Raw genomic sequence first — 115,343 nt, forward strand, 5'->3', positions numbered from 1 at the left:
CCTCCTTCGTGTGTGTTAATGTTATTCACATAGGAGTGAAGGTTTTCGGTATAACCTGTATTGTAGACCATGGCCACTTCCACAGGAATACCGTTCTTTTCTCCTTCCATGGAGATTACATTCTGGATCAAAGGTTCCCGAGTTCCATCCAAGAACTTGATAAATTCCTTAAGACCTTCCTCCGAATGGAATGTCTCACCTATAAACTCTCCTTTTTCGTCCTTGTTTCTTTTATCGGTAATCGTTATGGTAACACCTTTGTTCAAATAGGAAAGCTCACGCATCCTATTGCATAGGGTTTCATAACTGTATTCTGTAGTTTGTGTAAAAATGGAATTGTCCGGAACAAAAGTGACAATGGTACCCGTTTCATCGCTCTCACCAACGCTTTTTACTGGATAGAGGGTCTTACCTCTTTCATATTCCTGTTCCCAAATTTTTCCATCTCTATAAACCGTAGCTTTTAAATGTACAGAAAGGGCATTAACAACCGATACACCAACACCGTGCAGTCCACCGGAAACCTTATAGGAATCCTTGTCGAACTTACCACCGGCACCGATTTTGGTCATAACAACTTCCAAGGCGGAAACCCCTTCTTTCTTGTGAAGGTCCACAGGAATCCCCCTACCATTATCCTGAGTGGTTATGGAGTTATCCTCGTTGATGATTACGTCTATCCTATCGCAATGACCGGCCATGGCCTCATCAATTGAGTTGTCCACTACTTCGTACACCAAATGGTGCAATCCACGGACCCCTACATCCCCAATATACATGGAAGGTCTCATACGTACGTGCTCCATGCCCTCAAGGGCCTGGATACTATCCGCCGAGTATTGTTTTTTGTTAGCTTCTTCGCTCATATATTTTTAAGTATTTGCCTCAAAATTTCAAATCTTACAAATATAATCAATACCCCTGGCAAATGGCCTCTAAGAGCCTGTTGAACAGCTTAAGTTATCAACAAATACTGTGGAAAACAGCCTATTTTCAAGAGCTTCCCTTTAGATCTTGTCCCACAACTAAAAAGCCCCTTGGATAAGGGGCTTTTCGGACTAATTAAAAAATGAAACAAATGTTCAGATTTACTGCTTCATAACGTTTGGTTGGTTTAAATTAAGGTTATTTCACATACGCATCGGTATGGACATTGGCCACTGCCCTGCCCGATGGGTCGTTCATGTTCTTAAAGGCTTCATCCCATTCCAAGGCAATCTTGGTGCTACAGGCTACTGAAGGCTCCTGAGGAACACTCAAGGCAGCTGCATCTGAAGGAAAATGACTTTCAAAAATGGAACGATAATAATATTCTTCTTTGGATGTTGGTGTTTGTATCGGAAATTTAAAATGGGCATTTTCCAATTGCTCATCCGTAATTTCTTCATCCACCATGGATTTTAGGGTATCTATCCAGCTATATCCTACTCCATCGGAAAACTGCTCCTTTTGTCTCCACGCCACACTTTCTGGCAAATAATCCTCAAATGCTTTACGCACCACCCATTTTTCCATACGCTCTCCATTGATCATCTTATCTTTTGGGTTGATGCTCATCGAGACATCCATAAATTCCTTGTCCAGGAAAGGAACACGTCCTTCGATCCCCCATGATGCCAAGGATTTGTTAGCCCTTAGACAATCGTACATATGGAGTTTATCCAATTTTCTCACGGTTTCCTCGTGGAAATCTTTTGGACTTGGTGCTTTGTGGAAATATAAATATCCCCCGAAAAGTTCGTCTGCACCTTCACCTGAAAGCACCATTTTTATCCCCATGGATTTGATGACCCTGGCCATAAGATACATGGGCGTGGAGGCCCTAATGGTGGTAACATCATAAGTTTCCAAGTTATAGACCACATCTTTGATGGCATCCAAACCTTCTTGAATTGTAAACTTTATCTCGTGGTGCACCGTACCGATATGGTCCGCTACCTTTTGGGCGGCCGCCAAGTCTGGCGAACCTTCCAAACCCACAGAAAAAGAGTGTAATTGTGGCCACCATGCATCGGCTGTATCCCCGGACTCGATTCTTTTTTGGGAGTATTTTTTGGCAATTGCGGAAGTCACCGAAGAATCCAATCCTCCTGAAAGCAATACTCCATAAGGAACATCCGACATTAGTTGACGGTGTACGGCAGCTTCCAGAGCATCTTTAATTTTCTGAATGCTGGTTTCGTTTTCTTTAACGGCGTCATACTCCATCCAATCCCGCTTGTACCATTTTACAAACTCACCATCGGAGCTGTGCATATAATGTCCGGGAGGAAACAGTTGGATTTTGGAACAGGTTCCCTCTAAAGCCTTTAATTCCGAAGCCACATAAAAGGTTCCGTTTTTGTCCCAGCCGATATATAATGGAATAATCCCCATATGGTCACGGGCGATGAAATATTCATCTTTTTCGGAATCATAAATGGCAAAACCGAATATCCCGTTCATTTCATCCACAAAATGAGCACCCTTTTCTTGATATAGGGCTAGAATCACCTCACAATCGGATTGTGTTTGGAAATCATATTTCCCTTCGAACTGCTTTCTTAACTCTTGATGATTATATATTTCGCCATTGGCAGCCAGTACCAATTTACCATCTGCACTGAACAGCGGCTGTTTTCCTGAAGCTGGGTCCACAATGGCCAATCTTTCATGAGCCAAAATAGCTTTATCATTGGCATAAATACCACTCCAATCGGGCCCTCGGTGCCTTACTTTCTTAGACATCTCCAACAATTGGGGCCTTAGTACTTCCGTACTTTCTTTTACATCAAATGCGCAAACAATACCACACATAACATTTAATTTAATAACAATTTCAAAACAAAAATGAACTTAAACATTTAAATATAAAAGTCTAAATTAACTATTAGTAACAATTAAATACTTTTTATTCTATATTAGTCATATATTGTAATATATAAAACGCTTTATTGTTTTATCCCAATCGCATTGTAAGATTTTTTAATTTTCACGTCTGTATATTTGAAAAACATTTAATTAACTAGTTTTACAAGGAACTTAAATCACAATCATGAAGAAATTAACATTATTACTTTTAGTGCTTTGCACCAGCTTGGTTTTTACCACAGATGCTACGGCGCAGAAGTTTAGCGGACTTGACAAGAGTCCTGCAGACATCGCCTACTACCCAGCTAGCTCAAGAGAAGCTGATAAAGCGGCTCGTGTCATTTATAGTCGTCCACAGCTAAAAGGGCGTAGTTTGGCAGAACTTGCCCCTGTTGGAAAGGTTTGGAGAACCGGCGCAAACGAAGCCACGGAAATCACATTTTATAAGGACGCCAAAGTAGGCGGTAAAACCATTAAGGCTGGTTCTTACTCCTTATTTACCATTCCGGGTGAAAACGAGTGGACCGTAATCTTGAACAGCAACCTACACCAGTGGGGCGCTTATTCTTACGATAGCGATGCCGATGTGGTACGAACTACTGCCTCTGCTTCTAGTGACAGTGAAGAATTGGAAGCTTTTGGAATTGCTTTTGATGATGACGGAAATATGGTTATGGGATGGGGAACTACAAGAGTTACCTTGCCTATCAGCTACTAGAAAATTTTAGCTATTACAGTATAAAAGCCCCATTTTGGGGCTTTTTTTTATTGTTTTTAGTGAGTTTTCACTTTGTTCAGCGTGACAAAAGAATATTATTTTTTCTGAACACCACCCAAGAAAACGTTTTCCGCAGATAGATTTGGAATTTCTTCTGATGGGATAGTCATTATATCATCGCTCAGAATAACGAAATCAGCAAATTTACCTGGCTCAATACTTCCCTTTTCATCTTCCTCAAAATTGGAATAGGCTGCCCAAATAGTCATACCCTTCAAGGTTTCTTCCCTGCTCAGGGCATTCTCCATTTGAAAACCGCCTTCGGGATATTGTTCCACATCTTGACGGGCCACCGCTGCATAAAAGGTCAAAAATGGGTTGACCTGCTCCACAGGAAAATCGGTGCCCAAAGCAACCATTCCCGCTTTGTCCAACAGGTCTTTATAGGCATAAGCACCCTTAACACGCTCTTCGCCCAATCTATCCTCGGCCCAGTACATATCGCTGGTAGCGTGGGTAGGCTGAACGGACGGAATGATGCCATTTTCAAAATAATCAAAATCGGATGACGAGATTACCTGCGCGTGTTCCACTTTCCACCTGCGGTCGGTTTTTCCTTCCAAAGCTTTTTCATATGCCCGGAGCACCACAATATTGGCAGAATCTCCGATGGCGTGGGTGTTCATTTGGTAGTCGGTTGCGGCAATTCGCTGTGCCAAAGACTCAATTTGGTCCACCGGGGTCACCATAGCTCCAAAATGTCCAGGTTTATCGGAATAGGGTGCTCTTAAGGCAGCTCCCCTTGAGCCCAGTGCGCCATCACCATACACTTTTACAGAACGAACATTAAGCCCTTCTGTTTTAATGATGCCTTTGTCCAAAAAGTAATCCAGATTTTCGGGATAGTTAGATACCATCGCGTACACACGTATGGACAATTCGCCCGCTTGCTGCAGGCTATCAATCAATTCAATGATATCTCTGGACAGACCGGCATCGTTAACCGTAGTCAACCCATAATCCAAAGAAATCCGCTCAGCATCTTTAAGTGCCTGTATTTTTTGTTCCAAACTGGCCGGTGGCATTACCATATTGATCAACCCCATTGGATTATCGACCAAAACTCCAGTTATTTCTCCATTTTCCTTGACGATTTCACCACCTTCTGTTTCTGTACCGGCGGTGATGCCCGCCATATCCAATGCTTTCTGGTTGACCAGATAAGCATGGCCATCAATGCGCTCTAATGCAACAGGGGTATCGAGAAATAGTTCATCCAATTTGTCCTTGGTCGGAAATTCTTTGACCTCCCAATCGTTTTGGTCCCAGCCTCGCCCTAAAATGAAATCTGATGGACGCTCTTTTTGAAAGGCCACTACCTTCTCCACTACTTCATCAAAACTCTTGGTACCTACCAAATCCACCACTTGTTGATTCTGGCCCAGGCCATAAAAGTGACAATGTGCATCAATAAGGCCGGGAACAATCGTTTTGCCTTCGGCATCCAATTGCTCTTGTGCGTTATATTTTTTAAAAATTTCTTGCGAATCGCCAACGGCTACAAATTTTCCGTCTTTTACAGCTAAGCTGGACGCTTTGGAAAAATCATCATCTACAGTGTAGATATTGGCATTGGTAACAATAAGGTCTACTTCTTCTTTAGTGTTGCAAGAAAAAACTAGAATGGCAGTAGCAATTAAAAGGAACTTTTTCATTTCTGTTGGTTTCCTCCAAAAATAGAAAAAGCACTGATAAGTTCACGGGTTTTCGTCCTCAAACTTGGTCATCACAAATTCCACTCTACGGTTCTTTCTTCGAGCATCTTCGGTTAGTGTGGTATCCAACGGCTTGCTATCTCCAAAACCCTTGGATGTAATCCTGTTTTTATCCAATCCCAAATTGATTAAATACTGCGCCACCGAACTCGCTCTTTCACGAGAGAGGATGTCGTTGTATTCATCGGAACCCAAATCATCCGTATGCCCGTTGATAGCAACCTTTAGGTTGGGGTTTTTCTTGAGGTGCTCATAAACATCCCGTAGACTCTCCTCTGCTTTGGGCTGCAAATCAAATCGGTCAAAATTGAAATTCACGTGATCCAGCACATAAACTTCATCCGTTTTATATTGTGGTCCCAGATAGATCAACGAAATATCATCCACATAATAGTAGGCATAACCTCCCTCTTTTTTTGATGGATTCTGGCTATCCAGATAAGAAGTACCCGCATTGCTTTTGAAATTTCCAAGTATGAGGTAATTTTCAAAACCTTTTGAAACGATATCAATATTCAGTTCCATCCAGTTTTGTTTATCCTGATAATATCCGGTAACCGGAAATTGTTTGATATGTGATGTTTGGACTGAACCAGATAAAAGCTCTCCCTGGCCGAGTTCCCTTTTGGTGTGGATTGAAACTGGTTGTTCCGCGAAAACGGCTCCCATATCCATCACGGCACCATCGGATTTTTCAGAAAGACTTAAGAATAAGGTCAACCGGTAGCGACTTCCCTTTTTAAGTGTTTGTGTTAATGGCACTTGAATATACTCACGGTAATCACGAGGGGCGAACAGGTAAAGACCCGCATAAGCAGTACCTTCGTAAGGTTCTTGTTTGCCCTTGAAGTTCATGGGAACACCCAATTTGGTACGGCTACATTCGTTAAAGTAATCGGTGGTTCCCAAGGTAGGGGCGCTCCAATAGGCTGCATCTTTATTAAGATTGCTCATTTTAACGGGACAAAAACTATACTCTTCAAAACCACCATTTTGCACTAAGTTTTGTCCAAACGTCAATGAGGCGAGCATCAAAAAAGCAAGCAAAAAAATGTTATGTAACGGTCTTGGTTGCATTATTTCCATTTAACTGGGAACGGTCAACTATTGGAACATCAACGAGTTGACCGAAAATAATGAACGGTATTTTTAACAATTTATTGCGTATTCTCCTACAGTCTAAAAATCAAACTTATAGGATACGCCCGCCAAAGCTTGGAAACCTTGCACCCTAAAATTGGCCCAACGCTGGTAATTGTTGTTCGCAATATTGGATGCTTTTACAAAAATGGAAAGTTGTTCATTAAACCGATACCCTACGTGTGCATTGGCATCAAAAAAGCCATCCAAAGTGACAGGCGTGTACACTATAGGTGGATCTGCTATATTTATTGGACTGATTGTTGACAATAAATCATCCCTTTCTCCCACATAGAACAAGTTTGCTCCCATATACCATTGATCGGTGATTTGATAATCCATAAACAAAGAGCCTTTAATGGAAGGCAAATTCCACGCTGGGTTATCCGTCTCGGTATCGTAATCATAGAATTCTCCATTTACGCCCAACGAAAAGTTACGATTGATATCCACATTGATTTCCCCGAACACGCCCAAGGTTTTTACATCATCATAAAAAACCTGAAAGGAATTGCCATAATAATAGCTTTTTTCATCCATTCTGGATGTGTTTATGGTATTATGAAAGAAAAGTGGTTTTCTATTCTCCGCCATGTATGAACCTTTGATGTTGTACCCTACATTGGAGGTCAATTGCCCTTTTAGTCCCAAATATCCTTCATATTGCTGGTCAGTGGGGACAATGTCCAAAGTTGGTGACACATAAGGGTTTTCATCTACAAAATCGTGATAGGAGTTTTGCTTCAACTCTCCTTCGATTCCCCCGTAGGCAATGACATTTTCGTCCATAACACGGTATGATGCCGTTACAGCGGGGTAAATATAAAAGTTGTTCTCGCTGTTCTCCATATCCAAACCGTAGACAAGGTTGGCTCCCAAATTGATGGTAAGGTCATCACGCAAAATCAAAAGACTTGGGGTTACCCCTGCCTGTAAATTGCTATATTTTTTTTCTCCATCGTTTGCCCCTTCTGTAATGGAACCATTTTGAAAACTGCCCCCTACATAATCCACCTTCGCGGAAATCGTAATCAATTCCTCGGTAATGGGAAGTTCAAAAGTGGGGTTAATGACAGCTCGGTTCTCGGCGGACTCCGTGGCATCCCAAAAACGCCTCAACAACACATTACCACTTTTAAAATAGGAGTCTTCCATATTAAAATGGGCCTTGGCCTCGGCATTGAAATAGTTTTGCGTCTCATCCATCGCATTGATTTCATCCTCACTGAACAATTCGCTCTCGATGCCGTACCAATTGTAAAGCTGGTGTTGCAGACCAATCGCAGCGCCCCAATCCATATAGCGATCCTTTTTCGCGTAGGAAGCATTCAATTTGGTATCGTAGAAATCCGTTTCCAAGGGTGTAAAATCCAAATCACCACGGGATGAGTTGTGGGTAAGGCCAAAATCCAACAAATCTTCACCTCTATTAAATTCGCGGCTCGTATAAAAATCCACCAAGGCATTATTGTAATTGCCCAAACCGACGGATGCATACGAATTGTACAAAGTGGGCGGTGGTGTTTTTTCCACTCCCGAAGCCTTGCCCTTTGCAGGTGTAAAAGTAGAGGCTACGGGGACGGAAAATATGCTGTAATTGATTTTCTTCTTTTGCAGCACAATAGAATCGTTCAAAGATGGTGAGGATTTAATCTTAAAGGCATCCGAAACGGTGGGGGAATACGGTTTCACGACCGTTACCGTTTCCGTACCAATGTTATCCTCTTCTTGGCCGATAACAGCTCCGCAAAGGCTCAAAAAAAGTAATGAAAATATATAGGTTCTCTTTTGCATCTTGTGTCTCGTTTAATTTTCGTTGGGGTCTACGGATGAATTGCTCTCTGCTTCTTTGGCCTTGATGGTGGCCAACTCGCTTTCTGCTTCCGCAAGGATTTCCTCAAATTCAGAAAAATTGGAGATGACGCTTTCCAAAATGTAGGTGGCCTGGAAGGCATCTCCCAAATTGTAAAAGTTCTTGGCCATGATTACCAAGCCTTTTCCTGCCCATTCCTTGTAGGCCGCATAATCCTTGGCCAATTTTTGAACGGACTCGTTGGATGCTTCAAAAGCCTGTTCCTGATTTTTAAAATACGCATCGTAGTACCACGCTTCGGCCGCAAGTTCTCCTGAAGCAATTTTCCGAACATCTTGATAGGCTGTTTTTGCCAAACTTTCATTATCAGTGGCAATGGCGGAACGCGCAATCATAATCTGTGCATCACTTTTGATGCGATCATCGATTTTTGGGGCGTTCAACACTTTTTCAGCATAATCAATAGTTTGTGAATAGTCCTTCTGTCCGTAAAAACCTTTCATCAAATTGGATTGTGCAAAGGTTTTATTCTCAGAAATATCAGCCGTGTTTTCCAATCTTTTTAAATACGGAATGGCACTGTTGTAATCTTGTTTTTCCACGTAGATTTCACAAACACGGGTCAAAGCTTGTTCCGTATATTCTCCATTGCCTCCATCGGCAACGGCTTTGTATTTAGGCAAAGCTTTGTCTTTTTCGCCATTGGCAAAGTAGAGCTGTGCTAGGGCAAAATTGGCGTTCTGGGCGTGCAATCCATTCGGAAACTCTTTTAAATAATCCTCATATCCGCGAATGGCGGCCGGAATTTTGCCTTCGATTTGTTTTCTTTCTGCGGATTCAAAACTGGCATTGTCCAGTTCGGAATCAGTCACCTCCACAAAATCCAAGTTTCTGGCCCAAGCTGCGTATTCGCTAACTCGATCTTCGTCCACATAAACCAATTTGGCCGTTGCCACCGCTTGTTTGGCTTCTTGGGTGTTAGGATATTTTTGAACCACCTCTTTTAGCTTGTCCAACGCTTGATCATTACGACTTGAATTGTAATACACCAAACCGGAACGCAACAATCCTCTTGGCGCAAACCTACTTCCCGAGTATTCATCCACGATTCTATCGTAGGTCTGGAGCCCTAAACTTTCTTGGTTATTGTTGATATATGAATTACCCAATTCAAACAAGGCATCATCCCGCAATGATGATTTAGGAAACAACCTCAAGAATTCGTTGAGACCCTCAATCTTTGCTGAATTGTTGCCCAAAAAGCCATCGCAAAGTGTTTTTTGGAAGGCAGCATAATCCCGTTCGGGGCCGTTCATCTTTGATGAAGCATCGTAAGCTTTTCTTGCCAGTTGATATTTACTGTTTACAAAGTAACTGTCTCCTAAGCGCAAGTAACCATCATTTTTTCGTTGATCATCAATGGCATTGGAACTCACCACATTCTGAAAATAAGATATCGCGTTGTTGTAGTCTTTTAGTTTAAAATAGGAGTAGCCCAAATTATAATCCAACTGGTCATATTCCGAAAGTGATTTGGCTGCTGGCGAATTCTGGAAACGCACAAAATCGACCAAGGCTTCCTCAAAACGGTTCAGTCGGTAAGCAGATTCTGCTTTCCAATACAGGGTGCGAGCTTCAAAACTGGTATTTTCCGCATTTTTCAAAGATTTATCAAATCGCTCCCAAGCACCTTCGTAATCACCATCAATAAAAAGCTCAATGCCTCGGTAATAGGCCACTTTTTGATAGGTTTCTTTGCTTGCGTAGTTTTGATTTTCCTCCAAAAGCTGCATCGCTCCTTCAAAATTTCGAGAGGTAATGTAAGAGTCCACCAAAAGTTCTTGGATCTCCATTTGATATTCATCCTTTGGATATTTTTCCAGATAGGTGGTTAAAACCTGTGGAACGGGTTCGTAGGCATTCCCAATTTCGTAGCTCAAACGGGCATAGTTCAACCAGGCATCTTTTTGGATTTCTGGACTGAACTCCATTTGCGAAGCATTACGGAAAGCATTTAGCGCTTCGGATTTTTTATCCAACTTTAAATAGCATTCCGCCAAGTGATAATACGCATTTTGGGAAACCGCATTGCTCCCACCTATAATTTTATTGAATTGCTGAATGGCTTTTTGATAATCACCCAGTTTATAATGGCTGTAGCCTAGCAAATAGTAGTCGGTGTTATTTAATTTGCCCCGTTTGCCCTTATATTCTTCCAAATAGGGAATCGCTTCGGCATATTGTTCCAAATTGAAATAGCTTTCGCCGATGATCTTGTTGAGTTCCGAAACTTCTTGACGGTTGCTTTTGGACAACTGCTTTTTCGCCAATGCAATGGCTTCTTCAAACTTGCCCAATTTAAAATTTAGGTCCGCCTGATAATACGTCAACTTTTCATCCAATAATTCAGGATCTTGAATCTGGTCAAATCGGGCACTTGCCGAATTGTAATCGTCTTGCTCATAAGCGATGTACCCTAAATAATATTTGGCCTGCGAACCATACTTTTGGGAGGTAGTGACCTTGTTCAAATAACGTTCGGCTTCTTGCGGACGTTTGGACGTGTACAAAGCGTACCCATTATTAAAATTAAAACGGTCGCGCTCGGAATACGGCATCGAATTTTCATCAATCTTTTTGTACCATTTTAAAGCGTAGGGGTATTTTCCAGTTTCAAAATAGTAATCGGCCACATCTAAAAAAGCAGAATTTCTTTTGGTGGATGTTGGATATCTTTCCACAAAATCTTCCATCATTTTATCCGCTCCGCGCTGGTTCAAGCGAATGGCGGCATTGGCGGCATAGTAAGCGCTATTGGCTTCGGTTTCGCCATCTTTGGTGGTTTCCTTTACCGACTCAAAAATGTGCTGGGCCGCTTGGTATTGCTCGTTGTTATAGAGCGCCAAGGCATCTTGATAGGCTTTATTTTCGTGGGTATATATTTTGGTTTCCTGTGCGGAAAGCACAAAAAAAGTTCCCAGTAATATGGGAATTGAAAGGAGTTTTTTTCGATTCATAGTGTTCTACGCTCTTCTCGATTGACTTTATTCATAACGTCAAAATTAAGGCCAAAGTATGTCAACACCTAAAGTTGTAACATTTGGTTGTGCAATATTGATGAATAATTTAAGAACTTAGTACCTTTATTCCATAAAGCAATACTATGCCCGAGACCATTGTAAAACTAAAAGACGTAGCCATATTTCAGAACGAGAATCTGGTTCTCAACGAAATTGACCTTGAAGTTAAAAAGGGGGAGTTCGTTTACGTTATTGGAAAAACGGGAAGCGGAAAGAGTAGTTTTATGAAAACGCTTTATGCCGACCTACCATTTAAACAGGGTTCGGGGGAAGTGGTGGAGTTTGATTTAAAAACCTTGAAAGAAAAGGACATTCCCTACTTACGAAGAAAACTGGGGATTGTATTCCAAGATTTTAAATTGCTGCCCGATAGAAACATCAATAACAACCTAAAATTTGTACTTAAGGCAACCGGCTGGACCGATCCTAAAAAAATGGACGACAAAATCGAGGAAGTCCTCGACAAGGTGGGAATGAAAACCAAAGGTTTTAAGTTCCCACACGAACTATCGGGCGGCGAACAACAACGTATTGCCATTGCCCGCGCCCTGTTGAACGACCCTGAGCTTATTCTAGCGGATGAGCCGACTGGAAACCTTGATCCACAGACCAGTGTAGAGGTCATGAAAGTGTTGCAGGATATCAATCAAAATGGGCGTACGATTATTATGGCCACACACGACTATGCCCTGATTTTGAAATACCCGCACAAAACCCTAAAGTGTGATGGGAGTAAGGTTTTTGAAGTGATTCAAAAGGCGATATGACCATCAAAATGCAAGTACAGCCCATTGATTTTCAATACAATTACTTGTTCAATAAAAGTTTTTGTTACTTTGTTTAAACTAATCGCGATTCCTATATATGGAAATTCTTGGTATTGACATTGGCGGTTCGGGCATCAAAGGTGCCTTGGTAAACGCCGAAACTGGGGAAATGTTGACAGAACGTTTCCGAATTCCTACTCCAAAATCAAAAAAACCGAAGGACATGGCCAAAGTGGTGGCAGAAATTGTGGACCACTTTAATTATAAAGGCCCTGTAGGCTGTGGATTTCCATCTATAGTTAAAAATGGAATTTGTAAGTCCCCTGGAAACCTAGACCCAAGTTGGGTCGGTGTCAATATTGATGAATTGTTTACCGAGTACACAGGTCAAGAATTTACTGTTCTGAACGATGCCGATGCTGCAGGATATGCATCTATGAACTATGGTGTTGGAAAAGGTAAAGATGGGTTGGTCATTATGATTACCATCGGAACCGGATTGGGAAGCGGTGCATTTTTCAACGGTGTGTTGATCCCAAATTTTGAGTTAGGACAAATTCCTTACAAAAAACACAAAAAAATTGAAAAATGGGCGGCTGCCTCTGCCAAGGAAAGAGAAGAACTCAGTTTTAAAAAATGGGGCAAACGCTTCAATAAATTTTTAAAATTGGTGGAACTTATTGTTTGTCCAGATCTTATAATCGTTGGGGGCGGAACCTCCAAAAAATGGGAAGAGTTCAGTCACCACATCAAAATTGAAACCAATGTGGTAAAGGCCGAACTTATGAACCACGCTGGAATCATTGGAGCGGCCGTATCTTGTTTACGTGAGCAACACCATGGACACTTGCATTGATTTTTAGGATTCAGGACAAACAGGAATCAAGGACCAAGACTTACATTGGTGTCATTCTGAACGAGCATAAGCGAGTGAAGAATCTCTTGTAAAGTCATTACGAAAACGAATAGCCATCAAAAAAGAAAAGCGAATGAAGATTAGTTTCCTCACTCGCTTTATAAGTTTTTCAAAGTGTGTTTTTGATTACACTACTTTGTTTCTTTTTCTGTCCACTTCTTTTAGATAGATTTTTCTGATCCTTAGGTGACGTGGCGTTACCTCAACGTATTCATCTTTTTGGATATATTCCAAAGCTTCTTCCAAGGAGAATTTGATGGCCGGTACAATCTTGGCCTTATCATCCGCTCCTGAAGAACGAACATTGGATAGTTTTTTGGTCTTGGTTACGTTCACAGTCATATCGTCTTGACGAGAGTTCTCACCAATTACCTGACCCTCATAAATATCCTCTCCTGGATCTACAAAGAATTTACCTCTATCCTGAAGTTTATCAATAGAATAAGGAATGGCTGTTCCATTTTCCATAGAGACCAAAGAACCGTTCAATCGTTGTGGGATATCGCCTTTTAAGGGTTGGTACTCCAAAAATCGGTGCGCCATAATGGCCTCTCCCGCTGTTGCCGTCAGCAATTGGTTTCTAAGACCGATGATTCCTCTGGATGGAATAATGAATTCACAGACCATTCGGGAACCTCTTGCTTCCATACTGGTCATTTCTCCTTTACGGATGGATACCATTTCCACAGCTTTTCCAGACACTTCTTCCGGTAAATCGATGGTCAGGTTTTCCACTGGCTCACATTTTACACCATCAATTTCTTTGATGATCACCTGTGGCTGGCCTATTTGTAGTTCGTAGCCTTCCCTACGCATTGTTTCTATCAAAACAGAAAGGTGCAATACACCACGTCCGTACACCAAAAACTTGTCGGCACTATCGGTTTCCTGAACGCGAAGCGCCAAGTTTTTCTCCAATTCTTTTTCCAAACGTTCTTTAATGTGTCTGGAAGTAACAAATTTTCCATCCTTACCAAAAAACGGACTATCGTTGATCGTGAAAAGCATACTCATTGTAGGCTCATCAATCGCGATGGTCTTTAGTTTTTCTGGGTTTTCAAGGTCGGCAACGGTGTCACCGATTTCAAATCCTTCCATTCCCACAATAGCACAGATATCGCCTGCAACTACTTCTTCCACTTTTAAACGTCCCAGACCTTCGAACGTGAAAAGTTCTTTGATTCTGGTCTTCACAATGGAACCATCTCTTTTTACCAAAGAAACCTGTTGTCCTTCGCGAAGGCTCCCTCTTTGCAATCTACCGATAGCTATTCGCCCCGTGAACGAAGAAAAGTCCAACGAGGTGATCAACATTTGGGTTGTACCTTCTTGTGGTTTAAATTCTGGAACATGCTCGATGACCATATCCAACAATGGCTCAATGCTTTCGGTAGGCTCTTTCCAATCCTCGCCCATCCAGTTGTTCTTTGCAGAACCATAAACGGTTGGAAAATCCAACTGCCATTCTTCTGCACCCAATTCAAACATCAAATCGAACACTTTTTCGTGCACTTCCTCCGGGGTACAGTTTTCTTTATCTACTTTGTTGATAACCACACAAGGCTTCAATCCAAGGTCAATCGCTTTTTGAAGCACAAAACGGGTCTGCGGCATTGGCCCTTCGAAGGCATCAACCAACAACAAAACCCCATCGGCCATATTTAGTACTCGCTCCACTTCACCACCGAAATCGGCGTGACCAGGGGTATCTATAATATTGATTTTAATGTCTTTGTAAACAACTGAAACGTTTTTGGAAACAATGGTGATTCCACGTTCCCTTTCCAGGTCGTTGTTGTCCAATATCAGGTCGCCTTTGTTCTCGTTATCGCGGAACAACTGGCAATGGTACATAATTTTATCAACCAAGGTAGTCTTACCGTGGTCTACGTGTGCAATAATTGCAATGTTTTTAATTTTGGACATAACCTAAATTTTAAGCCCGCAAAGATACTGCTATTTTTTCTTGTGCAACACACCTAAATGTTATTTTTATCTTATTGATTTTGTGGGAGTTCCAAATCTACAGACCCACACACCAGCGCTTTTCGCTGATAATCCAACCAATACTTAGGTTCACCACGGGGTGAATGCCTCCTTTAAAGGGGCCTACGTAATAACCTGCACCCGCATCTATGGAGAAACTAAAGCCAGAATTATAACTCCGTTGAATACCGTAAACCAGTCCACCGTAGCCGTGGATGCCATCCACCAATCGCCCCTCGACCACACGGTCTCCAGGAGAAAATAGGGCTACGGATGGTGCAAAATAGTTACCAGAATTCCCGTAGATGGATCTTCTACGCCTTTCTCGACTACGTAAATTGTGGTAATATCTGTTTTGAACGGTGATGGCGGGGAAAAAGTCAAAATCTTCCAGCGGTTGCGAGCTGGCAGGCTCCAATGCCACTTGATAAGCAATTCGAATATCCAAGGTGCTGTTTACGCCCAGGGCCATTTCGTACTCGACACCAGGATTGATGGCATTGAGTTTAAACTGACGAATCTCGCAATTAGTCCCATATTGGGCATGCAAAAAAAATCCAGTGGACAGAAATACCAATAGAAGTAAACGACGCATTGTAGGTTAATTTGGTAGTATTATAACCCAAACTTCATCAAAATAGTATGTTTTATTGGCTTTATTTAATCCAGGTATGGGTCCTTTTTCTTTCTTTTGGTCGCCACCCAACCAAAAGTGAAGTTAAACAATGGTCCATATCCGTCCAGCACACCATCTCCTTTATAATATCCCGCTCCTAGTTCAACGTTAAAATTAAAGCCTTTTTCGTAGGTACGCTGAATACCATAGACCATTCCATAAAAACCGAGATTAAAATCGTCTGGACCTTCAACATTCGTGGAGATTCGGAGCTGCGAAAAGAAAATCGCCTGAGCCGCAGCAATATAATTCCCTGAATTGCCAGAGGTGTTTTTGTCCAGTCTTTGCCTCCTATTAAAATTATGGTAATATCGGTATCGGTTGTTCATTGCCAATCCAAAGACATAACCTTCTTGATAGGTGGCGGTGGCCAAACCCAAGTTTGTGGAGACACTTTGGTTTTTGAAAAGCCCCAATTCATACGTAAACCCAGGGCTCAACAAATTCAATTTAAATTGATGGCGTTCCAGATGCGGTAAATCAAAAGTTCCGCCCCGTTCTTGCCATTGCGCTTGCATAATGGTAGAAGCAAAACAAAGAACAATAAAAACAATTTTATACTTCATAGTTGATGGTTTAGTTTGATAAATCTAAAAAGGATACCATCGTTAAATATTATATTTGTGCAAACTTTAAGAAATGGACATCACCAAAATTCCACAGATAAAACATACGGACAGCAATAATTTTTTCTTGTTGGCAGGGCCCTGCGCCATTGAAGGCGAAGAAATGGCCATGCGCATTGCAGAAAAAGTGGTTGCCATTGCCGACAAGCTCAACATTCCTTATGTTTTCAAAGGGAGTTTTAAAAAAGCGAACCGTAGCCGTATTGATTCTTTTACGGGTATTGGCAATGAAAAGGCCTTAAAGATTTTGAAAAAAGTTTCCGAAACCTTCGAGGTTCCCACCATAACCGATATTCATGAAATTTCGGATGCTTCTATGGCTGCCGAATATGTGGATGTGCTCCAAATACCCGCTTTTTTGGTAAGACAAACAGACTTGGTGGTAGCAGCTGCCAAAACAGGTAAAGTAGTCAACTTAAAAAAAGGACAATTTATGAGCCCCGAAAGTATGCAACACGCCGTAAAAAAGGTGACCGATTCTGGCAATGAACAGGTTTGGATCACCGATCGCGGAACCATGTTCGGCTACCAAGATATGATTGTGGATTTCCGCGGCGTCCCTACTATGAAGCAATACGCCCCAGTGGTTTTGGATGTTACCCATTCCCTACAGCAACCCAACCAATCTTCAGGAGTTACAGGCGGTAGACCTGCGTTGATCGGAACTATGGCACGAGCAGGAATCGCAGCCGGTGTTGATGGGCTTTTTATGGAAACCCATTTTGACCCTTCAAATGCCAAAAGTGATGGCGCCAATATGTTGGATTTAAGTTTGTTGGAGAAACTTCTCACGGATTTGACCGCCATCCGAAAGACTATCAATTCGCTCTAACGAGATTTTAAAGTGTTAAAATTTTGATTGTACACACTTGTATATCAAAAAATTACACCACCTTTTTTAACCTTATTTATAATTAGTCTAAATATTCTTTGTTTGATTTAGCACTGGAACATACATTTGCAGCTAAAACTTATTTAGACCAATTACAAATAAAATGAAACACATAGTACTCATTCTTAGTTTCGCTGTTTTTTGCACTTCTCAAGCACAAACCGGAAACCTAAAAGGAACAGTAACCGATCAAAAAAACAATCCTCTTGGCAATGTAAATATTGCGGTGTCCAACACAAGCTTAGGCACAAACACGGATTATTCTGGGGGATATGAGATATCCAATCTCGCGTCTGGCTCCTACACACTTACGTTTTCCATGGTAGGTTATGGCACACAAAATAAAACCGTAAACGTTTATGCCGACCAAACCACCAATGTAGAAACCATTGTTATGGTCGAGCGTCAAGAACAGCTTAATGAAGTTGTGGTTGAAGGCAATCAAATAAACAAATTTTCGCGCAAGGCAAGTGTTTATGTGTCGAAAATGCCGCTTAGAGACATCGAGAACCCACAAGTGTACAACGCTATCTCATCAGAATTACTGGAGGATCAAGTAATTACCAATTTTGATGATGCACTAAAAAACGCTCCCGGTATCGACAAACTTTGGGAGTCTACGGGAAGAGGCAATGATGGTGCTGGTTACTTTTCTTTGCGTGGTTTTCCCGTTCAACCGACTATGATCAACGGCTTACCAGGTTTGACCAATGGTAGCCCGGATCCCGCCAACATAGAATCCATTGAAGTAATCAAAGGCCCATCGGGCACTTTGTATGGTAGTAGTTTAATTTCTTACGGTGGTTTGATCAACATCAACACCAAAAAACCATTCTACGGCTTTGGAGGAAATATCTCCTACACTTCTGGCAGCTACGGATTAAACCGTGTGAGTGCCGACGTAAATACCACTCTGGGCGATCAAAACAATATTGCACTTCGTGTTAACACGGCATACCATACCCAGAACAGCTACCAAGATGCCGGATTTAGAAAATCGTTCTTCTTTGCTCCGTCCTTGGCGTTTCAGGCAAGTGATAGACTCTCTTTCAACATCAATACTGAGTTTTACAACGGTAGGAGCACCAATCAAACTATGTTGTTCCTAGATCGTGGCGTACCCCTTCGTGTAACCAATCTGGATGAACTTGGTTATGATTTTAAACGTTCCTACACCAGCAACGACTTGTATATCGATACACCAACGTATAGTCTGCAAGGTCAGATGAACTATATTTTGAGTGATTCCTGGACCTCGCAAACTGTAGTTTCCAGGTCCAATGCAAAATCTGACGGCTACTATTCCTACTTGTACGAGGTGACCACAACGGCTGAAGGTCTTTCAGAAACCCCGATTTCCGATGGTATTATTTTGGCTCGCTATACAAGCAACCAAAATTCAGAGACTTTGGGTACCGACATTCAACAAAATTTCATCGGAGATTTTACTATTGGAACTATGCGCAATCGTATGGTTGTGGGATTGGATTACCTTAAAACAAGAACCATCAACAACAGCACGGGGTACGGTAACCAAGGTTTTACCTATGTAGGTTCAAATCCGGACGAGTTCCAAGCAGTGGTTCCAGCACTACACGATTTCTTTGGCACTCCAATGGGAACTGGATTGTACGACTCCGGTGTTTTGACCCAAGCTGGCGCCGATGCAGGAATAGCCACTTTGGCCAATCCGGGAGCACAATTTAGCGAGGCAGAGCAAGAAATTTTCAGTGCCTACGCCTCCAACGTAATCAATCTATTGCCAGAGTTGTCCGCAATGGCCAGTTTACGCGTGGACCGTTTTTCCAATGATGGCTATAATCAAACTGCATTTTCTCCAAAATTCGGATTGGTGTACCAACCCATCTTGAACAAAGTATCTTTATTCGCCAATTATATGAACGGTTTCAGCAATGTGGCCCCAGTAACGGAAATATCCAACGGAAACACATCGGTAAGAGCTTTGAACCCGGAACAAGCCAACCAATTTGAAGTGGGTACCAAACTAAACTTGTTGGATGATAGGCTTTCGGCCACCTTGAGCTACTACGATATTACGGTAAGCAATATGGCACAACGTATTGATACCGATGCCGACAACTATTTCTATACCCAAGATGGTGAACAGACAAGTAAAGGTTTTGAAGCCAGCATTGTTGCCTCCCCCATTGATGGATTGAACATTATTGCAGGATACAGTTACAATGATAGCAAACTAGTAGAAGGAGATGCCAGCTTTCTAGGTTTTAGACCAGAAAGCGCAGGCCCCATGAACTTGGCCAATGTTTGGGCCAGCTACCGATTTACACAAGGCACATTGGAAAACTTTGGCCTTGGATTTGGAGGCAACTACGCCAGTGAGAACAAAATCTTTAATAGATCCAATGGTACGTTTGCCATTGATGAGTATACTATCCTAAATGCATCAACCTTTTACGATGCAAGAAATTTCAGAATCACTTTGAAGCTGGACAACTTAGCCAACAAAGACTACTACAAAGGTTGGTCTACCATCAGCCCACAAAACTTGAGAAGCCTTTCTGCCAACTTTACTTATAAATTCTAGAAAAAATCAGATGAAAAAACTAATCGCAACCCTATTGCTCATTACTTTGCCCGTATTGTCGGTATCTGCACATTACCTTTGGATTGAGACCAACGGCAATGGAACCTTGGGCCAGGCACAAGAAGTTCGCGTGCATTACGGCGAATACACTTATGGCGTCATTGAAAAAGTGGAGGGCGAAGCTTTTCCAGCAGTATCCAAGTTTACCCTTTGGGTAATTGCTCCTGATGGCACAAAAACCGAATTGAACACGAAAGCCAAGGAAGACCATTATTTGGCAAGCTTTACACCATCACAAAATGGCGTTTACACCATCGCTTTGAACAACAATGAAATCGATGTAATTGATTATACCCAGTACGACTTCGGGATTTTCAAGACACACTATCATTCAACGGCCAAGGTTCTAGTAGGAACAGATGGTGATACAAAAACCGCAAATCCTGAGGGAATTGTAGTGAAGCAATTGGAAAATGATGGGGAGGAAATCAAGCTTCAAGTAGTTTACAAAGGAGAGCCATTGGCCAAAAACGAGCTTAAAGTGTACGTTTCCGACCTATGGTCGAAAACCTTGTACACGGATGATAATGGAGAGGTTTCCTTTGCCCTGCCTTGGGATACCAAATACATTGTGGAGACAACCACCAAAGAAGAAGTTCCAGGCGCTTATAATGGCGATGACTACGAATTTATTTGGCACTGCGCCACCTATTGCATAAAACGATAATCCATGGTCACCATAATTTCATTGCTCACTTTTTTCGCCTTTTATCTACTGTACGGCACATCCAAAAAAACAGTTTCGGCAGGAAATCTAGGTTTTGAGAGATGGACCGGTGCAAATAAAAAAGCCTCTCAATATGCCAGTTTGGCCCTAATGATTTTATCATTGGGGCTTAGCTGTTTTTACTGGGGTATTGGTTCGGGTACATTTACTTTTTTTATCCTTTTGATGACCATTGCCAGTTTGGTGATACTCTTGGCGCCATTGCGATTGCTGAACTATCGCTTATTAGGTATCCTCTTTTTATGCGCCGTACTATTTGAAATCCTATTGTTTTAACCTATGCCAGCCAACAAAAAATACTTGACCCCTACTGTATCGCAACGATTTGCCAAAATATCCGCAGCCATTTTGGGCGGGTTTATTGTGGCAATCCTACTCCATTTGGCCTTGGCCAGTTGGTTCAACCACGTAGCGGTAATCATTACCAGTACTTTTTCGGCCTTTATCCTTTGGGCTACATTAATGATTGTTGCCTTTTTGGGCAAAAATGGCTGGAAAGTTTGGGGTATTTATCTTTTGGCCAGTTTAGTGCTCTTTGTCATTTTCCATTTTGGAAACCAAACCAACCCAATTGTATAAACCATGGGAAACCGTATCTACAATATTCTATTTCACACGCATACCGTTAGTGGTATTGTGATCAGCGTTGCACTTTATGTTATTTTCTTTACGGGATCTTTCTCTTTTTTCAGGGATGAAATTGCCAATTGGCAACGCGGACATTCCGTTAGTCAAGTAGATGCATTGCCCGGAAGCGTTGACCGCCACTTGAGTGACCTTTCCAAAGAATACGATCTCTACGGACGCGATGTAGAATTACGGCATTATTACAACGAGAGAAGTATTTCCGTCAATTTGGGTGCATCCAAAGATTCGTTGGCTTCGGAAGATGCCCAAACTCCCGTTTTCTTTTATTTGGACCCTGAGTCCAGAATCAAAACCGAGGATTATGCAAGCAATTATCATTTGGGGGAATTCTTATACCGTCTCCACTTTTTAGATCAAATCCCCTACCCTTACGGCAGAACCTTGGCAGGGTTTGTGGCTTTCTTTTTCCTGTTTGCGATCATAACAGGTATCTTGGTGCATTGGAAGAAGATCGTTTCCAACTTTTACACCTTCCGACCTTGGGCCAAGCTCAAAACCATGTGGACGGATGCCCATACGGCTCTGGGAGTGATAGGCTTTCCCTTTCAGTTTATGTATGCCGTCACAGGAGCTTTCTTTTTGCTCAAAGGTATTTTAATTTTTCCGGTCGTAATGGGACTGTACGATGGTAATCAAAATAAACTGTTTGAAGATTTAGAGTACAACCACCCTGTTTATAAATTCCAAAATGAAAAATTGGACAACGCCATCAACTTGGACCAATATGTTCAAGAGATGAAAGAAGAATGGGGCGATTTTAGAGTAACGGAAACACATATTTTTAACTATGGTGACCAGAACATGCACGCCGCCATCAGCGGATATTTGGGTTACGACACCAAACTGAACGGTTTGGGGCATCGTATTTACAAAATAGCCGATGGTTCCATTGCAGAGGAAAAAGTGCCCGTCAATAGCACTTCGTATTTGGATGGGGTAAAAAATATGATGTATCGGCTACATTTTGGTGATTACGCAGGTTATGGCTTGCGCGTAATTTCCTTTATTCTTGGGTTGGTTTCCTGTTTTGTGATTCTATCCGGAATTATGATCTGGTTGGTGGCACGCGACAAAAAAAACATACCCGCAAAACGAAGAAAGTTCAATCAACAAGTCGCCAATTGGTATATGGCAATATGCCTAACTTTGCTCCCTGTGACCGCATTGGAATTCATCATCGTAAAGTTTGCCCCAACAGTAAATATGAGCTTCCTCTATCAAACTTATTTTCCAATCTGGTTAGTGTTCACCGTATTCTTCATTCTTAAAAAGGATATTGCCTTCACTAACAAATGGACCTTGATTTCTGGAGGATTTTTGGGATTATTGGTTCCGATTGCTAATGGGGTCGCTACAGGAAATTGGTTGTGGGTGGCGTATCATAACGGGTATCAGCACATCCTTTTGGTGGATTTGCTTTGGTTGATTTTAGGGATTGTTTCCCTTTGGATTGCATTCTTTAAACTGAAAACTAAAAAAGCAGCTTTAAAACCTTCAATAAATTAATTATTTCCAGAAACCTTTGTGATTCACGGTTTCCGCATCCTTGATGACGTCCACGAAAACTTCGGCATCAATATCATTTAAGTTATGGTATCGAAGTGACCGCATTACTTTTCTACCTTCCGTAATCATTTTATCCAAATGAACACTTAAATGTGCGGAGCTCCAAAAGCCAACATCCACATAACCCTTTTTTCTTGAAACATTGAAATAGCAAAAGGGTTTTCCGTTCAGGTAGTAAAATGGCAATCGGTATTTGTATTTCAGTTCCAAGTTGGGCACCGAGGTCTCTACCAAAACCTGTAATTGCATCAATATACTTTTGAAAGGCTCTTCTTGGTTGATGATATAATCTTCAGCAGGATTCATGCAAGAGAGCTTGGTTTTATTTACGCTTGAACAGCTTTCTGACCAATTTCAACAAAAAAAGTGCTATGAAACCAATGACCAACCCAAAAATAAAATCTTTGAGAAGTGTGGGCAGGCCTGGGAACAAATGATGAAAGAATTCAATGTTATGTGTAAAGATCCCTCCTGAAACCAATAACAAGGCCAGGGTGCCCACCACGGATAACGCCCGGATTATTTTCGGAAGGGCATTCACCAATACCCCGCCCACTTTGTCAGAGAAACTATCGTCACGATCGTTGAGGCGAATCAGTCTGTACCCATAATCGTCCATACGTACAATCAATGCTACAACACCATATACTCCAACGGTCGCCAACAACGCCACTACCGATACCGTTGCAATTCGTATAGTCAAAGGTTCATTGACCACGGTGCTCAATGCAATAATGACAATCTCAACGGAGAGGATAAAATCTGTGATTATCGCCTGCTTGATTTTTTTCTTCTCAAGTTCGGGCAACTCTTCTTCGGGAATATCAATGGGGTCTTCATACCGTTCTTCATCTTTACGATGAAATAGATACTCGTACACTTTCTCTACACCTTCATAGGCCAAATACACTCCTCCCAAAATCAAAATAACCGTAATCGCAACAGGCAAATAAGCACTCAACAAGAATGCAATGGGAAGAATGATCAATTTGTTCAAAAAAGAACCTTTGGTTATGGCCCAAAGCACCGGGATTTCCCTACTGGCCAAAAAACCGGTGGCCTTCTCGGCATTCACGGCCAAGTCATCGCCCAATATACCTGCTGTTTTCTTGGTTGCTACCTTACTCATGGTGGCCACATCGTCCATAAGTACAGAAATGTCATCCAAAACAGCAAAAAAACCAGAAGCCATAGAAATCTTTTAGGTTAGTGAAAAGTCAAAGATTAGGAGAAAAATAAATAAATCCAAGTTTAACCGCCCATATAAAAGCAGTAAAAACCACTATGCCCCTTTCATGGACAACAAGGTCGCCACCCAAACAATCACGGAAGAAAAGAAAATACCAATGGTATTGGCGGCAAAGGCCTCACGTTTTTTCATTTTGAACAAATACGCGGCTATGCTTCCCGCGTAGACCCCAGTACCGGGCAAAGGAATCATAACAAACAATACAACGCCCAAAAAACCGAATCGTTGTATTTTTTTACCTGACCCTTTTTTGGCCCTTTGCCCTACAAAAACAGCAGACTTTTTATAAAATCGCCATTTGACCAAATGACGGTTGATGTACTCCAAAAAAAACATCATCATAGGAAATACCAGCACATTGGCACCAAAACAAACAACGAACACCAGATACTCGTTCACCCCTCGGTACATACCATAGGGAATACCCACTTTAGCCTCTCCAAATGGGGACAGGCTCCACAATGCCGCTATTAATAAATCAATATGCAAAATGTAGCTGTTTTAAGCTGGCAAAACTAGTAAGGAACTTGCATATGGCAATTATTTTCACCCTTAAATATTTGCTAATTGTGATTTAGTACAAGCATCTTTTAGAGTAGTGAAACCTAATTACTTTACCGCTAGGTTAACAGTTTGTAAAATATTCACGCTATGGTTGAAACACACAATTAGCTTTCATAGTTTTGAGAAAACCAACAATATGAAATCCCAACCAGTTTTTATCGCAATTTTTGCTGCTGTTTCCTTGTTTGCCCAAGAGCATTCGCACCAAAGCTCCAGAATTTTGGATTTTCCAGATGTTCCCGGATACAAAACATTGAAAACAGACCTGCACCAACACACTGTCTTTTCAGACGGAAATGTGTGGCCGAACATTCGTGTAATGGAAGCACTAAGGGATAATTTGGACGTGATTTCACTTACCGAGCACATTGAATACCAACCTCATAAAGAGGATATCCCCCACCCTGACAGGAACCGATCCTACGAAATAGCCCTAACAGAAGCAAAGGATCATGACCTTATTCTGGTTCACGGGTCCGAAATTACCCGACAAGCACCGATCGGACACAACAATGCCATATTTATTGAAGATGCAAACAAACTTCTTGTGGAGGATGCCAAGGAATCTTTTGCCGAAGCCAAGAAGCAAAGTGCCTTTGTTTTTTGGAACCACCCTGCTTGGTATGCCCAATCACCAAAAGGCAATCCGATTCTTAGTGATTTTCAAAAAAAACGCATTACCGGTGGAGAGTTGCACGGAATCGAGGTAATCAACACTGGGGACTATTCGGAAGAATCGTTGGCCCTGGCCCTTGAAAACAACCTGACCATAATGGGAACCAGCGATATCCACGGACTTATTGACTGGGATTATGTAGAAAAAGGACATACGCGCCCCATAACATTGGTTTTTGCGAAGGAAAGATCTGCTAATTCCCTTAAAGAGGCTTTGTTTGCCGGTAGAACAGTGGCCGTTTTCAATTCGTTATTGGTTGGCAAAAAGGAGAATTTGGTTCCACTACTCCGAGCATCCATTACCATCGAAAAAGCCGAATACATTGATAATACCTCGATTTTGGCAGTAACTTTAAAAAATGTGACGAGCAGTGATCTTATTTTTGAAAATCAAATGCCCTATACCTTCTATTCCAGTTCACCCGTATTTACGGTTCCAGCTGGGAGGTCTAAAACCCTTCAGGTGAAAACACTGGACAAAAAGGCCGAACTTGAGTTAAAGCTTAAGGCGTTAGGTGCCTACGTTGCCCCAAAGGAGCATCCTATCGTTACATGGAACCTCACCTTGCAAGAATAAACCTTAGGCAACGGAGGTAAAAGGTCCACCATTGATGACCAAATCAAAATCTGGCAAAAGTTTGTGTATGTACTGGATGGGTGTTTTTTCGGAGATATAAACCCATTTTTTGTCCACATTCACATCAAAATAAAAACTGGAAAAATCGGTATCCACATCCAATCGGGACAACAAGAACCTCGTGATTCTTGGCCTGAGGCTGTATTCTAAATCGATACAGGTCCGTTGCATTGCTGGATTGTCATCTCCAGAAAATATCCAATTGAATTTCACTGGCTTTTGAGAATTTAGGACATACAATATACTAAAAAGCAATGCATTACCAACTTCTGGAAAGTGTTTTTGGCTAAAAGGCTATTATTCTTTGCCGTCCACGAAATCTTGAAGATAGGCGTACCGAGGGGTCAACTTACCATTTTGCGTCATACGGGCCCTTTCTAGAATGCCATCCTTATCATTATTAAAAAAGGATGGTATCACGTACTTGGAAAATGCTTCTCCAAAACCTACGCTTGCATCCCTTGGCAGTTCGCACGGGAGGTTGTCCACGGCCATTACGGCAATAGCCTTTTCGTTTTTAAAATCGGTTTCCGTTTCAGACTCAGGATCGTAGCCATAAATAGGTTCGGCAATGGTGGACGGACGAATGGTGCTTGCAATGGGACCGTCGATGTCACAACTGATATCGGCCACTACTTTTATCCTAAAATCGGGGTGCTTGGCATCCTCACGAGTGTATAAATAAGGGGCTCCATCCCCATAAAAATGTCCTGCAATATAAAAATCGGTTACTTTTGCAAAACGAAAAAAGTCAGATTCGTAAGCCTCGGGAGTTTGGAAAAAATCGGCTTTGCTGCCTTTGTTGCCATCCTTACGTTTTACATAGTGAGACACATCGGTTTGACAATATACAGGTTCCTTGAAGGATATGGATAAATACTCACTGGGAGAAACGTGCCTCAATCCCATGGCATCGAGCATTTCCTTGGCACCACTGCCCACTCTTCCTTTTCCAGTAAGTAATATTTTGATGTTGGGGAGTTGTATTTTTTTTAGTTCCGAAATCAAAGCTTGTTGGTCCAGAAGGGATTCCGCTTTCGGCAATTGATATAAGTTGTACTTTAAACCGTAGGTCCTGAATCCGTTGTAGGCTCCAACGATTCCGGCATAACGGCCAAAGGCGACCAATCTACTCCCTTTTGGATTGGTTATCACCTCGTGATCGTACAATTCGATGTTCTTCTCCAAAATAGCTTGAAGGAGTTCGCGGTTATAGGGTTGTTTTTTAATGGTATGGGAAAAGAAAAAGTATTTTTTATGGGGAATCAATGCATCGATGGGGACTTCCTTTACGCCGAGCAGTACATCACAGGTCTCCATATCGGTTACCACTTGGATGCCTTTTTCTGTATATTCACTGTCCGAAAACACCCGAATTGGAGACGATTCGACCAAAATATTGGCTTTTGGGTATTTGGAAAGGACATTTTGGCATTCTTCTGGTGATAGCACTACCCTGCGATCGGGTGGATTTTTACGTTCCCTGATGATTCCGAGCTTCATATATGATTTTGGTATAATTGTTGACCAAAATAAGAGTAATAGGCAGGGTAAGCAAACTTTTTATTGTTTGATGGATATGAGTTACCTTTGCCGACCGCGTTAGGCATTTCGACTGTGCTCAATGTGACAAAGGTGGTTTACAAACCAAAATTTGCGTTAGGGATAGAGGCAGGTACCATGTACGGCCGATAGCCCGACCGAAATGTTGCGAAGCAATATTTTGGGAACGCCCACATTTTGACCGAGTTCATACTGAGCGTAGTCGAAGTACGCAGTGCAGGTTAAGTTCTTTGATAAAAAAGTGAGAGATTCCTGCCTTCGCAGGAATGACATTATGGGGCCGACCGGTTTTGACAGCAAGACCAATGGCGATGTAAGCATGTCGAGCGCTGGGATATAGCTCGTTAATCTCATGTTTCACACTTTTTAATTGGCGAAAATAATTACGCTCTTGCCGCATAATCTGAATTATAGTAGGATATGCCTCGTCCCTACAAGGTAGGGAAGCGAGATGTTCCTGAATAGCCCTTGTTGACGGCGATTCGTTTAGGAGCACCAAAAAAGTCAACACAAGGGTGTCCGTTCGCTTTGGCGACACCTCTAAAACCTAAAGAAGATAAGTGTATATTAGGCCGTATCTGGTCAGGTATACATCGAAAATCAAACAGATACTAAGCATGTAGAAAGCGTGGTTATTGCTTGTTTGGACGAGGGTTCGAATCCCTCCGGCTCCACTAGAACACCATCAAAACACAACAACAAACCTGTAAATTACTGATTTACAGGTTTTTTTATTTTATTTGGTTTCATTTAATATCAAATAATAGCATTAAAAAAGTGACTTATTCGGTGAGTATATTTTAAACCAAAAAACACTCACCGATTTCCTTGTAATCAATTGATTTTGTGTTAAATATAAAAATGATATTTTTCTTTTTTATATCTTTATTTCTGTTAAAAAAGAGACCAAAAATGAGCCATTCTTTCTCACAGCTATTTTATCTTAAAGGAAAACATTTTGAAAAAGACGTAAAAGTCCCTATATACCTACGTTTAACAGTAAATGGACAACGAAGCGAATTAAGCGTTTCACGAAAAGTTGACCCACAAAAATGGAGTGCTCGGATGGGGAAAATGAAGGGAACGAACTTTGAAGCAAATGAATTGAACCAGTATTTGGATACTGTTAGAAGTAGAATAAATAGAATCCACCGTCAACTTGTAGAGGACAACAAACCCTTCACCTCATCAGATGTGAAAAATTTGTATTTGGGCAAAGGTGAAAAACTTAAAATGCTCTTGGAGCTCTTTGATGAGCATAACCAACAAATGAAGAAGCTGATTGATATTGAATTTGCACTAGGTACTTACAAGCGATATAATACCACAAGAAACCACGTTGCCGAATTTATCAAAACCGAATCGGGTAAATCGGATATTCCCGTCAGGGATGTTGATTTAAAATTCATAAAGGGTTTTGAATTCTTTTTGAAGACAGTTAAAAAATGTAACCATAATTCCGCTTTAAAGTACATAAACAATTTCAAGAAAATCATTCGAATGGCCGTAGCCCATGAATGGATCAATAAGGATCCCTTCTTCAACTACAAAGTACAATTCAAAACTGTGGAAAGGGAGTTCTTGTCCAAGGAAGAACTACAAGCCTTGGTTGACAAGAAAATCAGGGGCGAACGTCTTAATGTTGTACGGGATATGTTTGTCTTCTGTTGTTATACTGGACTATCCTACATTGATGTGCAAAAGCTGCACCCTGATAATATCGTAACCCATATTGATGGAACCCTTTGGATTAAGTCCAAGCGTACCAAGACAAAATCCAGATTGGGTATTCCCCTACTCCCAACCGCATTGGCCATTATCGAAAAATACAAAGAACACCCTAAAGTCATGAATGAAGATTGTGTGCTTCCTGTTTTGAGCAACCAGAAGTCCAATGCCTATTTAAAAGAAATTGCTGACCTATGTGGCATAAAAAAGAATCTCACCACCCATTTGGCCAGACATACTTTTGCTACTACCGTGACCTTGTCCAATGGAGTACCCATAGAAACAGTGGGGCAAATGCTGGGACATAAAAATCTTCGCACTACTCAACATTATGCCAAGATTATTGATAGAAAGGTGAGTGAGGATATGGCAGCCTTGAAAGGAATTCTTGCAAAAGAGGGAGGTAGCATAACTAAAAAAAATGGCTTGTCTTAATGGCAGACTTAACCTTTTTTATATCTTGTTTTAACTGTAAAACATAATTTCATATCAATTTCCAGGGATGTGTCAACAAAAATCTTTGAATACATGTTAAAATGATTAATACATATTGAGCTATGGGATTCACAAAACATCTATTCACCATCAAATAACAATGTATATTAATCTATTAAAAAGCTAAATCTACCTCTATTCCCTATGGCCTTCTCTAGTAAGTGTATGAATTCAAATGAGTTTGATATCGCTGTTATGCATGTTACATTATCCCACGGAATTTTTTTAAAGAGTATATAGCTCAGTTTGAAAACAAAAAGGCTATTATTGCAGCCCTATTTGGATTTTCTACTTACCCAAGCACTCCAAAATCTTGGAGAGCAGCAGAAACTTTAACTGGTTGTAGTTTTTTAAATGATTCATATAACCATCCCTATTTTTCTCATGGGTATTGAGGTAATAAGCATCACACTCCATGGTATCACATTCTATCACGTTCGCCATGTTCCGTTCATAACGGTACAAGTTTGCCAACCGCAGCTGATTCTCTCTTTGAACCACCAAAAGTCTTTGGTGGAGCGAAGGATTTCCCAACAGCCGTTTTTCCAATGGGATCAAATATTGTAATTCCTCATTGACCCATTCCATAGTTTCAGTCCAATTGGTGATTTCCAACTTATCCTTTTTACTGATAATACGGCTTATGGATTCGTGAAAATAGGGTCTACCAACTGATTTCATAATACCATGTTTAAATTCAAAGACTCATTTCCCTGCTCAATATCCTCAATGGTAAGCCTTTGGTTACCGGATGGAAACTCCCAAACAATGGAATCCCCATTGGCGTACCCCATGACCGCGGCCCCCATCGGGGTCAATATCGATATGCAATTGTTTCTGATATCGCTTTTGGCGGGTAGTACCAGTTTGAATTTTTTATGCCAGCCATTTTCGGAAACAATTGTGACATTGGAATTGAACCGTATCACATCATTTGGCATTTTATCCTCATCTAGGATTTTGGCACTCTCCAATTCATCCGTCAACTTCTTAACCGATTTTCTCCAAGCACTGTCCTTATGGTACCCTGAGAGGTTCAACAATCGCTTTAAAACCACATATTCCCTTTTTTCTATCAACAAGCTCCCGTATTTCATTTTACTATATTTTAAATCATTATACCATGCAGGCTCTTTTTTAAGCCTTTTTTAATCACTTTCTTCCTTTATGGAAAAATCCCCCTCTGAACATAAGTCTCTTCCAATCGCTCTATGGCAATTACAAATGCGGCTGTCCGCATGTCGATATGCTGCGTCTTGGTTTTGTGTGCAACCTTGGTAAACGATTCCCTCATTTTTCTTTCCAATCGTTCCAACACCTCATCAAGACTCCAAATTTCACCGTTACGGTTTTGCAACCATTCAAAATAGCTTCCGATTACACCACCTGCATTACATAGAATATCCGGTATGATATCGATACCTCGCTCTAAGAGTATTTCCTCTGCCTTGACATCGGTTGGTCCATTGGCCCCTTCGGCAATCAGACTAGCCTTTATGAAAGGGGCATTGTCCACTGTAATCTGATTACCCAATGCTGCAGGGATACAGATATCACATTCCAATCCAAAGAATTCCGAATTTTCAATACTGTTTGCCCCTGAGAACCCCATAATACTTCCTTTATTGGCCTTGGCATAATCCAAGAGTGACTCCGGACAAATCCCTCCTTCATTGCGAATGCTACCATAGGCATCCTGTACGGCCGTAAGAAGCGCACCTTCCTTCACAAGAAAATGGGCCGCCCAGTAGCCTACATTTCCAAATCCCTGTACAATGAACTTCTTGTTTTTTAATTCCAGTTTTTTGTGTTCGGCCCAAAATTTGATGGTAAGAAAAACACCGTAGCCCGTTGCGCGGTCCCTACCCTCGGAACCACCGGCGCCTATGGGTTTTCCCGTTACAACATGGAGGTTTTTCGATCGTTCATTAGGGGATTTGGTCGACATGTACGTATCCAAGATCCAAGCCATGGTTTGGGAATTGGTATTTACATCAGGGGCAGGTATATCCAACTCGGGCCCAATATTATCACCAAGCGCATAGGTGAACCTCCTAGTGATTCGTTGCAGCTCATCCTGGGAATACTTGGTGGGATCTAATTGTATACCACCCTTTGCACCACCATAGGGCAACCCTGCCAAGGAGGTCTTCCAGGTCATCCACATGGCCAAGGCCCTCGCGGCGTCAATGTCTACCGTCGGGTGGTACCGTAATCCACCCTTATAGGGACCCAAAGCATTATTGTGCTGTACCCTATAGCCGGTAAATATCTCAACCTTCCCATCGTCCATTCGTACCGGAAAGTGCACTACCAGTTCATTGTTGGTGACTTTCAATATTTTTCTAATGTTTGGGTTAAGCCCAATAATATCAGCTGAATTGTTGAACTGACGCATCACATTGTCCAACATCCCTTGTTTGGACGGTCTTTTCCTTTTTGTTAACACTGTTGTCATATTAAAATAGTTAGTGGTATGTCGTATACCTTTTGTTTTTAATTCATTTCATCCGATATCACTATCGAAGGCAACTTACTTTCTTCCAGATAGTGTTGGTATTCATTACATATCGTAGTGTACGTTCTTTCTTTGCTCAATGCACAGTACGATCTATGAATACAGGTAGAGCATATGCTTCTCAAAAATTCATTCATGGGACACTTATTTTGGTTTCATTCAATTAACGAATAGGATATAATGTCTTAACGGGCTGAAAAACCAACATTAAGATGGACACAGCGATAACAATCAAAAAACCGATCTCCAAATTGGACAACATCATATTGACCTTCAGTGATTTTTCAGACAGCTTTGTCAATTGTCCACTTTCTTCCAATTGAATCTCTTCTAAGGAATCCAAGGTTTTTTTGATACCACCAATGTGTTTTATGGCCTTTGTTTTTGCATTATCGTCCTTGATGTTCAAAGACGCCATTGGGGTCTGTGACGCTAAATCCGTGAATTCTTGTCGCAGCCGTTTTAAAAAAAGTGCTTCTTGCCTAGTGAGATCGGTACGGGCAAAGTCATCGATGAGGATGCTGATTTTTTCCGCCCTGTTTGTTGTAAACCTACCGTTATCAACTACCTCCAACTCACTATCGTGAAGACGGTTTCGCAATTGATAGATAAAATCCTGAACCACTACCCGATCATCATGAATAGAAACAATTGCGTGCTGTATCGTAGAAAAATGCCGTCGATCCACAAGATTAGCTGTAAGTACCAATAAAAATGCTGTGGCAAGTACAAGACCAACCAGTATGCGTTGTTTAATTGAAAGTGTTGCGTTCATACCCCTTTTCCATTATTATATTTGTGTTAAATTGACCCATATTGCATCAGAACTGTTACGCTCTTCTTTCTTACCAAAGTAAAGCGCTACATCTGGATTGGTTGGTAAGGCATCCATTAGGTTTTTGCCAAAAGTTTCCACATCGGCCATCAGACCAGATTGATCTACCTCTACGATACAAAATAAGGCCGCTTGGCCAGGCATACCATACCTAATGCTATCCCCTTTTGATAACCCAATAACGGAACAGCCCAAAGCGCTCACCACTGAATACTTCGCCTTTTCCGTATCAGCATCATCTGGAGGTACCAACTGAAAACTTTTCATCCATCCTGTCGAACTTTCAAGGGTCACACGGCTATTTAATCGTACCACATCGGAGGGCATACTTTTCTCATCCACAATAATGGCACGTTGTACATTCTCGATTAATAATTCCAATAGTTCAACATGAAAATAATCTTCCAAGCCCAACGATTGCTGCAGATACTTTTTGATCGTCAATAAATCATTGCTCTCCAGTAGAAGGCCTCCAAATCTCAAAGGATACATTGCCATCATTACTCATTTCTTTTGCCACGGAACCGAAAAATCCATCATTTTCCAATCTGGTTGATTGATTGTGCCATACCAATGGCAAATCATATGCCCTACTTGTGAAAAAGAAATATAATACCCTCAAGATGCTGATAAACAACACTTTGATTTTTAAATAAAAAGTGACCTAAGATTTAGGTTTGGGTAGTTTTTACCCATTTGGTCAGTATTTGACCAGATCAATCAATTTTGTCGCGAAGTGTTTTTCGATTGATCTGTAATATTTCTGCCGCCTTGCTCTTGTTCCCCTTGGTATGAACCAAGACACGCTGAATATATTGCCTTTCCATTTCCCTTAAAGGTAGGAGCTCTTCCTGGGGAAAGGTGATTTCATATTTCAAAAAATCAGGTAAATCCTTGATTCCTACTGGGCCATCCGCCATGATGACTGCTCGCTGGATTACATTCTCAAGTTCCCTAATATTACCGGGCCAAGTATAGCGTTCCAATACCTTGAGAGCATCCGGATGAATGGGCAGCAAACGATCTCTATATTCTATCCCGTATTTTTGAAGGAATCTATTCACTAACATGGGAATGTCCGATTTTCGTTTTCTCAGCGGTGGTACCATAATTTCCACAACAGTCAAACGATAATAAAGATCTTCCCTGAAGTTTTTCTTATTGATTTCCTCCTTAAGGTCCAAATTGGTGGCTGCCACAACGCGTAGATTTATTTTTTCTACCGTTCTGGAACCGACCTTAGCAATCTCCTTTTCCTGCAATGCCCTTAACAATTTTGTCTGTACATCCCAACCGGCCTCACCTATTTCATCCAGAAAGAGGGTCCCCCCATCTGCTGCCTGAAAAAAACCGTTACGGTTTTGTTCTGCGCCGGTAAAAGCACCTTTGACATAACCAAATAATTCGGCTTCCTGTAAATTATCAGGGATAGCCCCACAGTTTACAGCAATGAAAGGTCCTTTTCTATATTTACCCGAGTAATGAATGGCCCGTGCCACCAATTCCTTGCCCGTACCGCTTTCTCCCTGGATCAAAACGGTGGCTTGGTTGTCCTTTACCCGACCAATAATCGAAAGTACATGCTGAAAGGCTTGTGAATTGCCAACCATACCGTTGAGCTCCTCGTGATGTTCCCTGACCGGGTTCTTAACAGCTGAGGCATGGCGATGGTCGCCTTGCGACAAAGCCTTTGTAACCGCTGTTTCGAGTTCTTCTTTCGTAAACGGTTTGGTCATATAGTCCATGGCGCCTGATTTAAGCACCTCTAAAGCTCCATCAACGGAAGGGTAGCCCGTGAGCACAAGTTTTGGCATCTTGGGGTAATGTTCGTTGGCGTACTTTAACAATTGTATACCGTCCACTTCGGGCATTTGGATATCCGTAATCAACAGGTCTATGGATGCATCCTTTAAAACAAATAGGGCTTCATTAACCGATATGGCTTTAAAAACATGATAATCAAGTGTCTTGAGCCTTCTAGCCAACAACTCCAAAATCTTGGTATCATCATCTACAACAAGAATGTTCTCTCTGTTCAAGGGCATACATGTCATTTTGGGAACTCCAGTGTAAAAATAGTACCTTTTGGCCGATTGGGTCGATGGGCAATGCTTCCCTTATAGCTTTTGATGATACCATGGACCACACTCAGACCGAGTCCGGTCCCTTCGCCAACGGGTTTGGTGGTATAAAATGGTTCAAAAACCTTGTTTTCCTGACCCGTTGCAATACCCTCCCCACAATCGATAATATGAACAATCACCTTTTCCTCACCATTTACTAATTCCAATTTAATTTCACCGCCCTCTGGCGAATAATAGGCTGCGTTCATGATAAGGTTGAACATTACCTGAGTCAATTGGACCGTATTGGCCCGAATACTAAGGTCTTCTAAGGCATAGGACCTTACTACGGTCAACCTCTTTTCTCTAAGTGACGGCCCCATGAGGCGTATAACACTATCGACAACCCTTTTAAGTTCAACCAACTCCATTTGTTGGGGCATTTCGCAGGTGAAGAACATCAACTTTTTTACAATTTCCCTAGAAAAGATGGCGTTGTCCAATATTGTCTGCAAATCGCTCCGTGTTCCTGGATCTGTGGCCTCATCCAATAACAATTCGGCAAATCCCAGAATATTGGCCAAGGGAGTGTTCAATTCATGGGCAATACCCGCCGTTATCTCGCCCATGATATGCAAACGATCATTACGTTCCATTTGCCTTTTGGTTTCCTGTTCACTATCATGGATTTGTTTACGTTCTAAAAGGTTCCCTACAGCCAGGCAGACATTTTTCAGCAATGTCCTTTCCTCTGGCAAGAAATCTTCAGGACCATACACTGATGCGGGATACCCCACTGAAATGGCTCCAGCTATATTATTGAAAACCATGACATCACTGGCTAAACGTACCATTTGCTCATCAAATCCGCTGGTTTGGACCCTATATTTTTCGATGGATATTTTACACTCTGCAACTTCTTCGTGCTGCCAACCTCTTTTTAAACAATAGGCTATGGCTTCCAAAGAAGTGTTCAGTTCATCATATCCTGAATTCACAATAATGGAGGTAACTTCATAAAGACAGGTCAATTCCTTGACGCGTTCCTTAAGTTTTTGATCTGTGCTTTTCATAGGATTAGAAATTATGGTTACAAAGACTTGTGGATCTTATACGTTGCGTTTTCCCAGTACAACAATAATACAGTAAAAAAAATCGGATTTTCACATCGCAGTTTGTTATCGTTCCAACCAAAATTTAATTTCATTGATAACCGTAGTAGGTTCAAACGATGTCCTTTTTCCAAAAAAGATAGACACCCAAGTATAGTGAATGACATCTAGATGTTTTGACATCCTGCTGTACAAGCATCCCCTAAACTATACTTTTGGGATAATAACTTCTTCAAGTCTAGCATCATGTGGTTCTCGGGGAACACAATCCACTTTCTGAAATGGGTAGAATAGTTCAATCTTGAGGGCGTTGGGATGTTGTACCATAAAACTATCGTAATAGGCCCCTCCATAACCAATTCGAAATCTCGCTGCATCATATGCCAAACCAGGAACTAAAATCACATGATAGTTTTGCTTAAACAAAATTGCCCCCAGAAGGATATTTGGTTCCAACTACTCCATCATTCAACTCTTGTAAAGATCCAAGGACCAAATTCTTGAACTTTCTCTTGGTCAGTGTCTTTGGAACCAACACAATTATTCCGCTATTGAGACAACGCTAGATCAAAGGATTGATATCAATTTCCGACCCCATGGGAACATATGTATGTGATGTTTTGACTTGATGACATACTATCTTTTTCCAAAGAAACTCACAAATCCAATTGTCGCAGAGTTTCTTGTTCAATTGCGGAAAGTGGTTACATTTGCGCAACATGTCTTTTCTGACCCTTTCTTTCTTTACTATTATTGGAATTGACATGACTTTATTCTTATTTAGTGCCAAGTCTTAATTACCTTTTCAATCGGTTGAAGGCCCATCTGAGCTAGGGTCTGGAAGTGATTTGGAGAAAAACAGACAACCTTGCAAATGCTCTTTTCAAAATATCCTTTAAAACACCTTCCTCAAACGAAGATTCATCAAGGTTCGGAATTAGAGCTGCAAAGTCGTTTTCAAATAAGAAGGTCTGGGCATATTCCGGATTCATTTCAACACCCAACCGGATATTCCCAGGACATATTAACAATCCTTATCATATGCTATTTTGGGTAGTTCAGTAACCTCCTCCTCTTTTTCCTGCCACGGTCGATGGGCCCGGTGAGGCGAAACCAAAACTTGCGTACCGGTTAATATATTCTGTCTTATGTGAGTTGTATTCAGTAATTTCATAATATAGTTTTCAACTAATTTTAGCTTTCATTTTTCTAATTTGATATTGAATCGGTAAACCATTGACTGTCCTTTTGCATAGAATACTGGCCTCCAACTCACCCATTTTTTTGGCTCCTTGTTCCATGGTATACAAAAAGGGAATAATCACTGATTTTTTTATGGATTCTTCACCAAAACCTAAAATTGTACGCTTATCTTTTTTCAAATAATTGACCCATTTGCGCCTGTGTCAACCAAACGGTATCTTGATCAAATTGAATATTAATGAGTGGAAACGTCATTGACTTGGTAAATCTCTATTTACTTATCCGTATTCATATAGTTATGAACTGATAAATTCGGTTTTAGATAATTTTTTGCTTAAACACTATCAGTCGTAAGTAATCGTTTATTTGAACTTTGAAGTAGTCCAATATTGCTTTATGCAGGAACCATTGTAGTTCAACCTTTTTAATCCATAATTTTTAACTTTCGTCAAACCAAACATCTCCATAACCGTTGTTGTCAATCAAAAACAGTAACCAATGTCAAGTCCGAAATATTGTGTTAATTCATGTCAAGTTTCGAGCAAGGGTTCAGCGCGTATGGGCTTGGAATAATCATCTGCATTAAACCAAACTGCACCCCTAATGTACCGGGAGCTACATTTCAATTGTAAAAATAATTAGTTAAACTTATAAACTATCTATAAGTAACATTCCTAATAAATCTGTAATGCTACTTATAGATACTTAATCGGTTTATCCATAAAATGAATTGTTTCATATCCCTTCACCTTTGCTTTCTCCCTTAAAAAGTCTTGTAAATGAAAAGCAATAGAACCAATAAAGTACAAGGGGTGTCGCTTCATTTCATATTGATAAGGTCCCAATACATACTCAAAGACCTTTTCCAACCCATCATCGATAATCGACCGGAAGAAGGGATGTCCATGGTTCTCGATCATGAATTTGGCAAAGTTGGCAAGATAGGAGCTCGGATTCTCTCCATGGTAGAGTTCTTGTAGTAAAACCTTACCTTTAAGGTCGTACCTGTCCCTAAATTCTTTTATCAAATCACTTGGCATATATCCATAAGCATAACTGCGTAACAATTTCCTTCCAAAATAATTGCCACTGCCCAGGTCCATAACCTGATATCCCAGATCGGGCAATCGTTTGTGAATCTCTGTTCCATCAAAAAAACAACTGTTCGAGCCCGTACCCAAAATGCACACCACTCCCGGTTTCCCCTTAGTGCACTTCACGGCCATTCCCAGATCATCCGCTATTTGCACTTGGGCGTGGTTGAAATATTTTTGAAATATTCGGCTCAACCTTTGTTGTGAACTGTAATCTTTACCTCCGGCACAGTAGAACTCCACTCGGGAAATCCCATCTTCAAGATGCTCTTTTAGCCCTTGTAATACTGCCTCTATGTCATCATCCGAGTGAATCATGGGATTTATACCCGTTGTTCTTCTTTGAAATAACCTGACCCCAGACGTATTGTACACATGCCAATCACATTTGGTGGATCCACTGTCTGCAATCAATACCATCTTAGCATCCTATTTTTTAAGAAAGTCATATATCACAAAGGCTTCCATGGATGCATAGCTTGCCAGGCTGAGAGACTGGCATCTTTTTGTGGTTTCCTTGTTCCGATCCTCCGCTCGCACCCAGAACACACTTTTGACCCTTACCAGTTTTCTCCCGGATCAAGTCTGATATTTCCTTGGCAACCTGTAATAATCCCTGTTTGGAATCTTGAAAGATGACATTGTGTACCTTTTCATATCTCGTGGCTTCAAACCTTCCAGCTGGTTTATGCCATATAGATTGCATAGCTATTTCCATTTTTATAAAATCAATTTAAGGTCTATTCTATTATCTTTTCTATTTTCTTCCACGTAAGCAATAGGCCTACGGCCGAAACTGCCGCTAGGACGGTCATAGCGCTTGCCAACATCCACTCGCCATATATCCAATAGCCCACTGCAAAAAGACAGGCATAAATCAGTACCGTTCCTAAAAGCATCGCCAATATCCCACTGGGAACGCTCCAGTTCTCAGCATTTTCCAACACACCCCTTTCTGATTTGCCCTTGCGGGCTATTTTAAGCCATCCCGGACCGCCTGGGCGGATTTTTTCACAGAATCCCAAAAGTACCTCGTCTTGCTCGGGTCGGGTAAGGTAGGTTGCTGCCAACCATACCAATGTGGTGGTAAAGACCACTAGGGGATACTCCGACCAACTTGGTAACAGCCCGCCATCGCCAGCGAACAAATAATCGCCCAAAGGGGTCAGCTTCAAAACTAGTGAAAGTATCCCAGAGACAAACATTGCAGTGATTTCGCTCCAGGCGTTGATTCTCCACCAAAACCACCTCAGTATAAATATCAACCCTGTGCCCGCACCAAAAACAAGCAGTATCTCAAAAAGCTGAAGTGCATTTTGGAGCAAAAGGGCCAATGTAGCGCTGAGCACCATCAATACCACCGTGGATATCCTTCCAACCGCCACCAATCGTTTTTCCGATGCCTTTGGATTAATCCTTTCCTTATAAAAATCATATACAATATACGAGGAACCCCAATTGAGCTGCGTGGATATGGTGGACATATAGGCCGCAACCAAGGAAGTGAGCACCAGCCCTAAAAGTCCTGTTGGTAATTTGGTTAGCATGGCCGAATAGGCAAGATCGTGCCCAAGTTTATCATCGGATATGATTGGAAAGGCCTGTTGTAGGCTCTGAAGGTCTGGAAACACAACAATAGAAGCCAGTGCCACCAATATCCAGGGCCAAGGCCTGACGGCATAGTGCATGATATTGAAAAAGAACGTGGCCGCTATGGCATGCTTCCCATTTTTTGCGGAAAGCATTCTTTGGGCGATATATCCTCCACCCCCGGGTTCGGACCCTGGGTACCATGAACTCCACCATTGTACGGCCAAAGGAATAATAATCAGTGTAATCAATGCTTCGGTATCGTCCAGTTCAGGTATCATTCTCAATTTATCTTTGACATCTGGATTGGACAGGAGGTTTCCCAAGCCCCCAACTTCGGGGATATTCACCAGATAATAGGCTGCTCCTATGGTCCCTCCCATTGCAACAAAAAAGAGGATGAAATCCGTGTACACAACTCCCTTGAACCCACCAATTGCACTGAAAATGACCGTTACTAGTCCTGCAATAAGAACTGTCTGCCACGGCTCGATACCGAGCATGATTCCGCCAATCTTTATAGCGGCAAGGGTCACCGCCGACATAGTTATCACATTAAAGATTACCCCAAGATAAATGGCCCTGAATCCCCTTAAAAATCTAGCTGCTACCCCACCGTATCTCAGCTCATAAAACTCAAGATCGGTATTGACATTGGATTTCCGCCACAACCTTGCATATATAAATACCGTTAGAAGACCCGTCAACAAAAAGGCCCACCAGACCCAATTGCCGGCCACTCCGTTGGTCCGCACAATATCAGTGACCAGATTAGGAGTATCTGTGGAAAAGGTAGTGGCGACCATCGATATACCCAAAAGCCACCACGGCATCGTTCTACCGGAAAGAAAAAACTCCGAACTGCTCTTGCCAGAGCTTTTGGATACATAGAACCCAATGCCGAGGGTAATAGCGAAAAATGTCAGGATTATGGCATAGTCCAATGGTCGTAATGTTATCATATTCATTTTTTGGCTAGGTTGATTGGAGTTGATTATTGTTCTTTTTCATAAGAAGAAAGGTCGGGAGCAGACCCCGCCCATCTTCATCAACTAACTCAAAAAGGTCAACCTGTTCGGTTTATAATGTTTTTTTGCTCATAACAAGGAAAATGTTGCTATAATCGGCAAATGATCTGAAGCTCTCGAATCCTTTAAGACTTGGGCATTTTCCACCTTCCATTTATTCCGAGGATAGGCCATGAGATAATCAATTTTAATGTTTGGATTGTTTGATGGATAAGTAAATGCATCATCAGTCATCGAAAGGTTCCAGACCTTGCTTAAGTGTTGCATTCCTTTGTCATTCATTGTTTGATTGAAATCACCAGCCAATATGGTTGGGAACTCATCCCTGAATTTGCTGTCCAGATATCTTATTTGGGACTGGTTCAATTCCTTATTGGAATGATCAAGGTGCACGTTCACAACCCTTATTTTGTTTATACCCTTGATTTGGACCATTACCTCCAAAGCTATCCTAGATTCCGCAATGCCATCACTGGGCAAGGAATGTACCCTTGCTTCGAGTATGGGGTATTTGGACAAAATAGCCAAACCATAGTCTCCCCCATCATAGGGAATAGCTTTCCCAAAGAAGGAGTGAAAACCTGTGATATTGGCCAGTTCCAGAGTTACATCTTTGCCCTGTGATCTCCGCGTCCTGCGATCCACTTCCTGTAAACAAACAATATCGGGTTGGGCTTCCCTGATTTGATTTCCGATTTTTAATAGATTAAAAGTACCATCGGTTCCATAGCCCGCATGGATATTAAAGGACATTACGGTAACAGGCCGTTTTATTAAATTACTTTGGGCCCGTAACGGGTTCGTTCCATTTAAAAACAAGCAAATTCCGATCAAGGTGATTTGTTTTATCATGCCATCAAACTTTTGGGAAGCCATTTCTTATTTTAAATCCTTGATTCTGATATTTCGAAACCAGAGTGTAGAGCCGTGCCCCAAAAACCCAATATGACCACTATTCCGCTTAAGTCCTGGATGATTCTGACCATCAGGAGTGCCATTTTCAGAAGCTTTTTTAATATCTGCATCAAGAATGACATGATCATTGAGTGTGATTTTAATCTGATTCCCCTTTACCATAACTTCTTGAGAATTCCATTCTCCAACAGGTTTTAAAAAGCCTCTTTTTGCAGCCGCAATTCCATATACCGAGCCATGATACTGATAAGGCTTTAAATTGGCATAGATAGGTGCCGTGTTATCCAGAATCTGTAATTCTTTCCCAACATAAGCTGCGTCACCTTCCAATGGTGCATGAACACCTAGACCATTGTTAGCTCCTGGAGTCAATTTAAATTCAAATCGAAAAATGAAATCAGAATACTCGTTGGCGGTATATAAATTTCCGTGCCCCCCTTGCTCCGGTTGAACCACCAATTCATTGTTTTCAACCGAATAATCTGTCTTATTCCCAATCCAATGGTCAAGGTTCTTGCCGTTAAATAGAGATTGAAAGCCTTCTTTTTGCTCTTCAGGACTTAAAAGCTCGTTGCCAGACTGTATTTCACGAACATAAACATTCCTGAACCCCAGATCTTCTCCATGGGCCTGAAGCTCTATCGCTTCTTTTGTGAAAATCGCTCTATCCCTATCCCAAAAATTTTCCAAAACAACATTATCGGTAACCAATTTTCCGTTCAAATGAACAGTTACACGCTCTCCGACCATCTTGATCCTGAATGTATTCCACTCATTTATGGGGTTGTCGGCCACTACTAAAGGCTTACTTGTGTTTTCTTGGTTGTTGTATAATCCTCCACTGCCCACTTCTGCCCCCACATCGGTACGTGCCGTATCCCAAATTTGAACTTGAGGGGTCCCTCTCAAGTAAATGCCGCTGTCTCCACCATGCGTGATTTTCCAATCGACCAGCATTTCAAAATCCCCATAATCTTTAATGGTACAAATATTATTGTAGCCCTCTCCCTTAAAACCGATGACCCCATCTTTTACAAACCAATCCTTCAACATTTGGGCATTTGCCTTTTCCTGAGTCTTTTTCAGGGCACTTTTGGACATCTTTCGCCTTTTAATCGGGTTTTCCACTAAACCTTCCCATCCGGTCAGGTCCTTACCGTTGAATATGGATACAAATCCCTTTTCCTTGGGCATTTTATCCAAAAACTCTTTTACATCAATTTTTAAATATTGACTATCCGGGCCGGTTAAGTTTGCCATACTGTTTGATACGGCTTCTCGGACTACCTCGCCACTTAGTCCATTGTTGGCACCAGGTGTTGGCAAGGCAATATTGATTACTGCATTGGATGCCACAGCACTTAGTTCTGCATCATCCAAATAATCCGAAACAAAAACCAGGGACAGGAATGTCTTTGCAGACTGAGCTGCCCGGATCACTTGCTTCTTCTCTGCTAAGGTTTTGCTGTGCGGCATTAATTTTTGTACCAACAATAATCTTTGATCGTCAGGTTGATCTGAAGTAGCAACTTTTTGCAAATATTTATCAAAAGCCAATTCCCTGATGTCTCCATTTGAATTGATTATGGCCTTGAACAAATAAGATAGGCTCTTATTACCTTTCCATGCCGAAAGTGCCTGTATTGCCGCCATTTTTTCCTTAATGCCTCCTGATTGCATTTGTTCCGATATCAGAGTCAATGCTTTTTGACCTCCTATCGCAGGAAGTATTGGAATCAATTTGGATTTATCTTCAAAATCTGCAAATACGCTATAAACATCCAAAGAACTATCCTTTTCAGTATTGTTAAGAACTTTGATAATGGCCTGCTGCACGTAATTAATATTTGCTTCATTATCCACCTTAGAGAGCATTTCCATCAACTCCGATAGATTACTTTCCGTGGAAATGGATGGCATTGCCTTATAAATGTTCTTTTGTAAATCAGGGTTTGCTTTATCCAACAGCCTAGCAATCGCATCAAATTGATTTGTGGCATTTCGTTCAGCCAGTACATTTACCAATACACCTTTGGCTTTTTGATTTTCAACACGGAATAATTCTTCTGCAATCAAAGGTGCATCGTCAACATCTACAATTTTCAGCAACGTATTTTCAATGGTTGCAAAAGTTGCATTGGTATTATCCCCTTGTAAGGTTTTAAAAAGCAGTGGCAATGCCTTGCTCTTTTCTTGAAAATCCAAAGCTCGTATCCCTGCCAACTTTAAGCTTTCATTGTCAGATTCGATGGCCTTTGTGATGCACTTATCCAGCACCTTGGACTCTTGACGCTCTCGCAGTACTTCCAGAAGTTGTATTTTTCCAATATCCTCTATTTTCTTGTATTGTTTAACCCATTTTGATACTTCTGTAGGTCTCATGTTCTGGCCCGCTGCCTTTAACACGCTCCCCCTATAGGCATCATTGGGATGCTTTGCTTCCTTTAAAAGCGTTTTTGTCGCATTGTTACCCATTGAGGCCGTTAGAAAGTCAATACCTGCTACTCTAAAATTTAATTGGTTATCCTCTGTACAATTTTTCAATAGCGACCTGGCTAGAAGCTCTCCCAAGGAGAAATTTCCTTGTTCGATAAGTCTATTGCCATAATGGATATATGCAATAATGGCCCTAGTTTCACCCAATTGATACGCTTCGCTCTCAACTGCTTTAGAAAGAATGTCGTACGAGTCGGGTTGAGCTATTTCTGCCAATGCCATCAGCGCTTTCTGCTTTAAAAAAGTATCAGACATGGGGTTGGATACCACTTCTACCAAGGTTTTTGATGCAGGGGTATAGCGTAAGCGCCCCAATGACTCAATAAATGCCGCTTTCCTTATTCCACCAACTGATTTGACTGCGGAATGAATCGCTTCTGCCGACCTCTGAGTGCCTAAAACGGTTAAAGTAGCCAATGCGGGTTCATATAGTTCTTTATCCGTTAGGTATTTGCCCAGTATTTTAACACTTGTGTCGGTTCCACAAAATGCCAAACGGTCTATAAAAAATGTTTTTACCTCGGTGTTTTGCTTTTCCTCCAAAGCATCCAGCAGTGTGTTTTCAACCATACTCTCCCGGTGCTTGCCCGCAAATACCGCCAAACTGTGAACGGCATACCTTGCTTGGGTATCGTTCCCTGTTCCCAAAGGAACAATTCGTTTGTGGAACTTTTGAACCCCTTCGCTCCCCAGTTCCAACATTTCTTGCATTAGCCTGTCCGAATGCTCTAAATCCTTGGTCGGAAACTGGGCCAATATATCCACTACTTTGGTTTCCAAAGTCCGATTGATTTGCCCTATAGAAACCTGTAAAGCAAAGAGCAAAAAGAGCGTTGATACAATATGTTTTATTGTTTTCATTTTTCCTGATTTTTTGACCAATGGACACTTCCGATTTGATTTCGAAACGCAACACACGTTCCACTGGTATGTACTTTTATTGTTCTATTTAAAAATTAAGTGAATGATTAATCGGCCCAAGAGGTTCGCATGGGTTGATCCAACAACCTATTGGCTTCCGGGTCGTTCACAAACTTTTGTTTCACTGAATCAAAATCGAGAGACCTACCTAGTCGGAGTGCCACTACGCCCATATTGACAATAGTTGCGGAACGGTGTCCGTTCTCTTCGTTCAATGCGAATTTTTGACGGGTTTTAACGGACTCTGAGAATGAAGTTATTTGTTCCTCGGGATTGGGAAGGGTATTGATCAAACCATCAATATTGGGAATGGTTGATTTGAACCCATTGAATATTTTGCCATCAGGTCCTTCAATATAGGCTGCATTCTTATCGCGGTTTTCGCCGTCCAATATAATTTGACAACCGTCTGCATAGGTATACGTTATTCTTCGCCAAGTTCCAATGGCATCGTAATGCTGTTGCGGGGCATCCACCTCAACTTTTACAGGGCTGGTATGATCCTTACCCAAAAAGTATTGAACAGGATCAATATAATGCTGGCCCATATCGCCCAATCCGCCGCCGTCATAATCCCAATATCCTCTAAAGGTGGAATGGACTCGATGTGGATTGTATGGTTTTTCGGGAGCTGGACCCAACCACATATTGTAGTCCAATTGTTCTGGAACTGATTGTGGTGCCAAATTCTCCTTTCCTACCCAATAGAACTTCCAATTAAATCCGGTAACTCCACTTATGGTTACTTTTAATGGCCATCCCAATGCACCACTGTCGACAACTTTTTTTAGTTTTTTTACGGGTGTTCCCATTCCGTAAAAGTTATCCTTGAAACGAAACCAAGTATTCAGCCTAAACATTTTACCATGGACCTTCATGGCTTCAACAACACGCTTACCCTCGCCTATTGTTCTGGTCATTGGTTTTTCGCACCAGACATCCTTGCCTGCTTCTGCGGCCATAATGGACATGAGTCCGTGCCAGTGCGGAGGGGTCGCAATGTGAACAATATCAATATCCGGTCTCTCCAGGACTTCCCTAAAATCTCGGTATCCCCTTACATCGGGGCCAACTTTTTTAAGTGTAGCGGCCAAGTGTTTTCCATCTGCATCACAAATGGCCAATAATTTGGTTCCTTCATAGGTTAAGTGACCCTGTCCCATACCGCCAACACCTATCACCGCTTTGGTAAGCTGGTCACTGGGAGGAATAAAGTTGGGGCCTCCCAATACATGACGTGGGATGATACTTATCCCGGCACCCGCTATCAAGGACTTTTTTACGAACCCCCTTCTACTGTTTATTTCTTTTTTCATTTGGTATGCTTTGAATTGATTATTTCCAACTATCTGATTGAATGATGATGCTGCAAATAAAAAAGCATGGGCATAAAAAAAGGGGTACTAAATGGGGTAATGAATAAAAAATGTTAGTTTTTTTTCAGGATTTTATCTCAATAAGGCAGGAATAAGCTATTGTTAGGAAGAAATCATTTCCTCAAAAGAAACTTCGTAGGCCTCCCCGTAGAGATTTTCATATTGCTTTTTAAAATTATGGCAAGCTTGATGTGCCAAACTAAGCTTTCCTTGTTCGATGAGTACATTGAGTTTTATCTTTAATGCATGCTCATTAAGGTCATCATATAGACAAATGATCTCTGCCAAATCAAGCATAGTATCCAAATGGGTCCCAATCATCGGGTTTTTACTGATCTGGATAAATTGTTCCACAATCCGATTGCTGAACTTTTCAATAAATGGGTCTAACCAAGGAGCGCTCGTATTGGCAAACAACCTTCCTTTCTTAACAATGGGAATCAATTTTCGGAGTTCGATTTCAAGTTGTCCATCCGAACAATCTTTGCTCGTCAAGAATTCCAGATATTGCAGTGCCATAGAATAATCCGAATAACAGTTCTCGCCCATTTGCAATATCCAATGTTTGTCCTTGAAAATTACCTCAAGGTTTGGACATGTGCCCAACAACTGCCTCAAATTTTGAATTGTTGTCCCTCTTGTATTTTTAGCGCTTGCCACACTTTTACCCGGCCATAACAATTCGGTAAGACGCTTGGTGTCCACCCCTTTTTTATCTCCTTGGCTATGCAAAAAAATAATCATGAACATTTTTTTCTGGAGCGGGGAAAGTTTTTTTGCAACTTCCAAACCATGCATATCAATAATCTGCAAAGGACCAAAACATAATATTTGAGTGGAATGCTTCCCTTCTAATTTCGGACCCTTAAGCTTTATTTCGCTTGGTGTTCTTTTTATTACCTTCGAGACCTTATTTTTCATCCAATACTTGAATACTGCATATCCTCCGCCGAACAAGAGGGATAATCCCAAAGCATACATCCAAATATGTGTATTCCTTTTCAAGACTTTTGTTTGATTATAATGAGCCTTGATTTCCGAATCATTCAATTCTCGCCCCCATATTTTTATCTCCCGTATGTAGCCTTCAAAAAATTCTTCCCACAGATTACTGGCAATAAGTATATTGTAATTTGATGTTTCATATTCAGAAATCAGCTCTACACTATCTGTGCGTTCCCCATTGATATAGAAAAAAAGTGTATTCTCTATTTTGGAATGAACCAGTGCCACATGGGACCATTCATTTAACGGAATAGGTGAAGAAGTTGATACATAATCCTTGATACCTGCCATTGTGAACGTTAAAAAGCCATCGTGAATTTTGAACACAAAATTGTCTCCCTTTCCAAGAATACTATTGTTTTGACCCAGTTTAGTCGGTTTTATCCACGCATTAATAGTAAAATTCCCCTTTAATGATGATTTACTGGATATTCCCACATCAACATAGGCTCCATCTTCAAAGTAACTGACCTGTCCATATAACGAATCCTTCCTTACTCTTACATCATTTGAGATTAATCCCTTCGAATTTTCCGCCAATATATCGGCAACCTCATCCTTAAATTCAAAATGGTGGGAAAGTCCATATTCAGCATCCAATGGGAAACCAACAAATTCCTTCCTGTTGTTCAGGTTTTCCGGACTAGTGTAGATAATGTCCGGAGAAAAATGGAAACCTGGCTTATAGGGCACCAATATGGGGGGCGATAAAATATCCAGTACGGGATAACTAAAATACCCTCCTATCTGGACTTCTCCATAATCTTTGAAGCTGACCCCATCCAACAGTCCTTTTTCCGTTTGAACAACCCCGAATATTTTTGGCTTAGAGTTTAGTTGACGTACCAAACTGTATAGATGTTCAAAAGACGCTTCGGCTTTGATGAAACTCGGCATTTTTCCTAAATCTTGCCAAACCTCAATTAATTTTGAAAACGTTGGAGTAGTTCCATGGTCAACTTTTATGCTTAAAAGTTCCTTGTCGCTTGATTTTTTAACCAGATCAATGGTCTCTTGCAAGCCAAGTTCCAATGTGTACATATCCGAATCAGCTACCCAGATCACGGATAGGTTTTCAGGAATTTTTGAAATCGAGCCCTCTTGTCCCAACACTACTAATTGATTGCCGTAATGGGCATATTGGTCAAGAAAATTGGTGTTTTCCACTTTATTTTGTGAAGGAATCACTGCCCATGGTACATTATCGGTCAAATTCCGAAACATCAACGAATCTGAGCTAGTTTCATTGAGGTCTATTAAGATATGAGAAGTTGTGCGGAGATGGTGTTTATCGCTTTCTGAAAGTGAAGAGTATGTTTGGGAATATGAGGAATCAACCCCAATAAAAAGTATCCAAAAAAAATAAATGTACCATACCGAAGTATGCTTACATTGACTAAGAAAATTGTACGCTATAAAGCTCTTGGCCATAACAGCACAATGTATATGATTTAAAGTTGATATCTAGTTTTCCAATACTTGAACAATATTAGTCATAAAAAACCTTTTACGCTACCCCACTTTAATGCAATTGGCATACCATGTGCAAGATATGATTTTGACATGTACACATTATTGCCTTACTTTATTGGTAGTCTCGGCTGTCTTTAATCCTTCCCCTCTCCAATGTTCTTCAATTTCTTCAAGGGTTTTTGCTTTGGTTTCGGGTATCATTTTATAGAAGAAAACTGTTGCAATAAAACAAAATCCTGCAAAAACAAAGAATCCGGCATTCATTCCAATGACCGAAACAAACCAAGGGAATAAAAACGCAGTAACAAAATTGGCGCCCCAATTAGCGAAAGTTACTATGGACATGGCGCGCCCCCTAATTCGAGTAGGGTAAAGTTCCCCCAACAAAACCCATATTACCGCGTTGATTGAAAATGCCAAGCTTGCCATATAGATGCACAACATAACCACAATCCAAATACTGGAAATAGATGGTATCGAAAAGAACACTCCGATTACAATCAAGGATATACATACCGATAACATTCCCCATATCAACAATGGCCTACGTCCCCAACTATCTATTTTCCAAAGGGCCAAGGCCGTAAAAACGAGGTTGATAAGTCCAATGGCCACTTGAAACTTCAAAGCTCCGTCGAAGTTCAGGCCTGCATCCCTAAGTATGTCGGGGCCATAATAAACAATAATGTTCACGCCGGTAAACTGACCAAATATGGAAAGTCCCAATCCTGCGATCAAGGCTTTTTTGAAACCGGGCTTGGCCAGTTCTTTCAATGAGCCACCTTTTTTGGACAAGGCTGCCAGAATGTTTTTCAATTCGGTATTTGCCTTTGGTTTTCCATTTATCCTCTCCAAAATTCTCAAGGCTACATTGGTATTTCCTTCCTTGACCAACCATCTCGGACTTTCAGGAATTGTCCATAATAATAGGAAAAACAAGAGAGCGGGCACCACTTCAGTTCCGAACATGGCCCTCCAGACTTCCGATACCATGATCCTGTAGAAGATTCCAGAACCTCCAAAACCATCTGGATTGGCCTGGGCATAGTTCAACACTCCCCAATTGGAGAAGTAGGCCAATAATATGCCGATTACTATTGACATTTGGTACAAGGCCACTAAACGCCCACGTATATTAGCTGGAGAAAACTCGGAAATGTACAATGGTGCCAAGACCGAAGCAATCCCAATTCCGAAACCGCCAACGAGCCTTGCAGCTATCAACAAACTGAATGAAGATGGTAAAGCAGACCCCAGTGCAGAAAGAAAGAAAAGTACCGCGGAAACAATTAGTATGGACTTACGCCCATACCTGTCTCCAAGTGAACCAGCAATCATGGAGCCGATAATCGCTCCAATCAACGCAGAGCTTCCAAACCACCCCACTTCCATTTTATCCAACTCGAACTGGGCCTCGACCATACTTATGGTCCCTGAAATGACAGCAGTGTCAAAGCCAAACAACACACCTCCCAGGGAGGCCACTAGGCAGACCTGTGCAACTAAAAATGGACTGCCTGTTGGCGCTTCCTTTACTTTACTATTGAAATCAGTCATTTTCCGCAGTTGATTTAATGGTATTTTCCAATAATTGGTGACACCTGAAGAGTATCCTCGGTATATGGAAAAAGCCTTTCCATCCGTTGGCTTTTGTTGACCAAACTGGACTTCCATCGCGATTTAAATAGCCATACCACTCGCCATGCTCCCTATCTGGGAAATGGGCAAAGGTATATTGATGTACTTTTTGGTACCATGCTTTGATATCTTCCCTACCCGTATGAAGCCATGCCAGCAACAAAGCATACAATGCCTCTCCATGAGGCCACCATAGCTTCAAGTCCGCTTCCAGTTCATGGGTTGGGGTCCAATCGATATTGGTCAGGTAACGAATACCCCCATACTCTTTGTCCCACCCATGTTCCAATGATGCCAAAATAATCGCTACAGCTTCATTGATCCAGTTTTTTTCATTCCGTTCGATGCCAATTTCCATGATCATCCATGCACTTTCAATAGCATGTCCTGGATGAAAAAGCCGACCTTCGGGAATATCCAACATAGTGGAACCGTCCATTCCCACATTTTCCAACAAATACCTTTCATTCGGCTTCCAATGTCTATTCAATATGGATTCGATGGATAAAGTAATGTCTTCATCAAATTTTTTTAAGGGCCAAATATCCTTGAATACCTTAGCCACGGTAATTCGACACATATCATGGGAATGCAAGTGAAATTGCCTATTGAGTGGATAGCCCAACATGGGCGTATCCGATGGTTGTCCCAATCTCGACACTAAGAAATCGTACATCTTGAATGCGCGGTCTTTTAAATCCTCATCCTTGCTTAGGGCTGCATATTCAGCCAATGCTATAGCCCCAAAAACTTCAGTATACAAACTTAGTACCGAGGAAACGGGTTGACCGACACTATTCAATCTGAAGTGCATTTTACCGTTTTCGGCAAAGCCATTTGCGAGCATAAAGTCCAATCCATGTTTAGCGATGTTTTTCCATTGCTCCCTTTTTTCAACCCCATTGTACAAATGGCTGAACATCCACACCTGTCTACCCGTCATCCACATATCCTTGTCTTCGGAATAGGGCGTTCCATCCTGTGCCAAACGGGTATAATATCCTCCATGGTTTTGATCAATGGAATGGGTTTCCCACCACGGAACAAGGTCATCAAAGAGTGCTTCACGATAGACCTCTTTTAGTTGATGCAAATTCTCTGCTATGTCTTTTTCGCTTTCCAAGGTCATTCTTCTTTTGTTTGCTTTATACTATTGCTGTTCGATTGGTAACATTTCTTGCTTCAATACATCGTAATGGCTGTTCATTTCAGAATTTTTGGTCAAATCCCAGATAGATGTATCCAGTTCACGGAGGGACAGTATGGTCGTAATCCAACCTTGTGTCCAGCCACTTTCTATGGCCCATGCACCCCAACCGGCATCGGCATTGGAGCCCCAATGTTCGAACCTTTCAAAATCGAAGGCCCTCATCCAACCCCCATGAAGTTCTGGGTGTTCTGGTGATTTGACCTGTATACGACAGAGAAACTCGGATAGTTGATCTACAGATTTTTTGATACGAGGATCCTTGAGTGTATACCAAGCCTCATGCAGACCCACCAATGCAAAATTGGTGGTATATAGCAGATCACTAACGGGGTCTCCGTTCTTTGCAATCAAAGAAGCCTCGTGCAATCCATAGTCGGCATTACTTTTAGAAGGTGGAAAAACTCCTTTTTCAATGCTTCCCAACTCCTCTCTTATGGCACCGCTTTTATCCTGGAGGTCCAGTAACCCGTCCACTGCCGTGTAAAGCATTTTTCTGTTTTCATCGGTATTTTCAACACGTACCAACCAAGCTAGCGGTAAAAGTATTCTAGCCTTTTCTTGTGCCAATCCGTTCATCCATTTCCATGTATCAGGATAGCCTTCCATGGTGGTTTTTATTGCTTTTTTAGTACGCGCCAAGAAAATAGGGTCCCCCGTTTTGTCATAGGCCCAGAGAAAACAGGCCCAGAGATAGGCTTCCATATGCGGAGATAGATTGACCACTTTGCCATTATAATAGTGTTGCCAACCATTTTCCTGTAATTGGGGCAAATCTATCCTGTCTCCTCGGAAACCATTTATACCTGTGGTTCGGTGCAATGCGAGTAGCATACGCATCAATGTATCATCCTGTTCGGTATTTCCCGTAATTGCCGCAGTGATAATAGCCCCAAGAAATAAACGGGCATTATCGTCGCCATAATTGGCTTTGTACCATGGATAGCTGGAAATGCCCCAAGGTACAAGTCCATAGGCTCCATGGTTTGGATTGCCATACTCCCCTTTCAGTGCAGATGATTCATTTAAATAAAACTTTAAAAGGTTATTGGCTATTTTGTAGTTTTCCTCCTTACCAAGTACTTTGCCTGCTGTGGCAAATGCACCTGCCACTTCCCCTGTACAATCGCCCCTTAGCACTACTCCGATAGGTTGGTTTCCTTTTTCATCAATTCTAGAGAAAATACATTCGAACACGCCGTTGCTACCATCTCCATTGGAAATGGTATCATTCCAATTGATGAACTTGGTCTTTATTTCCTTGTTAGGGGCATTACCAAGAATGTTGTTGTAACCTGTGGGGACGATCATTTTTGCATTATGAAACCAATCAATACCCTTTGCAACGCTTTTTTTCTGATAATCGAGGGGTAATTGCTCGTTGCGAGCATAAGTTGTCTGTATTTTGGAGTTCCAGTCCAACTTTTCAATTACAGTGCCATCAGCCAATAAAAATTGAAGAATGCCTTTCCATATCCCCTGCCATTCAACTTGTGGTGCATACCTTCCTTTAATGAAGTTACTCAGCCCCGTTGTCGATACCAATCCATCATAATCGTTCAATTCGAACAATAAAGGATTATTCTCTTTGGGAATTCCATAAATAGCACTATCCAGACCAGCGACCCGGGCCGCTACCAAATGGGCATTGGAAACTTGGGTCGGGACATAGGTTAGGCCATTGACGGCCAAAATGTCCAAACTATCAGGAGTTCCTCCAAAAAAAGAGGAGTTGACCACTGCGCGTTCATACTTTGATACTTTATTCTTTGGTTGGGTCTCCATCCCCGGAAGTTTATCCACGAACTCGATATAAAATCGACTTTCCTTTTCTTTCAATAGATCGAAAAAATTATTTGGAACCTCTAGACGTTCATTTGGATAATTATCGGCTAAAATAAGTGATGGTTCTCCCTTGCCAATACCGCGTATAAATTGATCCAAATTATCGTAGTGGACCACTTCCAAATGTTCCAAGTTTTGGATTACTCCATAAAGGTCATTCCCTTCATCGCAGTAGACATGTATTTTTTGAGGTGCCGCATTCAGGGCAAATAGTATAATAATGGCCAAAGGCCCTAAGAACATGAGTATTTTTGGAACTGATTTCATATTGTGAACTTGTAGTTAGAGGAGACTGATGGAAAATTGCATGGTGTGAACAATGTGCATGCTTGGGAGCAACCAAAAGACAGTTTTTCCCAGAAAATGGCCTTTGATTTAGTGTGCGACCTTCCAAAATAAATCGGAAGGCCGCAACTAAACCACTTTATAATAAGTGCCAAGGCTAGTACCCCGGGTTTTGCTCCAGGTTTGGGTTTAAGGTAAGTTGATCTACAGGCAGCGGTGCCAAGTAATTTTTTGAAGGATCAAAGCCAACTTCCCCTTCACCGAAGGTCTGTAACAGAGGAGAAATGTAGCCATCCACATTTTCTATCCGTGGGGATACCTCATCTACATCATAGGCAGGCTCAAAAGGTCGGTCTCTCCATTGTTCCAATTTAGATCCAAGTCTAGGTGCACGGATTAAATCCGTGGCCGCCCAACGATACAAATCATCTCTTCTAAACCCTTCAAAAGCCAGTTCCACTCTTCTTTCCCTTCTAATCTCGTTCATTAGGGGAGAAAGCTCGGGAAAATTCCAATTGGGATCGGTAAAACCGACCACTGCATTAAGATGGGGTACTCCTGCCCTGTCTCTCAATAAATTGATGGTCCTATCCAATACGGCTTGGGTACAAGTTCCCAGTTCCTCATGTGCCTCGGCGGCTATTAACAATGCTTCTGCATACCTAAACAAGGGAACGGCATTGGAGGTATTGTTACCTGATGCATCTTCTGTGGCTATAAATGGACTGAGCCACTTATAAATTTGATATCCCGTGGTATTGGGCCATGGATTCAAGGTTAAAAAAGGAAGTTCGTATGTATCCACCACACCATTGGATATTTTAATTGGCATTCCAGGTGTGGATATGGTCATTTTCATACGAGGATCTCTATTGGTGGTAACTTCTTCCAAGGTTTCGTCTCCCATATATTGTGGACTTACCCCAATGGGCAAACCATCGCTACAGAGATAGGAATCCACAAGCGATTTTGAAATCCCTTGTCCATTTGGCCCTCCTGAGGTTCTGATTTGCTGACCCCAATAGATCAAATCCAAATCGGCACTGTACTCTCTTGCCAACAACACTTCGGATATACCTGAAATCTCGGAGCTAGGTGTTGAAAACAATCTCCAATAACTGAAGCCATCCGGGATTTCGGGATGCGAAAAATCATTGTAAAGCGTATATCCGCCTTCCATGACTTCTTCAGCGGCATCCCTGGCTTGAACAAAAAACCTGTTAACATCCCTACCATCACCTTCAAAGGGGGTTCCAGCGTGGTACTTCTCCCAAGTACCTTCGTAAAGAGCCACCCTGGCTTTAAAAAGAAGAGCAACATCCCTGTGGATACGTCCTTCTTGGGTTTGTGTTTTTGTAGGGAGTTTTTCAATAGAACGATCCAATACAGATAGTATGGAATCGGCAACCACCGATCTGGACAAACGTCCTTCGAACAGTTCTGGAGAGTCCACATCCAATGTAGTTGACAACCAAGGTAAATCGCCAAACCTTTTCATCAAATCAAAATAAAAGAAAGCCTTAAAAAAAAGGATTTCCCCCGTATACTTGTCTTGAGCGGATTGTGGTGCTTCGGAGACAGAAATATTGTCCAAGAAAAAATTGACATTGCGGATGTTGCCCCAATTCCAACCTCCTCCTGAAGCTGGAATGGTCTGGGTTCCAAATGCCAATGGATATGATGTAAATGAAGCTGGAACATTATTATCAGATGCAGCATCGGATTCCCACGCCCATGCAGCCATGGTTCCCGGCAAAGATGTGTAAAACTGGTTGGCGTACATTTCCATCTCATTGGCCGAGAATGTAATACCTTGATCGGTAATAGTGTCTTTTGGAATAGTGGTCAATTCATCTTCGCATGACAGCATCGCAACAAGTAGTACGGCCATCATTGTGACTAGTGTATATTTTTTCATGATCTTATCCAATTTTAAAATTCAATGTTTACACCCATGGTAATTGTTCTAAACAATGGGTATGATTTACCCGGACCATAATATCCGTGAAGTCTTTCCGGGTCAAAGTTCTCATCAATGGGCGAAAAGGTCAGTAGGTTTTCTCCACTAACATAAACTCTAAGCCTGCTAAAGCCTATAGGATCCAAAACAGTACTCGGTAGGGAGTAGCCCAACTGAAGGTTTTTCAATCGCATATAGGAAGCATCTTGCAAAAACCTTGTTTGCTGTTGTTGATTTTTCCTGATTTCGCCCGTTGCATACGGTCTCGCAAAATAGGCATCCGTATTTTCGGGTGTCCAATAGTCCAGTGTTGTTTCGAACACTTGCTGGGTCCAACTTCCCGTAAGACCATAAAACGGAATGTCACCCAACGAAACTTCTCTTTTGGCAATCCCCTGCCAAAACATATTGAAATCGAATCCTTTCCAATCGAATCTGGTAGTAAATCCAAAGGCATAACGCGGTGTTGTATTTCCTATCCTTCTTAAATCTCCTGGGTCTTCGATGGTATTTTCCCCTTGGGAGATCACACCATCTCCGTTCAAATCGGTATATTCAATATCTCCGAGGTTCCAGTTTCCGCCATAGATGTAAGTCGTCTGGTCGGCCATATTGTTCAATTGTTCATCACTTTGGATAATTCCTGCGGTAGTGTACCCCCATATTTCACCAATTTCTTTGCCTGGGTAATAGCCCCAAATATTGTTGGTTGTACTGTTGTATTTGGTAATCTTGGAAAAGTTATCCGATAAATTGAATTGTAGTGAGTAATTGAACTCTTCGTTAATGACATCGTTCCAACCTAAGGTCAATTCAAATCCTTTGGTAACCATATCTGCATTATTGGTCACTGGGACACCCACTCCTAAAATGGAGGGCAAAGCTTCTGCCGGACCAACCATATCCATGGTCTTTCTTTCGAACCAGTCAAAACTAAGATTCAAACGATTCTTCAACATCGTCACATCCAAACCAAAATCCAAGGTGTTAGCTGTAGCCCAGGTTAGATTATTACTGACCAATCCAGGTGCAGTCATATAATTGGGTCGCTCCCCATCAATAATATACCCCAGATTGGTACGAATGGGAACTTGTGCATAAAAGAGGTAATTTGAAATTTGCTGATTCCCGAGTTCTCCATAAGAGGCTCTTAGCTTAAGGGAATTTATCTCTTCAACCTTAAAGAAGTTTTCCTTGGCAATATTCCAACCAGCAGATACCGAAGGGAAAAAACCCCATTGATTTCCCACAGGAAATTTTGACGTTCCATCGTATCTGGCATTTGCCTCAAACAAATATTTGCCCTTGTAATTGTAGTTTACCCGGCCAAAAAAACCAATATTGACCCACTCATCAATTGAATCGGATGTTTGTCTAATACCAGTGCCCGTATTCAAGGACGGTATGGCGTCAGTAACCAAATTGGGAACATATCCCGATATAGCATTACGGGTATAATCTTCTTTCTGGCCTCCGAGTAGCACATTAAAATAGTGTCCGCCAATGGTTTTATCATAAGAAGAGAACAACTCTAAACTTTCATAATCCCTTGATGCATTTGTTTTGCTCACAGAATTGACGGACTGAATATCGTATGGGTTTCCATCCGTATCATGCGCCTGTAAAACAGCCTGATGGGCGTTGACTTCTGTCATTAATTTGGAGTACGAGTACCGTGCAGTGGTTTTCCAATCTTTTACGGGCTCAAATACCATGGTTCCCATCAATTTTAATTCATCCTCCCTAATCTTACGTCTTGATCCTTCAAAATATTGGATTTCCGAGGTCCACAAAGGATATCCATTAGGATCGTACAGTGGCCAGTGTGGCTGTCTCGTATAGGTAATATGAAAAAGGTCACCTGTCTGTGCAGAATAATCATAAGGTTCGTTGGTAAAACCTCTATTGTACAGGGTTTGAAAGCTAAACTTGAGTTTCTCGTTCAAATCCGTATTAATATTGGCCAAAAGATTGTACCGTTTGTAGTTATCCTGTCCTATCTCATAAATCCCATCTTGGTCCAGGTAGCCCAAAGAGATGCGATAATCTGTGTTGTCTCCTCCTCCACTTACCGCAAAATCGTGTTTTTGACTTACCATGGAATCACTGTAGTACGCATCAAAATAATCCACATTTGCGTTACCCAGTCCATAACTCCAACGCGAAGGATCTCCGGGCTCGGGAACTGTAGTCGGAATACTCCCTGGATCGGAAAGGTATTGTCGTATTCTATCCATCTGGTCTGGACCAAAAATCGGGTTCATTCCTGAGTTGGCCGCAGCTGCATTTACTGTTTCTGCATAAAGCAGGGAATTCACTGTTTTTGGAAAAACTGTCTGGGCGTTGTTAGATACCGAACTATTTATACTAACAGTGGTCTGTTTTCTAGAGCCTTTTTTTGTGGTCACCAAAATGACCCCAAAAGTTGCACGTGCTCCATAAATTGCAGCGGAAGCCGCATCCTTCAATACCGAAATTCTCTCGATATCAGTCGGGTTGAGAAGATTCAAATCTCCTTGAACACCATCTATAAGGACCAGCGGTGCTGCTCCACCATTGATATCACCAAGTCCTCGGATTTGAAAGGCAGAACCTTGACCGATTCTTCCCGGTGAACCAGGGTTGGTAGTAACATTCAGGTTGGCAACAGTTCCCTGTAAAGCTTGCCCGGCATTTTGCACAGCCCTGTTTTCAAGGACCACGCTAGAGGTCTCACCAACGGCGCCCGTCAAGTTCTCCTTCTTCTGTACACCATATCCAACAACAACGACCTCATCCAGTTTACTGGTACTTTCCTCCATGGTCACATCAATGACATCGTTGGTAACCTCAACACGCTGAGTGATCATCCCCATATAGGAAAACACAAGTACGTCCCCTTCATCCGCTTCTATCGAATAATTACCGTCAAAGTCAGTCTGCGTACCATTGGTTGTTCCATCCACCAAAACATTGACCCCTGGCAGTGGGTTCCCGTCAATATCTTTGACAGATCCCGATACCATTTGTTGGTAATTATTGTGTTCCGTGTTTTTTTTAGGTTTATCATCATCCGTCTTGGGCAAGGAACGCTTGAGTATAATCTGTTTTTTGAAAACCTCATAGGTTATGGGGGTTTTCGAAAAAAGTTCTTCCAAGATTTTGGAAATACGTTTGTTTTTTACGTTGATGGAGACCTTTTTGGCATATTCAACTTCGCTGTCGTTGTACAAAAACTTGAACTGCGTATTGGACTCTATTTCCCTCAATACCTTTTCAACACTTACATTGTCTAAATGCAAAGTGATCTTGGTGTTCTGGGCATAAGAACTTGCCTGAACCTGAAAAAGGGAAATGATAAAAAGATAGACGGTCAATTTCATTTTAAGGTCTAACTTCAAGTATAAGGGGGGCATGCCCCTTAACATCGAAAGGATTTTCATATCTTTGTTCTGTATTAAGATGATTTAACATTTGGTTTAAATCACTCTTTTATCCGATCGGGAAATGTGTCCGCATTTTCCGATTTTTTTCTTTCAGAGTGATGGTTATTTATATTCTAAGGTTCACTTCATTGACGCTTAAATTTTTTGTGGTTAATAAATATTGATTTGATTGTTTTCAATATCATAATGGAAACCGTAATTTCTTTTGAACGACTCCAAAATATCTTCCATGGATTCGATTTTAACATCAAATGTCGCCGTGAAGGTTTCTTCTCCCAGTTGTGCGTTATTATTCGTAATAGACACATTATACCATCGTGCCAATTTTTTGATGATGTCCTTAAACTTCATGTGACTGAACACCATTCTTCCTTTTGTCCATGCAGTATGGATACTTGTATCCACTTCTTTTACCGAGATATTTTCCTCCTCCTTGTTCCATTCCCCCATAAATCCAGGCTCCAATATGGTATGCTCCTCCCCGTTTCTTTTCCGTGAACTTTTGTACAGCCCTACGGAACCTTCAAGCAAAACTGTATTTATGTAAGCATCTTCAGGATAGGAAGAAACAACAAATTGAGTCCCCAGCACTTGGATACCCAAATTATCCGTATTCACTATAAAGGGTTGCTTTTGTTTCTTTTGGACATCAAAAAAAGCCTCGCCCTCCATAAAAACCTCCCTGTTTTCACCTTTGACAAACCTCACAGGATACTTCAAGGACGTCCCTGCATTCAGTTGCACTTGGGTTCCATCGGACAGAACAAGCTGAAATGTTTTTCCATAGGGAACGGTCAATTTATGGTATACTTTAGATTCATTGGAATCATCAATACTGCCATCCTGCGTTTCTCCCTGGGTATAATCAAGCTGATCGGCATTTTGCAACCCAACTACTTTTCCTTTGCTGTTCTTAAACTGTCTATTATCGGATTTTGTCAGTTTTTCAACAGAACCATTTTCAAGTTCCAGAGTAATGGACTCCTGTTTGATCGATGAATCATTTCCGTCCTTTGGGTAATTTCCAATCAGAAAAAAATATGTACAGCCAGCAATACCGGCAAAAACCGCGGCAATTTTGACCACTGTCCCCAAATACCTAAGTTTCGAGTCATTTACCGTAGTTGCTTTTAATTTTTCCCAATCCTTTGCATGTGTTTCATCAACATCTTTTTTTAAACGACTTCTTTCAAGCCAATGGCTGGGCTCTGCCAATTTCCGCATAATGTATTCACGCTCGTCCTGATTCAGCTCCTGCGAGGTATCCACCTTATCAACCCTTCCTCGCAGTAGGATTGTTCTGGCCAATCTTTTGGCCAGTTCCATTAGTTTGCCGAAATCTCTTAACATAAATTGTTTAATTACTGTCTTTTATATAAAGACGATGGAATTTGAATTCGGGGTTAAGTATTTTTCTTTTTTTATGGCAAAAAGATATGGGCCATTAGTGCGATGTGTTCCCGAAGTTGGAAACGGAGCTTACGATATGCGATTTTTTTCTGGGCTTTTACAGTGTTCAAGGTTATTTTTAGTTCATTGGCGATTTCCCCATTTTTATAGCCCAATAAACTAAGTTTAATTATTTTCTTACATCTCAAGGGCAAGGTATCTACCGCATCGTCCACCAATCGTGCTGTTTCTTGCAAAACAAGCTCGCTTGAAAAAAAAGAATCGGTTTCCATACTTTGTATAGCCTCTACGGACAAATCACATTTCGATTTATACCGTTTGCTCTTTAATACATCCAATGACCTGTTCTTTACAGCTGTGTACAAATAAGATCTAACGGTATGCTTACTTTTAAAAACTGTCTTTTGGTTCCAAACTTTGATGAATATTTCCTGTACGACATCTTTTGCCATTTCAAGATCGTTCAAGTAGCGGTTGCAAAACAAACAAAGTGAAACGTGATGTGTATCAAAAAGAACCTTGTATTCTTTGGTAGTTAGGCGGTATGTTTTATTGGCTTTCAGTTTTAAGGGGTTATTTAGACTGTACACTATTAAACTCCGCCGTTTATGCAACAAAAAATAGGGCAATCAATGACCGCCCTATTTCAAACTAACTAAACGACTTAACAATTATGTAAACATTTACGATGCTAGGTAATTTCAGTATACCATTATGTTTGTTTCCTCTCATAACACTACTAAGACGACCATAAGTTGAAATAGGGTTAAAAATTTTTAAATAATTTATGTTCCAGCACGTCACCACGTGTTTATCCATATCAGAATCCCTTTTGGAAAATAATCCTATACATGCAATTAATCCCATTATGGGCTGAACTCCCTGCCCAGACACATCATCATTTAAGGCACATTGAAAACCATCTCTTTTCTTGGACAAAAGCAAATGCTCGATATGGTTTGGGCCCAACGAACATAAAATGTACAAACAAGGCTTAATAAAAGAGAATTGAGGTCGGGGGCTGAACATATAGTAAGATCAAGGTTTTCAAACACAAGATAACTTACCATACCTTCAATAAAAATACGTACCCCAGTACGATTTTTACGTAGGGGTACGTATTTCTGGCTTATGATTATAGTGACAATATTAAATCCTTATACTTGGAAATCCAGGAAGCCCATTGGTCTCCGCCACCCACTTCCAATTTTTGGATGATATTGCTTCTATGCTTCTGGACTGTTCGCAAGGAAATCAACAACTCCTCGGCAATTTCCTTGGACGTTTTTGACTGGGCCACCATTCTAAGAATGGTGCGTTCCGAAGAAGACAGTAGTTTTAGTTTTTTTAGCTGTGGATTAATGGTTGTTTCTACCATTTGTTCAAAGGTTTTGCTAAAGTATGTTTCCCCAGCACTTACCTTTAGGATACACCTTTCCATTTCCAAAAAAGGTTCTTCTTTAAGTAAATAACCACTGATTCCCAATTGTTTGGCCCTATAAACAAGCCCTTCCTCCTTATGGGAAGTAAGTAGGATAAAACGGGTAGTACAGCCTGCATCCGTTGCCTTTGTTATCACTTCTATTCCAGAAAGCATGGGCATTTGAATATCCAAAATAGCAATATCGGGTCTTAGGTCCAATAGTTGTTCCAAGGCTTCTAGGCCATTGGTTGACTGAGCAATCACATTATATCCTTTGGATTCGAGCTCATCAACCAATCCTTTTAACAACAAAGGATGGTCATCGGCCACCAATATGGTATGTGCATTATGCATTTGTAATGGGGATATGGGCATTAATAGATGTTCCTCTATTCTTTGTGGTCCGGATTTGAACATTACCGTTCATCATCTGGATTCTTTTTTCCATGGTTTTGAGACCCAGGCCTTGACCCTTATGTTCTTCATCATAGTCAAAACCTATTCCATTGTCCGTAATCAGTAATTTGACACAATCTGTCTTCTTAATAATCTCAATCAATACTTCGGTCGCTTGTGAATGCTTTACAAAATTGGTCATGGCCTCTTGTACAAATCTGTAAAAGTTAACATTTTGCTGTTTTTCAAAGCAATCGTCTATCGCGTCCATTTCCAAAGTAAAAATAATATTGTACTTCTCATCAAAAGTATAGATTAACTGTTGTATGGCTCCGGTTATTCCCAAGTTTGCCAATGCAGGGGGAAGAAGCCCTTTTGCTACCATTCTGACTTCCTCCAAGGTATCTTGGGACAGTTTCAACAGTTCTTTTTGTTTGGTATCCCTTGCTTTTTTTGACATCAAGGTCAGTTGTTGCCCAACGCCATCGTGCAACTCCCTTGCGATATATTCCTTTTCCCTTTCCTGTTGCCATAACAAATCTTGTGAATATTTTTCGGTAAGTTCTTGCTCCTTTTTGGCAAACCGACGATTTCTGTACAACCATAAAAAACTAGATCCGCCAACAAGCATCACACCACCAAAGATCATCCAATAGGTCTTTTCCTTATTTTGTGCATCGAGAATTTTAATATCCTGCTTTTGACGTGCAATCTCCATATCCTTCTTTTCTGCTTCAAGTTCGGTTTGAATAAAAGCGAATCTCCTCCTAGCGGTTACATTGTTAACAGAGTCTTTCATCCTTGCATAATTTTTAAAGTGCCGCAGGGATTGTGGCAAATTATTCATTTTCTCATAGATATTGGACAACAACAACTCAGAGCGCATAATATTTTGGGCTTCCAAAGTTCCCTTTACACCTTTATGGGCTTTTTGGGCATACCTTTCTGCTTGAGTAAGTTGGTTGTTGGCCAATGCATTCCAACTCATGGCCAAATGATAGTATGTTTCTAAAAAAGGGTTGTTAATATGAGGACCTATCTTGGAAACAAGCTCCCGTTTATATAAGTCCGAAGTATCCCGTATCCCGTTCCTGGCATAAGTGGAAACGGCATAGGAAAGGGTCAATATATCCACTATGCCCTGTATATCGGATTCATGGTTCCTCACTTGAAGAGCCATTCGAATTTGATGGAGCTCTTCGGCAAAGTCATTTTTAAGGTTGGCCTCATTACAGGCAGCTAAACGCGCCATGGCAACCACCTGATACTCTTCCATGTCCGTTCCCTTTTCGAGTACCTCCCTTCGGGCCTTTTCAGCTCTATCATACAGCCCATTTTTACCATAGAGTTGTGCCAAACCATTCTGCGCCCACAAATACATCAGTGTATCCCTTTGATGGGCAAATATTTTCTTGGCCTTTTCAAAATAGCCCACACTCTGGGAAATCTTGTTTACCTTGTCACTATTTTCACCTGCTTTTAAATAAGCGTAACCGAATTCATATAAGGAGGAGTCCTTTTCCTTTTCCATGAACTGGATTCCCTCATCCAATATGTCCAAGGATTTTTTATAATACTGCATAAATGTTGCCGCCTCAGCATAGGTAATATAAAACAATGATATTTGCTTTTCATCACCATTATATTGGACAAAAGGCTGATAGTTCTCCAAAATCCCGAATGCCTTGGTATGGTTAATGGATTCGTAAATATAATAGCCCCCTAATGCATTTGTGAACAACAAGGCTTCATTCCATTGTTCTTGTACCAATGATGAATCTCGATACTGAAGAAAAATATTGGCAATACCATCGTTGTTCAACCGTCCATCATCAAGTAATTCCCGTAAGTGATTCACTTTTGCTTCAAATGTTGCCATTGAATCCAAAATGACCGACACATTATCATGGTCTTCCCTTGTTTGGGAACTACATATTTCGGAAACCAAACAAAAAACTATGATCAGTATGGGTATGGGGAATTTATACACAAGCATAAAAATACCACTAATACATAAACTTTTATGAGCGTAAACTCAAATATCTTTTGCTGCTTATCCTGATGGTTTTGACCTGCTCATCCAGTATACCCATCGGATGCATCATGGGCTTAATTTATATTTGAAATAAAATCATATCTCAAAAAAAATTCATGCGTACCACCAGTATAAGGGCGGATTCCCGATACCGGGACTTCGTAGGCATATCCCAACATCAACTTTTTCCCTATCATAAAGCTTCCCAAGCCACCAACGGCATTATAACTATTAAAACGATAGTTGGCCCCTATCATAAATCGGTCATGAAAACTGACATTGGCCCCGGCATCGATGGAAACCGGTGCAGCATCCGTCAAAATTACCATGGACCTTGGCTTCAATGTGATGGAATTGGCAAGTGGAAAATCGTATCCTGCCGTAACATATAAATTGGATCTGTCCAAAACCCTGAAGGATGTGTCGGTGTCCACTATATAATCCACATTGAACATTTGAGGTACGGATACTGCCACATACCAGCGTTTTCCATATAAAAAACTTCCCACCCCCACGTTTGGCGACCAACTGTCCGAATACGAATTAAAATAGGGATCCGATTGCACATCAGGCCTGTTCAATAGTTCCGGACTCAAGGAGTAATGAGTAAAGCCCGCCTTGATTCCGAAAGCTAAACGAGTAGTTCTACCTACTTCAAGCGAATAGGAGAAATCACCATAGAGGTAATCAAACTTTTCTTCGCCCAAGGCATCACTAACAAGTGAGAGCCCCAACCCTACTTTTTGATTGCGCAAAGGGGTATGTGCCGAAAACATTTGTGTTGCTGGGGCACCCTCGAAACCACTCCACTGGGACCGATGCATCAAAATGGCCGATAATCCTTTTGTGCTTCCTGCAAATGCAGGGTTGATACTAACGGGATTGTACAAGTACTGTGTAAATTGTGGAGCTTGCTGTGCCACGGTAAATTGATGGCACACAACCACCACGATTATCAATAATATAAACTTCCTCATCCTCATCTTTTATTTTGTGCCAATGTAGATACTTCCCTTAATGGGTTTCGTATTGGAGTTCAACACCTGTATCACGTAGAAATAGGTTCCCGAAGACAGTTTACCTTGGTTATTGCCTCGTGTACCATTCCAATCGTTTTCATAATCATCCGACTTGTAAACTTGCTGGCCCCAACGATCAAAAACCATTAGTGATATTTTATTTCCATCTGTATCGGATCCTTCCACAATGAAGTAATCGTTATGTCCGTCATCATTCGGGGTAAGCAACTTGGATACCTCCATTCTTGATGCTTCATCCGTTCCACAGGCATCTTCCTCCCTTACCTCAACAACCACCTGGTTGACGCACATTCCTGCTTGTTCGGTATAGGTAAAAGTATACGTCCCTATCTCCATGGTCGATGGGTCGATTACAGAGCCGTTTATATTGACCGAACTGCTTTGGGATTCCCAGGTTCCATCCCCTACCTCACCTTCAATTTTTTCGTAGAGATCCAAAACGGTTTCGGTAATGCAAACCGATATATTTTCATCAATGCTTATCTGTGTTGGTAGCACGGAGATATGTTGTTCTACACGACTTTCGTTTCCTTTGGAATCGGAAGCTATCCAGTAACGCTCAATGAGATATCCTTCTCCTGAAATGGTCTCATTTTGACCATATTCAATTTGAACCTCTATATCACAATTATCCTCAAAAACCAGATTTGGGATTTCTGGCACTTGATTGCAATACACCGTAAGATCCGTATCCAATGCTGAAATCAACTCAGGAGCCATGGTATCCTCAACGATCAAGTGCTGTGTTTGTGTACTGGTGTTCCCAGCTTCGTCTTCGTAGGTCCATGTGACCACCGTGGTTCCTTGCTGTGTGATGGGCAAAACAGCGTCGTGCGAAACTGTTACCGCACTACTGCAATTGTCCGTGGCCGTTGGGGCCGTTAGACTGCTTATCTTACATTCATCGGCAATATCCGCTAAACTCGCCTGGTCGGGAACTGGTGCCTCCGTATCTGCAATGATCACATGCTGTGTTTGCGTACTGGTGTTCCCGGCTACATCTTCGTAGGTCCATGTGACCACCGTGGTGCCCTGCTGTGTGATGGGCAAAACAGCATCGTGCGAAACTGTTACCGAACCGTTGCAATTATCCGTGGCCGTTGGGGCCGTTAGACTGCTGACCTCACATTCATCAATAACATCGTTTAAACTCGCCTGATCGGGAACCGGTGCCTCCGTATCTGCAATGATCACATGCTGTGTTTGCGTACTGGTGTTCCCGGCTGCATCTTCGTAGGTCCATGTGATCACCGTGGTACCTTTGGCCGTAATCGGCAAAGTTGCATCATGGGTTGCTGTTAGCAAACCGCTACAATTGTCTGTGGCCGTTGGGGCCGTTAGACTACCAACCTCACATTCATCGGCAATATCAGGTAAATTCGCCTGGTCGGGAACCGGTGCCTCCGTATCTGCAATAATCACATGCTGTGTTTGGGTACTGGTGTTACCGGCTGTATCTTCGTAGGTCCACGTTACCACAGTAGTACCTTGGGCCGTAATCGGCATAGTTGCATCATGGGTTGCTGTTAGCAAACCGCTACAATTGTCTGTGGCCGTTGGGGCCGTTAGACTACCTGCCTCACATTCATCGGCAATATCCGGTAAATTCGCCTGGTCGGGAACCGGTGCATTTGTATCCGCAACAACCACATTTTGTGTTTGGTTACTGGTGTTCCCGGCTGCATCTTCGTAGGTCCATGTGATCACCGTAGTACCTTGGGCCGTAATCGGCAAAGTTGCATCATGGGTTGCTGTTAGCAAACCGCTACAATTATCCGTGGCCGTTGGGGCCGTTAGACTGCTTACCTCGCATTCTGCATTTACATCTGATAGATTTGCCAAATCAGGAACTGGAGCCAAGGTATCCTCCACGGTAACAGTTGCCGTACATTGGACACTTACCCCATTATTGGCCGTTACGGTTAGTATCACTTCATTCGTTCCTAGGTCTGAACAATCAAATTCTGTAACATCGAGGGTAAGTGTTATTCCATTATCCTCATCATAAGAGCCGTTATCTATTTCTTCAGGGCCTATAATCACCCTACCGTTTGCATCTAGCGCTACTATAATATCCTGGCAAATGGCCACGGGTGCCCTGTCTTGTAACTCATAGGCGCCCATATCAACAATACCACCATTGACATAGTCGTAAATGCGCTTATTTCCAGCCAAATCGACTGCCGCTTCGGGTGCCCCTAACGATACCACAAAATTATTGTTCCCAGCATTTATGGCAGGACTAGTAGCCTTCACCCTATAATCATGGTCCACCACATCTTCAAACTCTGGATCTACCGTCAGATTTCGACTTTGCATCACATCTCCAGAAACAGTTCCATTATATGCCAATGAACTATACAGGCGTGCATATCCACCATCCAGATTGATATGGCCATTGGTACCGGTATTATCGGATAGAATAGAGTTCGCCACCAACAGAGTCCCATCACTTAAATGGATACCACCCCCAGTGGCAGCTGTATTATCGCTCAGGGTGGAATTTATAATTTCAACTTCACCGGATTCACATGAAACAGCACCTCCAGCAGTGGAGGCAACATTATCATACAGCAAGCAACTTATCAATTTGGTATCACCGGTAAAACTGATCACGGCGCCCCCCACACCATTGATGCCATCACTAAAGGCAATATTATCGTGCAGTATGCTATTCTTTAAAAGAAAGCTGGCATTTTGGTTTATATAAAGCCCTCCCCCGGTTCGGCCAATGGCCACTTGACTATTGTCCGTAGGATCATCCGCATAGGAATACGCAATGATAAGTCCATCCAAAGTCACATTAGGAGTCGTTACCGTTACTATGGTATGGCTGTCCCCGGCATCTGCCATATCATTCCCATTGATATCCCCACTTAACAGGGTCGGCGCTGCGTTCCAATTCCGTTGGTCCGATGAAGTTTCATTTCCGGTAAAGCCTCCCAAAAGGGTCACCCCTTCGGGAATGACAAAAGAATCATATTCGGATGTTCCCGGTTTGTAGGTACCCTGGGCCACCCATATTTCCGTTAACCCACAATTCGCAGACAAAGTTAGTGCATCTTGTAAATCGGTATATGCGTCGTTCCAAGAGGTTCCATTGTTTGATCCCGTCGCGTTCTCATCCACATAAACAATACCTGAACTGCGATCATAGGAATCTACCACTGTAACCGTGGCTGTGGCCGAAGCCGAATTATAACCGTCATTTACCGTTAAGGTAACCGTATGCGTTCCCGCATCGGCACAGGTAAAATTGGTTTTGCTCAATGTTCTGGTAAATGTGGTGTAACAGCCATTGGCATCTATACTGTTATCGTCTATATCTTCAGGTGTTAGGGTTGCGCGCCCATTGGCACCCAGATAAATGGTCGCCGATTTTGTATTTACTATAGGTGGTGTATTCTTGTTAATCTGGTACACGTAATTATAGGTAGCCGTATTCCCATATTGGTCGGTCACTTCAATAGGCACCAAAATATTGGTCCCAATATCGGCACAGGTTGCCGTACGGGTACTGGCCACAGCGGTATAGCTGTCACAATTATCCGAGATATCAAAAGGGCCTTGTGGTGTTAGTTCCACAGAAGTACTCTGCCCCATTTCAATAAAATTGGTCATCGCAAGCATAAAGGGAGGGGTATTGTCCACTACGGTTACATTGGCCGTACAAGTAGCCCCATTGCCCTTTCCATCAAGAACAGTTAAGGTAACCGGGACGGTACCAACGTCATCACAGGTAAAGGTGGTTTGTGATAGGGACATAGATGCCACATAAACATCATCATAAGACCCTGCATCAATATCGGCAGCCGTTATGGTAACGGTACCATCGGCCAATAAGGGATTTTCCGGATCAAGGGACACTGTAATATCACTACATACTGCCACAGGGGGCTGTTCATCATAAATGACCCTGTATTGTATATAACCAGTAACTGGAGCAATAGTCGTTCCTCCTTCTGTCTCCACTAAATCTTGTACCATATTAAGGTTGCCATACGATTGTCCGCCACCGCCGCCACGTTCCAAATCGCCGCCGCCGCCGCCATAATAACCAGCGCCACCGCCGCCAGAGGCCCCTTTCCCAATATATTGATTTGAGCATTTGGGTGAAGGTCCAATCGGATGGCCATAAAATATTCCGCCAGCCCCGCCACCGGCCCAGCCCGTACCTCCACGATTGATATCATTAACCACTATTTTTGTACAATTAGGGTTAAATAACCCTCCCGAACAATCTCCCTCATATACAATAGTTGGTGGATGATAACCTCCGGCACCACCTCCATTGGGTGAACTTCCCATAACTTCCAATTCAAATAACACTGCTGATTCAGGTGGGCTATATAAACTGCCCCCGCCCCCTGAAAATGGATGAAAAGTAGTCTCTACACCATTAATTAAGCCTCTATGAGCTACCCCGCCACTTCCATACGAAATAGCATCATCCACTCTTAATCCATGCGAATTACAACTATTTTTTCCATTTCTTGCTATGCCGCCACCATATCCATGGGAAACCAGAGCTTCGATTGCTGCTCCCCCACCACCACCTGCTGCAACCGCTATGGGATTAGTAGATTGTCCATATGGAGTTATTGCCGTAGCACCGCCGCCGCCGCCGCTGGCGGCAACATCATGAACATCGGATTCTCCACGAGATCCTATATAAAATTGGAGCCGGTCCCCTGCATTTTCACTGGTAATGGGCAAGGTAAACCGTACGGTCCCCCCTTCTCCTCCCTGTCCTATTTTCTGGGCTACCAAACCTTGCCAAGTGGCACGTCCGCCGTCCCCCCCTTTAAGGATGAACTCCACAGCTACCGCCCCGTCTTCCAATGTTGGCAAATAACCGTCCATGGTGGCCCGGGTACGTGGATGTCCACCTCCCTCGTAGGGCAAAGGAGTCCATTCGCTATTGGTCAAGTCTCCTATAGAGGTATGGGGTCGATTAACGGTTTGTCCGAACAGGCTCGTTGAACATAAAACCAATAAGACTAGTGCAATCGAGATTGATTGAAAAGATGATTTGGGCATGTAAAAATGTCTTTATGCTTTCGCGCCGCAAGTTATACCCGTATAAAATCAATTAAAATACGCACCCATGTACAAAATTTACGTAGAGGTACGTAGATAGTAAGTGGTTTCACACAAAAGAATATCCAAATGGATAATTGATAATCGAAAATGTAATTTCAATATGAATCCTGCAGCAATGGGTATTCTGCTTAAGGTACGTCCATCTATCCTTCTATAACAAGAGGACTAGTGGGATATGCTTAATTCTCCCAAGATTTTAGTATCTCTTATTATGAACTAGATAAAACTAAAATCTTCTAAATTAAAGTCTGAGGATTTCTAGAATAGAAAAATGGGCAATACCAAAAACGGATAACATTGATGTAAATCGAATCAAAAGTTGGCAAACAAATTGTTGTTTTTTTTGATAAAAATGAGGTGTTTGGGGTCTGTAAATTAAACTCTGAGAACCTATGAACCATAAGATTCCTAATCACCATTGTAATGGAACGCTTTTCTATTAAGCAAAAAATCAGAAAAAAGTTGATTAGTCCGAATCCTATAACGAACATTCCTTCCTGATAGACAGAAGCCAATCCTTCTTTCCTTTATATTTTCTGTAGTAATATCGGATTACAAATATTAAGGCTATTTGATACAATATAAATTCAAATATCACCATTTACCATGTCATGGTTAAAAAAAACACTAAATGAAAACAATTCAAACTCAATTTAAAATCCGTCTCTTAGTTTGTCCTATTAAGCTTGATCAACCTTACCTCTTGATGAATTCGGTCAAAGTTCGACTTTAATTCTTGGGGTGTTTTTGGCATCGGTTCAGGTAGGCTTCGTACCATCCTAGGCTTTTTAAAGCATACTTTTTTATCCTTGCCATCAAAAAACACCACAAATTCTCCCTGCCTCAATCCATAGAAAGCATCTGCCCTAGTCTTGGCCACTTCCCGTTCACTTTGCGTCACACGGGTATCAAAATTGAGGTTATGGCCTTTGTTAACACTCTTGGACTGCTTCTTGACAATCTCAAAAAAACGTTCATAGTATTTGGCCGTGTCCGGGTCATTGGCCTTGCCAAAGAATTGATAAGAGAGATTGCTCAATATCGCCTTACTGGCCTTGTCCCCGTATAGCATATCATTTTGGATCTTGTCCTGGAGCACATAGACCGTTGCTATATCGTAGCTCCGCAGTGTGGCCGGAATTCGGTGCATATTTAATAGACGTATGGTGGAAGCCTCTTCGATAAGAAAAAAAGAGGTCAATCGGTTCCGCTCGCTCATCTGTTTGGAAATGGTATGAATGATTGTAGCTATCACGGGAGACAGGGAGGTTTCTGTTTTTGGGTTGTTCACTATGGAAATGACCGAGGGGTTTTGGGGATTATTGATATCCAGAGGGACCTCATCCGCAGAGAGCGCCATAAATATTTTCCGGGTACTGATTTTTTTAAAGGCATTGGCCAGGGTACTTTTCACCCCTGCGGTCTGCCTATCGGAATCGACCCCGCTTATAAAGGCGTCGGCCATGGCCTTGGAAGTCAGGTCAGCACTTAAGAAACGTACCAACTGCTCCGTATCGAGGTGTTGGTAGAGTGCAATCATATGGGGAATGGTACAATAGTCCTCAAAGTCCTCCTTCAAGCGCCAGATCAACCCTCCTATCAATCCCTCCACGGCATCCTGAAAGAATTTGGAAGTACCGCTGCTACCACTTTCCTTGAGCTCCAGAAGGTTTTCCAGAAGGACGCGGGAGATTTCATGGACACTTTCCTCATCGGGCAAATAACGGGGCGCAATGGGATTGACCTGATGGTAAATGGGGTCAAAGGAAACGATATGGAATTTCCGGTCAGTGCCCTTAAACAGCGGATAAGCCATCTCGGTAATCTCAAAATTCTTGTAATCGTGCATCACCCCACAAAAGCGATGGGCCGCAAAATGTTGAAAAAGGTTATGGACGATGCTTTCGGTCTTTCCGCTGCCCGCTGCCCCGATAATGGAAATACCCCTTCGGATATTGGACAGTACCAACTTGGTTCCCTTCGTCTGCAACACCAATCGATATTTTTTATCAAGGGTATTGGCTTCCTTGTTTGGGATGAAAACATAACATAGCAAATTGATAAACGCCCAAGGCAACAATAGGTAGAGCATTACCCTTAGGAAAACACTCATTTCCAATAGAAAGAAAAGAGCTGTCACCACTCCAATGACCAACAGCCAAGACCCGATAAACCCATAACGGAAGTACTTGACCAAAAGAAAAGAAATCAAGCTTCCCAATGGAAGCACCAGCAAAACCATATGTATAATGGAAGTAGTCAACATCCTCTTAGATTTCAATGCCCCCTGATCCGATGGCCCGTTCGACACCTTGTTTGAGCTTCATCAGGGTCTTATAGGCCAACTGCACCTTGTTGGTCGGGATGTTGGGGATGGTTACTCCTCCTTTGCGCAATAGTTTTAGGGCCAGTTGCTTTTCGTTGTTGGGCAATCCCATCAAAAGGGCCACAAACTTTTTGGGATCCTGTCGGTATAGCTTTTTCGTACCATATTTTTCCATGAAGTTTCGGTCATAGGCGAACATGTGGTCAAAGGTCTTTTCCGTAGCTTGGTAGAATTGATCACGGTGGAAGCCCTGTTTGACCTTTTTACCATGGAGGATGGTTTCGGAGGCCTTGAACTTGCTCCCCGGGGACAGGCTATAGGTATTGGTCACATCCTTTCGGCTGACGATGATATGGATATGGGATTGTGCCCCTTCCTTTTTCATCCCTTCTACGATCATTTGGCCGTTGATCTTATGGGAAGCCTTTTGGGTCAAGCGATGGATTTCCTGTTGAATGGCCTTTGGATTACCTTGTAGTGCACCCCGTTCCACCTTGGCCAGGTCATTTCGGAGTTTGGCGATCTGTTTGCGGTACGGGGCATTTTCCTGCACCTGTTTTTCAAAGCCCCGAAAGCTGCGTTCGTGTTCGATTTTCGCGTAATATTTGATGTCATCGACAGTGACCGTTCTATCCCGATAAAAGAAAGCGGCATAATCCTTCATGATTTCCCGGGTGTATTTTCGCAGCGCTTTTGCATCATTGCTGATCTGTTTGAGTTCCCGTTGGCTTGGACTGACCACAATGGAATAGAACTTGGGTTCGTGCTTCTTGAGTTTGGCGGTATTGCCATCGATTTCGGATATGACCTTTTCGGGTCCAACCATATCTTCTTTTTGGTCAAAAAAGGTCTCCTGCGCCTCTGGTTCCACCTCTTGGTTCTCTTTTTCCAAATAGGCCACATAGTCCTTTACGCTACTGTGATAGGTCTCAAAGCCTTTTCCGATTTTCTGTGCCGTGATAGTGATGTACATGGTCATAGATTTTTAAGGGTTCGTTTATAGTTTTCCAGTTCCCCTTCGGTGATGTCCAAACGGAGATAGGGTTTTCCAAAAGCGGGTTTTATTAGGGTTGTGTTTTCGATGAGATACTGGCTTTCCCTTTGGAGCATTTCTAATTTGTCCTGGAGGCGCTCGTAGCGGATTTTGGGAACGTTTATCTCAATTGGGGTTTCCTGTTTAGAGGGAAGTGGTTCCACCCGTGGTCTTTCCTCCTTGATCTTTTGTTCGAGCAGGGCTTCGAGAATGGCATTGGTGGGCTTGGTCTGTGTGATCTCGATATCCCGGATAATAGCGATAGAGGCCTCGGTACGTTTGATGGAGGTTTCCGTAAGTTTCCGGTTCTTTATAATCTCTTGGAGGAAGCTTTGGCCCAGTCTATCGGAAGGCGTAAAGCCATGCCATTCAAAAAAGTCCATGACCGTTATTAAGGTTTCCGTGTGGGATTTTGATGTTTTTTTCGAGAAACTTCGAAACCTATTGGCCACGACCTTTTTAATATTGATGGCCGAAAATCGATATGTTTTGCTTTTCTGTTTCATGTTTTACAGCAACTTTTTTCAGTTTTTTCAAGGGTTTCAAGAGGATTTACAGCAAACTATGGATGTCGTATGTATATCGCAATTCTTGAAACCCTCAGTATGTATGGGCTTTGCGGAGCAAATGGGACTAGTAGCACCGCCTTGGCGTGCTACCCTCTCGCTATTCCGTTTCCCCGCGCGCTCGGGGAAATCGCCCTACCTATCCCAAGGTATAGGCCTTGACAGCTCAGGAAACACCAAAACAAAATTTTAAGATGTGGAAAGTGCTGCTTTTGAAAAAAATACAAGGAAAGCGTCCAAGTGCTGTATATCTTCAATGTAAAAGGGAACCTATGTAGTTCCCTTGGCTAAAATCTTGGTATTTACTTCTGCGGTCATAATACGCCTTGATCGGCAAAACTGAAGTAGTCCCCATTGGGGGCGATGATGATATGATCGAGGACCTTGACATCGAAGAGCTGGGCGGCTTTTTGAATCTTTTGGGTAATGTCCCGATCCGGTTGGCTGGCCTGTAGTTTCCCACTGGGGTGGTTATGGGCGAGCAGGATTCCTACGGAAAGGGTCTTGAGCACTACGGCAAAGAGGATCCGCAGATCCACCAATGTGCCCGTGATCCCGCCCTGTGAGATTTGGTAGATGCCCTTGACCTTGTTGCTGTTGTTGAGCAGGACGATCTTAAAGGATTCATGTACGGCTATGGTGTCTGTGTTCCATGTTTGGTATAGCATTTCTGCAGCATCTTTGGAGGATTTGATCTGTTTCCAATAGGGGGCGGGGATGCGTTCTTTGTATCGGATATGGATTTCGTTGACATGTGTTTCCATGATGATGGTATTAGGGTGCTAATGAAAAAAAGAGGGCGGAAGTTTTTAGCTGCCCACCCTCTTGAGGCATCGACCTGACCGCATTAGGCGGTCTTGGCCGTTTTGGGGTTATTGGCCTTGGCAGGCGTTTTAGGCGTCTTTCCCTTTTCAGGGGCTGGCTCGGCTTCTTGGGATTCCTTGCCTCCCAGCAGCAGGATTTCGGTGGCCACGATCTCGGTCACATAGACCTTGACATCCATCTCATTGGTATAGCTACGGGATACCAGTTTGCCCTCGATGGCGATTTCCTTGCCCTTGTGGGCATACTGTTCGATGACCTCCGCCCTTTTGTCCCAGGCCACCACGTTGTGCCACTGGGTGGACTGTACCTTTTCCCCTTGGGCGTTCTTGTAATACTCATTGGTGGCCATGGCAAAGCGTACGGTCTTGCTACCGCTTTCCAGTACGGCCACTTTGGGATCGTTTCCGATGTTCCCGATCAATTGGACTTTGTTTCTCAATGTACTCATGATTAAAAAATTTAAAGATTAGAATTATATGAAGCCCTATCCGTCAGGGCGTTGAAAACTGATTTACTTATTATATCCAGAGCGTTTTCCTTTTTGTTCGTTTTTAACTTTTGAAGTGCTCCCGTTTTATCGTTTTCGTATGATTTCATCGTTCTTGGTTTAAATGATTTACTTCCCATAGGGCCGTCACGTATCCTTTTTGTTGCTGATCGTGGTACAACCTCCAGGCTTGTACAAGGGCGTATAAAAAGCGAAGCGGCTTTATGCCGCCCGCAAGGCTGGATGTTGTTGTTTTGCCGTCAAAAAGGAAGCACGGACGGCTTGGTCAAGGGAATCAAGAACGGGAAATGCGAAAGGAATGGGAGCCACGGAAAAAACAATGGCAATTTGTAGTAATGAAAAAAGGGGGGGGGTAAAGGAAGTTCCAGATTCTCAGGTATTCAAAAAACACCGATATAAAGTGTCCCAAGACATAGTCCTCCACCACAGTATCAGGGGCACTTTCCATGCTTGGAAGTCCCTGTTTGTTAGGAATAGGGTCGTTTTAACGAAAATGGTAGTTAGAGATCGTACCTTTAGATTAAGGTAATGAAGAGTAGACCAATAAGCAATGAAACTATGGGAACTTACTAAGGTGACAAATACATTGAGATTTTCCGAGATGTATGTACTTTTTGCCATTACCTTCTATGTTACCAAGGACCCTAATTTATAGGGTCTATTGTTACACGAATGGTAAAGACAGGCAAAGGCTTCAAAATTCTATGCTAAAAGATAAAAACATGTTCATTTTACCTCGGTAAGGGCACCAAAATTTATAATGTTCCCCGGAAAAATATGCTATAGGATATCCCACCATACCATGGGTATTCGATTTATAAACGGGAATCAAGTTGTCTAAGGAACTTCCGTCAAGGTTCCCTTAAACCTGCCCTCGGTGATCCTCAGCATATATTCGATGCTCTTGTTGATTTGGGCTTCGGGAAACAATTCCAGCTCAAAGCTACCGGTCAAGGTTTCACTGGATTGGTCATAGGACTCCACCACAAAGATGGCTGTTTCGGGTTCCTGTAGGGTATATTGCGCCACGATGGCATCCCCACCTAGGGTATCGTAGTAGAGGCCATTTTCCTTGGCCAAGGTATAGCTGCCCTCCCCTTCAAACTTCACCTTGATCATCAAAACCCCATTGTCGAGCCCTTCCCCTATGGCCAAAAAGACCAGGGTATCGTTCTCCATCAGCTGCAGTTCAGTGCTGCCTTCCCATAGGACATCGTCCTTTTGGGCCTCAAAGGTATTCTCGGCCAAGGGAATATCGGAACCGTCATCAGAACTACATCCAAGAATGGACAACAAGGTGAAAAGGAACAGGTATGACAATGAAAATCGAAAGCGTAACATAGGTTTTTTTCTCTAGATGGTGGGATGATGTTTAGGTTGCTTATACCTTGAAAGGATACTAGGGGCCTCTCACAACAAGACCAGGTCTCTGTAAAAATACTCAGTCGATTTGGTAATTCGTAAATCAAAAATGGGGGCTAACAACGTTCCCCTTAAAAACCTGTCCATCCGATTTTCCCTTGATGGATTCTTTAATCGAATTTATGTTGGTTTAGTTGCAGAATCTTTACTATCCCTTTAGTTTCGGGCTGCATCCTGGTAGGACGAATCAAAGACCCTACAAGATATCTTGAAGTTTCAACACTATGACAGCCTGTCGTCCCGTAACCGGAAAAACAAATTCATTTACCCGGGTCAGTTGTCGGGGGCGGGCTGTTCTTTTCAGGTCTTTCATTTGAACAACCTTTGGCCTGACCTATTTACCCAATGACATTATGTTGATTTGAGATGTACCTTAGTACTATTTCCATTCGTTAGGTCATTCTTTTAATTCCACTCCTGCTTTCCTGCATAATTCTTCAATTTCAGAAAGTGTTTTTGTGCCACAATTCCTAAAACCAGCGATAACCCGCAACGAAAGTTTACCAATATCTGAAACTTTAAGATTGCTGTACATAATCCAAGAGGCCCGTTCAACCCCAAATGCTTCTGCATTGTTATAGAGCACATTTTGTGCCCTTAAACTGAGGTTGCAATCCCTTATAAAAGAATCCTTGTCTATTTTTGGCCCATCTTTCATATTCATATAAAGTTAAAAAAATATAGGAAGTACGACGTGAATGTACAGAAGTTAGCCGTTGGAAGCAATGAAATCTTAATGCGCTACAGTTAAGAGCGTTACATATTGTTATCGGCATTACTTAAACTACTGGCCAATGCTCTACCAGACATCCTGTTTAAAAGTGGCAGTTCACCAAATTCCCTGACATAGGATTTCAGTTTCTCGCTTTCCATTTCCACGCTCTTGTCAGTACTATGGAGCTCGACCTAGAGATGTTCATAGGGATACTTTTCCTGTAGGGTTTCGGAATCCCTATACCTAGCACCACATTCATGGTTAGAAAATGCATCAGCTGGTGCCATGGATTTTTTGAGTTCAATCACTTCATCCAAGAACCTAGTAGCCCGACCGATGTACAGCGTCCCCGTCGCATCTGTTTTGTGCATTCGCCGTACGGCTACAATTTCAGTCTTTGGCAACATGCAATAAAGCTCTTAGATACCTCCTGCATCACCGAAATCCCTATTTATCTTTTGCCAAAGCCTACAATCGGACAGCCTGTAGTTTGCGCTTCTTGTCTTCATAAATGTACTGTTGTATCAGGGGAGCGAAATATATGGTTATCAACAAAAAATACCTATACCAATCGACAGATCATTAAAATCACCCAACATAAATAAGGATTAACTACGCCTGTACAAGTTGAAATTGCCCAATGTCTTGATGACCACATTCCATTAGGTTCATTTGGAAGACTCGTTTCGATCAACAGTTGTACCAATCAAATTGTAATTAATGAAAAGCTTTAAAACACCTAATACCTTACTTAAAGGTCAATACAACCAGCCTCGATGTACCCGCTTCAGAAAGGTTGACCTTAAGCTTTTCCTCCTTATCCAAATGAAATTTTGGATAAACATAGACCAATCGGGACTTCTGTCCATGCATAATGCTTGTGGGCACATTATGCCTGTAGCGGGGCAGCAGTTCCAATTCCTGATAGGAAGCCCTCCTGCCCTTTTTACCACTGGCCTTGATAAGTTCCAATTCTCCAAAATCAAATCGGACACCGGAATGGTTGTCGATCTCAAATTGGACATACACTTCATTGTCCATGTAGACCATATTGGTCACGGCCAATGAGAGCCCCTGTTTTTTATTGACGGAGTACTTTCGTTCTGGCAGTTGCAAGAGCGATTCGCAGGAGTTCTGAAACCTGAGATCACTGATTGTGGGGACCACCAAAGAATCCGCAACCAAAGTCTGGGCAACCCTTTCCTGTTGGGTATCTTCCCCTACCCCTTGGTCTTCGCTCCCGATCCGTTCCTCCAACCCAATAAATCGATTCGGATACGAAATTTCCCTAGCATAGCGGACCATAAATGAATAGACACTTCCGTCCTCCGTGATCACCAGCAGATTGCTGTCCTTACCCGGAACGGCCTTTAACAGACCCAAGGTCTGTCCTTTTTCCCGATTATAGGTAAAGGCAAAATTGTCATTGCCCACGATGCCCTGTTTGATCTTGGAGGGAAAGAACAGGGCCATGTTCATATGTTCGTTAGCGTAAATGGTGTCCAAGGTTTTATTGTCGGCGGCTTGGGATGCAACGGCAAGTAACATCCACAAGATGAAGATTGTATTTTTCATGACGATATGGTTTTAGGAGCCCCGGTTCGAACGAGGGCTCAAGGGTTCAATTTTAAAAGGATTTTATAGTTTTTGTTTACGGTGGCCCTGACCTGACGGTTGGACCGTTTAAAGATGTTTTTCAGGCCCTTGACCTGGGGGACTCCCGGCACATTGATGTCTTCCACGACATCTTCCATCAGTTCACTGGACAGTTCGGCCCTAAAAGTGTTCTGGATATACAGGCCTTCCCGTCCATCCCGATAGTCATAAGCCTTAACCTTTAAGGGGATATGGTCAATGTTCCCGATATCCAGCACCATCCTATTGGGTCGAAAGCCCACGATGCCGAATAGGATGGTACCCTCTGACACGACCTTACCATCGATGACCACCTTTTCCAGAAGCCGGAAGTCCAATCGGTCATTGGCCCTGACCGTCTGTGTCCGATGTACCACCGCCGGAACGACCAAGCCATTCCAATCTTCCACATCGGATCGGGGAGCTGAAGCAAAGAACAATTGATGGTCCATGGCCATTTCCGGCAAGGTGCGTTTTGTGCCCTCTTTGGGTTCCGGTATATTTTCTTGAGCTTTCTTTTTATTGGAAACATGGACCTTCCCCTTATTTTCTACAAGTGATTTCCGGTACGACCCTTGTGTATAATCGATTCGCCCCAGCCGGTAGATGCTGTCCACCATTTTTGCCTTTTCCGCATCGATCAGGTCTGGGTCAAAAACGCCCGTGGTATCCAAATACTTCTCATCATAGATACTTGGCGCATTGGTCGTCTTCACCTCCTTAAGATCATCGAGGGCCTCCAGTTTGGAGGCATATTCCTTTTGGGCCGTTTCCAGGGCAGGCACCAAGGGTTGGTCCAGTAGTGCCCCTGCATCACCCCCATCCGTCAGGAAGAGCATGGCATACACCACCATAAATACCAGGACCAACAGAATGACGATCCCAAAAACAATTTTCTTTTTATCCAGTTTCATAACAGTGTTCTTTATAGGTCATTGACCTTTTTCAATTGATTTTCAAAATAGGCCGTGATCAACAGCCCATGGGGATTCTTGGGAAAATGCCGGTCCACCCTGATGAGCTGTCCAGAGGTCTGTAGTTCGTAGGTATCGGTCACCGAACCCCTATCAATTTCAAAAACCACCCGGGACTGGAAGGAAAAGGCTCCTGCCTCCCCAAAAAGATCGGTTTCCACGGACAGTACCTTTTGGACCAGGGAATATTGCAGTAGTCGGTTATATACCCCATCGGCCTTTTTTTGCCGGTAGACATTGTCCACCGAACTGTCCCCCAACCATAGGGCCTTTTCCAAATGCTTTTGATAGTTGCTGGCATCGATACCATAAAAGTACTTGTGGAACTGCTCGATATGGGCCAGGGCCTCCACTTCCCGATTTTCCTGTTGGAGCGTCCATTTCAATGGAATGATGGATCCATCCGTTCCAATGGCAAAGTTTCCCGTCCTCGTTTCCCTGTACATTTGATAGGCCACCAAAACGGAACCCAGCGTACAGAGGGTCGATGCAATGACCACGATCAGGACCACAAAACGATTGGTCCGAAGTATTGCAGTGATATTTTTATACATTGTTTTCATAATATGTTATGTTTTGTCCGGTACTAGGCACCGAAAAGTTTGAGTGAAAAAGAGGTCGCCCTTCGGTAGAGTTTGAATTTCAAAAAGACGATAAAACCGATGGTGCCCAGTTCCACCAAAGGGGCAAACACGGAGCTCCCATAGTCCGTCCCGAAGAGGTTCACCCAAAAATTGTCGGTCAGTTCCCCGTAAAGGGCATTGATAAAGATGTTCACCAGGAAAAAGGCAGGTACCAGCATGTAAACGGCCACATAGAGCTTAAAAAAGTTGTAGGCCAGGCTCCTGAACTTCTCAAAAACGGCCAAGCTGATGACCAAGGGAAAAAAGGCCCGCATGACGCCCAATAGAAAAAAGCGTTCCGCCAAAAAAAGCGGATAGATGAACAGATCGAGTAACCAGAGGAACACACTGATGATAAAGGCCAAGAGCCGCATCCCGAACAAGGGGCTGACCAGGGCCTCATAGAGCAGTGCCATCCCCTTTCGTGCAGCGTCCATGATCCCGGCATCCTCCTCAATGGAAATCTCCTGCAACTGCAAAGGCAACAGATCGGGTGCCGTGCTGCGGTATTGGGTCTCAATACCTACCAGGATGCTGTCAAAGGCATCCAACACCTGATCGGAAAACAACACCAATAGCACTACAGCAAAATTCTTTGCCAGTTCCGTTGGGGTCAGTCCCCAGGTATGTCCATCCCGTTCGGCAATCCCCTCGTTGTACTTCTTGATGATGTTGATCAAAAAGAACAGCAGGGCCAGAGCCTTCATGCCCGTGATGGTGTACTGTGAAAAATCACTTCCGGTGATGGTGTCGTACACCGCATCCACATACTCCAATCCGATACTTAACGCTACGCCAACCATCATCAATAGGTTGTTATGCGGGTATTGATGGCCTCCTGCATTTCCCGAAAGGAAATAATGTCCCGGTATCGTTTGGCCTTTTGCTGGATCTCCCCGACCATTTCCTTGGATCGGACTTCCTTTTCCTTGAGGACGGCGATCCGCTCCGCATCCGTCATCTTCAAAAAATCACTGGAGAGGATGTCCTCCACAAATTCCAGGTCTTCCAAGGAATGCTCGATGATGGCATTGAAGGATTCCGAGATACGTTCCACCTCCTCTGGTCGGATATGGGGGGAGTCCAGGATGTCCCGCAGATCGTTCCGGACCATATCGAAAAGGCGCCCATTGTTCCGTGTCAGTTCACGGACCGCCTTCAATTGTTTGATGACATCGTTGACCTTTTCGATGCGCTCTTTTTGTTCCCGCAAAAACTCCACGGTCTTCAAGAGTTCGGAGGTCTGTTTGGCCGATTCGATAATCTGTTTGCCCAATGTGATAAAGTTGGTATTGTCATATACCGGCATCCCCTGGGCCGTGGCACGCCCGGGCAGGGAAATGACCATTGACAGGACTATACCCAAGGTCAAGGTTTTTTTTCGAATGGACATTTGGTTCGTTGTTTTCATATCGATTTCTTTTTGAGGTTAATAAACTTTTTGATGGCTTGCTCCATATCGCCCATTTTTTCATACAGGGCCATAATGGTTTGATTGTCCCGGCCCTCGGTCAGATAGGCCGCATATACTTCCGGAGGGACCTCCAAGCGGAAGATGTTGCTCTCCTTTCCGATCTTGATAAAAATTTCAGTGTATTTGCGTTGACCCGAAAGGTTGTTCCTGATGGATTTCAATTGATTCAGGTCATGGGCGGATAGCTGAAGTCTTTCCTTTAGGGCGGCATAGCCCTTTTCATTGCGGAGACTGTAAATAACCTGGGTATTCTCCAGGATACTGGCCGAGGTCGAGTTCCGGGGCAGTTGGTTGATGGACTGTAAAATGATGCCAATGGCCCCTTCCTGTTTCCGGATGGCCTGGTAATAAAATTCCACGCTTTCCAGCACATTGTCGAACTTGAGCTGTTTGGCAAACTCATCAAAGAGAATGATGCCCCGCTCCCCCCTGTTCCTCCAAACGGTCCGTTGAATGGCCGTTTTGATGAGCTTGAGCATCACAGAGAGGATCTCCTTATTGTCCTTCACTTCATCAAGTTCGAAAACGATCAGGCGTTTGTCCTCCAATCGATAGGACCGATCTTCGCTTGCACCAAAAAGAAAGCTGTAGAGTCCGTCCCCCACATATTCCGAAAGGATGTGCAGGAATCCCTTGACATCGAAGTATTCGGGATGGATCTGCAATCGGGACAGCAGATTCTTTTGCTGTGTGCCGACAAATTGGTAAAAGCTGTCCAAGGTATGCGTGCAAACCTTGCTTTCCCTATAATAGGCCAGCAATATTTTCTTCAAGGCCACCGAGCTTTCCTTTTGGGGCTTGATGCCCACCCCCATCAGCTCGAAGAGGAACAGGGAAAGATCCTCCAAGCGTTCCGGGGTTACATCATCAATATTCGATATGTAAAAGGGATTGATACCAAGGCTCTTGCCGTTTTCATAGCGAAGCACGGTGCACTGCTCGGGATAGAGGCTTGCAAACTTGGTATAGGAACCGCCCAGATCGATAATGACCAGCCGAACGCCTTGCTCAAAATACTGCCTCAAAATATTATTGGCCAAGAAGGACTTCCCTTCCCCGGTCGGGGCAAAAATGGCAAAGTTCCGTGCCTTGATGCGCTTTTTCCCTTCGTCCCAGACATCCTTCAATACTGGAATGTTGAACTCCCGATCATTGAACACGATTCCCGTGCTGTCCGTGCTGTAATTGGTGGTATTGATCCAAAGACAAAGCGCGTGTTTTAGATCGGTCACATAGAGATCCTCACTGGAGAAATTGGGGGCAAAACATGGGAAACTGTTCAGGATATAGTTTTTGCGTTCCTTGCCACACGGGTAATAGGGCACCATATCCAGTTCCTTCAGTTCGGCCCTGATCTGTGCGTTGGTACGTTCCAATTGCTCCCCATCCCGGTTCCAATGGATGATATTGAGGTGTCCACGCACGATCCGTGCTTGATCATCCTTGTTGATCTGTTCGAGGATATGCTCGATTTTTTTGAGGACCACCTTGTTCTGTGTCCCAAAATTGGAACTCTTTTTCAGTTCCTCCACCTTTTTCTCCAGCTGCCTTCTCCAGTGGTGCCTATCATCCAGATAGACGATCTGGTTGATGATATGGTTTTCCTTGAGGGAAAGGCCAAGACCGTCGATGAACCCTTGGTGGAAGGTAAAATCATCCGAGGTAAAACGTTCATTGACCTTACTGGTCTGTACGCTGTCCCCAAAACAGGATTCGCTATTGATGGCCAGCACATCAAAGTGATGGTTGCCGATGGCCACTTTGGGGCCGTCCAGAACGATATCGGTATCACAATCCGGATTATGGCCATTGAGCTGGTTTTGGGTCAAGGCCAAAATTTCGATGTCCACCATGGGCTCCAAGCGAATTTTCTGTCCATTGTTGAGATAATTCACCGCATCGCTGACCGCATCCAAAAACTGTTTCACCCTATCATCCAACTCCCTGGGCAATGTCTTGGGTACGCTTGCAAAGGGATTGACATATTTGGGGTTGTTGAAACCCGTCCGCCTGGGACAGGTAAAGAACAGATAGCTTTGGTGCTCCATATATTCCCTTCCCTTGAAATGATCATGGGTCGCTTTGGAGAGAAAGGTATCCTTGCGCAGCTGGTCGGAAGTGAAGGAGGATTTCAGGTATATGTCCTGTTTATGGATCACGGTCCCGACAGGAAGGGATTTAAAGGCCTGGGACCAATTACCGTGCAACCCTTCAAAATCGGTTTCGGAAAGCGAATGGATCTCAGGGAGCAAAACCTTATAGCAGGCGAGTACATTACCATTGTTGGTAAAAATGATATGGTCCCGTATGTCCACAATGGGATGGTGGGAGGCTATGTTAATCTTCGACATGGTTCAATAGGTTATCGGGTTTATTGCTGATACAACTGGGAAAGACCTTGTTGAAGTCCAATAAGTGCTTGTTGGAAGCTATCCGGGTCAGCCCTGCATACCAACAGCAGTTCCAGAGCATGGCCAAGATGATGACCAAAAGACTGAAGGAAAATATGATGATCAGCAGGGAAGCCAGGATGGAGAGCATCATTAGGGCAAACAGGGATATGGGAAGCCCCCATATCCTTGCGCCTTTACGGATGTCCTTATATATTCTGTACGTTCTCATAGGAATTACTCACTTTTGGCTTAAAAGATCAGACCACGATTCCGATGAGATAGGTGAAGATCCCGACCACGGCCCCTGCGATGAGCACGAACACCAATACGCGTGTGATGCCTTTTTTAAGGTCTGCGTTCTCCCCAAAGAAATGGCCTGCATTGAAGAGGAAGCCGACCAAAAAGATGACCCCTAGGAGGAGGGGAAAGATGGTTCGGATGGTATCGGAGATGTCATTGACCGAATCTTCGATGCCCCCGATCTGTGCAAAAGCGGGCATGCCCAGAAGCATGGTCCAAATGGATAGAACTGTTTTTTTCATGATGACTGTTTTTGTGGCCAAATGGGCCTATTGATGAATAAACTTTTTCGAAAAGTATCGGGAACTCACAAAAAGGATCCTAAATCACTAAAAATTAACGGACAGCAGCGTTAAATTTTGATGAATCCCAAGGGATTCGAGTAAACAGTTACAGATTGCACAATGCATCCAACAAATGAATGACATGGAATTGAGAAAAGCTTTCCTCTTAGGGGCACTGTTTGCCACTTGCGTGCATGCGTCGGGACAAGGGGATACCGAACAAAAAATGGTGATTATTGTGGATCCCGGACATGGCGGGATCGATTCAGGTGCCATTGGGATCAATGGGCTCAGCGAAAAAGAGCTGACCCTGAATTTGGCCGAGGCCATTTTACGGTACAACAATACCCTATTGGACAATCGCTATGACATCTATCTGACCCGATACGCGGACACCTTGATTTCACTGAGCCATCGCACCCGACTGGCCAAAGCCCTGAAACCGGACCTTTTTATTTCCCTGCACTGCAACCATGCGAACAATGCGAAGGCATCGGGATTGGAGATCTACCTGCACGACAGTCCCCTTCCCCAAGGCCATATGGCCATGGCCAAAGCCATGGAGACCCATCTCAAAACCAAATTGGGGTATCGGGGCCGTGGTGTGAAACGGGCTAACTTTCAGGTTTTGCGCGACAATACGGCCGTATGCCCAGCGCTACTTTTGGAACTGGGCTTTTTGTCCCATTTGGACGAAGCTCGGCACTTGGAACGGAAGGAAAACATTAGTGCCCTGGGATTGGCAGTCTTAACGGGAATCAAAAAGCTGTTGGAGTGAAAACGCTGTTCATTCGTGTATTTGTCCTGCTCAGGACAATTGTGGCTGCGATGGGAAGGGCGCTGTGGCATAGTATAAAACAATGGCCAAGGGTTTGAAATGGTGCCGTACATTGAGCGGCATCCAAATTCCAAGGCTTTGAAGCACCGGTGGTGTCCTTTCCATGGTCTGATATTTATGGAACTTCAGCACAATTACCATACGGCCCAAGGCCAATCTTCGATCGTGCCTTTAATGTGATGCACAACACCAACAAACAACGTAATAGGAGCAGAAGATTGAGGCACCCATGAGGATTCGGATTGTCGCTATGGTGTGATCGGTAAGTTCTGGAACCAGCGAGATTGACTTAAAGCAAAGGGGATCTGTGCACGGGAACAGGTTCAAAGGCAGGTCCCACACGAAACAATAAGACCTGTCCCAAAGGTCGGGGTATCTACACTTCTAGTTATTTGATCGAAATATATATTATTTAATCATATCACTGAATTCCCTGAAGGGTTTGAGAAACCCCATTGAAATCAAAGAATCAATCACCCTTGGTTGCTTATCTCCCAACTCAAAAGATAATCTTTTGTCCCTCAACACGCTGTCGCGATTGAAAAAATCATTTTCTACATAATTCACTAAACGCTTGGTTATCTTGAAATCAGCATAATTAATTCCAATCTTATCGTTGAGATAACCATTATCAATAATCATTATTAAATAATCTGCAGGAGATATTAATTGAGCAAATATTGATGCATCACCATTTTCTTCCAGTATCAATTCTTTATAGTATTCAATCTCGAGGTGATAAAACTCGTCTGATTTAATTATAGATTCGTAGAGTTCAACAGCCCTGGTTTTTAAAGAGTCTAATTTAAGGATTCTATGTCCCTTTTTTTCTACCGCTGTTGTATTGTAACAATCATAAAAAAGAACAACACCAGGATAAAAATGTTTAACTGGTTGTGGTACAGTCATATTATCTAGATTACTTTTGTAGAATACCACAATTCTTTGATAATTACTTTTTCCAACCAATTTAACATCGACCATTTCGCAGTTTTCGAAAAGAATATTTGGGATTTTATGATTCGGGACTTCTTTTCTATTCAAAATAAAAGGTCGGATGGTCGTACCGGTAAAATCAGTATTTTTTATAATGGGAGGAAGAAAGGTGCCTTGAAAATCCAAATAGCGCAACTCTTGATTACTTAAATCAGATTTAGAAAGATTCAATCCTGTTAAAGTCAGGATTTTAATTGAATCGGAAGGATCGAGCAATCTCGAATATTCAATATAGTCAAACAATGATTCTGTTATAAAGGAACTACTCTTGTCTGTGGTAGGGTCTAAAGAATATAAGTTTCTTCTAGCTTCTCGTATGTCATCTCCCAGAATTTGTTTTCTAAAAAATTCATTTTGATCTTTAATCAATTTGTTTTGAGATATAAGAATATCATTCTGGCATATTAGAACAATCAAACTACAAATAGCAATTCCACCGCCTGTAATAGCAATAACTGCTGGTGAAAAGAATAGCCTCCAAAGTATTGCCTTAACTGCTGACCGTTGTTTTCCCTTATCATTAGGCCACTTTTCTTTTCGGTCAATGAAATTTGCAATCAATTTAATTGGTCTATGCTCCTGCTCTATTAGCTCCCTTTCAACTTTATCCAGTTGTTCTTTCATTTCATTATAGTGGCGATTTGTTTTAATGAAATTAAGAAAAAAAAGATTTGTTTTTAAGTGTATTTATTACATATAATTTATAAACATATAATATGAAATTAGGATGAAAAGGAAACTACTTTTTTAAAATGATTTCTTTTAGGAACCTGAAAAACGGCATCTTTAAGTTGCCCTGTGATTACGTTAACTAAAAACGTACTATTTTAACAACAATCATAGAGACACTTTTAAAATGGAAAAGAACAGAAAAATCGAACAATACTTAAGCTTGTATATACCCTATATCTTAGCACAACTTGACCGCCCACAGACCGTCCGGTTTTTGTAGTGTTCGGGAGATAGGCGTGAAGCAAAGACCGGAGAGATGAGTTTTCAGTACATGTGAAGCATCCATACAGATGATGTACAGTTTGGCGGTGGAAAAAGGGCCCTTAGGAATCTTCCGGAGCCACTCAAGCACGGTATTCCCTTAACCGAGTCATACTAGGGATATCGAGAGTTTCTGGCCAGGGAACCACCGTGCAGCTATGCTGCTTTGGAAATCGATGACGACCATAACCATTACGAACACCTACCGTGGTGTCAAGACGCTTGCTCCGATACAGGTTGATCACATGGGGATTTGACACCAGAGCAAGGGGTGCCCACTGGCGGCATCCCGCTCACTTTTGACACTTTCCAGCATATCCCATTGTGGGCGTTCGTTGTACCACATCCCCTTTCTGACCAAGCCGCATGTTTCAACCATGTCAAACAGATCTTTGGATAACATCAGGTAATCCCGCTGTTTGATGTTCACCCCCATTCTGTAGGCACCCAAGCTATGGTATTCCGCATCCGGGCCTTTGTCCAAATCTCCCCGAAAGCTGGTATGACGGGTGATGTCGGTGAGTCCACTGTCTTTGATCAGGGGAGCAATGGCACTGCTGAAGGCGGGGGCATCAAGGGTTCCGGTGAGGATGGTCCTCCGATCGGCATGCTTCTTTCTTTGGGCCAAGAGTTCCGCAATGCGTTTGGATTGCAGCCATTGGCGTTTCTTAAAGGTTTCACCATCACTGGCACCACTGACAAATTGGGTACAAAGGACATTCAGGAATTTACCAGAGCCCATCCCAAGGCGATATTCCTGCAAGTCGGTATCAAACGTGGGGTTTTCATCAGCGTCAAGCTCATTGATCCGTGTACCCAGCGAAACCAGCTGGACGCCGGCCTTGGCCAAGAATCCGATGCCCCTGCCGAGCGGGTCGTTGGTTTCCATAAAAACAACTTCGCGATAGGGCGCACTATCGGTGCAGGCCAGAAAATGGCGATTGAATTCCACCAGGGAAGCACGGCTCTCGACCTCGGTGACCACCAGGATATCAGGGTCTACCGTTTGGATGACCTCGGCCTTGTTCGCAATGGCCTTTTCATTGATTGGCATGGAATCGACCATGGCCCATCCCTCCCAATCGGTCAGATGGCTCGCCTTATGCCCATCCAAGTCCAACCCCCTTGACAAGAGCAGTTGCCCCATGACGTTCTTGACCGTAAAATGGGATGGGGTACCCGCGGGGTCAAAACCCAAAAAACGGGAAAGCACCCGCATCCGATCAAAATCCTTTTGGGAGCGTTCCCGCAATAGCAATAAACGTTCAAATTCCGCCACCCACCGGGCCCTGTTTTCAGCACGGAACCTCTGGACCAGGTCAATGGGACGATAAAAGATGTTCTGTAGGTTGTAAAAGGCAATTTTCATGATCGGTCGTTTAGGCTGAAATTCTTGTTTTCCGAAAGGATTTTGTGTATTTCCTCCTCATCGTAGTATATGATGCCCCCAAGCCTTGAATAGGGTATCGTGCCATTGACCCGTAGGTTTTGCAGTGTACCTGAGCTTATCTCCAATTTCTCCATGACACTATTGGATTTTATCCATCGGTGGAGGGTGATCCGGTCATGTTTCAAGAGGATATCCTTGAGCTCTTGCAGCAGGGATGCCCTGAACTCTTCCAGGTCCTCTTGTGTCACAATGTTTACTGGCATGACTTTAGGTGTTTCGGTTTCCCCAAAGATGGGCTTTGGACCAAAAACAAATTCACAAGTTGTGCCCAACTTGGGTCAAACTTTAACATAAATACCCCCTTTATCCGATAATTTGTACGATTTATAGCTGTTATATTGTAGTATTTAACACATACTATATATTTAAAATAAGTTCCCGTCCCTTCAAATAATCCCCCATAAGGGTCATTTGTTGTCCACTGGCCACTTACCAAGGTGACCATTCGTTCAAATAGAAAGAGATGTGGTTTGGAATCGTTTTGACAGTATTGGCACTGGCCCCCATATCCATTTCCTCCAAGGGAGTGGACGGGCAACGCACGCCGCTGCAATGCCATTCATCCAACCTTCTGTTGGCGGTTCTGCAAAATACCGATCCCGATTCTCCATCGAAATACGATTGGACGCTGGCCTCGGACACGGTTTCGGGCAAGACGGGAGTCCACCACAACACGGTGGCCCTTACCGCGGAAATTTTGGAGCGGGAGGAAACCATCAGGGTTCAATTGGTCCTCGCCACCTTACTGGTAGCTTTATTGGCATTCTTCTATGTCAAATACCGAAAGATGCATAGCAGACTGAACATCGTGCTTCAGGAAGGTGTGGAACCCACAATAAGCCAAGTACCCAATGCAAATATCATCCCCATGGACATAGCACCGGAAGTCGTGCAACGAATCCTTTTGGCGTTGGACCAATGGGAAAGCCAAAAAGGATATATGGATCAGGGAACCAGTCTGGGCACCTTAGCCACGCTACTCGGGACCAATACGAGCTACCTCTCCAAGATCATCAACGTTTATAAGGGACAAACATTCTCACAATACCTGAGGGATCTTCGAATCACCCATGCCATCAACCACATCAAGGAACATCCGGACATTCTGACGACCCAGTCCACCATCCAACTGGCGGAACGGTTCGGTTTCAGTTCGGTGGATGTCTTTGCCAGGGCGATGAAATCCAAGATCGGGCTTACCCCTGGTCTGTTCTTTCGGAAAGTTCGCCAAAAACATCGCTAACAACAATGAAGTAGATTGGACACCCCTTCCATTAAACTTTTCCATGCACAAAACACCTTATACGTTCCCTTTGTCCATATGGGCCTTAAGGGTGTAGGCCATCCCATCCAGGAAGCGGGTCCTATCCTTTTTCCGGGCACAGATCTCCGTGTAAGTACGGTAACAATCGCCAAGCTCACAATGGAACGCCGATGATAAGGTCTGGGCAATTTCCTTCACCTCGGCCTTTCCCCCATTGATGGCCCCGGTATGGTGTAGGGCATAGACCAATTCCGTGAGGGCCGCCTTGGTGGAGGACCATTGGAGCCTTGGACGGAACGTCCCAGAACCCTGTGTATTCCGTCTATCCCTAAGATAGCCAATGGCCCTCCGATAGGCACGCAATTGCCCCAAGAGCATATCATGGGAGGTCGTAAAGATGGGGTCCATGGCGATATGGTGGGCATACGCCGGTTTGAGGGAATCCTTTTTCTTTCGGGTAAAATACTGCGGATCCCAATGGGTATGTCCCAATTGTATATACTTCCAGAACTGTGCATGCCCCGATAAAAAGCTGGACCATAGCTTCCGTTTTGTCTTGATCCATTGCCTTCGGGCCTTTTTACCGCATACAGGGATTTTAAGCTCCAAATCCAGGAGTTCCGAATAGTAGATCAGATGCACCAAGGGCACTTGTTTGGTATGCTTAAAAAAATGGATTTCCTCCGCCTCGTCCACAAATCCCTTGTGCACCACATGATCTCTGAGCTCCCAGAGCCGGGAGCGACATAAGTCAGTAATTTTTTTGGCGGCCTCAATGACGTTGGGCACATGGGCCTCAATTTCCTGTATCTCGGTCTCAAGGGCCGAAGATGTCAACGAATGGTTCATATCCAAAAAATTTATGTACATCGGCAGGCAAGTGTCACGGATTTGGATATTGGGACAATCGATCGGGAACCCATCCAATATGGCCCATAATGCCTAGGCTACAAAAGATAAGTGACGGCACTTTATAAAAGCAGGCATTTTACCCAACTGTCCGATTCCAACAATAACATCCCCTGGTCAAGCGAAACCAAAGGTCAGCAGTACCTTAAAAACCAAGGCAACAGCAAGGGAAGCATTTTATAAATAGTAGCCCACAATGCCAAAAACAGGCCATACCTATAGGCTAACGCTCTCCCCTACCATACCCCTTGTCCGACATAGCTTCCGGAAAAACGCTGCAAATTGTCGGATTTTGACATCCGATTCCCGAATTATGCCATTGTATCCATCCGATTCCCTACCTAGTTTAGTGTGTAAGTGGCATATAAAAACAGAAAGCCCCAATAAGCACATCAAAAAACCACGCATTATCCAATACCGATGAAAACAGTATCCATACATAAGAAAACCATCATAAGTACCATCTCCATCCTATTCCTTGTGCTGTTTGTCTACACGGCCAGCAGCAAATTGTTGAACCTTGGACTTTTTGAACTGCGGTTGGGCCGTATGCCCTATATCGCGCCATATGCCAGTCTTTTGAGTTGGAGTGTACCCTTATTGGAATTGGTGATTGCCGGACTATTGGTGATTCCCAAATTACGGATAATAGGCCTGTACGCCAGTGGCATCCTATTGACCCTTTTCACGATCTATATAATTGCCGTTTTGCAATTCAGCGATGACATCCCCTGTTCTTGTGGCGGGGTACTTGCGGCATTACGATGGGACGACCATATCGTTTTCAATGCCATATGCATGGTATTGGCCCTAACTGCCATCGTCCTTAACAAAAAACAGCATAAAACATCCAATGGATAAAATTACTGCGCAGTGTAAGGGGAAGCCGAAAACCTTGAACAGAGTAGGCATCATACTTAATTCATAAAACAATGAAAACAAGTTTTTTAAAAATCGTTTTACCGGCCTTCGCCATTGTAATGGCGGTCGGCCTGGCCTTTGCCACGGAGGAAAGCAATAGCTCCTATATAGGATATATTGGCACTCCGTCCGGAGTTCAACAAATCCAAACAGATTGTCCCAATTCCGGGGAGAATTTGTGCTTTGAAGGGATTTATCAGGTGTATAATAATCCTGAACTTACCGATCCAAAGGTTAAGAGGCTTTAGGCCTATCTCTTGTTGAACAACATAAAGGTGTCCCGAGGGACACCTTTATTACTAACTCAAAAAACAACGAAACCAGGTTCGCTATATCGTGTACCATAGCTTCTGCGCTATGATGATATCTTGAAATTAAGGACCCACTCCTTCCTCCAAACTAGCTAAACAATGGGCCCAATGTCCCTTTAGTACCGTATCTTTTTTACCATTGATTTTATCCTCCAATTGCTTTTGCAATCGCATCAATTGTTCCATCATCAAGCCTTTCGCATAATCGGTATGCACAAACAATTGTTGTTGCGGATCGATATCAATTGCTTCCTTATCAATGGCTTTTATCATCCAATCAATATAGCTCAACTGTAGCCCTTGTTTTCTGGGATCTACGGATACCTCCCTTCCTTTGAGCTCGCTAAACAGTGCATTCTGTAACTGTTCCAAATAGTTTTTTAGGACTCCCTCATATCCATCGATAGTTTCCATATGCTGCATCCGTTTCATAAATCTTGACTTGAGCATTTCCCTTAACAACATCTGTTGCCTGCTGAGCAGAGGATCGGGATGTGTCGTTACCCTGATATGGGTTTTGAATGTCGGATAGGCCAACCACATGGGCGGGTCAAAGACCTGTTGCAACAGATAATCCAAGCCCTCCTGTTGGGTCCGCAAGGGTATCGGATCGAACATATTTCCAGCTTGTTCCATGGACTTATAAAAAATCTCATAGCCCCCGACCATAGAAAACACGCGCCGCACCAAATGGTACCATAGGGAAATGGCCCTTTCATGGATACGTTCGATACGTAAGTAATCCTTTCTATTACGGTTGATACTGGGCAATAGTTCCATAGCGCGCTCCAAATTCTTTAGGCCCAATATCGCGCCCTGGACCGGATCTCGGACCTCCACGACCTGATCTGTCACAGCGGGCCCCATGGTATCTCCATGGCGGTTGGCCAAGCGGTACCATGGAATGGTATCCTGTAAACGGATTATACGCTCCAGACTATCGGCCTGTTGCTCTTTGGACATCGCATCTGGAAAAGTCTCATAGGCCCATCGGATGTAATAGGCATCGGTCGGCCCTACTTTTTGTATCAGTAGCGAAGGAGGTATGTTATCCTCTGGCTGGGCCATATTATTATGCCGGGCATAGGTCATGATACTTGGGGTGTGTCCCATGGTCCGAAGCCACGCTTCATCCCCCATTTTTTCGACAGGATACTGATTCTCCCCATAGTTATTGTCCTCGATGCCCAAGGCATGTCCCGTCTCATGGGCCGTTACGGATTGGATAAGTTCCCCCAACAGTTCATCAGGAAAGGGATAGGTCTGTGCCCTTTTGTCCAGGGCCGCACATCGGATAAAATACTCATCCATACGATATTCATAGCCTGATCCCAAGAGCACATCGGTCTTGATCAGTTCCCCTGACCGCTGATCGATGACATAGGTGACCGTTCCACCACCACGCTTTTCACCAAAATACCTGATGTTCTCGTCGCTAAACCAACGTACGATGGAATGTCCCAGGCTATAGGCCGACCATGGATCTAAGGAATCCACTTCTTTGACCACAATAGCATCCTTGAAGCCTGCAGCTTCGAAGGCGGGCAACCACTCCTCGATACCGGCCTTGACATAGGGCCTCCATTTTTTCGGAATATCCGGGGAGAGCGTAAAGGTAATCGGCTTGATGGGCACACTGATTTTCCTATCCTTGTGTTTTTTCTCCAATCGCCAACGGGCAATACTTGCCACATAGTTGTTCAGGTGTTGTCCCGTCGTCATGGACTCGTTCCAAAACCCCATCCGATAATCAAACCTCCTGGGCTCCATAGGATCAGGCAATTTCAGAAAACTATAATGTACGGGCTGTACAATTTTGGCACTTTCCTTCTGATGTCCCAATTGCATTTTGATCATCAGTTCGTCGTCCAACAATTTTACCCCAATAAGCTTGTTGAGGGCAGGGACCATGGGATCGGAAGATATGGCTCCCCAACCAACGGAACGATCGAACAGTATGTCGGTGATATCAAAACGATATCCCTCCCCAGGTTCTTTCAAAATCGGAAATACCCCTAAAATATTCCGTTCCAGATCAGGATCATTTTGTAGGGCAATCCATATCCCTGTTTCGGACCACACCCTGGTCTCCTCCAAAACGAGCTGGTTTCCTGACTTTCGAAAAACGACCTGTTTTTGATCATACCGCGACAATCGCCCGATACGCGTTAGGAGCATTGGCTCATCCAAGCTGGTTACGGGAAGCTCCATATAGAGCCTCCCCTCCTCCAAGGAAGCATCCAAAAAAGGTGCTGCCGTGGAAATCAATCCACCACTATCGGTATAATTCGTATTTTGGGACCATCCCAGTGAGGGCATCAAACAAAGCGCCCATATCCATAAAATGTATTTCATTGTGCTTTTGTTAATGGGATGGGCTTCCCCTGCCACTGTACTACCCCATTCAAAGGTCAGTGGCACAGGGGACATACCCATCCAGTTAATATCCTTGATTTTGTGGCAATAGGTTGGGGTTGGTTTCCAATTCGCTCTCAGGAACTGGAAGTAACACATCGGTTTCTTTCCAATTGGGCTTTACGCTCCCCAATACTTCCGTTGCCCTACCGCTGCGCTTGAGATCGAACCAACGGTGTCCCTGCTCGGCAAACAGCTCGATCCTACGTTCGGCCAGAATGGCCGAGAAAAGCTCGTCCACGGTATTGGCCGTGCTATTGGGCAGCCCTGCCCGACTACGGATCGTATTGAGGTCGCTCCGTGCCCCCACCTCATTTCCCAAGGCAAGCAAGGCTTCCGCCCGAATCAGGTATTGTTCCGCCAATCGGAACTGAATGGCATATTCCAAGGATTCGGTCACATTAAATCGGGCCTTGTACTTATAGGGATAAAAGAAGGTTACGGTATTTTCGGCATTCGATATGCTATCGACCCATGCCGTTCTTCGAAGGTCCCCAGTTTCAAAGGCGGACAACAAGCCTTCGGTCATGGCAAAAGTCTGTCCAGGAACGGAAGGGATGATCAACCGATTGGCCTCTTGGGTATTGCCCGGCAGGCGCCCATGGCGCAATTGCCAGATGGTCTCCCCGGATTCCTTGAGGAACACTTTATCAAAGTCTTCCTCCAGAGAAAAAGTCGCAATAAGGTCAGAGGCCTGACCCGCCGCCAACTCCCATTGTTCGGTCAACAGATACATGCGTGCCAAGAGCGCTTTTGCGGTAAAATGATCGATAAAGGTTCGTTCCCCGTTGGCAATGGCAATATCCTCCATCAGCGCGACGGCTTCCAACAAGTCGGCAATACTATTTTCATACACCAAATCCTCGGATAGTCTTGACACCTTATTGTTCACGCGATAATCCGTCGAGGTCACATAGGGAACATTGCCAAAAACGGACGCTAATAGGCTGTGCATAAAGGCGCGGACAAACAAGGCCTGTCCCCGAAACTTTTGCTGTTCTCCCATAGTAAAAGTAGCATCCTCCAGTCCCTCCAAAATGGCATTGGCCCCATAAATGACCGAATAGGCCTCGCTCCACCAGCCAAGTAGTTCCGTATTTGGGGGCAATACCCGGTTTTGGTAGAATTCCAACAATTGCGGATCGGAACCATAATAGTCCAGTTCATCACTGTAGAGGGCCATTCGAGTGGTCAGGCCCACATTTCCGGAGACCATTCCCGTCTCCCGCATCTTAAAATAAAGGTCTGCCAAGGCAGACTCCACCGTCGCCGGATCATCAAACACGGTCTCTGAGACCAATACGTTCTTTGGGGGATCGACCTCCACAAAATCCGTACAGCCCAAAAGTCCCAAAATCGGAAGGAGCAGCAGGAAATATTTTAAAATCGAAGCGTTCCATTTCATAATCAAATCGGTTTGTCTTGTTTTCATATTCATTGTATTTAGCATTAGAATCCCACTTTTAATCCCAAGGTCAATTGTCTTAGCGGCGGTAATCGGCTATTGAGGGTCTGTTCTGGATCAGGTCCTTTATAAGGGGTAAAGGTGAATAGGTTCTGGCCTTGCAAATAGACCTGAACGTCAAGTCCCTTGTCCAACATGGGTACTTTATAGTTCAGGGAAATGTTCCTGACCCGGATAAAAGAAGCATCCGAAACCACAGCATCGCTACTGCGCTGGAGGTCGCCATTGCCCACCCCAAAGGCCAATCCCGAGGAAGCCACTTGAACAGGTTTCATATCTCCGGGTTCCTGCCATCTGTCGAGAAGCTCCACACTGGCATTTCTGGGAAAGCCCGGTACGGCATCGTTCTGAAAATTGTTGAACCCCTCTTGTTTTTTGAACTGGAAGAACACATCAAAGGTCAGGTTCCCCCAACTGAGCGTATTGCCCATTCCCCCATAAAAACTAGGGGCCAGGTCCGCAATAAATTGTCGGTCCTCGTTACTGGTGATGGCCCCGTCCCCATTGAAATCCTCTATTTCGTATTGTCCTGTTTCGGGGTCGACCCCCAAGGAACGGTAGAGCTTCACAATGGACAAGGGCTCCCCGATGACATATTGATTGGCGAAGGTGGAGGTCTCCAAGCCATCAAAACGCACCAATTTGCTCCGGGGTACGGTCAGGTTCAAGGTCGTCGACCATTTAAAACGGCCCTTTGACAGATTGATGGAACGCAGGTCCAGCTCCAGGCCGGAGTTCTCCACGGTCGCATCGAAATTCCCTGTCAGTTCCGAAAAGCCCGTTGTGGCCGCCAAGGGCACTCCCACCAACTGATTGGAGGAACGGTTCCGGTACCAAGCGGCATTGAGAGATATCCGACTCTTAAAGAAGCCCAGTTCAAGTCCAGCTTCCAGTTTATTGTTCGCTTCCCAACCAAAGGCCGGATTGAAAATTCCCGTGGGACTTAAGACGGACACCCCGGCATAATCCTCGCCAACAACCGTATAGGTATCCAAAAACTGATAGTCACCAATATTATCGCTGCCTGTAGTCCCATAACTGCCCCGCAGTTTCCCGAAGCTCAAAAAAGCACTCTCCGGAAACAGCTTCTCTTTGGAAAAGATCCAGGCCAGTCCCACCGCGCCAAAGTTTCCGAACTGCCTACCGGGCCCAAATCGGGACGAGCCGTCCCTACGACCCGTCAGGTTCAGGATATACCGGTCCAACAATTGGAGGTTGACCCTCCCAAAGACGGCATTGTACCGATAATCGCTATCGGTGCTCCCACGGGCCTCCACCTCATCGGCCGCTGCCATATTGTTGATCAGGGCATTGGTGGGAAATCCCCGTCCACGAAGGACAAGTTGCTCGGTGGTCTCCTGTTGGAAGGTCGTACCCACCAGCACATCCATGGAAAGTACATCCCACTGTTGTTTCCATTGTAATTGGGGCTCCACGATCCACGAGGTCCTTTGGGACTGATTGTTGGTCAGGCTGGAATAGTTTTGTGGCGTAAAATTGAACCTTGGGTTACGGGCCGAACTGGGCAGGGTCCGGTAGGAATCCAAGCGATAATCCGTATAGCCGAGACTACTGCGCAGCTCAAGACCCTCCCACAGCTCATAGGAGAGCATGGCATTGGCCAGCACGGTACTGCTCTTCACCCCTACCTTTTCCTCCAAGGAAGCCAAAGGATTGTTCCAAGTATTGTTCTCCCAATTCAAATTGCCTTCCTCATCATAGAGGGCGGGGGCATTGGGCGCCAGGGTATACGCTTGAGAAGAAAGATCGATACTGGGCACTAGGTTATCCTCATGGGTATAGCTGGTGGAGAGGTTCAATTTGAACCGCTCATTGCTGGAGCGATGGTTAATGTTGCTATGGACCGTGGCCCTATTATACTTGGAATCCCCGGGAAATACCGTGGTTTCGTCCAAGTGGGCCCCACTGACCAAAAATTGGGTTTGGGCACTCCCTCCGGATACGGATAATTGGGCATTGTTCCGGTAGGCTGTTCCTCCGATGAGCACCTGTTGCCAATCGGTGTAACGGTTGTTGTCCCACAGGGTAATATCGGGCCAAAAGCTATCGAAAACGGGGTTCTCGAGCGCGGCCTCGAATCCATCGTTGATGACCCCTTCACGGCGTACTTCCAGATACTGCTCCGTGTTCATCAGGTCCACAAAGTTGGAGACCCTTCCAAAGGTAGTGCTCAGATGGGCATCAAAGCGCGTTTTTCCGGCCCTCCCCTTTTTAGTGGTGATCAGCACCACTCCATTGGCCCCACGTGATCCATAGATGGCCGTGGCATCGGCATCCTTGAGCACTTCGATACTCTCGATATCGTTGGGATTTATGGCATTCAGAGGGCTGATATCACTGCCGAGGATAAACCGTGACACATCCTCGGAACCCAAGGACTGGGAACCAAAGGGCACCCCATCCACAATATAGAGGGGATCGGTGACTCCATTGATAAAGTTCTGTCCCCGTACCTCCACGGAAAATCCACCTCCGGGCACACCGGTATTCTGGACGATGTTGACCCCGGACATTTGGCCTTGCATGGCCGCCAAGGCGTTGCCCACGGGCTGTTTATCGATTACAGCTGCCTTGACCGTGGCAATGTTCCCGGTGCGCTCCCGCTCCGAGACCGAATAATAGCCGGCATTGAGCACCACTTCGCCCAATACCGTCACATCCTCTTCCATGGTCACAAGAACCTCTTCCCTACCCGCAATGGGCACGGAAAGACTCTTGAAACCCACCATGGAAAAGACCAGGACATCGGAAGGGCCGACAGTAATGGTAAAGGAACCGTCCAGATCGGACATGGTCCCGATATTCTTGGATTCCACCACAAGGTTCACCCCGGCCAGGGGATTCCCAGACGTATCGGTCACGGTGCCGGAAACGGTGGCCTGCGGTGGTTCCAAGAAATTGCCCGCTTGGACATTAAATGTACAAAGGGGCATTAGAAAGACATATAGGAGCACAAGCAGGGTTCCCCTGTGCATGCATATTATTGAATATTGCATAAATTGAGTTCTTTTAATTAAAGCGTTAGTTGTTCTATACACTGCCCCATAAGTCACGGAAAAGCCGTAACTTCCAACAAGGACATCAAGGTTCGGACAAAGGCCATCCTGCCCAAAGAGCAAAAGCTCTCGGAAATAGGATTCCTAAACCAAAAAAACATGGTTTCGTGATTGGGCCGGCAGCCCTCAAAGTGTACGTGAATTGTGGGACTAAAGGATATCGTGAACCGGAATAGGGTAACGTGTTCCCACAATCAAAAACCAAAAAAGGTTATACGGGGTTCTTCGGCTTTTTACTGAACAGGATATCGAACACCGAGTGCGATGCCCCAAAAACGGGACAATAACACGGTGTAAACCCTACAAAAAAAAGTTGCCAAATGTTTCCCATAACCCAAATGGTTGGGCGATGCCCCGAAAGAACCAAAGAAACCAAACGCTAAGAAAAAGTTGGGCGTGAAAACTCAACTTACCACGTCAGAGGTACTGGTATACCGTGCAACGATAAGTGAGCTCACGCCCGGGTCGTGAGCTAATCTGCTTATCATCTCGTTGCAAAAATTACCAGTTTTCTAACGTGAGACTCTAAGCGATAGCTTCAAATATGTTCTAAACGAAGAATCGCAAAATTAATTAATACATGACTAATATAAACAAATATTATTACATCCATATATGTATGTGTGATGTTTTTGTCAAATCACTTCATTGAGTCGCAGAAACGTCAATGAGATTTGAAATTGTCATATCATACTTAGATTACTTTATTATTAATAAGGTAATTGAGCTTAGAATTAAGTCTGACCCGTATTTAGACCAGGTTACTTTGGCTCATAAAATTGGTGTATCTGAGGGTTACCTTGGAAAGATTGAAAACCCAAAAGAACATGCCAAATATAATATCCGGTTATTGGGAAGAGTCGCCATTGCACTGGGCTTAAACTCATATTGTGACTTACTACCCAAAGACCCCCCAAAACATGATTTAATTAAAATAGTGTTTGAGGAAAGAAAAAATTACTCCAATAAACATACCATAGGAAAAAATGGTGGACTTAACAGAAAATACGTAGAAATCTCACAAAAACAATTAACCGAAAATGAAATTTCAGAGTGGGTTGATTCTGGAAAGCCATACGTAAAAATATTGCAAAATTAAATTCCGTAGTTTTTAACTTACATTATTATTGTAATAGTTGTTATGTAGAGACTCCCATCTTTAGGACAGGTTTTACTCAAAACTGATATAACTCTTGATCTCTTCCCCTATTTACCCTTCTGCACACGATAGTATGATTCTATTTAGTTAGAATTGCTAAAAAGTCCTTCAAACATATACAGACGTTGTAATGATTTTAATACCTTATTAGTAATTATTTTGTTTCATCTATTGTACTACTCTATACAGTTTACTTCATTCAAAACACTTAATTTTATAGGAATTCATTAAAGAATTATTGATGGAATTAGCACCATACCCTTATGAACAAATTGTTTTAGGCGATAAGAAATTTGAAATCCTTGAAACACCTTTAAATGAGTATTGGCCTGATGAAAAAAGTAAACCCAAGACCATTGCAAAAAATATTGGGCGAGGTTATCAAGGTACCTGGCAAATATTCGAAGAAAAACTGTATTTAATTGATATTAAAAATATATATCACAATAGTACATTAAATGAGATATCAGGGAAAAAGATAGTTAATACAGGTTTATTGAAATTAAATGATGTTTTTCCACATAGTTATGGAGAGGTTTTTGCGTACTGGTATAGTGGAAGTTTAACCATACCTTTTGGAGACAGGATGCAAAATGATAAATCAAAAACTGAAAGAGAATTGGTAATAAGTTGTAGTGATGGAAAAGTGATAAATAAGTATATTAAAGAGAACGTTTCGAACATAGATGTTAAACATGTCACATCATACTTTATTAAAAATGAAAACTTATATAAGCCAAAAGCATGCAAAACAATAGGTGAGTTATACCAACACGAGTTTGAGTTCGGGTATTATGATAAAGCAAAGTTTTATTTTGAACATATAATCGACCTTTACCAAAAAAGGAAGGTTCAAAAGAAGAATGATCTTAAGCAATTAAAAAATGAATATTTTAAAATTATTAAAAAAATAGTAGGACCCAATCAAAAAAGGTATGAACAATACAAGTTTGAAAAAGAAAGGATTTTAAAGAAAATCAATAGTAATGAAGAACTATCCCAAGAAGAACAAAACATTAGAAAGTTAATGGTTTATCATATGCCATTTAAATTTAATTGGGGGAAATACAAGAATAGAGTGATATCGAGCATTCTTGAAGAGGACCCTGAATACTTGTTATGGTGTGTCATTCATGTTTCCCATTTTTCGTTAAATGAACTGATTTTTTTACATCCGAAAATACGGTCGAATAGGCTTTTTATGCCATCTCTTAAAGAAAACTTTGTGAAGTTAGATATGGTTAAAGAATGGAGTTTTAATTACGGTATTGGTGAAAATGACTTTTATCGAAGACCACCAAAGGAGGATTATTTACAGAGCGCAAGTTATGTACATCAGTATGACGAATTGGACCTAGCCATGGCAGACTGGGATTATGACGGAAGGAACAATCCTGCACATAATACTTCTGAAAACCCATGGATAGATTTATTTGGTCCTGGCGACGAAGCTGAAGTGGCTTTCTGGAATACTGATTAGGCATGATTGGTTAGTCTTTAGATTGGAAAAAGTTTACCGGCATTTAATTCAATATCAAAAGCCGTTGTGAATTGTTTTCAGTTCTTTAATTTTAAGGATGATTCACAGGAGGAGTGCCCCTCCCTATAATTTTCAACCAGTTGTGAATTGCTTTCAGTTCTTTAATTTTAAGGATGATTCACAGGAGGTTTAGGTTCACTTTTGACGCTAGACAGGTTGTGAATTGCTTTCAGTTCTTTAATTTTAAGGATGATTCACAGGACAACAACACCTTATTTTGCAATCAACATTGTTGTGAATTGCTTTCAGTTCTTTAATTTTAAGGATGATTCACAGGAACAGATACCTTCACTGTTGTACTCGATACGTTGTGAATTGCTTTCAGTTCTTTAATTTTAAGGATGATTCACAGGATCTATTCCAGCAGCATCGTTTCCTTCGGTGTTGTGAATTGCTTTCAGTTCTTTAATTTTAAGGATGATTCACAGGCAAATTGTATTGGTGCTAACTGTGTACCTGTTGTGAATTGCTTTCAGTTCTTTAATTTTAAGGATGATTCACAGGAGAGAATGTGCGAGAATGATTCTTCCTATGGTTGTGAATTGCTTTCAGTTCTTTAATTTTAAGGATGATTCACAGGTGCCAATGCATCAAACTCACCCTCGACTATGTTGTGAATTGCTTTCAGTTCTTTAATTTTAAGGATGATTCACAGGGTACATTTCGTTTGTTCTTTTCCAATCCCTGTTGTGAATTGCTTTCAGTTCTTTAATTTTAAGGATGATTCACAGGCAGGATTGAGGAAAGCAGAAGTAGAATCTAGTTGTGAATTGCTTTCAGTTCTTTAATTTTAAGGATGATTCACAGGAAAAGATAATCCAATACCATGCTCAAAACTGTTGTGAATTGCTTTCAGTTCTTTAATTTTAAGGATGATTCACAGGCCTATTACCGATGCCCAAGAACTTACGTTGGTTGTGAATTGCTTTCAGTTCCTTAATTTTAAGGATGATTCACAGGAAAGCAGAAAAAAAGTGTATCGTATGCTCTGTTGTGAATTGCTTTCAGTTCTTTAATTTTAAGGATGATTCACAGGTATTTGCAGGCACTACTCCTGCTTTACCTTGTTGTGAATTGCTTTCAGTTCTTTAATTTTAAGGATGATTCACAGGCGCTAAAGCCAAGGACAAACTGTCTGTCCTGTTGTGAATTGCTTTCAGTTCTTTAATTTTAAGGATGATTCACAGGTACGGATAAAACAGGACGCAGGGATAGAACGTTGTGAATTGCTTTCAGTTCTTTAATTTTAAGGATGATTCACAGGCGACTTTCCAATTTCTTTTTATCCTCTGGGGTTGTGAATTGCTTTCAGTTCTTTAATTTTAAGGATGATTCACAGGAATAACAAGTAGCTGGCAAACATATACGGTGTTGTGAATTGCTTTCAGTTCTTTAATTTTAAGGATGATTCACAGGCGATGAAAAAAGTAACAGAAGAATTATCATGTTGTGAATTGCTTTCAGTTCTTTAATTTTAAGGATGATTCACAGGACCGAGATAAAAGATGTCAACAGGGATGTTGTTGTGAATTGCTTTCAGTTCTTTAATTTTAAGGATGATTCACAGGTCCGGGAAGTATGAAAACGATATGGAGGGCGTTGTGAATTGCTTTCAGTTCTTTAATTTTAAGGATGATTCACAGGTTCCCAGCTGCGTGCCTTTCGGTACGACCAGTTGTGAATTGCTTTCAGTTCTTTAATTTTAAGGATGATTCACAGGTTTTTCTTCTTTGAAAATGGGGAGTATCCAGTTGTGAATTGCTTTCAGTTCTTTAATTTTAAGGATGATTCACAGGTATCGGATGATGGTTCCAGCCCGAATTGCTGTTGTGAATTGCTTTCAGTTCTTTAATTTTAAGGATGATTCACAGGTGGAGGAGCTTGTTCTCAACGGGTATTGGTGTTGTGAATTGCTTTCAGTTCTTTAATTTTAAGGATGATTCACAGGGCTCCAAGAATAAACCAGAACAAAGCCTTCGTTGTGAATTGCTTTCAGTTCTTTAATTTTAAGGATGATTCACAGGAGGAACCGCATGAGCAAGTATCCCTTCTTCGTTGTGAATTGCTTTCAGTTCTTTAATTTTAAGGATGATTCACAGGCTTCCTTGTGCAGATGAGCATGGAGTACCTGTTGTGAATTGCTTTCAGTTCTTTAATTTTAAGGATGATTCACAGGGTACTTTCCGTAATAGGCTGGTATCCTGTTTTTTACATAAGTATTAGAAGTGTGTTTTTATTAATACTTTACTGGGTGTCGAATGCGCTCAACTATGCAATTTGATTGCTAAAACAACTCAAGTTGTTGGCTAGGTGGCTCTGGTGGCACCTCTTTTTGCCCATGAAACAGTTCCATCATGCCAAACTGTTTGTCCGTTATCTGCATAATGCACACCTTCCCTTTTTTTGGCAATGCCCTTTTTGTGCGCTTTATATGAACTGCGGCATTTTCCCTGCTGGGGCAGAATCTACTATAAATGCTAAATTGGAACATGCCAAAGCCATCGTTCAAAAGGTCTTTACGGAATTTGGTCGCATGCTTGCGTTCCGTGAACGTTTCAGTTGGCAAATCAAAAAATACAAGTACCCACATACAACGGTATTGGTTAAGACGAGTCAAATATGATTCCATGATTCTACATTTAACTTTAATTGACTAATGTTTCCAAAGAGGTTTTAAACTCTGGATAAAGTATCTTTCGCCTACTCCCTTCAAAACATTCGACTAGACTGGCTGTGGTTCGGCTCATGGCATTCATTAACGGACTTTGCTTTTCATCGATGAGAACATCCATGGCAGGAATAGTTAGCAGGTGGGCCTTTATATTTTGGTTTAAATCTTCAAGTGAACATCCTGTTTGGACAATATCATAGACCAAGGTATCCACAAAAGGACGATAGGGCTCCATAACATCGTCCGCCAAACAAAAGGCATTGTACTTGTTGTGATGAAAGATTCCCAATGAGGGCAATAGACCACTGCTTACCAATGCCCTTGCCGCAACAGCCCTTAAGATGGCATAACCATAGTTCAACAAATTATTGGGTGGCACACCTTTTTGGTTACGGCTAAAACCTTCCAGTTCGAACAGGTTTTGAAAATAAAAGGCTGCCGCTAATGCTTCCTGATTATTCCAGTCCCCTGTTTTTACATCCTTTGCATACCGCTTTAACCGGAGTGCATTTTTGCCCCTTGCCAAAAAATGATTGGCCTGGTTCTCTATTTTGGCGGTAACCGTTTGCTGCCATAATTGTTTTTTTAAGGGTAGGCTGGCATTAAGTTGGTGGCGCATACGCTCTGTCTGCTCGCTATGACCTACCAAAGGCTGGAAAAAAGAACAAGGCAGGTGTTGTTTGTCACAGGTGATAACAGCTGTTTTGTTTTGCACCAATTTCATTAACAATCCATTTGTGATTGTGATTTGTGAATCTTCCAAAACTACATACCCCAAATCTTCAATGGGAATGGTCGCTTCCTTTTTACCTTCATCAGGAAAGTTGACCACCAACTGTTCGTTTTTGGTACTTAAATAAGCAGGATTGCTAAAAAAGAGCGTACGTTTTATCATACTTCTATGCTATGGTAATATTTCCTAGTCGATTTACTTTTAGTTTTACTACTAGATTTTTCTCTTCAGTAAATTCGGTTTTGTTAAGTTGTGTATATTCAACTTTATTATAGATTGCTTTTGCTACACTAAATGGAATAACATATAATCTGGTCTTAGTAAAACTTACAACTTTATAAATTCTATTATTTTGTTCAGTAGTTAAATACTTAAAATCGATAGCATCCAAGTTTTCTAACTCTTCTTCTGTAGGTACATACACCAAGTCATTGGGAGATAGTACAAATAAAAATTTACCTTTTTTGGGTTTAGGTTGAATAGGTAAACGTTCATTTTTTGGTAAATGTGCTACTTGTTTTTGGTGTTCAATCACTTCATTTAACGGTACGGTTTCGTAATTTCTTTTTTGTTTTTTTTCATCCCAGTAAACCGCAAAAAAGAGGTTGGTGCCTTTTGCGGCTTCTACATATTTCTTGTTTTTAGCGGAGTTTTCATTTTCAGATATGGAAAATTTACTCCCCACTTCAAAAAATTTGACTTTATAAATAGGTTGGTGCTTTTTACCATTGTTCAAAGCGACAATATTACTGTTTAAATCCTCGATTCCTTCATCACTAAAGGCTACATCATATTTAATTTTGCCCTTTTCATCTACATAGTTTTTTAAATGATTAGGCAATATCACTTCTCTTATTTGTGGGTCAGTTATTTTAGCTAAGTGTTTTTCATTTTTAATGTCTGCCAAAGAGCCTCTTACAGCTGTCGCTATTTTTCCTTTAGGCGTTTCAATATTATATTTTCCAGAAACGGTTTCTTTATGCATTGCCTTACGTATTGCCCAATTATCACCTTTTGTTTGCTTGCGTAACTTTTTAATAGGTTTACCACTTTTGTCTAAATTCAAATTGCCATTTTCATCTTTGTAGGACCAAAATTTGTTGTTGGCTTTATTGATAACACGTAAGTTTTGCTTATAACTAATCACTGTTTTTTCTAGTTGATTTTTAGCTTCGCCTGTAAAGCCTTGCCAGGGCATTTGAAAAGCTTTGGTATAATCGCCTTGTTCGTTTTTAATCAATAACTTATCTCTTAATCCATAATTTTTCTTTTCTGTATTTAAAGCACTCAAGTAATGACTATGATTACGCGTACAACAGGCCACAACCAAAGCGTCTAATGCGTGGTGACGATGGTCTATACGCTTTTTACTAAAGCCTTTTAGCAATTCATCGGGTACAGTTGGTATGATATTACCGCTGGTATTGATTGCGGTAAAATCGTTGGTTTGTGTTAATTGGTTCAAACGTTCAAATCGCGGTAAGATGAGTTCGTTCCATTTATCATTTAACCCCCAATCGTTTTTCAGTTTTGAGGTTACTGAACCTGTTACGGGAATTAAATTTTTAGAAGTTGCTTCTTGCTCTCCTTCTTCACGTACAATATTGCTCAACAAAGCCTTAACTAGTTTACTGATATATCGACTATCGTTCATTTGCCTGTTGATAAAACCTTCTGGGATATCTTCACTCAAAAGGTTTTTCAGTTTTTGGCGGTTATTTTTAAAGTATTGGTTAACGTGGGCTTCATATTCTGCAAGACCTAATAATTTATGCCCATTGATAACGTTTCCGCCCTTTGCGCTTAAATATTCAAATGCCGTTTTATTGTCTTTATCTTCATTTACAGCACTTTCACAAATAATTTTATTACTCAATGAGTTATCAAAATAGCGAGATTGTGGAATAATATGTTCTATTTGATATTCGTGTGTAAATAATTTTGACAAAGGAATGGGCTTGCCTGTATAAGGTGAAATATACCCTTGCTCCAGCCATAAACGATAACGCTGTATTTCCTTTAGTGTTGGACTGTTGCTGCGTCTAATTTTGGCTATTTCATCTTCGCTAACTTTTGAATAATCTGCTTTTGGGTTTTGATATATACCTTCTTCATAGATTTTTAATAAATCTTGTTGACTTGGTGAATAATCTCGTACATCAGCTTCAATAGAATCGTCATTCATCAGGTCCTTTAATACTTCTCTGATCCGAAGATTGGTATTTTCGTTTTCGGTATTTCGTTTTGAAATTTGTTCCCTTTTACTTGCCGGGTTTTTCATTTCACGACCTAGCTCAACGTGAATTTCATTGAAAAAACCAGGTTGGCTTTTGCCGTAGTGTTTCCAAATGTCTCTTACAACACGCAAGGTTTCGGTAACCGCTTGCTCTACAATAGGATTGCGTAGCGAATGTTGCTTGAAATTATCTAGATAGGTATCAATATCCTCAGGTGTTTTCCAATTTTGGATATCTCCAATTTCCGAATGTCTACCATAAACCAAATAAGTCGCTTGGTATGTATTCAAACCTATTAAAGGATTTTTATCTTTAAATGGAACAAAACTTTTTATAACTTGTTTTTTTACATCATCATCACTAACATTCGCTAAAGCTTCTGCCAATTGTTTAGCGTTGTAATCGTCTTTTAAGTGAAGCGCATTAACACGTTCCATAATTTCCGAAACACGTTGTTTTACTTTATCTGAAATGTCATTTTCGTTCCAATATTTACCTTTACGCATTAAAGGCAGCAATTTGTTTAAGGCTTTTTTAGAGTAGCCGCCATAATCGCTTTTAAATGGTGGGAATTTGATAAAACTATTGACAAAAGATCCTTCATCCAAATGGTGTTTTAGAGCAAATTTTACTAAAGCAGATTTATATTCATTGATATCTGAAACTGAATAAATAATATGCCATAATTGCTCAATTCTGGTTACAAAAGAGCTATTACTCTTAGTGCCGAGTTGTGTTTTTTCGTCTAAAAAGGTGTCGACATCATCAATTCCTTCCACTTTTGTTAAACGAGAAATAAATTGCGCTCTGGTTTCTGCAAAAGGATATTTTTTATCTTCCACATAATTCCATCGGTAATGGTCTTTTTTTGACTTTTCGATACGTTTTTTATCAATAAAATACTTTATAAGCTGCTTTTGTTCAAGTTCTCTTTTGCTTTGTAAAAAGTCGAATAAGGCTACCCAATCACCATCATTTTTCAATAGTTGTTTGGTTACATCTATCAATTCACCTTTATTGGTATCTACTTTATCATATATTTTTAAGTTTTGCAACCATTGCCAAATTCTAAATTCTTGAAATAATGGATGTGATTTTGGAATGGCTTTTATCGCTTGCCTAACTATTTCTTTTTTACCGGTTTCTTTATTCGTTTTATTGTACACACGCTGTTCTAATTGACAGCCCGAAATATTGGATTTTTGACTTTTGAGAGGACGCTGGTAAAAAATAATATCGTCAATCAATAAATACAGAAAGTCACGGTTTTTTATAGCATTTTGGTGTGCTTCATTTCGTGGGTACAATTCTTTAATACAAGCCTTATAAAGCTTATTTGAAAACAGTTCAGGCTGAAGTTCTATTTGTTTGCTTAGTATTTTTTTTAATTCATCTTTATAATACTTACGCTCAATAGTTTTTACAAGCTTACCTCTTATTTTTTGTGTTGGTTTTTCAAGTAAGGTTTCATAAATGAATTCACCAACCGTTTTGTTTGAGCGTTCTATGTCTTGTTCCGTTTTAGCTTTTATGGCGGCCCAATCTTTTTCAGAATCTACGGCTTTATAAGTTCTTTTAATATCCCCATTTTTCAACATTTTAGTAGTAACAATAAATTCTTTTGTCCTACTAATCCAGTCTTCGGTTTTTACTATTTGTTTGTCATACTTCCAACCATTTTCAAAAATCACATCAAATAATGGTTTTCCTTTAACAGCTTCCCCGGAGTCAATAACTTCTTTTACTTTTAGTTGAACAAATTGCTTGTCCTTTTCATCATCAATTTCTTCGCCTCTTAACTGATAATACCCTCGTTTTTGGTTGAAATTTAAAATTACCCAAGCTAATTCTTGTTTTGTTAAAGGTTGTGATAGTGCTTTTTTACGTAAATAATAGAGTGTCCAATCGTAAGGAACCTTTGTTTCATTTCCGTTAGACTTTACATAAAACAAGTCGGGTTGAGCTACTTTAAACTGCTCAAGCATTTCATTAAAGGAAGGTTTAAAAATAAACTCGTATTTACCATCCGCATTGGGTCTATAATTTAGTTTTACTTCTTTCCCTTCTTTAAATTGACCTAAGCGTTTTTCAAAATCGATTTGTTGTGCATAATGTTCTGGTAAAAAGCCAAGTATATTCAACACGCGATGTAAACGTTCTCTTCGTAAATTATCTCGTTGATACAAGCGTCTTACTCCACGATAACCTGTTCTTTCAGCTGTTTGTGATATTGATTGACCTGCATCAAATTTCCCTAAAACATCTGCACTCATTGGAATAATCCGAACTCCTAAATCCTCGATTTCCCCTTCTTTCTTATTAAAGTTATTTTTAATAAGTGCCCACCCAATGGAGTTTGTTCCTAAGTCCAGTCCCAAAATTTTTTTCATGGTTAAGTTTTTATATAAACAATTTAAAATGATTTTCTTTCTATTTATTACGTTTTTCTGTAAAATCCATTTTTAAATTTTACTATTTTAGCAAAACTGAAAGCAATTCACAATAAGGATTATTCCGTTGTGAAAACATTTAAAGCGGCATTAGTTTAATCTTATGTCGCTTTTTTTTGCTTGAATGTTACACAAGGGTATTACCGAAGTACTCTCTGCTTGTTTTTACTGGGGGTGGGAATTTATCACATTGGCCATATCTCTTACACAGGTGATTTTTTAAATTTAGGAATTTAAATTTTATTAAGATTCTTGGAGTAGCACAGTCTTAATTTCCCCTTTAGGCCGTTGCCATAGATAGCGTAAGAGGGAATTGTATAACCCAAAACCTTAGCTTAGATAGGTTCTACATTTTCCATATATTTACTATATAGTTGCCACACCGCGGTCAAGAATGGGCCAGCACCTTGCGGGTGATGGGGGCACGGACGGCTGATAAAGACAGCGTGGTGTGGCAATGAACCCGCTTTTCAAGAATTCCAACTTGTTTATAATATGTACTAGCACTTCTTTTATTAAATCCCTATTTGACTCTTAATAAGTTCTCTATAAATTTCTTACATTGTCGCTGGATTACCCCCCCAATACTTAATCAAAATCAATGACATCACACCTCGCATCATAGGTCAAAAACAAGACTAGGACGTTTATTTGATGGTTCACAAAAAGTTCAGTTAAACTTAGGCCCAATGGCAACCAAAAAAAGGCAAGAAATGAAAAATTTAACACTCGACAATTACCTTGATAGTCATTACATCCACAGAAGCAATTGGTTAAGGGCGGCCGTTTTGGGGGCCAATGATGGCATAATTTCCATTTCCAGTCTCGCAATCGGCGTTGCAACCGCTAGTTCGACCAATGAACCTGTTATTTTAGCAACGGTGGCCGGACTTGTGGCAGGAGCGGCATCCATGGCAGCAGGAGAATATGTGTCTGTAAGCTCACAGACCGACATTGAAAAGGCAGATATTGAAAGAGAAAAAAAAGAACTGGTTGAAATGCCAGAGGAAGAGTTGAACATATTGGCCCAGATTTATGAAAAAAGAGGACTGAAAAGTGAAACGGCCATGCAAGTTGCCCAAGAACTAACAGCTGCCGATGCCCTGGGAACGCACATACGGGATGAATTGGGAATCAATGAAATCAGTAAGGCCAATCCAATTCAAGCAGCGTTGGCGTCAGGTGCTGCATTTACTGTTGGAGGTATTTTACCTCTTTTAGTTGTTCTTTTTGCACCAATAAAAGGTATGGAATATTGGCTATATGGATTTACAACTATTTTCTTGATCATTTTGGGAGCAACGGCCGCAAAAACTGGTGGTTCAAATATATTGAAAGGAATGGTCAGGATTACCATTTGGGGCTCAATCGCCATGGGACTTTCTGCATGTGTGGGTTATCTCTTTGGAGTAAGCGTCTAAAATTCATAAATATGGACAGAGCATATCTATATTTAGTGATAAATCATTCACCCAGCATTTTTTCTGTTGTGGGTTCAATCACCATAATTACAAGCTTGATATTTAAGTTAAAAGCAGTGAAGCGAACAGCACTTCCGAATTTAATCAGTGAATCTTCTTTACGATGCGAATAAGCCTCTTCCAAATATTTATCCTTTTCCATGCCACCCTGTTAACCGCGCAGACCTCACTCCAAGAAATTGACCTTGAAAACGGAAAATACCATGTAGGCTTTCACCACTATATCGCTGCTGACAGCACAAGAACCTATAGCAGGGTTTTTGACTACACCAACAAAAAGGTCGCCAGGCCCATTCCGATAAATCTGTGGTATCCATCGGAACAAAATGTATCTGGTGCCAAACCATTACTGGTCTTGGATTACCTTGAAATCCTAAAGGAAGAAGAGGAATGGGAGCATTTGCCCAACGAGCAAATACTGAACTGGTTCTATTATCCCAATACGGCTGCAAACCAAAATCACCTTGCAGAACAAACCACAGCATATGCCAATGTGGGATATTCGAAAGGAAAATTTCCTGTAATCATCTATGCTCCCAGTTTCCAAGCCTCATCCATAGAGAACTTTGCGCTTTGCGAATATTTGGCCAGTCACGGCTTTGTGGTCGTTTCCAGTCCAAGTCGGGGCACAGAAACCCGTTGGTTCAGTAATAACAATGCAAAGGAAATGGAAACCCAGGCCAGGGATGTGGAGTTTTTGATCAAAGAAGCGGGGAAATACCCTATGGTGGATTATGGCAAGATTGCCATCATGGGCTTTAGCTTTGGCGGCCTGTCCAATATCATCGTGCAAAATCGCAATGATAAGATAAAGGCAATTGTCAGTTTGGACGGCACGGAAAGATACCAGTATGGACTACTGACCAAATCTCCGTTCTTCAATGCCCACAATTTGGATGTACCCTACATTCACATGGCACAGAAAGACATCCCTGAGATCGTCCTGAAAGAGGACAAGATCAATGCTGCTCTGAACACGGAATTCCAATTGTATGATAGCATAACAAAGAGCAAAGCCTATCGGTTAAAGTTCCACAACCTGACCCACAGTCACTTCAGTACTTTGGGCGTTCTCTTTGCCAATAGGGATAAAAGACAGGACAAGAGCGATCAAAAAATCATGGAATCCTACAAATGGGTCGCGATGTACACTTTGCATTTTTTGGAAGGGACTATACACGAGGATATAAACGCATTAAAATTCATAGAAAACAATTCGCATGACAATGGATTTGCAGATGGCCTTGTAACGCTACAAATCAAACAACCTGAAAACAAGAAGTACACATTTCAGGGTTTTAACGATCTTGCCTCAACCCGGAACTACGAAAACTTGATACAACTTTACGACTCCATTGTAAAAAGGCATCCATCGTTTGAAATTCCGGAAGGCCATTTGAACACCCTCGGCCTACAGCTTGTTTTCAATCCAAATACATCCAAGCAAGGCATACAGGTATTTTTATTCGGGACCAAGCTTTATCCCAATTCTGCCAATCTTTATGATAGTATGGCGGAGGGGTATCTATTTATGGGAGACCAAGAAAATGCCATTGAAAGTTTTAAAAAGTCCCTAGAGTTGAATCCTCAAAATCAAAATGCCATCTATCGATTGGAAAAGCTAAAGAAATAAGGTTAATCAAGCACCATGCTTAAGTGTTACCACTTCATAATATGTTTTGCATCAAAACGTTAGTAATTCACTAACCATGATAAACGTCCACGGGCAAATAGAATCCCTTAAACGGATCAGGGCAACCCTCGACCAAGAAGGGATTACCCGATTCAATTCTGTGAGCGATATCAATAACTTCCTTAAAAACTACGCCTTTGAAAAGGAGGAAACCCTTTTCAACACCGAGCGTCAATTTGATCTGGAACTGGAAACACTGGAGATAAAGGCTCTCAATCTCCAAAAGGATTATGAAGCAATAAAAACAAAGGTGGAAGCCAACCTCAATACCAGAATTTCCCACTTAAAATCAAAATCCAAAGGGCTTTCCAAGCCAGCCAAGAATGCCGTAAGGGAACTCCTTAATTGGTACCAACAGCAAATTCTTTTAGGTTATACGTTCATCCTCGAAAAAAGCGTTAAGCATGTTATAAGGCATAAGACCAATCCTTACCAAAAACGCCTGGACTCCATCCTCAAAAAGGTCGATGAATACAAAGCGAACCGTCAAAACTTCATTTCGGAACGCTGTGAATCCAAGTTCTTGGAACTTGAGCATGCCAAGGCGGT

Annotated in this window: 90 protein-coding genes, 1 other RNA gene, 1 pseudogene and 1 CRISPR repeat array (2 of these 93 running past the window's edge); of the genes and pseudogenes, 21 read left to right on the forward strand and 71 right to left on the reverse strand. The window is 42.3% G+C overall.

Annotated features, from left to right (window positions below):
* Together gyrB and asnB are read right to left on the reverse strand one after the other, a co-directional pair.
* Nucleotides 1-866, reverse strand: the beginning of a protein-coding gene (gyrB, locus tag J4E06_RS01350; protein WP_349522248.1) for a DNA topoisomerase (ATP-hydrolyzing) subunit B. It extends 1,075 nt beyond the left edge of the window; 866 of the gene's 1,941 nt are visible here — the first part of the coding sequence; the start codon lies at nt 864-866; its stop codon lies beyond the left edge, outside the window.
* Between the two features lie 259 nt (nt 867-1,125).
* Entirely contained in the window at nt 1,126-2,796 is a 1,671-nt protein-coding gene (gene asnB / locus J4E06_RS01355; RefSeq protein ID WP_349522249.1) for an asparagine synthase B, read from the reverse strand.
* A gap of 238 nt (nt 2,797-3,034) precedes the next feature.
* On the opposite strand from asnB, the gene J4E06_RS01360 reads away from it, so the two are divergent.
* Nucleotides 3,035-3,568 carry a DUF2911 domain-containing protein gene (locus J4E06_RS01360; RefSeq protein ID WP_349522250.1) on the forward strand — a complete coding sequence of 178 codons (534 nt, stop codon included), beginning with the start codon at nt 3,035-3,037 and terminating at the stop codon, nt 3,566-3,568.
* 95 nt (nt 3,569-3,663) lie between these two features.
* On the opposite strand, the gene J4E06_RS01365 is transcribed toward J4E06_RS01360, so the two are convergent.
* The 4 genes from J4E06_RS01365 to J4E06_RS01380 form a co-directional block, all read right to left on the reverse strand.
* A complete protein-coding gene (locus tag J4E06_RS01365) occupies nt 3,664-5,283 on the reverse strand; it encodes an amidohydrolase (protein WP_349522251.1) in 1,620 nt (539 codons plus the stop codon).
* Nucleotides 5,284-5,325: 42 nt separating this feature from the next.
* Nucleotides 5,326-6,420 (reverse strand): OmpA family protein, encoded by a 1,095-nt coding sequence (locus J4E06_RS01370; protein WP_349522252.1) that lies wholly within the window; start codon nt 6,418-6,420, stop codon nt 5,326-5,328.
* Between the two features lie 102 nt (nt 6,421-6,522).
* Complete coding sequence (locus tag J4E06_RS01375; protein WP_349522253.1) at nt 6,523-8,277, reverse strand: TonB-dependent receptor; 1,755 nt, start codon at nt 8,275-8,277, stop codon at nt 6,523-6,525.
* Nucleotides 8,278-8,289: 12 nt separating this feature from the next.
* The gene (locus J4E06_RS01380; RefSeq protein WP_349522254.1) at nt 8,290-11,313 is read right to left on the reverse strand and encodes a tetratricopeptide repeat protein; all 3,024 of its coding nucleotides are present in this window, start codon (nt 11,311-11,313) and stop codon (nt 8,290-8,292) included.
* A 146-nt stretch (nt 11,314-11,459) separates the two neighbouring features.
* Between J4E06_RS01380 and J4E06_RS01385 the strand changes: the two genes are divergently transcribed.
* Entirely contained in the window at nt 11,460-12,143 is a 684-nt protein-coding gene (locus J4E06_RS01385) for a cell division ATP-binding protein FtsE (RefSeq protein WP_349522255.1), read from the forward strand.
* Nucleotides 12,144-12,240: 97 nt separating this feature from the next.
* Entirely contained in the window at nt 12,241-12,999 is a 759-nt protein-coding gene (gene ppgK, locus J4E06_RS01390; RefSeq protein ID WP_349522256.1) for a polyphosphate--glucose phosphotransferase, read from the forward strand.
* 186 nt (nt 13,000-13,185) lie between these two features.
* Here the strand turns inward: ppgK and typA are convergent, their stop codons facing one another.
* The 3 genes from typA to J4E06_RS01405 form a co-directional block, all read right to left on the reverse strand.
* A complete protein-coding gene (gene typA, locus J4E06_RS01395) occupies nt 13,186-14,985 on the reverse strand; it encodes a translational GTPase TypA (RefSeq protein WP_349522257.1) in 1,800 nt (599 codons plus the stop codon).
* A 97-nt stretch (nt 14,986-15,082) separates the two neighbouring features.
* A complete protein-coding gene (locus J4E06_RS01400; RefSeq protein WP_349522258.1) occupies nt 15,083-15,640 on the reverse strand; it encodes a hypothetical protein in 558 nt (185 codons plus the stop codon).
* Nucleotides 15,641-15,705: 65 nt separating this feature from the next.
* The gene (locus J4E06_RS01405; RefSeq protein WP_349522259.1) at nt 15,706-16,287 is read right to left on the reverse strand and encodes a hypothetical protein; all 582 of its coding nucleotides are present in this window, start codon (nt 16,285-16,287) and stop codon (nt 15,706-15,708) included.
* Between the two features lie 73 nt (nt 16,288-16,360).
* On the opposite strand from J4E06_RS01405, the gene kdsA reads away from it, so the two are divergent.
* The 6 genes from kdsA (at nt 16,361) to J4E06_RS01435 (ending at nt 22,746) form a co-directional block, all read left to right on the forward strand.
* Nucleotides 16,361-17,179 (forward strand): 3-deoxy-8-phosphooctulonate synthase, encoded by an 819-nt coding sequence (gene kdsA / locus J4E06_RS01410; protein WP_349522260.1) that lies wholly within the window; start codon nt 16,361-16,363, stop codon nt 17,177-17,179.
* 163 nt (nt 17,180-17,342) lie between these two features.
* A complete protein-coding gene (locus tag J4E06_RS01415; RefSeq protein WP_349522261.1) occupies nt 17,343-19,805 on the forward strand; it encodes a TonB-dependent receptor domain-containing protein in 2,463 nt (820 codons plus the stop codon).
* Between the two features lie 10 nt (nt 19,806-19,815).
* Nucleotides 19,816-20,532, forward strand: coding sequence for a DUF4198 domain-containing protein (locus J4E06_RS01420; RefSeq protein ID WP_349522262.1), 717 nt, complete (start codon nt 19,816-19,818; stop codon nt 20,530-20,532).
* Nucleotides 20,533-20,535: 3 nt separating this feature from the next.
* Nucleotides 20,536-20,868, forward strand: coding sequence for a hypothetical protein (locus J4E06_RS01425; RefSeq protein WP_349522263.1), 333 nt, complete (start codon nt 20,536-20,538; stop codon nt 20,866-20,868).
* Between the two features lie 3 nt (nt 20,869-20,871).
* A complete protein-coding gene (locus tag J4E06_RS01430; protein WP_349522264.1) occupies nt 20,872-21,171 on the forward strand; it encodes a hypothetical protein in 300 nt (99 codons plus the stop codon).
* Between the two features lie 3 nt (nt 21,172-21,174).
* Nucleotides 21,175-22,746, forward strand: a complete 1,572-nt coding sequence (locus J4E06_RS01435; protein ID WP_349522265.1) for a PepSY-associated TM helix domain-containing protein — start codon at nt 21,175-21,177, stop codon at nt 22,744-22,746.
* On the opposite strand, the gene J4E06_RS01440 is transcribed toward J4E06_RS01435, so the two are convergent.
* The 3 genes from J4E06_RS01440 to J4E06_RS01450 form a co-directional block, all read right to left on the reverse strand.
* Complete coding sequence (locus tag J4E06_RS01440; protein ID WP_349522266.1) at nt 22,747-23,112, reverse strand: DUF1801 domain-containing protein; 366 nt, start codon at nt 23,110-23,112, stop codon at nt 22,747-22,749.
* Between the two features lie 16 nt (nt 23,113-23,128).
* Entirely contained in the window at nt 23,129-23,998 is an 870-nt protein-coding gene (locus J4E06_RS01445; RefSeq protein WP_349522267.1) for a DUF808 domain-containing protein, read from the reverse strand.
* A gap of 90 nt (nt 23,999-24,088) precedes the next feature.
* Nucleotides 24,089-24,544: a COG2426 family protein gene (locus J4E06_RS01450; RefSeq protein ID WP_349522268.1), complete on the reverse strand. Its 456-nt coding sequence runs from the start codon at nt 24,542-24,544 to the stop codon at nt 24,089-24,091.
* Between the two features lie 211 nt (nt 24,545-24,755).
* On the opposite strand from J4E06_RS01450, the gene J4E06_RS01455 reads away from it, so the two are divergent.
* Nucleotides 24,756-25,871 (forward strand): Sb-PDE family phosphodiesterase, encoded by a 1,116-nt coding sequence (locus tag J4E06_RS01455; RefSeq protein ID WP_349522269.1) that lies wholly within the window; start codon nt 24,756-24,758, stop codon nt 25,869-25,871.
* Nucleotides 25,872-25,874: 3 nt separating this feature from the next.
* Here the strand turns inward: J4E06_RS01455 and J4E06_RS01460 are convergent, their stop codons facing one another.
* Complete coding sequence (locus tag J4E06_RS01460; protein ID WP_349522270.1) at nt 25,875-26,144, reverse strand: hypothetical protein; 270 nt, start codon at nt 26,142-26,144, stop codon at nt 25,875-25,877.
* A gap of 84 nt (nt 26,145-26,228) precedes the next feature.
* Nucleotides 26,229-27,434, reverse strand: coding sequence for an NAD(P)-dependent oxidoreductase (locus tag J4E06_RS01465; protein WP_349522271.1), 1,206 nt, complete (start codon nt 27,432-27,434; stop codon nt 26,229-26,231).
* Between the two features lie 336 nt (nt 27,435-27,770).
* On the opposite strand from J4E06_RS01465, the gene ssrA reads away from it, so the two are divergent.
* Together ssrA and J4E06_RS01475 are read left to right on the forward strand one after the other, a co-directional pair.
* Nucleotides 27,771-28,171: a transfer-messenger RNA gene (gene ssrA, locus J4E06_RS01470) on the forward strand.
* Between the two features lie 235 nt (nt 28,172-28,406).
* Nucleotides 28,407-29,657, forward strand: coding sequence for a site-specific integrase (locus tag J4E06_RS01475; RefSeq protein WP_349522272.1), 1,251 nt, complete (start codon nt 28,407-28,409; stop codon nt 29,655-29,657).
* A 348-nt stretch (nt 29,658-30,005) separates the two neighbouring features.
* Here the strand turns inward: J4E06_RS01475 and J4E06_RS01480 are convergent, their stop codons facing one another.
* The 46 genes and pseudogenes from J4E06_RS01480 to J4E06_RS01685 form a co-directional block, all read right to left on the reverse strand.
* Nucleotides 30,006-30,398, reverse strand: a complete 393-nt coding sequence (locus tag J4E06_RS01480; RefSeq protein WP_349522273.1) for a hypothetical protein — start codon at nt 30,396-30,398, stop codon at nt 30,006-30,008.
* Nucleotides 30,395-30,814, reverse strand: a complete 420-nt coding sequence (locus tag J4E06_RS01485) for a GreA/GreB family elongation factor (RefSeq protein ID WP_349522274.1) — start codon at nt 30,812-30,814, stop codon at nt 30,395-30,397. The genes J4E06_RS01480 and J4E06_RS01485 overlap by 4 nt, the downstream gene beginning before the upstream one ends.
* 68 nt (nt 30,815-30,882) lie before the next feature.
* A complete protein-coding gene (locus J4E06_RS01490) occupies nt 30,883-32,175 on the reverse strand; it encodes a Glu/Leu/Phe/Val family dehydrogenase (protein ID WP_349522275.1) in 1,293 nt (430 codons plus the stop codon).
* 223 nt (nt 32,176-32,398) lie between these two features.
* Nucleotides 32,399-33,010 carry a hypothetical protein gene (locus J4E06_RS01495; protein ID WP_349522276.1) on the reverse strand — a complete coding sequence of 204 codons (612 nt, stop codon included), beginning with the start codon at nt 33,008-33,010 and terminating at the stop codon, nt 32,399-32,401.
* 15 nt (nt 33,011-33,025) lie between these two features.
* On the reverse strand, nt 33,026-33,571 hold the full coding sequence (locus J4E06_RS01500) for a GreA/GreB family elongation factor (RefSeq protein ID WP_349522277.1): 546 nt from the start codon (nt 33,569-33,571) through the stop codon (nt 33,026-33,028).
* A 215-nt stretch (nt 33,572-33,786) separates the two neighbouring features.
* Nucleotides 33,787-35,115 carry a sigma-54-dependent transcriptional regulator gene (locus J4E06_RS01505; RefSeq protein WP_349522278.1) on the reverse strand — a complete coding sequence of 443 codons (1,329 nt, stop codon included), beginning with the start codon at nt 35,113-35,115 and terminating at the stop codon, nt 33,787-33,789.
* Between the two features lie 5 nt (nt 35,116-35,120).
* Nucleotides 35,121-36,206, reverse strand: coding sequence for a sensor histidine kinase (locus J4E06_RS01510; RefSeq protein ID WP_349522279.1), 1,086 nt, complete (start codon nt 36,204-36,206; stop codon nt 35,121-35,123).
* A 246-nt stretch (nt 36,207-36,452) separates the two neighbouring features.
* On the reverse strand, nt 36,453-36,650 hold the full coding sequence (locus J4E06_RS18370) for a 5-formyltetrahydrofolate cyclo-ligase (RefSeq protein WP_502877323.1): 198 nt from the start codon (nt 36,648-36,650) through the stop codon (nt 36,453-36,455).
* Between the two features lie 375 nt (nt 36,651-37,025).
* Nucleotides 37,026-37,121: a hypothetical protein gene (locus J4E06_RS18375; protein ID WP_421813672.1), complete on the reverse strand. Its 96-nt coding sequence runs from the start codon at nt 37,119-37,121 to the stop codon at nt 37,026-37,028.
* 56 nt (nt 37,122-37,177) lie between these two features.
* Nucleotides 37,178-37,276: pseudogene (locus J4E06_RS18380) on the reverse strand (hypothetical protein); the annotation flags it as partial.
* Nucleotides 37,270-37,419, reverse strand: coding sequence for a hypothetical protein (locus J4E06_RS18385; protein WP_421812694.1), 150 nt, complete (start codon nt 37,417-37,419; stop codon nt 37,270-37,272). The gene J4E06_RS18385 and the pseudogene J4E06_RS18380, both read right to left, overlap by 7 nt.
* Nucleotides 37,420-37,429: 10 nt before the next feature.
* Nucleotides 37,430-37,627 (reverse strand): hypothetical protein, encoded by a 198-nt coding sequence (locus J4E06_RS01515; protein WP_349522280.1) that lies wholly within the window; start codon nt 37,625-37,627, stop codon nt 37,430-37,432.
* A 516-nt stretch (nt 37,628-38,143) separates the two neighbouring features.
* Nucleotides 38,144-38,962 carry an N-acetylglucosamine kinase gene (locus tag J4E06_RS01520; protein ID WP_349522281.1) on the reverse strand — a complete coding sequence of 273 codons (819 nt, stop codon included), beginning with the start codon at nt 38,960-38,962 and terminating at the stop codon, nt 38,144-38,146.
* Between the two features lie 320 nt (nt 38,963-39,282).
* Entirely contained in the window at nt 39,283-41,094 is a 1,812-nt protein-coding gene (locus J4E06_RS01525) for a sodium:solute symporter family protein (RefSeq protein WP_349522282.1), read from the reverse strand.
* Between the two features lie 135 nt (nt 41,095-41,229).
* Nucleotides 41,230-42,012, reverse strand: a complete 783-nt coding sequence (locus J4E06_RS01530) for an endonuclease/exonuclease/phosphatase family protein (RefSeq protein WP_349522283.1) — start codon at nt 42,010-42,012, stop codon at nt 41,230-41,232.
* Between the two features lie 27 nt (nt 42,013-42,039).
* The gene (locus J4E06_RS01535; protein WP_349522284.1) at nt 42,040-45,432 is read right to left on the reverse strand and encodes a 3-keto-alpha-glucoside-1,2-lyase-like domain-containing protein; all 3,393 of its coding nucleotides are present in this window, start codon (nt 45,430-45,432) and stop codon (nt 42,040-42,042) included.
* A gap of 107 nt (nt 45,433-45,539) precedes the next feature.
* Nucleotides 45,540-46,808: a Gfo/Idh/MocA family oxidoreductase gene (locus J4E06_RS01540; RefSeq protein WP_349522285.1), complete on the reverse strand. Its 1,269-nt coding sequence runs from the start codon at nt 46,806-46,808 to the stop codon at nt 45,540-45,542.
* A 162-nt stretch (nt 46,809-46,970) separates the two neighbouring features.
* On the reverse strand, nt 46,971-49,097 hold the full coding sequence (locus J4E06_RS01545) for a LamG domain-containing protein (protein ID WP_349522286.1): 2,127 nt from the start codon (nt 49,095-49,097) through the stop codon (nt 46,971-46,973).
* A 348-nt stretch (nt 49,098-49,445) separates the two neighbouring features.
* Nucleotides 49,446-50,903, reverse strand: a complete 1,458-nt coding sequence (locus J4E06_RS01550) for a sugar porter family MFS transporter (protein ID WP_349522287.1) — start codon at nt 50,901-50,903, stop codon at nt 49,446-49,448.
* On the reverse strand, nt 50,896-52,113 hold the full coding sequence (locus J4E06_RS01555) for an AGE family epimerase/isomerase (protein ID WP_349522288.1): 1,218 nt from the start codon (nt 52,111-52,113) through the stop codon (nt 50,896-50,898). The genes J4E06_RS01550 and J4E06_RS01555 overlap by 8 nt, the downstream gene beginning before the upstream one ends.
* Nucleotides 52,114-52,134: 21 nt before the next feature.
* Nucleotides 52,135-54,303, reverse strand: a complete 2,169-nt coding sequence (locus J4E06_RS01560) for a hypothetical protein (RefSeq protein WP_349522289.1) — start codon at nt 54,301-54,303, stop codon at nt 52,135-52,137.
* Nucleotides 54,304-54,478: 175 nt separating this feature from the next.
* Nucleotides 54,479-56,239, reverse strand: a complete 1,761-nt coding sequence (locus tag J4E06_RS01565) for a RagB/SusD family nutrient uptake outer membrane protein (protein WP_349522290.1) — start codon at nt 56,237-56,239, stop codon at nt 54,479-54,481.
* A 14-nt stretch (nt 56,240-56,253) separates the two neighbouring features.
* Nucleotides 56,254-59,643 (reverse strand): TonB-dependent receptor, encoded by a 3,390-nt coding sequence (locus J4E06_RS01570; RefSeq protein ID WP_349522291.1) that lies wholly within the window; start codon nt 59,641-59,643, stop codon nt 56,254-56,256.
* Between the two features lie 213 nt (nt 59,644-59,856).
* Nucleotides 59,857-61,056, reverse strand: a complete 1,200-nt coding sequence (locus tag J4E06_RS01575; protein ID WP_349522292.1) for a FecR family protein — start codon at nt 61,054-61,056, stop codon at nt 59,857-59,859.
* Nucleotides 61,057-61,127: 71 nt separating this feature from the next.
* Nucleotides 61,128-61,706: an RNA polymerase sigma-70 factor gene (locus tag J4E06_RS01580; protein ID WP_349522293.1), complete on the reverse strand. Its 579-nt coding sequence runs from the start codon at nt 61,704-61,706 to the stop codon at nt 61,128-61,130.
* 545 nt (nt 61,707-62,251) lie between these two features.
* Nucleotides 62,252-62,893, reverse strand: coding sequence for a response regulator transcription factor (locus J4E06_RS01585; RefSeq protein ID WP_349522294.1), 642 nt, complete (start codon nt 62,891-62,893; stop codon nt 62,252-62,254).
* On the reverse strand, nt 62,886-64,814 hold the full coding sequence (locus J4E06_RS01590; RefSeq protein ID WP_349522295.1) for a tetratricopeptide repeat-containing sensor histidine kinase: 1,929 nt from the start codon (nt 64,812-64,814) through the stop codon (nt 62,886-62,888). The genes J4E06_RS01585 and J4E06_RS01590 overlap by 8 nt, the downstream gene beginning before the upstream one ends.
* 230 nt (nt 64,815-65,044) lie before the next feature.
* Nucleotides 65,045-65,947, reverse strand: a complete 903-nt coding sequence (locus J4E06_RS01595; RefSeq protein WP_349522296.1) for a PorP/SprF family type IX secretion system membrane protein — start codon at nt 65,945-65,947, stop codon at nt 65,045-65,047.
* A gap of 9 nt (nt 65,948-65,956) precedes the next feature.
* Nucleotides 65,957-71,050, reverse strand: coding sequence for an HYR-like domain-containing protein (locus J4E06_RS01600; RefSeq protein ID WP_349522297.1), 5,094 nt, complete (start codon nt 71,048-71,050; stop codon nt 65,957-65,959).
* 730 nt (nt 71,051-71,780) lie between these two features.
* On the reverse strand, nt 71,781-73,379 hold the full coding sequence (locus J4E06_RS01605; protein ID WP_349522298.1) for a type IV secretory system conjugative DNA transfer family protein: 1,599 nt from the start codon (nt 73,377-73,379) through the stop codon (nt 71,781-71,783).
* Between the two features lie 4 nt (nt 73,380-73,383).
* A complete protein-coding gene (mobB, locus tag J4E06_RS01610; RefSeq protein WP_349522299.1) occupies nt 73,384-74,412 on the reverse strand; it encodes a MobB family relaxase in 1,029 nt (342 codons plus the stop codon).
* Between the two features lie 2 nt (nt 74,413-74,414).
* On the reverse strand, nt 74,415-74,978 hold the full coding sequence (locus J4E06_RS01615; RefSeq protein ID WP_349522300.1) for a BfmA/BtgA family mobilization protein: 564 nt from the start codon (nt 74,976-74,978) through the stop codon (nt 74,415-74,417).
* 374 nt (nt 74,979-75,352) lie between these two features.
* Nucleotides 75,353-75,802, reverse strand: a complete 450-nt coding sequence (locus tag J4E06_RS01620; RefSeq protein ID WP_349522301.1) for a JAB domain-containing protein — start codon at nt 75,800-75,802, stop codon at nt 75,353-75,355.
* 83 nt (nt 75,803-75,885) lie between these two features.
* Entirely contained in the window at nt 75,886-76,311 is a 426-nt protein-coding gene (locus tag J4E06_RS01625; RefSeq protein WP_349522302.1) for a single-stranded DNA-binding protein, read from the reverse strand.
* Between the two features lie 11 nt (nt 76,312-76,322).
* The gene (locus tag J4E06_RS01630) at nt 76,323-76,460 is read right to left on the reverse strand and encodes a hypothetical protein (protein ID WP_349522303.1); all 138 of its coding nucleotides are present in this window, start codon (nt 76,458-76,460) and stop codon (nt 76,323-76,325) included.
* A 748-nt stretch (nt 76,461-77,208) separates the two neighbouring features.
* Nucleotides 77,209-77,712: a hypothetical protein gene (locus tag J4E06_RS01635; protein ID WP_349522304.1), complete on the reverse strand. Its 504-nt coding sequence runs from the start codon at nt 77,710-77,712 to the stop codon at nt 77,209-77,211.
* A gap of 478 nt (nt 77,713-78,190) precedes the next feature.
* The gene (locus J4E06_RS01640) at nt 78,191-78,457 is read right to left on the reverse strand and encodes a hypothetical protein (protein ID WP_349522305.1); all 267 of its coding nucleotides are present in this window, start codon (nt 78,455-78,457) and stop codon (nt 78,191-78,193) included.
* Between the two features lie 242 nt (nt 78,458-78,699).
* On the reverse strand, nt 78,700-78,915 hold the full coding sequence (locus tag J4E06_RS01645) for a hypothetical protein (protein WP_349522306.1): 216 nt from the start codon (nt 78,913-78,915) through the stop codon (nt 78,700-78,702).
* A 340-nt stretch (nt 78,916-79,255) separates the two neighbouring features.
* Nucleotides 79,256-80,083 (reverse strand): DUF4138 domain-containing protein, encoded by an 828-nt coding sequence (locus J4E06_RS01650; protein ID WP_349522307.1) that lies wholly within the window; start codon nt 80,081-80,083, stop codon nt 79,256-79,258.
* A 38-nt stretch (nt 80,084-80,121) separates the two neighbouring features.
* Nucleotides 80,122-81,057, reverse strand: a complete 936-nt coding sequence (traM, locus tag J4E06_RS01655; RefSeq protein ID WP_349522308.1) for a conjugative transposon protein TraM — start codon at nt 81,055-81,057, stop codon at nt 80,122-80,124.
* An 11-nt stretch (nt 81,058-81,068) separates the two neighbouring features.
* A complete protein-coding gene (locus J4E06_RS01660; RefSeq protein WP_349522309.1) occupies nt 81,069-81,680 on the reverse strand; it encodes a conjugal transfer protein TraK in 612 nt (203 codons plus the stop codon).
* 23 nt (nt 81,681-81,703) lie between these two features.
* Nucleotides 81,704-82,546, reverse strand: coding sequence for a hypothetical protein (locus tag J4E06_RS01665; RefSeq protein WP_349522310.1), 843 nt, complete (start codon nt 82,544-82,546; stop codon nt 81,704-81,706).
* Entirely contained in the window at nt 82,546-83,133 is a 588-nt protein-coding gene (locus J4E06_RS01670; protein WP_502877329.1) for a conjugal transfer protein, read from the reverse strand. The genes J4E06_RS01665 and J4E06_RS01670 overlap by 1 nt, the downstream gene beginning before the upstream one ends.
* Nucleotides 83,134-83,147: 14 nt before the next feature.
* Nucleotides 83,148-85,565: a TraG family conjugative transposon ATPase gene (locus J4E06_RS01675; protein WP_349522312.1), complete on the reverse strand. Its 2,418-nt coding sequence runs from the start codon at nt 85,563-85,565 to the stop codon at nt 83,148-83,150.
* The gene (locus J4E06_RS01680) at nt 85,552-85,836 is read right to left on the reverse strand and encodes a hypothetical protein (protein ID WP_349522313.1); all 285 of its coding nucleotides are present in this window, start codon (nt 85,834-85,836) and stop codon (nt 85,552-85,554) included. Before J4E06_RS01680 ends, J4E06_RS01675 begins: the two co-directional genes overlap by 14 nt.
* Before the next feature lie 28 nt (nt 85,837-85,864).
* Complete coding sequence (locus J4E06_RS01685; RefSeq protein WP_349522314.1) at nt 85,865-86,149, reverse strand: hypothetical protein; 285 nt, start codon at nt 86,147-86,149, stop codon at nt 85,865-85,867.
* A 184-nt stretch (nt 86,150-86,333) separates the two neighbouring features.
* On the opposite strand from J4E06_RS01685, the gene J4E06_RS01690 reads away from it, so the two are divergent.
* Nucleotides 86,334-86,969: an N-acetylmuramoyl-L-alanine amidase family protein gene (locus J4E06_RS01690; protein ID WP_349522315.1), complete on the forward strand. Its 636-nt coding sequence runs from the start codon at nt 86,334-86,336 to the stop codon at nt 86,967-86,969.
* Nucleotides 86,970-86,999: 30 nt separating this feature from the next.
* Here J4E06_RS01690 and J4E06_RS01695 read toward each other — a convergent pair whose 3' ends face one another.
* The 4 genes from J4E06_RS01695 to J4E06_RS01710 all read right to left on the reverse strand — a co-directional run bounded on the left by J4E06_RS01695 (nt 87,000) and on the right by J4E06_RS01710 (nt 90,671).
* Nucleotides 87,000-87,134, reverse strand: a complete 135-nt coding sequence (locus J4E06_RS01695) for a hypothetical protein (protein ID WP_349522316.1) — start codon at nt 87,132-87,134, stop codon at nt 87,000-87,002.
* A 303-nt stretch (nt 87,135-87,437) separates the two neighbouring features.
* On the reverse strand, nt 87,438-88,649 hold the full coding sequence (locus tag J4E06_RS01700) for a hypothetical protein (protein ID WP_349522317.1): 1,212 nt from the start codon (nt 88,647-88,649) through the stop codon (nt 87,438-87,440).
* A gap of 610 nt (nt 88,650-89,259) precedes the next feature.
* Complete coding sequence (locus tag J4E06_RS01705) at nt 89,260-90,387, reverse strand: hypothetical protein (protein WP_349522318.1); 1,128 nt, start codon at nt 90,385-90,387, stop codon at nt 89,260-89,262.
* On the reverse strand, nt 90,384-90,671 hold the full coding sequence (locus J4E06_RS01710; protein WP_349522319.1) for a helix-turn-helix domain-containing protein: 288 nt from the start codon (nt 90,669-90,671) through the stop codon (nt 90,384-90,386). The genes J4E06_RS01705 and J4E06_RS01710 overlap by 4 nt, the downstream gene beginning before the upstream one ends.
* Nucleotides 90,672-90,931: 260 nt before the next feature.
* On the opposite strand from J4E06_RS01710, the gene J4E06_RS01715 reads away from it, so the two are divergent.
* Nucleotides 90,932-91,711, forward strand: a complete 780-nt coding sequence (locus tag J4E06_RS01715) for a helix-turn-helix domain-containing protein (RefSeq protein ID WP_349522320.1) — start codon at nt 90,932-90,934, stop codon at nt 91,709-91,711.
* Nucleotides 91,712-91,768: 57 nt separating this feature from the next.
* Here J4E06_RS01715 and J4E06_RS01720 read toward each other — a convergent pair whose 3' ends face one another.
* Nucleotides 91,769-92,581, reverse strand: coding sequence for an RteC domain-containing protein (locus J4E06_RS01720; RefSeq protein ID WP_349522321.1), 813 nt, complete (start codon nt 92,579-92,581; stop codon nt 91,769-91,771).
* 480 nt (nt 92,582-93,061) lie between these two features.
* Here J4E06_RS01720 and J4E06_RS01725 point away from each other — a divergent pair, with 480 nt between their 5' ends.
* Nucleotides 93,062-93,502 (forward strand): MauE/DoxX family redox-associated membrane protein, encoded by a 441-nt coding sequence (locus J4E06_RS01725; RefSeq protein ID WP_349522322.1) that lies wholly within the window; start codon nt 93,062-93,064, stop codon nt 93,500-93,502.
* A 71-nt stretch (nt 93,503-93,573) separates the two neighbouring features.
* Entirely contained in the window at nt 93,574-93,810 is a 237-nt protein-coding gene (locus J4E06_RS01730; RefSeq protein ID WP_349522323.1) for a DUF6520 family protein, read from the forward strand.
* 126 nt (nt 93,811-93,936) lie between these two features.
* Here the strand turns inward: J4E06_RS01730 and J4E06_RS01735 are convergent, their stop codons facing one another.
* The 3 genes from J4E06_RS01735 to J4E06_RS01745 form a co-directional block, all read right to left on the reverse strand.
* Nucleotides 93,937-96,228, reverse strand: coding sequence for a zinc-dependent metalloprotease (locus J4E06_RS01735; protein WP_349522324.1), 2,292 nt, complete (start codon nt 96,226-96,228; stop codon nt 93,937-93,939).
* An 85-nt stretch (nt 96,229-96,313) separates the two neighbouring features.
* Nucleotides 96,314-97,720, reverse strand: a complete 1,407-nt coding sequence (locus J4E06_RS01740) for a RagB/SusD family nutrient uptake outer membrane protein (RefSeq protein WP_349522325.1) — start codon at nt 97,718-97,720, stop codon at nt 96,314-96,316.
* 17 nt (nt 97,721-97,737) lie between these two features.
* The gene (locus J4E06_RS01745; RefSeq protein ID WP_349522326.1) at nt 97,738-100,707 is read right to left on the reverse strand and encodes a SusC/RagA family TonB-linked outer membrane protein; all 2,970 of its coding nucleotides are present in this window, start codon (nt 100,705-100,707) and stop codon (nt 97,738-97,740) included.
* A gap of 790 nt (nt 100,708-101,497) precedes the next feature.
* On the opposite strand from J4E06_RS01745, the gene J4E06_RS01750 reads away from it, so the two are divergent.
* Both J4E06_RS01750 and J4E06_RS01755 read left to right on the forward strand, forming a co-directional pair.
* Nucleotides 101,498-101,929, forward strand: a complete 432-nt coding sequence (locus J4E06_RS01750; protein WP_349522327.1) for a hypothetical protein — start codon at nt 101,498-101,500, stop codon at nt 101,927-101,929.
* Between the two features lie 301 nt (nt 101,930-102,230).
* Nucleotides 102,231-103,469: an exodeoxyribonuclease X C-terminal domain-containing protein gene (locus J4E06_RS01755; RefSeq protein ID WP_349522328.1), complete on the forward strand. Its 1,239-nt coding sequence runs from the start codon at nt 102,231-102,233 to the stop codon at nt 103,467-103,469.
* A gap of 63 nt (nt 103,470-103,532) precedes the next feature.
* Nucleotides 103,533-105,705: direct repeats of the CRISPR family, unit length 46 nt; unit sequence GTTGTGAATTGCTTTCAGTTCTTTAATTTTAAGGATGATTCACAGG.
* A gap of 108 nt (nt 105,706-105,813) precedes the next feature.
* Here J4E06_RS01755 and cas2 read toward each other — a convergent pair.
* From cas2 to cas9, 3 genes are read right to left on the reverse strand one after another with little or no spacing between them, the layout of a single operon-like run.
* The gene (gene cas2, locus J4E06_RS01760; RefSeq protein WP_349522329.1) at nt 105,814-106,158 is read right to left on the reverse strand and encodes a CRISPR-associated endonuclease Cas2; all 345 of its coding nucleotides are present in this window, start codon (nt 106,156-106,158) and stop codon (nt 105,814-105,816) included.
* 16 nt (nt 106,159-106,174) lie between these two features.
* On the reverse strand, nt 106,175-107,095 hold the full coding sequence (cas1, locus tag J4E06_RS01765; RefSeq protein ID WP_349522330.1) for a type II CRISPR-associated endonuclease Cas1: 921 nt from the start codon (nt 107,093-107,095) through the stop codon (nt 106,175-106,177).
* A 4-nt stretch (nt 107,096-107,099) separates the two neighbouring features.
* Nucleotides 107,100-111,560: a type II CRISPR RNA-guided endonuclease Cas9 gene (gene cas9, locus J4E06_RS01770; protein ID WP_349522331.1), complete on the reverse strand. Its 4,461-nt coding sequence runs from the start codon at nt 111,558-111,560 to the stop codon at nt 107,100-107,102.
* Between the two features lie 773 nt (nt 111,561-112,333).
* Here cas9 and J4E06_RS01775 point away from each other — a divergent pair.
* From J4E06_RS01775 to J4E06_RS01785, 3 genes are all read left to right on the forward strand, one after another.
* A complete protein-coding gene (locus J4E06_RS01775; RefSeq protein ID WP_349522332.1) occupies nt 112,334-113,041 on the forward strand; it encodes a VIT1/CCC1 transporter family protein in 708 nt (235 codons plus the stop codon).
* 163 nt (nt 113,042-113,204) lie between these two features.
* Nucleotides 113,205-114,734, forward strand: a complete 1,530-nt coding sequence (locus J4E06_RS01780; protein WP_349522333.1) for a poly(ethylene terephthalate) hydrolase family protein — start codon at nt 113,205-113,207, stop codon at nt 114,732-114,734.
* Between the two features lie 76 nt (nt 114,735-114,810).
* Nucleotides 114,811-115,343, forward strand: the start of a protein-coding gene (locus J4E06_RS01785) for a nuclease-related domain-containing protein (RefSeq protein WP_349522334.1). The gene runs 541 nt beyond the window's last position; the window shows 533 of its 1,074 coding nt (coding positions 1-533); its start codon is at nt 114,811-114,813; the stop codon falls past the right edge of the window.

It is taken from the genome of Allomuricauda sp. NFXS6 (genome assembly GCF_040148835.1).
Lineage (GTDB): Bacteria > Bacteroidota > Bacteroidia > Flavobacteriales > Flavobacteriaceae > Flagellimonas.

What these genes read in the sequence shown, in the direction of transcription:
- J4E06_RS18385 (WP_421812694.1), bottom strand. Translation starts at nt 37,419, where the DNA reads ATGAAATTACTGAATACAACTCACATAAGACAGAATATATTAACCGGT.
- J4E06_RS01405 (WP_349522259.1), bottom strand. Translation starts at nt 16,287, where the DNA reads ATGAAGTATAAAATTGTTTTTATTGTTCTTTGTTTTGCTTCTACCATT.
- J4E06_RS01665 (WP_349522310.1), bottom strand. Translation starts at nt 82,546, where the DNA reads ATGATGGTTGGCGTAGCGTTAAGTATCGGATTGGAGTATGTGGATGCG.
- J4E06_RS01685 (WP_349522314.1), bottom strand. Translation starts at nt 86,149, where the DNA reads ATGAAAAAAACAGTTCTATCCATTTGGACCATGCTTCTGGGCATGCCC.
- J4E06_RS01735 (WP_349522324.1), bottom strand. Translation starts at nt 96,228, where the DNA reads ATGAAATACATTTTATGGATATGGGCGCTTTGTTTGATGCCCTCACTG.
- J4E06_RS01525 (WP_349522282.1), bottom strand. Translation starts at nt 41,094, where the DNA reads ATGATAACATTACGACCATTGGACTATGCCATAATCCTGACATTTTTC.
- J4E06_RS01725 (WP_349522322.1), top strand. Translation starts at nt 93,062, where the DNA reads ATGAAAACAGTATCCATACATAAGAAAACCATCATAAGTACCATCTCC.
- J4E06_RS01775 (WP_349522332.1), top strand. Translation starts at nt 112,334, where the DNA reads ATGAAAAATTTAACACTCGACAATTACCTTGATAGTCATTACATCCAC.
- J4E06_RS01555 (WP_349522288.1), bottom strand. Translation starts at nt 52,113, where the DNA reads ATGACCTTGGAAAGCGAAAAAGACATAGCAGAGAATTTGCATCAACTA.
- J4E06_RS01660 (WP_349522309.1), bottom strand. Translation starts at nt 81,680, where the DNA reads ATGAAAACAATGTATAAAAATATCACTGCAATACTTCGGACCAATCGT.
- J4E06_RS01620 (WP_349522301.1), bottom strand. Translation starts at nt 75,802, where the DNA reads ATGGAAACACATGTCAACGAAATCCATATCCGATACAAAGAACGCATC.
- J4E06_RS01415 (WP_349522261.1), top strand. Translation starts at nt 17,343, where the DNA reads ATGAAACACATAGTACTCATTCTTAGTTTCGCTGTTTTTTGCACTTCT.
- J4E06_RS01745 (WP_349522326.1), bottom strand. Translation starts at nt 100,707, where the DNA reads ATGCCCCTTTGTACATTTAATGTCCAAGCGGGCAATTTCTTGGAACCA.
- J4E06_RS01425 (WP_349522263.1), top strand. Translation starts at nt 20,536, where the DNA reads ATGGTCACCATAATTTCATTGCTCACTTTTTTCGCCTTTTATCTACTG.
- J4E06_RS01645 (WP_349522306.1), bottom strand. Translation starts at nt 78,915, where the DNA reads ATGTTGCCAAAGACTGAAATTGTAGCCGTACGGCGAATGCACAAAACA.
- J4E06_RS01400 (WP_349522258.1), bottom strand. Translation starts at nt 15,640, where the DNA reads ATGCGTCGTTTACTTCTATTGGTATTTCTGTCCACTGGATTTTTTTTG.
- J4E06_RS01640 (WP_349522305.1), bottom strand. Translation starts at nt 78,457, where the DNA reads ATGAATATGAAAGATGGGCCAAAAATAGACAAGGATTCTTTTATAAGG.
- J4E06_RS01375 (WP_349522253.1), bottom strand. Translation starts at nt 8,277, where the DNA reads ATGCAAAAGAGAACCTATATATTTTCATTACTTTTTTTGAGCCTTTGC.
- J4E06_RS01520 (WP_349522281.1), bottom strand. Translation starts at nt 38,962, where the DNA reads ATGGTATTGATTGCAGACAGTGGATCCACCAAATGTGATTGGCATGTG.
- J4E06_RS01495 (WP_349522276.1), bottom strand. Translation starts at nt 33,010, where the DNA reads ATGAACGCAACACTTTCAATTAAACAACGCATACTGGTTGGTCTTGTA.
- J4E06_RS01545 (WP_349522286.1), bottom strand. Translation starts at nt 49,097, where the DNA reads ATGTTTCGGAATTTGACCGATAATGTACCATGGGCAGTGATTCCTTCA.
- J4E06_RS01365 (WP_349522251.1), bottom strand. Translation starts at nt 5,283, where the DNA reads ATGAAAAAGTTCCTTTTAATTGCTACTGCCATTCTAGTTTTTTCTTGC.
- J4E06_RS01670 (WP_502877329.1), bottom strand. Translation starts at nt 83,133, where the DNA reads ATGTCCATTCGAAAAAAAACCTTGACCTTGGGTATAGTCCTGTCAATG.
- J4E06_RS01650 (WP_349522307.1), bottom strand. Translation starts at nt 80,083, where the DNA reads ATGAAAAATACAATCTTCATCTTGTGGATGTTACTTGCCGTTGCATCC.
- J4E06_RS01715 (WP_349522320.1), top strand. Translation starts at nt 90,932, where the DNA reads ATGTGGTTTGGAATCGTTTTGACAGTATTGGCACTGGCCCCCATATCC.
- J4E06_RS01505 (WP_349522278.1), bottom strand. Translation starts at nt 35,115, where the DNA reads ATGCCCTTGAACAGAGAGAACATTCTTGTTGTAGATGATGATACCAAG.
- J4E06_RS01615 (WP_349522300.1), bottom strand. Translation starts at nt 74,978, where the DNA reads ATGAAACAGAAAAGCAAAACATATCGATTTTCGGCCATCAATATTAAA.
- mobB (WP_349522299.1), bottom strand. Translation starts at nt 74,412, where the DNA reads ATGTACATCACTATCACGGCACAGAAAATCGGAAAAGGCTTTGAGACC.
- typA (WP_349522257.1), bottom strand. Translation starts at nt 14,985, where the DNA reads ATGTCCAAAATTAAAAACATTGCAATTATTGCACACGTAGACCACGGT.
- asnB (WP_349522249.1), bottom strand. Translation starts at nt 2,796, where the DNA reads ATGTGTGGTATTGTTTGCGCATTTGATGTAAAAGAAAGTACGGAAGTA.
- J4E06_RS01465 (WP_349522271.1), bottom strand. Translation starts at nt 27,434, where the DNA reads ATGAAGCTCGGAATCATCAGGGAACGTAAAAATCCACCCGATCGCAGG.
- J4E06_RS01605 (WP_349522298.1), bottom strand. Translation starts at nt 73,379, where the DNA reads ATGTTGACTACTTCCATTATACATATGGTTTTGCTGGTGCTTCCATTG.
- cas1 (WP_349522330.1), bottom strand. Translation starts at nt 107,095, where the DNA reads ATGATAAAACGTACGCTCTTTTTTAGCAATCCTGCTTATTTAAGTACC.
- J4E06_RS01740 (WP_349522325.1), bottom strand. Translation starts at nt 97,720, where the DNA reads ATGAAAACAAGACAAACCGATTTGATTATGAAATGGAACGCTTCGATT.
- J4E06_RS01480 (WP_349522273.1), bottom strand. Translation starts at nt 30,398, where the DNA reads ATGAAATCAGTTGGTAGACCCTATTTTCACGAATCCATAAGCCGTATT.
- J4E06_RS01565 (WP_349522290.1), bottom strand. Translation starts at nt 56,239, where the DNA reads ATGAAAAAATATACACTAGTCACAATGATGGCCGTACTACTTGTTGCG.
- J4E06_RS01750 (WP_349522327.1), top strand. Translation starts at nt 101,498, where the DNA reads ATGAGATTTGAAATTGTCATATCATACTTAGATTACTTTATTATTAAT.
- J4E06_RS01705 (WP_349522318.1), bottom strand. Translation starts at nt 90,387, where the DNA reads ATGAAAATTGCCTTTTACAACCTACAGAACATCTTTTATCGTCCCATT.
- J4E06_RS01710 (WP_349522319.1), bottom strand. Translation starts at nt 90,671, where the DNA reads ATGCCAGTAAACATTGTGACACAAGAGGACCTGGAAGAGTTCAGGGCA.
- J4E06_RS01420 (WP_349522262.1), top strand. Translation starts at nt 19,816, where the DNA reads ATGAAAAAACTAATCGCAACCCTATTGCTCATTACTTTGCCCGTATTG.
- J4E06_RS01370 (WP_349522252.1), bottom strand. Translation starts at nt 6,420, where the DNA reads ATGCAACCAAGACCGTTACATAACATTTTTTTGCTTGCTTTTTTGATG.
- J4E06_RS01600 (WP_349522297.1), bottom strand. Translation starts at nt 71,050, where the DNA reads ATGCCCAAATCATCTTTTCAATCAATCTCGATTGCACTAGTCTTATTG.
- J4E06_RS01440 (WP_349522266.1), bottom strand. Translation starts at nt 23,112, where the DNA reads ATGAATCCTGCTGAAGATTATATCATCAACCAAGAAGAGCCTTTCAAA.
- J4E06_RS01625 (WP_349522302.1), bottom strand. Translation starts at nt 76,311, where the DNA reads ATGAGTACATTGAGAAACAAAGTCCAATTGATCGGGAACATCGGAAAC.
- J4E06_RS01430 (WP_349522264.1), top strand. Translation starts at nt 20,872, where the DNA reads ATGCCAGCCAACAAAAAATACTTGACCCCTACTGTATCGCAACGATTT.
- J4E06_RS01550 (WP_349522287.1), bottom strand. Translation starts at nt 50,903, where the DNA reads ATGACTGATTTCAATAGTAAAGTAAAGGAAGCGCCAACAGGCAGTCCA.
- J4E06_RS01475 (WP_349522272.1), top strand. Translation starts at nt 28,407, where the DNA reads ATGAGCCATTCTTTCTCACAGCTATTTTATCTTAAAGGAAAACATTTT.
- J4E06_RS01385 (WP_349522255.1), top strand. Translation starts at nt 11,460, where the DNA reads ATGCCCGAGACCATTGTAAAACTAAAAGACGTAGCCATATTTCAGAAC.
- J4E06_RS01570 (WP_349522291.1), bottom strand. Translation starts at nt 59,643, where the DNA reads ATGAAATTGACCGTCTATCTTTTTATCATTTCCCTTTTTCAGGTTCAG.
- J4E06_RS01695 (WP_349522316.1), bottom strand. Translation starts at nt 87,134, where the DNA reads ATGGAAAGGACACCACCGGTGCTTCAAAGCCTTGGAATTTGGATGCCG.
- J4E06_RS01755 (WP_349522328.1), top strand. Translation starts at nt 102,231, where the DNA reads ATGGAATTAGCACCATACCCTTATGAACAAATTGTTTTAGGCGATAAG.
- J4E06_RS01435 (WP_349522265.1), top strand. Translation starts at nt 21,175, where the DNA reads ATGGGAAACCGTATCTACAATATTCTATTTCACACGCATACCGTTAGT.
- J4E06_RS01360 (WP_349522250.1), top strand. Translation starts at nt 3,035, where the DNA reads ATGAAGAAATTAACATTATTACTTTTAGTGCTTTGCACCAGCTTGGTT.
- cas2 (WP_349522329.1), bottom strand. Translation starts at nt 106,158, where the DNA reads ATGGAATCATATTTGACTCGTCTTAACCAATACCGTTGTATGTGGGTA.
- kdsA (WP_349522260.1), top strand. Translation starts at nt 16,361, where the DNA reads ATGGACATCACCAAAATTCCACAGATAAAACATACGGACAGCAATAAT.
- J4E06_RS01540 (WP_349522285.1), bottom strand. Translation starts at nt 46,808, where the DNA reads ATGAAAAAAGAAATAAACAGTAGAAGGGGGTTCGTAAAAAAGTCCTTG.
- J4E06_RS01730 (WP_349522323.1), top strand. Translation starts at nt 93,574, where the DNA reads ATGAAAACAAGTTTTTTAAAAATCGTTTTACCGGCCTTCGCCATTGTA.
- cas9 (WP_349522331.1), bottom strand. Translation starts at nt 111,560, where the DNA reads ATGAAAAAAATTTTGGGACTGGACTTAGGAACAAACTCCATTGGGTGG.
- J4E06_RS01485 (WP_349522274.1), bottom strand. Translation starts at nt 30,814, where the DNA reads ATGAAATACGGGAGCTTGTTGATAGAAAAAAGGGAATATGTGGTTTTA.
- J4E06_RS01590 (WP_349522295.1), bottom strand. Translation starts at nt 64,814, where the DNA reads ATGGCAACATTTGAAGCAAAAGTGAATCACTTACGGGAATTACTTGAT.
- J4E06_RS01575 (WP_349522292.1), bottom strand. Translation starts at nt 61,056, where the DNA reads ATGTTAAGAGATTTCGGCAAACTAATGGAACTGGCCAAAAGATTGGCC.
- J4E06_RS01630 (WP_349522303.1), bottom strand. Translation starts at nt 76,460, where the DNA reads ATGAAATCATACGAAAACGATAAAACGGGAGCACTTCAAAAGTTAAAA.
- J4E06_RS01490 (WP_349522275.1), bottom strand. Translation starts at nt 32,175, where the DNA reads ATGACAACAGTGTTAACAAAAAGGAAAAGACCGTCCAAACAAGGGATG.
- J4E06_RS01535 (WP_349522284.1), bottom strand. Translation starts at nt 45,432, where the DNA reads ATGAAAACAATAAAACATATTGTATCAACGCTCTTTTTGCTCTTTGCT.
- J4E06_RS01700 (WP_349522317.1), bottom strand. Translation starts at nt 88,649, where the DNA reads ATGAAAGAACAACTGGATAAAGTTGAAAGGGAGCTAATAGAGCAGGAG.
- ppgK (WP_349522256.1), top strand. Translation starts at nt 12,241, where the DNA reads ATGGAAATTCTTGGTATTGACATTGGCGGTTCGGGCATCAAAGGTGCC.
- J4E06_RS01720 (WP_349522321.1), bottom strand. Translation starts at nt 92,581, where the DNA reads ATGAACCATTCGTTGACATCTTCGGCCCTTGAGACCGAGATACAGGAA.
- J4E06_RS01560 (WP_349522289.1), bottom strand. Translation starts at nt 54,303, where the DNA reads ATGAAATCAGTTCCAAAAATACTCATGTTCTTAGGGCCTTTGGCCATT.
- J4E06_RS01445 (WP_349522267.1), bottom strand. Translation starts at nt 23,998, where the DNA reads ATGGCTTCTGGTTTTTTTGCTGTTTTGGATGACATTTCTGTACTTATG.
- J4E06_RS01585 (WP_349522294.1), bottom strand. Translation starts at nt 62,893, where the DNA reads ATGCATAATGCACATACCATATTGGTGGCCGATGACCATCCTTTGTTG.
- J4E06_RS01380 (WP_349522254.1), bottom strand. Translation starts at nt 11,313, where the DNA reads ATGAATCGAAAAAAACTCCTTTCAATTCCCATATTACTGGGAACTTTT.
- J4E06_RS01675 (WP_349522312.1), bottom strand. Translation starts at nt 85,565, where the DNA reads ATGTCGAAGATTAACATAGCCTCCCACCATCCCATTGTGGACATACGG.
- J4E06_RS01595 (WP_349522296.1), bottom strand. Translation starts at nt 65,947, where the DNA reads ATGAGGAAGTTTATATTATTGATAATCGTGGTGGTTGTGTGCCATCAA.
- J4E06_RS01690 (WP_349522315.1), top strand. Translation starts at nt 86,334, where the DNA reads ATGGAATTGAGAAAAGCTTTCCTCTTAGGGGCACTGTTTGCCACTTGC.
- J4E06_RS01680 (WP_349522313.1), bottom strand. Translation starts at nt 85,836, where the DNA reads ATGAGAACGTACAGAATATATAAGGACATCCGTAAAGGCGCAAGGATA.
- J4E06_RS01455 (WP_349522269.1), top strand. Translation starts at nt 24,756, where the DNA reads ATGAAATCCCAACCAGTTTTTATCGCAATTTTTGCTGCTGTTTCCTTG.
- J4E06_RS01500 (WP_349522277.1), bottom strand. Translation starts at nt 33,571, where the DNA reads ATGATGGCAATGTATCCTTTGAGATTTGGAGGCCTTCTACTGGAGAGC.
- J4E06_RS01780 (WP_349522333.1), top strand. Translation starts at nt 113,205, where the DNA reads ATGCGAATAAGCCTCTTCCAAATATTTATCCTTTTCCATGCCACCCTG.
- J4E06_RS01635 (WP_349522304.1), bottom strand. Translation starts at nt 77,712, where the DNA reads ATGTTACGCTTTCGATTTTCATTGTCATACCTGTTCCTTTTCACCTTG.
- J4E06_RS01530 (WP_349522283.1), bottom strand. Translation starts at nt 42,012, where the DNA reads ATGATAAAACAAATCACCTTGATCGGAATTTGCTTGTTTTTAAATGGA.
- J4E06_RS01510 (WP_349522279.1), bottom strand. Translation starts at nt 36,206, where the DNA reads ATGAAAAGCACAGATCAAAAACTTAAGGAACGCGTCAAGGAATTGACC.
- traM (WP_349522308.1), bottom strand. Translation starts at nt 81,057, where the DNA reads ATGAAACTGGATAAAAAGAAAATTGTTTTTGGGATCGTCATTCTGTTG.